Below are 115343 nucleotides of genomic sequence, written 5' to 3'. Positions count from 1 at the left end.
TGCCCCTCCTTCTTGTCCCTTGGTCTGGCACACCTGCACCGCATTCATCCCGTGCCCTGATCACTGCCTGCGTCTGCCTTTCGGGCAGACGCAGTCTGGTCGCAGCCGGCGCGGGCCGAGGGGAGGGGAGAGGGGCCGGGGGGCTCAGGGAGTCCCGGGCGTCATCACCGCTGTCGCCCTCGAACCCTGGACGGCGGGGAAGTAGAGCGAGAAGCAACACCCGTCGTCGGTGTTGGCGACGGAAATCGTTCCCCCGTGGGCCTTCGCGACCCCCGCCACGATGGCCAGACCGAGGCCCGCGCCTCCGCCGTCGCCGGGGGTCCGGGCCTCGGTTCCTCGGAACCCCGTCTCGAAGATGCGCGCGGCCAGACCTTCGGGGATGCCACCGCACTGGTCCCGCACCGTGACCAGCACGCCCTCGTTCCCCTGTGCCGTGACCGTCGTCTCCACCTCGCCGCCGGACGGGGTGTGCCGGATCCCGTTGACGAGGAGGTTCGCGACCGCACGATGGATCTCGGTCGCGGCCACCGTCGCCCGCACGCCCGGCGTGGCGGACCCGGTGAGCCGGACCTCGCGGGCCCGGGCCAGCGGAACCAGGCCGGCAACCGCGTCCGAGACGAGGTCTCCCACGTCGATGTCGCTCATCGTCAGGCCCGGGTCGTCGGCCTGGAGCCGGGACAGTGCGAGCAGGCCGTTGACCAGGTCGTCCATGCGCATCACCGAGTCGCGCACCATCCGCATGGCGGTGGGCACATCCGCAGCCACCCCGTCCTCGACGGCCTCGCTGATGGCGCGGATTCCGGCCAGTGGGGTCCGCAGGTCGTGGGAGACCCAGGCGACGAGCTCGCGCCGGTCGGACTCCGAGCGTGCCTCGTGCTCCCTCTGCATCCGCTCTGCGGTGGCGGCCCGGTCGGCGGCGATGACCCGCCGGGCGACCAAGCCGCCCAGCGCGGCGGCCACCGGGACGGCCGCGAGCAGCACCAGGAGGACGGTGGTGGAGTCCTCGGGGCGCAGGAACATGGCACGTGAGCTCGCATAGACCCCGGCGGCGACGGCGATCACGACGACGACCGGCGCGGCGACCGCGGCGGTGCCCAGGGATCGACGGGTGAGGGCCACGACCAGCGCGACGCCCACCAGTCCGACGGCCAGCGCGACGGCGGCGGACAGCCCAACCGCCGAGAGCTGCGCGGTGCTCACGGTGCGTCCGGTGGTGTGGGGTCCCATCGGTAGCCGACACCGAAGACCGTGACGAGGCGTCTCGGAGAAGACGGCTCGTCCTCGACCTTCTCCCGCAACCGGCGGACGTGGACGGTGACGGTCGACTCGTCGCCGAACTCCCACTCCCAGACGTCGCGGATGAGCTCCTCGCGCCGGTGCACGACGCCCGGGTGTCGCAGGAACCAGTCGAGGAGAGCGAACTCCCGCATCGTCAGCGCCAGCGGAGCGCCGGCCCGCGTGACCACGTGCGCGAGCCGGTCGAGGACGAGGTCGCCGTCGACGATCTGTGCTGGCAGCGGGGCGACCCCGTCATCGGGCCGGTCGGCGGCGGGCTGGCCGGAGGCCCTGCGGACGATCGCCTGGATCCGCAGCACGAGCTCGCGCGGGCTGAAGGGCTTCGTCACGTAGTCGTCCGCACCGATCTCGAGACCCTCGATCCTGTCGGCCTCCGTGCCCAGGGCCGTGAGCATCACGACGGGGACCGTTGGCTGGTCACGGCGAAGCCGTCGGCACACCTCGAGCCCGTCCATCCCGGGGAGCATGAGGTCCAGCACGACGACGTCCGGCGAGGTTCGGGCGGCCAGGTCCAGCGCAGTCACCCCGTCGGCGGCGCGGTGCACTTCGAAGCCGGCACGGACGAGGTAGGCGCCGACGACATCGCCCACGGTCGGGTCGTCGTCGACGACGAGGGCGCTGGCCATGGTCCGAGGATAGGTGCACTCCCGCCGTCTGACGTCCCCCGGGCTGCGCTGGTCAGGACCTCGTAAGGAGGGTGTAACCGCCCCGTCATGGCCTGCCCGTGGAGTTGCCCGCTTGACTCGACCCAGAGCCGCCACCGTGGCGACGGGAAGTGAGGAAGTTCCATGAATCGCAAGGCATTCCGCATCGTCGGTGTCATCGCGACAGGTGGCGTCGCGGCGCTGGGGCTGGGCTCGACGGCATACGCGTCCGGGGTCTCCGGCCCGGCGATCTATGTCGACCACGTCCTGTACCGGACAGTCGCCACGCCGACCGACTTGTCCGGGACAGGCGCGCCCGCGCAGAGCTGGGACACCATCTACAACTTCTTCGGCGCGCAGCCCAGCGTGGCCACTGCCGCGCCCGGCGACCCGGGCTTCAACGGCGGCCGCTGGCAGGTGCACAAGGTGTCCACCCCGGACGGGTATGGTGCGGCGCTGGCCGCCGGCGACCTCGACGGCAACGGCGTCCTGGACTCGGCCTCGGAGATCCAGGCGGCCTTGGCGTCCGGCGCCCTCGTCGACGACGGCATCGTGAAGTACTTCGTCTGCACCCTGAACAAGGTGCCCGCCCGCCCCTGAGCAAAGCACCGCTGGCGCGGCTCGCCTGGCCGTCCGGCTCGTGCATCCGGGACGCGTGTCGACGACCAGGTTCGCCTCGTCAGGGCCGCCGGGCGACGGCCATGGCGAGCGCGGTCATCGCAGACACCGCAGAGGGGTTCGACAGTCCGTTGTCGAGGCACAGGGAGCGCCAGGTCCAGAAGGACACCGCGTGCCCCACTGCGGCGACAAGCTGTCTRGACCGTCGTGTCGTACCAAACGGTTCGAGGAGCACGTCGCGGAAGGCGTGGTCGCGCTGGGACAGCTGGGCCTGGATCGTTGCGGGCAGGTAGTCCCAGTCGCCGTAGATCCGCCGGAGCATGGGCTCGCCGGAGCGGTAGAAGCGATAGAGGTCGGCCAACCCGACGCGCAGCCGCTCGTCGGGGTCGGAGACGCCGGCCCACGTTGCCGGGTGGGGAAGGCGTTGCTGAGCGGTCCAGTGGGCCGAGCAGGCCGCGAAGAGGGCCTCGTCGTCGGGGAAGTGCCGATACACCGTCAACCGCGTCACCCCGGCGCGCTCGGCGATCCCGGAGATCGTCGTGTGCGCCGGCCCCACGCTTTCGTGGAGCAGGGAAGTCGCCTCAACGATCCGAAGGCGTGTCTCCTCCATGCTGTCCGCGCGCTGCCGCATCTGGTAAGCCCGGTTTTTGGATGAACGCTGTTGTTCAGTCAAAGCATTGACACCGCTTCTGGCTGGGAGGACATTGGATGAACACGAGTGTATTCCCATATCCGTCGTTCCACAGTGAGGAAGAGGTGTTCCGTGCCAGATGTCGAGGCCCCGCCGCTGACCGTAATCCAGCCCGGCGAGGGGCGCGAAGGTTCCCTCGGCTCGATCGGGGTGGTGTTCAAGCTGTTCGGGGAACACACCAACGGCTTGGTCTCCGTCGTCGAGCACCCTTTCCCGGTGGGCGCACTCGTGCCGCCACACCTGCACACGCTGGAGGACGAGTACTCCATCGTCACCGAGGGTGCGATCGGTTTCCGGTCCGGCGATCGCGAGGTCGTCCTCGAGGCGGGTGGCTACATCACCAAACCGCGTGGCGAGCTGCACACGATGTAGAATGCCGGAAGCGCGCCGGCGAGGATGATCGAGATCATCAGCCCGGCAGGCTTCGAACACTTCTTCTGGGGACTGTCGGACCAGCTCACGGACGGCCCGCCCGACCCCGACGAGCTTGCTCGGCTCGCCGCGAAGCACGGCCTGGTCTTCCAGGATGCGCCCTGGGTCCCCGACCTGGTCGAACGGTACGGTCTGACGCCTCTGCCGTCTCGCTAGGGTGTCGGCTCCTCTGACTACGTCCCAGGACTCCGGGCTGTCCCCCCCTGCGTCAAGCCACCCGTGCCGTGAAGGTGGAGTGCCCGTCCCCCGTCGTCTCGTGACGGTGGGCGGCAGCCAGCAGGTCGGCATCGTGCTCGGGAAGGAAGCCCGAGTCCCGACAGCAGTCGTGGCACACCGCGACGGCTCGTCGGCCCAGGTGGACGACCTCGATCAGGTGCGGGTGGCAGGTCTCGTCGCCGTCGTGGTGGTGGTCGCGGCGGTGGACCGCGTCGACGGTGCAGGCGGCAACCGGGTCATTGGACTGCGTGTCTGTCGAGTCGAACATCGGGCCCGCCTTTGCGAAGGTCGTCGGTCTTCCATTGAACGCCTGCCGAGGGCCCTGGCTGATCGGGCGATGGGTCGGACTCCACTGCCGAACGGTGGATGGTGGATCGGGCGATCGCCTCAGCGCCCTACGCCCACGCCCAAAGCACCTTGACGTGGCGGTCGGCGTTGATGCCTCGGACGCGGGCCGCGGCGCGCCAGATGCTCCGATGGGCCTCGCGACGCTCCCCGCCGGTGCCGGCATCGAGGATCACCACCGTCCAGGGGATGAGGCCGGCGGGTCCACGTTCTCGCGCAACGCGTCCGGGTCCATCACCCGTCTGCGCGGACGCCAGGGGACCAGCGGCTGATCACTGCCCGCGGATTCCCACTCGTCGGAGCGGATTGGTAGCCGGGGGCGCCTCGGCGGGCTCGACGCCGACGTGGCAGGCTCTCGCGGCATGAGTGCTGTCACCGTGGATACGTTGCGTCTCTTCCTGCACGTGCTGGCCGCCACGGTCTGGGTCGGTCAGATCACCCTCGCCGCGCTGGTCCCAGCACTTCGCGCGGCGGGCACGGACGTGCCGAAGGCTGCCGCCAACGCCTTCAACCGCATCGCGTGGCCGGCGTTCGGGATCTTGGTGCTGACCGGCATCTGGAACGTGGCCGCCGAAGGCGACAAGGGGCCGGCATACCAGCACACCCTGATGCTGAAGTACACCCTGGTGGTCGCCTCAGGCGTGACCGCCTACCTGCACGCTCGAGTGTCCTCGCGCAGGGCGATGGCGGTCTTCGGTGCACTCACCGGTCTCACCGCGCTGGCCACGTTGTTCGTCGGGATCATGCTGGCCGGCTGAGCCGGTCGACGCTGAGCCGGGTAGGGCCGGCCGCTCGACTCGACGGAGGGTCAGGACACTGACCCGCTGAACGTGTCGAGGATGCACCCCTGGGACCCAGCCGTCGGCGTGCAGCGACGACCGTCGCCCGACAGGACGCCCCCGCCGCTGCTGACGCCCGCCAGGGTGGAGTCGAGCACCCACCAGGTCCCATGCGTCGTGAACGCGCCACCGGCAGCGTGGCCGTCGGGGATCGTGATGAACGCCTGGTAACCCAGCGTCACGGTCGCAGCGCCGCAGTGGAGCACCTTCATCCCAGTGAACAGCGGCTGGTTGCGCGTGCGACCGACCGGGTCGACGGACGCATCAGTGACCGACGTGCACGCCGCCAGTGGCCCACTGGCGGCAACGACAGCGCTGTCCGTGGGCGTGAACTGGGTCTCGACCACGAGGGTCGTGCGGACACCGGCCGCTTGGGCGGGCGCTGCGAGGGCGACCGCCGCGGTGGCGGTCGCCGCGGCGACGACGGTGAGAACGGTGTGGCGGAGTGAGTGCATGGTGGTTCCTCCTGCGTGCGTGGGTGCGGACCCTGCCGGGCCAGCGTCCCGCCGAGGAGCTCGACTGCGCATCCGGGCTACCACGTACGTCCCCTGTATCGAACGACGTCATGATCGAACGACGTCATGATCGAACGACGTCATGCGGCTCGAGCTGGTGGTGACGAGTCTCAGAACAGCAAGGGCACGCTGCGGGCCCCGGTGTAGAGGGCGACGGCGGTCAACAGGACGGCGAACGCCGTCGTGAGGTGCCGTGCCCCGACGCGTGCGGTGATCCGCCCGCCCAGCAGGCTTCCGGCGATGGCGGCCGCGGTGAACCCGGCGATGAGCTTCCAGTCGAGGTGCATGCCGCTGGTGGAGACGCGAGCGGCCAGCGCCGTGGCGCTGTTGACGGCGATGACGAGCAGGGAGGTGCCGACCGCGACGGGCATCGGGAACGACAGGGCCAGGACGAGGGCGTTGACGAGCACGAACCCGCCGCCGACTCCGAAGAACCCGGTGAGCAGGCCGACGGCGGTCGCGGTGGCCACGACCTTGGCCACGCGCGGGCAGGCGCAGGACAGCGGGCGGAAGGTCAGGAGGGGCTCCGCTGTCAGGTCCTCGACTCCGGAGGCGGCACCGGGGCGCAGGGAGCGGCGCAGCATCAGGGTCGCGACGACCAGCATGAGCGCACCGAACGCGGTCAGCAGCACCTGTGGCGGCACGCGTGCTGCGAGCGCGGACCCGCCGAGCGACCCAGCGGTGCCGAGCGCTCCGAACACGAGCCCTTGGCCGAAGCGCACTCGCCCCGCTCGGGCGTGGGGGACCAGCGCGATGAGGGACGTCAGGCCGACGATGAGCAGGGAGCTGGTGGTCGCTGTGTGCGGGTCCTGGTCGAGCACGTACACGAGGGCCGGGACCGTCAGGATGGATCCGCCACCGCCGAGCGCCCCGAGCGCGAGGCCGATGAGCAGCCCGAGGGGCAGGACCAGGGGTGACATGGGGCGCTCTCTCTGCTGCTGATGAGGCCCGCCGGGGGTGGACGCAGGGGCATCCGGCCCCCCGGCGGGTTGACCGGCTCAGCGTGGGGGGCCGCTGACACCGATCGGGGCGAGCGTCGCGCCAGGGGACAGCGCGACGCCCGGGCTCGGGGTGCGGCGCACGAGCGCCGCACCGTCTCAGGCGCGGCCGAACAGGCGCGACATGAACGACCCGCCGCCGGCCGCCGACTTCTCGGCGTCGCTGTGGCCGGGGCAGCGGTCGGCGCGGGGGACGCCGGCCATGACCTGGTCGACGTGCTGGCCGCAGCCGGCCCAGGTGGTCTTGCTGCAGACCTTGCAGTTGACGGGTCGGCACATGGTGGTTCTCCTTCGAGGTTGGCTCGTACTCGGTGGTGCAGGTGAGGTCGGGGGGTGGGTCGCTCGGTCGTCAGGCGGCTGCCGTGACGGGCAGCCCGGCCGCGGCGGCGTTCTGGTCGAAGTCGTCGTCGACGGCGACCACGGAGATGCCACGCGCCGCGAGGACGGAGGCCGCGATGGAGGCGCGGTAGCCACCAGCGCAGTGCACCCAGACCTCACCGGCCGGGACGTCGTCGAGGCGGCCGAGCAGCTCGTGCAGGGGGATGTTCACCGCCTCGTGGAGGTGGCCGGCGGCGAACTCGGTGACCCGCCGCACATCCAGGACGGCGACCGGGCGGTGGTGCCGGACCTGCGCGAGGTCGGCGAAGACGGCGCGCTCGAAGGAGCCGAGCGGCTCGTCGGTCCACTGGTCCGGCGTGCCGGTCGCTGCACCGGCGAGCTGGTCGATGCCGATCCGGACGAGCTCGCGCTGCGCCTCGGCCACCTGTTCCCGGCTGTCGCCGAGCACCGTCAGCGGGGTGTCCCACGGGATGAGCCAGCCGAGGTAGGTGGCGAACTGGCCGTCGAGGCCGAAGTTGAGGGTCCCGGTGACGTGACCGGCGGCGAACGCCGTGCGGGTGCGCAGGTCGACGACCCACTCGCCCTCCCGGATGCGGGCGGCGAGGGTCTCCCTGTCGGCGTGCTCCGGCGCGGTCAGGTCCGGGGCGCTGGGACCCGCGCTGTTCGCCGGGGCCATGTGCGCGTAGTACGCGGGGTAGGCGTCGAGCCCCGCGAGCGTGTCGGCCACCCACTGCTCCTCGTCCTCGGTCAGGGCGGGGTTGTGCTGCTTCTCCGCCCCGATGGTCGAGGCGGTCGTGCCGCCGGTGGACCCGGCCGAGCAGAACGACCCGAAGCCGTGGGTGGGCAGGACAGGCGTGTGCTCTGGGAGCTCGTCGGCCAAGCGGTGGGCGGAGGCGAACTGGTGGTGCACCAGGTCGTGCGTGTGGTCGGGGCCGAGCAGGTCCGGGCGCCCGGTCGCGCCGAACAGCAGGGACCCGCCGGTGAACACCCCCACCGACTCGAACGGCGCACCGGGCTCCGGCGCCGACTCCAGGGCGTAGGACAGGTGGGTGAAGGTGTGGCCGGGAGTGGCGATGGCCCGCATCCGCAGGGTCGGGGACACGTCTATGACGTCGCCGTCGTCGATCGGGGTGCGGTCGTAGGAGACCTGGTCCGCTGCGTTGACCAGGTAGGCGGCGCCGGTCGCCTCGGCGAGGGCCAGCCCCCCGGTGACGTAGTCGTTGTGGACGTGGGTCTCGAACACGTGGGTGATGCGCACCCCGGCCTCGGACGCGAGGTCCAGGACGCGGTCGATGTCGCGCTGCGGGTCGACCACCACGGCGACCTGGCCGTCGTGAGCGAGGTACGAGCGGTCCCCGAGGGTGGGGGTGTCGATGGCGACGATGACGGGCGGGGTCGCGAGCGTCCCGGGCCGGCCGGCATACTCGCCGCGCTCTCGGTCGTGGACGACTGGAGCACCGTCGGCGCGGTCGGCGGCGAGCTGCGCGAGGGTGGCCTCGGACATCTGGGTTGCGTCTCCTTCGAGTGGAAAGAGATACCCGCTGGGGTATCTGCTGTCTCCAACGGTAGTACCCCGGGGGGGCATTCCAGTCAAATGCGCGGTGCGGTTGTGACATACCCCACCGGGTACCCGCATCGTGGCGGGGAATGCTGCTGGCCGGTGATCCGCTGGATACCCCAGCAGGTATATCCTCAGCCCAGAGGCCCAGCAGACCCAGCAGCAACCGCCTGCCACACCCAAGGAGCACCGATGGTCACCCTGAACACCGACGACATGACCCCCGTCATCAACCGCCTGCGCCGCGCCCAGGGCCAGCTCGGGGGTGTCATCCGGCTCATCGAGGAAGGCCGCGACTGCCGTGACGTCGTCACCCAGCTCGCCGCTGTCAACCGCGCCCTCGACCGCGCCGGGTTCGCCATCGTGTCCTCCGGCATGCGCGAGTGCCTCACCTCGCCGGACGGCATCAGCGCCGAGGACCAGGCCACCATGGAGAAGCTCTTCCTCACGCTGGCCTGAGAACCGTGACGACTTCTGAGGAGCGGCCCGACGGTGCGGTGGACCGCGCCGCGATCGTGGCTGACCTGACCGCGTGCCGGGACGACCTGCGCCACCTGTTGTCCACCGCACCGGCGGACCGGCTGCGGGCGCGGAGCAACGGCACCAGGTGGAGCAACGAGCAGCTGCTGTTCCACATGGTCTTCGGGTTCCTGATCGTGCGCCGCCTGCTGCCGTTGGTGCGCCTGGTCTCGGTGCTGCCGCCGCGGGTGGGACGGGGGTTCGCCCGGTTGCTCGATGCGGGACGGGTGCCGTTCCACTGGGTCAACTACGCGGGCTCCTGCGGTGGGGCGCTCGTGTTCAACCACGACCGGCTGGCGTGGCTGAGCGACCGCACCGTCGACGGACTCGTCGTCCGCCTCCATGACGAGGCGGAAGAGCGGCTCGGACGGGGCATGCCGTTCCCGACCAGCTGGGACCCGTACTTCCGCCCGTTCATGTCGCTCGCTGACGTGTACGCCTATCCGGTGCTCCACTACGCCCACCACCGCGCCCAGCTGACCCTGTCGACCTGACGGTGCGACCCCGAGGGCGCTGACCAGCCTCGCGCGAGGCAACCTTCCGGCCGGGTCGACCCCTGTTGAAGGGGCGGAGGCAGGTGCCTTCGGTGCGCCGGCCGCCGTCGGCCCACCACGATGGCGAAGGAGCGAGGCCATGTTCTGGACGCACACGACGTATGGCGCGGCGACCGACACGGGTGACCGTCGGACCAGCGGGTGGGCCGAGGCGGAAGCCGTGCCCACGAGGATCCCCCCACGAGCGGGTCGTCGGGCGCTGGTCGCCGCACTGGCGCTCCTGGCCCTCCTCGCGGCTGCTCCCCCGGCCAACGCAGGGGCGCCTGCCGAGCACTTCGGCAAGGCGACCTTCTACGACGCGAGCTTCAGCGAGTTCCTCACTGCGAGCTGCGGATTCCCGGTGACCGTGACCGACACGGAGAGCGACACCGCGCTGGACAACGGGACGGTCTCCATGCTCTCGATCCACATCACCGCGGACGTCGTGGGCAACGGACACCAGCTCCTGCTGCGCACCAACAGCCCGGTCATCGTCAACGACCGCAACAACCTCCTGGTCGGGTTGGTGGTCCAGGTCAGGTCAGCCACCAACCAGCTCCTGGTGCAGTACGGCGGCCAGCTACGGACCCTTGACGACGGCACCGGTGTGCTGCACCCGGCCTTCCCGGAGTTCAACCTCTGCGACTTCCTCAGGTAGCCGGTCGTGATGTCACTCTGGGGGTGGCGCTGACGGAGGGGAAGGAGGCCAGCGTGGTGGGGACGTCGGACGAGCGTCGGACGACACCACGCCCGACGTTCGAGGAGTTCGTCGTGGCGCGTGGCACCGTGCTGCTGCGCACCGCCTGGCTCCTGACCGGCGACCACCACCTGGCGGAGGACCTGCTGCAGACGGCACTGGGCAAGACCTGGCCGCACTGGTCCCGGATCGGCGCGACGGGGATGGGCGCCTACGAGCAGTACGTGCGCAAGGTGATGCTCACGACATACATCGCGTGGTGGCGCCGGCGCTGGAACGGCGAGCGGCCCACGGCCCGTCTCCCGGAGCCGCGCGGCGACGCCACCTGGTATGCCGCGTCGTCGGCCGACGTGCGCCACGACCTGCTCGCGGCGCTCGGCACCCTGCCTCGCGGCCAGCGAGCCGTCGTCGTGCTGCGCTTCTTCGACGACCTCACCGAGGCCCAGACCGCCGAGCTGCTGGGATGCAGCGTCGGCACGGTGAAGAGCCAGTGCGCCAAGGGTCTGGCGGCCCTGCGCCGCAGCCCGATGATCGTGACCGAGGAGGTGCCCCGTGGCTGAGCTCGAGAACTCGGTGCGGCAGCTGCTGCGCGACGCCGTGCCGCCCGACCTCGAGGCCGATCCCGGCGGCCTGATCGACGGCGCCGCCACCTACGCGCGCCGGAGCCGGAACGCCCGCACTGCGGGTGGGACCGTGGCGCTCGCCGTCGTGGCGGCACTCGTCGCCGTCGTGTGGATGGGTATCCAGCAACCGCGGCCGGTGCCTGCGAGGCCGGCACCGAACCCCGTGACGCAGGAGCTGTGCCGGAGCCCGCGGCAGACTGCGCCGCCGGTGCTCCCGCGGACCGACCCGAGTGGTGAGTCGGCCGCGATCTGTCCGCTCGGTGACGCCGAGGGCCCGGGCTGGCAGCTGCCGGGCGCCCCCCTGACCTTGGAGCGCTGGGTCGACTACCTGAGCGGCGGGATCGCATCGACGCCCTCGGCGGCGTGCGCACCGGGACCGGCTGGACCTCCGTTCCTCCTGGTGGTCAAGCGGGTCGGTGCGGAGCCGGTGTCCTTCCGCAGCTCCGACCTCGCGTGCAGTGGACGCGAGGTCGTCGCCCGCTACCTGGCAGCGCTCGCGTACGAGCAGGCTGACCGTGACGCTGCGGGAGTCTCCGGCAACGCGCCCCAGTGTTCACCCCCCAAGCTCGACGAGCCCCTTCCGCTGAGGACTCCACTGACCACGCTGCGGGCCGATCACTCTCCCGGGATCCTGTGCAGCTACCCGGTGTTCGACCCGTCCGGCTCCGACCGCCTGGCGCCCCGCGACTACCAGGCGGTGCGGCTCAGCACCGAGGCGATGGCCGTCGTCCAGGCCGACCTCGCCGCCAGCACCTTCAGCACCCGGGCGCCGAAGACGTGCCCGCCGTCGCGCCGTGAGCTCACCCTGCGGCTGCAGACCCCGGGGGCCCAGATCCCGGCTGAGGAACAGGTCGAGTTCGTCGGCTCCTGCCTCGACGTGCTCCGGCTGTCGGGCAACGCGCTCTGGTGGCAGCCCGACGCCACCACCCGCGCCGTCCTCCTGCCCCTCCTGCCTGCTGACTGACCAGCATCGACCGGGTGACGGCGATGGTCGCCGCCCCAGTCGGCTACGGGTTATCCCTGATGGCACCGGCCTCGCCCCGCCCTAGCCTCCGAAGATGCGAGTCTCCGGTCCGGTTGCCGCCGCGGGTGTGATCACCAGCGCGGCCCTGCTGCTGGGGGGATGCGCCTCAGGGGATGCCCCGGTGACGAGCTCCTCGACCGCGAGCCCCTCGACCGCGAGCCCCTCGACCGCGAGCCCCTCGACCGCGAGCCCCTCGACCTCGGGCTCCTCGACCTCGGCTACCACCGCACCGCGCGCCGACCTGACGATCCTGGCGATGGGTGACTCCACCGTGTGGGACCACGACTGCACGGACTGCAGCCACTCCTACCCACACCAGCTCCGCGCCGCGCTCGTGAAGTCGACGGGCAAGCGCGTCGACCTCATCGATGCGACCCAGCACAACGCCCTGACGGCCCCACAGCTGCTCGGTGAGATCACGAACGACTCGTGGGGCGGGGAGACGCAGGATCCGAAGGCGCCTGACCCCAGAGTGGCCATCGCTGCAGCGGACATCATCACCATCACGCTCGGGGCCAACGACGTGCCCTGGCAGCAGGACGACGACCCGATCTGCCACGGCGCCTGGGCCACGCGGTCGTGCATCGACCAGAAGGTCACACCCTCGCTGCTGGCGCTCGGCCAGGTCATCGACACCATCCACACGATCCGGGGCGCGAAACCCACGGCGATCCGGGTGACGAACTTCTACAACGAGCTCATCCCGAGCAAGGACTATGCCCCCGACCGACCCCCGGAGTCGATCGTCAAGGGCCTCACCGGCGCCAAGGTGTTCTCCGACGCCCTGAATGACGGGATCTGCCGCACGGCCACGGCACACCGGGCGGTCTGCATCGACATCTACCACGGGATCAACGGTGCCGATGGAACGAAGCCGCTGCCCTCGAACTGGTTCAGGTGGGCGGGGCACGACCGTGGCTACGACCAGACGTTCACCATGCTGGCCATCCTCAAGGCCGGGTTCGCCCCTCTGCGGCTCTGACCGATCGCCCCTCTGCGGGCCCTGCCGATCGCCTCTCTGCGGGCCTGGCGATCGCCCCTCGGGCCTGCCGCTCGCCTCAGGGGTCGTCCTCGAGGTCCTGTTCGAGGTTGCCACCGAGGTGGCCGCCGGGGTGCCGGCGGTGAGTACCGACGCGGATGTGGTGGCCGCCTGCCACGGGTCAAGGTGGGGCATGGCCATTGCTGGTTCGTCGAACGTGGCCGACCGAGGGGCCGGGGATGGGGCACGTGCAGGTGGGGTGGATACCGGTCCGCGTCCGCTGATCCGGTGGCGCGGCTGGCGGCCGGCCCTGTGGACCGCCACCGTGGTGGCGGTGCTGGTCTCGTGGTTCGTCACCTTCGTCGTGGCGGCGTACCAGACGCTCAGGCACGCAGGGGTGTGCCAGGAACCCGCTCTCCCCGCCGATCTCGCCGAAGCGCAGCGGGCGCTGGTGGTCCTGGCCCTGGCGACCGCCGCCCCGTGGCTCGTCGCCCTGTGGCGAACCACGTTCCGGCTGCGGGTGGGGCTGTTCGCGGTGCTCGCCGTGGCGCCGGCGACGATCGGGGCCGGGCAGGTGCTGAGGGCGACCCCGGCCGACTACGTGCTGGCCTGGTGCCTCTACTGAGGGTCACCAGACCACCTGGTCGTGACTGGCCGACCCCGGCACCGGCTGGTCGCCGGTGCCGGGGTCGGCACTGTCACAGTGAGCCCCCGGGACGTGGAGCCGCTGTGAGGTGGAGCCCCTGGGACGGGGGGCTCCTGACATGGAAGGGGTCCGCGGCCCACCCCCTGGGCCGCGAACCCCTCAGCCATGAGGTTCTTCGGGTCAGCGCTTCTGCGCGACCTTGCGGTAGCCGGCCGAGAGGCCGAGACCGCTGAGCAGGAAGCCGAGTCCGAGCCACATCAACGTCGGGTCGGAGCCCGTGAAGGCGAGCTCGGTGGTGGCGTTGACGGCGGCGGGCTTGGCCAGACCAGCGGCGGCCGGAACCGCCGAGGCGGGGTTCGCCGGTGCGGGGTCGCCCGTCTCTCCACTGCCCGTCGACGGGTCGTCGACGACGCAGGCGGCGCCTGCCGGGACTGCGGGGCTCACCAGCACCTGGGAGGACGAGTCCGGCACGGCCGGGGTGTCCACGACGGTCCGGTAGAGACCGGTCTCGGTCCAGCCCTCGCCGGGCGAGACGGCGGCCCAGACCAGCTGGGTCTCGCCCTCGACCGTCTGGGTCTCGCCCGTGGCCGACCAGTCGGCACCGGGGGAGTCGACGGCCCAGACCTCGTCCCAGTGGCCGACCTCCGGGGTGGCCGGCGTGACCAGGACCTGCTCGTCCCAAGCCGGCGTGACCAGGACCTGGATCGTGTCGCCGGGCGTCGCGTCGTGGTGGACCGTGGTGTAGACCGCGTCGTGGTGGACCGTGGTGTAGACCGCGTCGTGGTGGACCGTGGTGTAGACCGCGTCGTGGTGGACGGTCGTGTACACGGCGTCGTGGTGGACGGTCGTGGAGACCGCGTCGTGGTGGACCGTGGTGTAGACCGCGTCGTGGTGCACGGTCGTGTACACGGCGTCGTGGTGGACGGTCGTGTACACGGCGTCGTGGTGGACCGTGGTGTAGACCGCGTCGTGGTGGACCGTCGTGTACACGGCCGGCGAGGTGAGCGCGCCCTGGCGGGTCTCGCCCGTGGCGATCCAGCCACCCGAGCTCTGCTGGGGCTGGGCGTTCCAGTTGGGGTCGATGTCCCAGCGCTCGCCCTTCCCGTTCTTCTGGACGAAGTGGTACTCGGTGGCGTAGACGGCCGGCGAGGTCATGACCTGCTCGTCCCAGGCGGCGGTCTGGAGGACCTGCTGGTCGTAGGCGGCGGTCTGGAGGACCTGCTCGTCCCAGGCAGCGGTCTGCAGGACCTGCTCGTCCCAGGCAGCGGTCTGCAGGACCTGCTCGTCGTAGCCGGGCGTCACGACCTGCTCGTCGTAGGCGGCGGTCTGGAGGACCTGCTCGTCCCAAGCGGCGGTCTGCAGGACCTGCTCGTCGTAGGCTGCGGTCTGCAGGACCTGCTCGTCGTAGGCCGCGGTCTGCAGGACCTGCTCGTCCCAGGCCGGCGTGCCGGGGAGCGTGACGGGCACGTACACGGCGTCGTGGTGGACGATGTCGTAGACCGCGTCCTGGGCGGCTGCGTCCACCTGGTACCGGTGCCACTTCTGCTCGATGACCTCGGAGACGGAGCTCCACTGGTACTCGTCGTGGGTCACGGCAGCCGTGCCCGGCGTGACGACGGTCGAGTAGACCGCCTGCTTGGCGGGCGTCCCGCACGGCACCTGGCTGTCCGCTGCGGACGCCACCCCCGGTGCGATTGCCAGACCCAGTGCTGTGACCGCGACCGCGATCGAAACTCGCTTGGTGTTCATGTGTAGAGCCCCTGCCCTCTTGTCCCGAATGGTGTGACGCCGGGGGTGAGGTCCAGTGGTTCGTGCCACACCCGGCGTTGTGCGCTGAGTGTGTGGTGGAGGTCATGGAATGGTCAAGAGATAGTAAAGAGAGGGTATGCGGGACGTAAAGTGCCGTGTTCAGCGGCCAACGAAGGCAAAGCCCCCCACTCGGGTCGGAAAGGGCCTTCGACTTGTGTCCCGACTATGGCGCTATGTCCGGATACCAAGCCCCGAGACGTTGGTCAAGGAATGGTCAAGAACAGACCATTCCTGACCAAACGGCTGACCCCTCGACTCGGAGGTCCGGCCGATGCGTCAGACCCAGCTGGGGAACCACATCCGCAGCGACCACTGGCTCTGGGGGATCACCTGGGCGGTGTAGATCGGCCAGAAGAACGCGAAGATCGCCAGGGTCAGCAGGCAGTAGCCGCCGACGACGTACAGGCCGATCTCCCGTCGGCGCCACGAGTCGGTGCGACCACCGAGAGCCAGGCCGAGGACGAAGACGACGGCGAAGATGATCCACGGTTCGAAGGCCACGGTGTAGAAGGAGTAGATGGTGCGCTCCTCGAGCCCGAACCAGGGCAGGTAGCCGCCGGCGAGCCCCGCGAGGATGCCGCCGGCGCGCCAGTCGCGCTTGAAGATCCAGTAGAACGCGAGCACGAAGATGGCGGCCGCCCCCAGCCACCAGATCGAGACGGTGCCGATCGAGGTGATCGCCTTGGAGCACTGGGCGACGGCGCAGCCGTCCTCACCACGCTTCGGCCCCTCGTAGAAAAACGAGGTGGGCCTGCCCTGGATCACCCACGACCACGGGTTGGTGCGGTAGGGGTGGTTGTCGTGGAGGTTGACGTGGAAGGTGTAGATCTCCTGGTGGTAGTGCCACAGGGACCGCACGGCGTCGGGCACCCACGGGGTGTCGCGCGAGGGGTGGATCGCACCCCAGGTGCGGTCGTAGCCCAAGGGCGAGCGGAACCACCCGACCCACGACGCGAGGTAGGTCGCGACGGCTGTCGTGCACATCACCAGGGCGCCCCAGAGCCCGTCGGTGACCACGGCCGAGGAGAACCAGTGCCGCACACCGACGGCGCGGCGCGCTCCCATGTCCCACCAGACCGTCATCAGCCCGAACGCCACGAGGAAGAACAGGCCCGACCACTTGGTGCCGGCGCACAGGCCGAGGCTGATGCCGGCCACCCACCGCCACGGGCGGGCCCCCAGCCACGGTCCGAGCCCCGACGCGAGGGCGTGGTTGGACAGGCCCGCGGCGCGCTCGGCGAGGAGCTCGCGGGAGCGGTCGCGGTCGATGAGCAGGGCGCAGAAGGCCAACAGCGCCCAGAACATGACGATGAGGTCGAGCAGCCCGGTGCGCGACTGGACGAAGTGATGCCCCTCGAAGGCGACCAGGAAGGCGGCGATCGTGCCCAGCAGTGACGACCCGAACATCCGCCGGGCGGCCCGGCCGATCATGAGGATCGACAGCGTGCCCAGGACGCACACCGAGAAGCGCCAGCCGAACGACGACGTCTGCCCGAACAGGTGCTCACCGGCCGCGATGATCCACTTGCCGACCGGCGGGTGGACGACCAGGTCGCCCTCGGTGCCGAAGACGTCCGGGGTCCCCTGGGTGAACAGCTCGTCAGGCTTCTTGATCGTGTCCGGCACCCGCAGCTCCACGCCGTACTCCAGCATCGAGACGCCCTGTTTGACGTAGTAGGTCTCGTCGAACACCAGCTGGTGCGGGCGGCCCAGCGCCCAGAAGCGCATGCCCCCGCCGACGACCGCGAAGAACAGGGGCCCGAGCCATCCCCAGAGGGTGTCGGTGGGCCTGAATCCGAGCAGCCGTGATCGCAGCAGCTCGATCCGGGTCATGCGCGCCATCGTATGCACAGCAACTCCGGCACCCCTGACAGGATGGCGACGTGACCTCCGACGCCGGTGTCCTCGTCCTCGCCGCCACCCCGATCGGCGATCCCCGCGACGCCGCTCCCCGCCTGGCCGAGGAGATCGCCACCGCCGACGTCGTGGCGGCCGAGGACACCCGACGGCTGCGCCGCCTGTGCTCCGACCTCGGCATCACGCCGAGTGGGTCCGTCCTCAGCTACCACGAGCACAACGAGGAAGCACGGACGCCCGAGCTCGTCGAGCGCCTTCGCGGCGGAGCTCGCGTCGTGGTCGTGACCGACGCAGGTATGCCGTCCGTGTCGGACCCCGGGTACCGCTTGGTCGACGCCGCGGTCGCGGCCGGCATCAGGGTGACCTGTGTGCCGGGGCCGAGCGCCGTCCTCATGGCCCTGGCCGTCTCGGGGCTGCCGGTGGACCGCTTCTGCTTCGAGGGCTTTCTCCCGCGCAAGCCCGGCGAGAAGGCGCGTGGGCTGGCCGCGCTGGCTGCGGAGCGCCGCACGATGGTCTTCTTCGAGGCCCCGCACCGCATCGACGCGACCCTGCTCGCGATGGCCGAGGCCTTCGGCCCCGACCGGAGGGCCGCGGTCTGTCGTGAGCTGACGAAGACCTACGAGGAGGTTCGTCGGGGCGGGCTGGCCGAGCTGGCCGCCTGGGCGGCCGAGGGGGTGCGCGGCGAGATCACCGTCGTCGTGGCCGGGGCGACCCCGGAGGTGGCGACCGTCGACGAGGCGCTGCCCGGCATACAGGAGCGGGTTGCCTCGGGGGAGCGGCTCAAGGACGTCTGCGCAGACGTCGCGCTGGCGACCGGGTTGTCGAAGAAGGCGCTCTACGACGCCGCTCTCCTCGCCAGGCGGCCGGTCAGCTGAGCCAGGCCAGGTGGTCCTTGAGGAGGGCGTAGCCGACGAAGGCCACCACGTCGAGCAGGGTGTGCGCCACCACGAGGGGCCCGACCCGCCTCGTGCGCGTGTAGACCCACCCGAAGAACAGCCCCATCACGAGGTTGCCGACGAACCCGCCGAACCCTTGGTAGAGGTGGTACATCCCGCGGATGAGCGCCGACGTGACGACCACGGCGGGCAGCGACCACCCGGCACGCAGCCACCGGGTGTAGAGGTAGCCGATCATCACGACCTCCTCGAGCACCGCGTTCTGCGCGGCCGCGAGGACGAGGACCGGGATCGTCCACCAGACATCGGTGAGGTTGGCGGCCGCGATGGTGGTGTTGAGGCCGATCGCCCTGGCCGCCGCGTACAGACCCAGTCCCGGCAGGCCGACCGCCGCCGCGAGGGCCGCACCTCGCACCAGGTCACGGCCCGGCTCGCGCAGGTCGAAGCCCATCGCGTGACGGGCGTCCGAGCGGTCGCGGCTCAGGAGGTAGAGGGCCAGCGCGACCGGGACGAGCGCCAGCGCGATCCCGACCAGCTGGTAGGCCAGGTCGAGCCAGGGCCGGTCCGGCGTGACGGAGGAGTTCATCGCCGTCGTCTGCTGGTTGAGCGGCACGTTGCGGGTGAGCTTGTTGACCAGGGACAGCACCGCGTAGATGCCCGACGACCCGAGGCTGACCCCGAGGACCAACGCGGTCTCGACGACCAGTGCGCGACGCGTGGGGGGCGGGGCAGCGGCGACGGTCATGCGCCCATCCTCGCGGTCCCGGCTGGACGAGTCATGCGAGGGCCGGGCGTCAGGCGAGTGCTGCTCGGCCGTCTCGCCGCTTGCGCCATCGCCGCACCTTGAGCCAGAGCCACACGAGGAGCCAGGCGAGCAGCACGAGGAACAGCACGACGAGCACCGGGATGAACACCGCGACGAGGCTCAGTCCCACGGAGGCGCCGTCCTCGACGGTCGACGCGATCGGTGCGCCGAAGCCGAGGGTCCCCGCGTTGATCGCTGGTCTCGCCACGGTCTTCCCGCCGTGCACCAGCCCCGAGACGATGATGCCCAGCACGACGCCCACCCATGGGTTCTGGGTCATCCAGGTCGAGTTGTCGAGGCCCTCGGCCGCCGACGTCGCGGCGAAGACCAGGCCGCCCATGCTGGGCCGGATGAAGGTCTGCACCGCGTCGTTGACGGTGTCGACGGCGGGGATCTTGTCGAGCACCACCTCGGTGAGCAGCAGCACGGCACCGATCCCGATCGCCCACCACGACTCGATCCACGAGTACGACTGGGGCAGTGTGAGGAAGTCGGTGAACCGCGCGATCAGGGCCACGACGAGGAACGGGATGTAGGCGTTGAGGCCCGCTGCTGCGGACAACCCCATGCCGGTCAGCGCGGCGAACATCGGCCACCTCCTGTGCGGGTGCGGTGCACCTGTGAGGACATGTCTACTCGACGCGGGTGCCCGATGCGTGGTTCCCGGGCGGGAGGTTCCGGCCACGCGCACGGGTATGCCGCGTGCGGCGTCCGCACGCGGCATACCTCGTGGTGGTGGCTGGCGGGTGGCCGGGTCAGCTGCCGTCCGCCTTCTTGCGGGCGACGATCTGGCCGAGGACGGCGTAGCCGAGGACCAGGTGGGCGGCGCCGACCCAGCGGGCCACGCCCTCGCCGAGGATGCCCATGGTCGGGACGGTGACGACGGCCCAGCTCTCGGCGACCATGGGGTAGAAGCGGGAGAGGCCCTTCCAGCGGCCGGCGATGGCGATGCGGATGCCGATGAGCGACATGCCGAGCATCGAGATCGGCCAGAACATGTCGAGCGCCAGCGACGCCGGGTTGTCCAGGTTCGTGAGGCCGAAGAAGTCGGAGGTGGTCGAGGCCATTGCCAGGACGAGGGCCCCGGTCTCGATGCGCAGCACCGTCCGGGCGACCTTGCCGGCACCGATCGCCTTGGAGCGCCACAGGACGCGTACCAGCGAGAGGACACCGATCTGGAACAGGAAGGCGCCGGCGTTGTGGGCGTACTGGTAGGCAGTGCTCTCGTTGTTGAAGCCGAACACCGCGATCATGCTCGACCAGGCGAGGGCGCCGACGGTGAGCATGGTGCCGTGCCGGAAGTACGGGCGGGGGTTCGGCGCAACGAGCGGCTGGCTCGCGTCGGTGGTGACGTCGGATCGAGCGGGTGCCGAGGTCCTGGTGAGCGACATGGTGGGTCTCCTTGGTCTGGTCGGGTGGTGAGTGGTCGGCGCCGGGTCGGTGCCGTTGCCGAGGACTCTGCGGCGCCCCACGACCCGGGCGGCAGGGACCGCTGTCCCGTTCCCGGTCCCCGAAGTTGTCCCGTCCGGTCGGGACACCAATCCCCTGACGACGGGACACCGGCGTTGGCACACTGACGAGGTGACCGCCGTGCCAGCCCTGCGCGCCCAGGCCTCGGGCCCGGCTGCGCCCGGCTCGGACGCGCCCGGCTCCGGTGCGAGTCGACGACACCTCGTCCTGCCCGGCCTGATCGTGGTGGCCCTCTTCGCGCTCGTGGTGGGATGCGTGCTGCTCGACGCGAGGTCGACCGATGCGCAGCGGGTGCTCTACGTCAGCGAGCGCGGCGTCGTCAGTGGCGCCATCGGGGCTTTCGTCGGCCTGTGCGGTGCCGCGATCCTCGCCTTCCGGCCGAGGCACGTGGTGGGTCTGGTGCTCGCCGCCACCGGCGGCTTCTGGGCCCTCGACGGTTTCTGCGAGTCGTATGCCGTGGTGGGGCTCCACCAGCGGCCGACCCTCCCGCTCACCGGACTCGCGTACTGGGTCGTCTCCGAGGCCGGGTCGCTGCTGCTGGTGGCCCTGCCCCTGGTGCTCGTGCTGTACCCGACGGGTCGACTGCCCCGGGGCCGCTGGCGAGGCGCCGCTGCGGCTGCGGTGGTCATGTCGCTTGCCCTGCCACTCAGCCTCATCCTGGCTCCGGACCACGTGGTCTACGACGGCCGGCTCCCCGACCAGGTGGTGCGGCTCCTCCCTCAGCTCAGCCTCCCGCTGTCTGACGGCGCGGCCATCGCCACGATCCACGTCGGGCAGGTGCTGACGATGCTGGCGATGCCACTGGCCGCCGCCACCGTCTTCGCCCGACACGCTCGCTCGGCCGGCGTCGAGCGGACCCAGCTGCGCTGGCTGCTCTGGGCCGCCATCGTCTGCCTGCTCGCCGGCGGGGTGATGCTGCTCGACGTCAACGGACCGGTCGGGTTCGCCGCCCTCGTGGTCGCCCTGGTGGCGACCAGCCTCTCGGTCGTCATCGGGGTGGGGCGGCCCCAGACCGGCGACATCGACGCCCTCGTCGGTGGCACGCTCGTCTACGGCGCGATCGCCGCACTGTTCGTCCTGCTCGACCTGGGGGTCGTCGCGGCCGCCGCAGCCCTCTTGGGCGACCGTTTCGAGGAACGCCAGGTCACCGTCCTCGTCCTCGTCCTGGCCGTCGCGGCCTACGGCCCACTGCGTTCCTGGCTCACGGCGCAGGTGCGCCGCCGGGTGCTCGGTCGACGGGGAGAGCGGTACGAGGTGGTCTCCGCCCTCGCCGAGCGGCTCGAGGAGTCGGGTGGGCTCGAGGAGCAGCTCCCGGCGCTCGCGGCGAGCGTGGCCGAGGCCTTCCGCGTGCCGTTCGTGCGGGTCGAGGTGCTCGGGCCCGGTGGACAAGGGCTCGCGGCGACGCACGGGACAGCGCCCGTCGCGAGCCGCTCGTTCCCGATCACGTACCGCCGAGAGCGGATCGGCTCGATCGAGCTGCCCGACGGAGGCATCCGGGGGATGCTGTCGCGGCGCGACCAGGTCCTCCTCGTCGACGTCGTCCGGCAGGCGGCCATCGCCGTGCGGAGCAGCCTGCTGGCCCGCGAGCTCCAGGCGTCGCGGGAGCAGCTGGTCCTTGCCCGGGAGGAGGACCGACGCCGGATCCGACGCGACCTGCACGACGGCCTCGGCCCTGTCCTCGGTGGGGTGGCCATGCGGCTGGACGCCGCCGGCAACGCCGTCGAGTCCGACCCGGCGACCGCCCACCGTCTCGTCGTGCAGTCGCGCGCCGAGATCACCGAGGCGCTCGCCGACGTGCGCCGGCTCGTCCACGGCCTGCGACCCCCCGCGCTCGACGACCTCGGCCTGCTGGCCGCGGTCGAGCAACAGGCCGACCGCACCCGGGCCGCCGGGCTCGAGGTGTCCGTCCGCGCCGACGACGTGGCCGGCCTGCCCGCGGCCGTCGAGGTCGCGGCATACCGGATCGTGTCGGAGGCGCTCACGAACGTCGCCCGCCACGCGCACGCCAAGGCGTGCACGGTGACGCTGACCGCTGGACCCGCCGACCTGGCGGTGGAGGTGCGGGACGACGGTCGCGGCATCGCGCCGGACGTCGTGGCGGGGGTCGGGCTGCGATCGCTGCGGGAGCGGGCCGAGGAGCTCGGTGGGCGGTACGAGGTGGTGTGCCCACCCGGTGGCGGGACGACGGTGCGGGCGTGGCTGCCGGTGGGAGGCAACGGATGACGGGCGACGGCGTGCGGGCGTGGCTGCCGGTGGGAGGCAACGGATGACGGGCGACGGCGTTCGCGGGGATGGTTCGGGACGGGACGGGTCCGGCGGGGAGCGGGCCGTGGTGCGGGTGCTGATCGCCGACGACCACCCGATCTTCCGTGACGGGCTGGCGACGTTGCTCGAGCCGCACCCTGACATCGAGGTCGTCGCCCGGGCGGCCGACGGCGCAGAGGCGGTGGCACTGGCGGCCGAGCACCGTCCGGACGTGATCGTGATGGACATCCAGATGCCGCAGGTCAACGGGATCGAGGCGACGCGGCGGGTCCTGGCCGAGCAGCCCTCGGTCGGGGTGCTGGTCTTCACCATGGGGGAGGACGACGGCACGCTGCTGTCGGCCATGCGTGCCGGCGCCCGGGGCTACCTCGTCAAGGGTGCTGCGCAGGACGAGGTGGTGCGTGCGATCACCGCCGTCGCTGCCGGTGGGGTCGTCTTCGGCGCCTCCCTGGCCCCCCGGATCGGTGAGCTGCTCGCGCCCTCCCCGGCGAGGCAGGCGACGGAGTTCCCGATGCTCACCGAGCGCGAGCGCGAGGTGCTGGACCTCATCGCAGCCGGGCGCTCCAACGGACAGATCGCCGCCGAGCTCTATCTCGCACCGAAAACGGTGCGCAACAACGTGTCGGCGATCCTGTCGAAGCTGCAGGCGACCGACCGTGCCGAGGTCATCATCCGCGCGCGGGACGCCGGCCTGGGTCAGCGCGACTGACCCGAACCCTGGCCCTCTGCACCGCCCTCGGACTGGCTGCACGGACTCGCTGCACGGGGTCGCTGCACGCTGGTCAGCCTTGTCAGCCGAGGAGCGGGTCGACCAGGTCGGCGCAGAAGTCGAGCTCGGTGAAGCGGCCGTTCATCGCCGTGACCACCGGGTCGCCGATCTGCTCACCGCCGGGCTGCGCGTCGCCCAGGAGGTCGTAGGTCGTGACCATCCGCAGCGTCCCGGAGTCGCGGGCGACCAGCTGGCCGGAGTCGTCGCGCACGGTGAACGAGGCGCCCGACAGCTTGGACTCGAAGGACCAGATGGTGCCCTCGAGGTGGGTGCCGCTGGTCTCGCGGAAGGTGCTGTGGTTGGTGATCGTGAAGAAGCGACCGTTGGCCGGGTTGGTGAACGTGTCGACGGCAGACACCTGGTTCCAGCCCAGGTAGGCCTCGTCGGTGCCCTTGATCGTGCGGATCGTGAAGCCCCCGTGGCCTTCCGCCGTGTGGTCGACGGTGATGCCGCAGTCCTCGAAGCTCTCGGCGAAGGTGAAGCTGAAGTGGTCGTGGCTGTAGATGGCCGCGTCAGCCGGTGCAGCGACGACGACGGCGAGGGCAGCGGCAGCCACGGCGGCCCGGGCGATGGTCCTGCGGATCATGGTTCCTCCTCCGGTTGGGGTGGTCCTGCCCTCTCCACGGTCCTCGCCCGCCAACGACCAGACATCCGGAGAAACCCGTAGTCCCGGTGCCCCTCCTCAACAACGGGCCATTCGCTCGCTTTCCCGGCCGTCCTGACCCGCAACCGCGCGAAAGTCGGCCATTCGCCCGCTTTCCCGGCCGTCCTGACCCGCAACCGCGCGAAAGTCGGCCATTCGCCCGCTTTCCCGCGCCTCCCGGAGCCCGGAGCCACGGGAACTCGGCCATTCGCCCGCTTCCTCACGCCTCCCGGAGCCCGGAGCCACGGGAACTCGGCCATTCGCCCGCTTCCTCACGCGCCCGGGCGGCCAGGGAAGTGGCGGTGCCACTCGGCCGAGAGCAGCGCGGGCACCCGGATGCCGCGAGACCGCATGGCGGCCTCGATTCGGGACAGGACTCCCCTCGGATCCCCGTACACCTGCGACCCCAGGACGACGACGAACTTCCAGTCCTGCGCTTCCAGGTCCTCGCGCCGAAGCAGGTCGCCCTCCCACTGACCCTCGCGCTCGATGTGGTGACGGCCGTCGAACTCGATGCCCAGCCTCTGGTCTGGGAAGGACAGGTCGATGCGGTACTGCACCCGACCGTCGACGTCCACGACCTGGAAGTTGACCACCGGCTCCGGCAGGCCGGCCAAGACGATGAGCATCCGCAGCCGGCTCTCCATCGGGGAGTCGACCTTGTCCCGGACGAATGACGCGGCGCGGACCACGAGCGCGCGGTGGTATCCGGTCCAGTCCCTGGCGGCGTCTCGCAGATGTTCCGGGGTCGTGACCCCGGCCCGCACGAGCGAGTCGCCGAGCACGACGAGGTCGACCAGATCTGACCATCGGCCCATGTCGAGGAAGGTGCGCTCGGGGCTCGTGGCGGGCAACCCTCGACGCCTCACCGAGGGCGGCATGGTCTTGACGCGATGCGGCCGGATGCCGGCGATCTTGGGGCGGTTGAGGTCCGGCATGGTCAGGTGGATGTCACTGGAGTCCGGGGGGACGCCGCCCCAGAGTCGCGCTGCGGTGTGGTGCGTCACGACCGACGACGTGGGTGCGACGGTCAGGGCCGCCAGGGAACGCAGGACGAGAGTGGGCTCCACGACGGCCAGGACGTGCACTCCCCGGAAGAGCTGCTGGTACCTCGACCCGGCCAACTCGAGATCGGTGACACCGGCGGCCCGTGCCTCGGCACGGGTGAAGGGCAGCCTCGGGTCGAACGCCCGGCCTGGAAGTGAGCGACGCGGCATACCTCAAGGGTGGGGGGCCACCACGCACTCGCCGTCGGTTTTCCACAGCGCCATGAAGAAGCGGGCGATTGGCCGGGAGTTGCGGGGCTGGGAGGGGGCCGCCCACGGGAAGTCGGGCGATTGGCCGGGAGTTGCGGGGCTGGGAGGGGGCCATCCGCGGGAAGTCGGGCGATTGGCCGAAAATGTGCCGTGCGCCCCGCCACTGGAGCGGCCGAAACCCGTTTGGCGCCCACCCCTAGGATTCAACCGTGACAAGAGTCCTCTCCGCCGTTGCCTGGCCCTATGCCAACGGGCCCCGGCACCTCGGCCACGTGGCCGGGTTCGCCATCCCCTCCGACGTCTTCAGCAGGTACATGCGGATGGCCGGCCACGACGTCCTCATGGTCAGCGGCTCCGACGAGCACGGCACCCCGATCCTCGTCCTCGCGGACAAGGAGGGCGTGACGCCGCAGCAGCTCGTCGACACCAACCACGCGATCATCGCGTCCGAGCTCGCCGACCTCGGCTGCTCCTACGACCTCTACACGCGGACGACCACGACCAACCACTACTCCGTCGCACAGGAGCTGTTCACCCAGGTCTGGAAGAACGGCTACATGGTCGAGCAGACCACGAGCGGCGCCATCTCGCCGTCGACCGGGCGGACGCTGCCCGACCGCTACATCGAAGGCACCTGCCCGATCTGCTCGTATCCCGAGGCGCGCGGCGACCAGTGCGACAACTGTGGCAACCAGCTCGAGCCCACCGACCTGATCAACCCGCGGTCGAAGATCAACGGCGAGGTGCCGGAGTTCATCGAGACCCAGCACTTCTTCCTCGACCTGCCCGCGCTCGCGGACGCCCTGAGGGAGTGGCTCGCCGGTCGGGAGCAGAGCGGCACGTGGCGCCCGAACGTCATCAAGTTCAGCCTCAACATCCTGGACGACATCCGTCCCCGCGCGATGACCCGTGACATCGACTGGGGCATCCCCGTCCCGCTCGATGGCTGGCGCGACCAGCCCGCCAAGCGGCTCTACGTCTGGTTCGACGCCGTCATCGGCTACCTCTCCGCCTCGGTCGAGTGGGCCCGCCGGCTCGGCGAGCCCGACCGCTGGCGGGAATGGTGGAACGACCCGGAGGCGCTGTCCTACTACTTCATGGGCAAGGACAACATCACCTTCCACTCCCAGATCTGGCCGGCCGAGCTCCTCGGGTATGCCGGTCGCGGCAGTCGTGGGGGCGAGCCCGGTCAGTTCGGGGTGCTGAACCTGCCGACCGAGGTCGTGTCGAGCGAGTACCTCACCATGGAGGGCAAGCAGTTCTCGACGTCGCGCGGCTACGTCATCTACATCCGCGACGTCCTGGAGCGCTACGGCCCGGACGCGATCCGCTACTACATCTGCGCGGCGGGACCCGAGAACCAGGACGCCAACTTCACCTGGGCCGAGTTCGTGCAGCGCAACAACTCCGAGCTCGTCGCCGGCTGGGGCAACCTGGTCAACCGGACGGCCGCGATGGTCGCCAAGAACTTCGGCGAGATCCCGCAGCCGGGCCCGCTGGAGCCCGTCGACGAGGCGGTGCGGGCCAAGGTGCTGGCCGCCTTCGAGACCGTGGGTGGGCTGCTGGCCAAGCAGCGGATCAAGTCCGCGGTGGCCGAGGCGATGCGGACCGTCGGCGAGGTCAACAAGTACGTCACCGACACCGAGCCCTTCAAGCTCAAGGGTGACGACCAGCGCGAGCGCCTGGCGACCGTGCTGCACACCCTGACCCAGTGCGTGGCCGACCTCAACCGCATCCTGGCGCCCTTCCTGCCGCACTCCTCCAACGCCGTGCACGCGGCCTTCGGTGGCGAGGGAACCTTCATGCCGATGCCGGTGCTCGAGGAGGTCTCCGGGCTCGACGACGCGGACGCCGACCGGACCTACCCGATCATCACCGGTCAGTACTCGCAGACCCCCCGCTGGGAGTCGGTGCCCGTGGTGGTCGGGGCGACTGTGGTGAAGCCCACTCCGATCTTCACCAAGCTGGACGAGGCCGTGGTCGACGAGGAGCTCGAACGGCTCCGCGACGACGCCTCCGGTGATGGCGACGGCTGACCCGGGTCAGGGCGGCGGTCACCACCGGGTGCCGGACGCCCCCGACCCCCTGCCGATCCCGGTCGTGGACAACCACACCCACCTCGACATCGCCCGTGACGGTGAGGACGCGCCCGACGTGGCCGCAGTCATCGCCGCGGCCAGGGCGGTCGGGGTGGACCGGCTGGTGCAGATCGGGTGCGACCTGCCCGGGGCGCGGTTCACGGTCGAGATGGTCGACCGGCACCCGGCGATGCTGGGTGGCGTGGCCCTGCACCCCAACGAGGTGCCACGGCTCGCCGAGGCCGGCACGCTGGACGCGGCATACGCGGAGATCGAGGAGCTGGCCGCGCACCCACGCGTGCGCGTGGTCGGTGAGACCGGCCTCGACTACTACCGCACCGGCCCGGATGGCGTTGGGGTGCAACAGGACTCGTTCCGCTGGCACATCGACCTCGCCAAGCGGACGGGCAAGGCCCTGCAGATCCACGACCGCGACTCCCATGACGACGTGCTGCGCATCCTCGAGGAGGAGGGGGCGCCTGAGCGGACCGTCATGCACTGCTTCTCCGGTGACGTCTCGATGGCGCGCACCTGCGCCGACCGCGGTTACTACCTCTCCTTCGCCGGCACGGTCACCTTCAAGAACGCGAGGGGCCTGCGAGACGCGCTGTCGGTGACTCCGCTCGACCGCGTGATGGTCGAGACCGACGCGCCCTACCTCACGCCCTCCCCGTGGCGCGGCGCGACCAACGCCCCCTATCTCGTGCCCCTCACGATCCGGGCGATGGCGGGGGTCATGGGGGTCGCCGTGCCGACCCTCTGCCAGGCCGTGAGCGACAACGCGGAGGCCGTCTACGGACCGTGGTGAGAGCCCGGCAGAGCCCCGGGAGGCGGGCCTGAATCACACCGGTGTGGCTTGGCCAAACCCCGAATCTTCCGTTACCAAAATTTGACCTTTGCCGAAAAGGTGGTCATCGTGGATGACTGTTGGCCGGGGTCGGACCCACCGGGCGACGCGATCAGGGGTTGTTCAAACCGCCACGACGGCGGGCCAGAGCGACCCCTGTGCCTTTGCCCTTGGGCACAGGCGCCCAAGCCCCCCGGCACCACGGGGCAGGGGACGCGACGCCGCACCGATGCCCGGGGAGTACGAACTCTGGAGCATCGTGATCACCCGTCCCGTTCGACGCATCGCCCAAGCCGCGGTCGTCACCAGCCTCGTGGCTGGCGCCGTTGGCGTCTCGCACCTTGACAAGTCCGTCACCCTCTCGGTCGACGGCAAGACCTCGACGGTCCACGCCTTCGCGGGCACCGTCGACGACATCCTCAAGAAGCAGGACATCTCGATTCGTGAGCACGACGTGGTCGTCCCGGCCCCTGGCACCCAGGTCGCCGATGGCCAGAAGATCGTCGTCCGCTACGGCCGCAAGCTGACCGTCACCATCGACGGACGCACCCGCGAGTACTGGACGACCGCCACCACCGTCTCGGCCGCCCTGCAGGAGCTCGGCATCCGCGCCGACGCCGCCAAGCTGTCGGCCTCCCGTTCCATGTCGCTGGGCCGCCAGGGCCTGGTCCTGTCGGTGACCACGCCCAAGCAGGTCGCCGTCCGCGTGGACGGCACCAACCGCACCGTGAGCACCACCGGTGCGACGGTCGCCGACGTGCTGTCGGAGCTCAAGATCGGTCGCGACGCCGACGACCGCGTCTTCCCGCGCCTGACCACCCCGGTGACCGCCGGCCTGAGCATCGCGGTGCTCCGCGTGACGTCACGTGACGTCAAGGAGACCCTGCCCATCGCACCGCCGGTCACCCGCCAGAAGGACTCCACCCTCTACGTGGGCCAGACCAAGACGATCAGGTCCGGCACCGCCGGCGCCAAGGTGGTCACCTACAAGGTGGTCCGGGTCGACGGCAAGCTCGAGAGCAAGCAGGTCATCAGCACCGTCGTGACCCAGGCGCCCACCCGTGCCATCGTGGCCGTCGGCAGCAAGGCCCGCCCCGCCACGACGATCAGCGCCGGCAACACCTCCGGTGCGGGCATCAACCTGTCCAACGCGGCCATGTGGGACCGCATCGCCCAGTGTGAGTCGGGCGGCAACTGGTCGATCAACACCGGCAACGGCTACTACGGCGGTCTGCAGTTCAACATCAGCTCGTGGCTGGCCAACGGTGGCGACGACTTCGCGTCACGCCCCGACCTGGCCTCGCGCGAGGAGCAGATCACCGTCGCCAACCGCTACTACGCCAAGGCGGGCCTCGGCCCCTGGGGTTGCGCGCACGCTGCCTGACCCACCAGCTTCCCCCGCGAAGGTCCGCCTCACCCGAGAACGTCTGTCAGGTGAGGCGGACCTTTGTCCCAGGACCCGATCAAGGTGGGCCGTGGGTGTCGCCTAGAGTCGGCGCCATGGTCGAGCAGAGCGGGTTCCTCGGTGCTGCGCAGATCCGGGAGATCGCGGCGGACCTCGGCCTGCGTCCGACCAAGCAGTGGGGCCAGAACTTCGTCGTCGACGCCAACACCGTCAAGCGGATCGTGCGCCTGGCCGGGGTGTCCGCTGACGACTCGGTGGTCGAGGTCGGCCCCGGCCTCGGCTCGCTCACCCTCGCGCTGCTGCCCGAGGTGGGTCACGTGACGGCGGTGGAGGTGGACCCCACCCTCGCTCGGGCGCTGCCGGGCACCGTGAGCCGGCTCGCACCGGCATACGCGGACCGCTTGACGCTCGTCCACGCCGACGCGATGCAGGTGCGCGAGCTGCCCGACCCCCAACCCACGGCGCTGGTCGCCAACCTGCCGTACAACGTCTCGGTGCCGGTCGTGCTCACCTTCCTCGAGGCGTTCCCGACGCTCGAGCGCGTGCTCGTGATGGTGCAGCTCGAGGTCGCCGAGCGGCTCGCCGCCAAGCCCGGGTCGAAGGCCTACGGGGTGCCCAGCGTCAAGGCCGCCTGGTATGCCGCGGTGCGGCTCGCGGGGACCGTGCCGCGCAGCGTCTTCTGGCCGGTACCGAACGTCGAGTCGGGGCTGGTGCTCCTCGAGCGGCGGTCCGCCCCGATCACCACGGCGAGCCGCCGCGACACCTTCACCTGCGTCGACGCGGCCTTCGCCCAACGCCGCAAGACCCTGCGCGCCGCCCTCGCGGGCTGGGCCGGGTCCGCGCCGAGGGCTGAGGAGTGCCTGCGCATGGCCGGGATCGACCACCGGACGCGGGGCGAGCAGCTGGGGATCGACGAGTTCGCCGCCATTGCCGCCGCCCGGTCGACCCTCGCGGACTGACCGCGACCTTCGTCTCCGTCAGGAACCGGCCAACTGCCCGGTTCCGTGCCCTGAACGGCGCCGATCGCCCCAGCTTTCGGGCGATTGGCCGAAAGCTGGGGCGACCAGGCTGCGATCCGGGCTGGACGTCAGGGGGTCGGGTGACAGACCGCGCGGGCCGGCTCGCTGGTGGCCATCGGCCGCTGGGTCATCAGGTCGCGCGCCCGAGCCCGCCCGAGGTTCCACTCCAGCCAGTCGTCTCCCGTGGGCCGGGAGATCTCGCCCGTCCCGGTGACGCACCCGAACGGGTCCGCGGGCAGCTTCCAGATCGCGGGGTACGCGTCGGCCGACAGGGTGGCCAGGTAGACGTAGTCGGTCGCGGTGGCGGAGTCGGGCCGGGCGAGGTTCTGCTCCGCGATGTAGAGGTCGGGGTTGACGACGGCGAGCCCCAGGAGCCCCACCGCTCCGAGGCGCACGGCCATCGGCACCAGCCACCCGCGACCCTTCACGACGCCTGACGCCATGACCAGGAGCACCACCGCGCCCAGCCAGCCCTCGAACACCGAGACGAGCAGTCGCAGCCGGGTGAACCCGTAGGCCTCCTCGTAGAGGTGCATCCGGTAGAGCGCGGACACCACGACGACGATGGTCATGAGGCAGAGCGCGCCGAGCGCGAGATCGCGGGCCCGGCCCGGGGCGGCCTTGCGGGCCGCCCACGCGACCACCGTCAGGGTGAGGATCGTCGCGACGGTCAGCTGGCCGAACCCCTGGTGCACGTAGTCGGCGTAGGTGAGTCCGGTCGTGCGCTGGAGGTAGTCGTGGCCGCCGAACATGGCGGTGGCCTGGGCGATGAGGAAGAGCAGGAAGACGGCGTTCACCACGGTGACGGGTGCAAGCCACTCGAACTGCCGGCGGCTGGGGCGCAGGGGCAGCTGCAGCCGGTCGACCGCAGGCGGGGCCATGCTGACGTATGCCGCGGCGAGCGTCCCAGCCGCGATGAACAGGGCCAGGACCACGCGGGCGGGCAGGTCGTTCCAGGTGATGTCGGGGGTGAGGCTGTCGACCCATGAGGCGAACAGCGCGTCCGCAGAGGCGAAGAGCGCACCGAAGACGAGCAGCAGCACGACCGAGACGAGCGCCGTCCGGGCGGCGGGGAGCCACGCCGCGACGCTGGTTCGCGGCTTCAGGGTGCGCCCCAACCACGGCAGCCCGCGCAACGCCGCGAGCGGCACGGCCGCAGCCGTCGCCAGCAGGCCGACGATGGTGCGCGCGCGGGTGGAGTTCACAGCCACCAGGGCGAGGGCCGCGAGCAGGCACAGGACGGTGATCCACTCGGCGGCGCGGAGCACCAGGGTGGCAAGCAGCAGGGCGACCACCACCGCGTCGACCCCGTCACGCCACGACCACCGCGAAGACCCTCCGCGTGCGGTCCGGGCCGCGAAGACCGTCGCGGCGACCGCGGCGAACACCAGCGCGGTGCCGAGTCCGAGGCTGCGGTTGGGGAGGACCAGTGCGGCCGCCACGCCGGTCGCGACAGCCGCGGCGACGATCGCGGGACGGCGACGCGGCGCATCCGGCCAGTACGACGTGAGCGAGTCACGCGGCGGCGCGGGCGGGGACTCCGGGATCGGGGCGGGTGGGGTGAGGGTGCTCATCACGGGCTCTTTCGTGGTGGTCGGACGGTCTGCGTCCGTCGGTAGCAGGACGTTGATGCGGCAGCCGTGGTCGCTGTCCGCGACGGCGATGCTGCCGCCGTGCAGCTGGGCGACCCAGCGCGAGATGGCCAGTCCGAGGCCGGTGCCGCTGTCGTGGGCGGTGCTCGTGGTGAAGCGCTCGAACACCGCTCGCCGGTCGGAGGCGGCGATGCCGGGTCCCTCGTCGGCCACGGCCACGAGCACGTCACCGCCAGCGGCCTCCGCACTGACCTGGACCAGTCCGCCCGCGGGGCTGTGCCGCGAGGCGTTGTCGATGAGGTTCGCGAGGAGCTGGTGCAGCCGGTCAGGGTCGGCCGGGACGGTGAGGGTCTCGGGCTGGACCCGCACGGCATAGCGCAGCCCGTCGACCCGGGCCTGCGCGACGGCCTCGGTCAGGAAGTCGGACAGCCGGATCTCCTTGACCCGCAACGGCGTCACGCCTTCCTCGACCCGCGAGAGGTCCAGCAGGTCGTTGACCAACCGGCCGAGGCGCTCGGTCTGGGCCAGCGCGAGGCGCAGCTCCTCCGGTCCCGGCTGTGACACGCCGTCGACGAGGTTCTCGAGGACGGCCTGGAGCGCGGAGATCGGAGTGCGCAGCTCGTGCGACACGTTGGCCACGAGGTCGCGTCGCTGCCGGTCGACCAGCTCGAGCGTGGCGGCCATCCGGTTGAAGGCCCGGGCGAGCTCGCCGACCTCGTCGCGGGACGTGGCGTGCACGCGGCGTGAGTAGTCGCCGGTCGACATGAGCTGGGCGGCCTGCGTCATCTCGCGCAGGGGAGAGGTCATGCCGCGGGCGAGCAGCTGCGTGACGCCGAGTGCGGCCAGCACGGCCACCGGCACCGTGGCCCACGGCGAGAGTCCGGCCCGGGTGCCGACGACGGCCAGCACCGACGCGACCATCACGGTCACCGCGACGAGCAGGCCGAGCTTGACCTTGATCGACCGGATGGCGTCGAGCGGCCGCACGTCGTACCTCACGGCCCCACCTCCAGGGCGTAGCCGACCCCGTGGACGGTGCGCAGGAGGTCGGCGCCGAGCTTGCGGCGCAACGACTTCACGTGGCTGTCGACGGTGCGCGTACCAGAGGCATCGGCCCAGCCCCACACCTCGGCGAGCAGGGCCTCGCGGGTCAGCACGGTGCCCGGGCGTGCGGCGAGGCACACGAGCAGGTCGAACTCGGTGGGGGTCAGGTGCACCTCGTCCTCGCGCGACCAGACCCGGCGCTGCGCGCCGTCGATGCGCAGCCCGTTGACGTCGACCGTCGGCGGGACCGTGCCGGCGCCCCCTCCAGCGCCGGCCACGGCCGCTCGCTCGACGCGTCGCAGCAGGGCCCGGATTCGAGCCACCAGCTCACGCATGGAGAAGGGCTTGGTCATGTAGTCGTCGGCGCCGATCCCGAGCCCCACCAGCAGGTCGGTCTCGTCGTCACGGGCGGTGAGCATCAGCACGGGCACCGGTCGCTCGGCCTGGAGCCGGCGGCATACCTCGTGGCCGTCGAGGCCGGGGAGCATCACGTCGAGCACCACCAGCTCGGGGTCCCAGGCGGCGGCTCGCTCGAGCGCCACGAGGCCGTCGTGCACCTGCTCGACGTCGAAACCCTCGGCGACCAGCCGGGCAGCGATCGCCTCGGCGATGGTGGGTTCGTCCTCGACGACGAGGACGCGGGGCTTGGTGCTCACGTTCTCGAGAGTAGGAGAGCGACAGTGCAGGGGAGGCGGAGATGGTGTGAAGGTTCTGTGCAGATGTCCGGATCCGCTGGGGGCGGCGGACTGCCGGGCCGCGGCGGCTGAGCCGATCCGCGCGCCGGCCCGCACCCCGTTAGGGTGGCGGCCATGACCTCTGCCGCGATGCCACCGTCATCGGTGACGGTGCGCGTCCCTGCGAAGGTCAACCTCGAGCTGCTCGTCGGGGCGCCGCGCGACGACGGCTACCACCCGCTCTCGACGATCTTCCACGCGGTCAACCTCTTCGACGAGGTGACGGTGATGAGTGCGCCGGAGTGGGGGATCGCCGTGTCGGGCCCGCAGTCGCTCGGGGTGCCGGTCGACGGCACGAACCTCGCAGCGCGGGCTGCGCAACGCCTGGCCGAGGTCGGCGGCATCGACGAGCCGGTGCACATCACCATCCGCAAGGACATCCCGGTCGCGGGCGGCATGGCCGGCGGGTCGGCCGATGCTGCCGCCACCCTCGTCGCGTGCGACCACCTCTGGGGCACCGGGCTGAGCCGCCCCGAGCTCGAGGAGATCGCTGCGAGCATCGGCAGCGACGTGCCCTTCCTGCTCGGAGGTGGCACCGCGATGGGCTCGGGTCGCGGTGAGGTGCTGGCCCCGGTGCTGGCGCGCGGCAGCTACCACTGGGTCTTCGCGCTCAGTGAGGGCGGCCTGTCCACCCCGGCGGTGTATGCCGAGTGCGACCGGCTGCGCGGCGACCGCCCGGTGCCCGAACCCTCGCCCAGCCCGGAGATGATGACCGCCCTGCGCTCCGGCGACGCCCGCGCGCTGGGTGCGGCGCTGACGAACGACCTCCAGGCAGCGGCCATCTCGCTGATGCCCGCGCTGGGAGACGTGCTCGACGCTGGGCTCGAGTTCGGCGCCCTCGGAGGCGTGGTCTCCGGATCGGGGCCGACCGTCGCGTTCATCGCCGAGTCCAACGAGGCGGCGCTCGACCTCGCCGTGTCCCTCACCGCCTCGGGGGCGGTGCAGGACGTGCGGCGGGCGACGGGTCCGGCCCACGGCGCCCATGTCATCAGCGCCCCCAGGCCGGGCTGACCGGTGGCCAACCTCATCAGTGTCGAGCGCGCCTCGCTGGCCCTCGGCACCGCCCAGGTGCTCGACGAGGTCTCGCTCGGCGTGCTCGGCGGCGACCGCATCGGGGTCGTGGGCCGCAACGGTGGCGGCAAGACCACCTTGCTGCGCGTCCTCGCCGGTGAGCGTGGCGTCGACACCGGACGGGTGACCCGGGCGGGTGTCTCGAGCGTGGGCGTGCTCGCGCAGGAGGACGTCCTCGACCCGGCCCACACCGTGCGCGAGGCCGTGCTCGGTGACCTGGCCGAGCACCTCTGGGCCGGCGACCCGCGGATCCGTGACGTCCTGACGGGGTTGCTCGGTGGGATCGGGGCCGAGGCCGTCGGAGGCTTCGAGGCCCTCGTGGGACCGCTCTCCGGCGGGGAGCGCCGACGCCTCGCGCTGGCCCGGCTGCTCGTGCAGGACCCGACGGTGCTGTTCCTCGACGAGCCGACCAACCACCTCGACGTCGAAGGTGTCGCCTGGCTGGCCGAACACCTCGTGCGCCACCGCGCCCGCCCCGACAACGCGGTCGTCGCCATCACCCACGACCGCTGGTTCCTCGACGCCATCGCGACCTCCACGTGGGAGGTCGTCGACGGCAAGGTCAACGCCTTCGAGGGCGGCTACGCGGCCTACGTGCTGGCCAAGGCCGAGCGCGAGCGGATGGCCGCAGTCACGGCCGAGCGTCGCGACAACCTGCTCCGCAAGGAGCTGGCCTGGCTGCGCCGCGGTCCACCGGCGCGCACGTCGAAACCGAAGTTCCGCATCGACGCGGCCAACACCCTCATCGCCGACGAGCCGCCTCCGCGCGACGACGTCGAGCTGATGCGCTTCGCCACGACCCGTCTCGGCAAGGACGTCGTCGACCTCCTGGACGCGTCCGTGACGCTCGGCGACCGGCTGCTGCTCGACCGCATCACCTGGCACCTCGCCCCGGGGGAGCGCGTCGGCATCGTCGGGGTCAACGGCGCGGGCAAGTCGACGTTGTTGCGTGCGATCGCCGGGACGGTCCCGTTGTCGTCCGGCAAGCGCAAGCAGGGCGTGACGGTGCGGCTGGCCTACCTCACGCAGGAGGTGCGTGAGCTGGAGCGGTATGCCGACTGGCGCGTCATCGAGGCGATCGAGGACGTCCGCAAGTACATCCGCCTGGGCAAGAAGGAGATCAGCGCCTCGCAGCTCGCGCAGCGCCTCGGCTTCACCGGTGGCCGCCAGCAGACCCGGGTGTCGGACCTGTCCGGTGGCGAGCGGCGTCGGCTCCAGCTGACGCGCCTGCTGATGGACGAGCCCAACGTGCTGCTCCTCGACGAACCCACCAACGACCTCGACATCGAGACGCTGACCTCTCTCGAGGACGTCCTCGACGGCTGGGCGGGCACGCTGCTCGTGGTGTCGCACGACCGCTACCTGCTCGAGCGGGCCTGTGACAAGCAGGTCGCCCTGATGGGCGACGGCAAGATCCGCCAGCTGCCCGGTGGGGTCGAGCAGTACCTCGAGCTCCGCCATGCCCAGCCGCTGGCCACGCTGCCAGTCGCCCCCACGTCGACATCCGCGTCCTCGTCGGCGCAGGTTTCCCACCCCATGGGAACGAAATCTGCAGGCGGTTCCGCGACCACGCCGGCGCCGGCGGCCGCTCCGACGCACAGCCCTGCCGAGCTGCGCGAGGCCCGCAAGGACATGGCGCGCGTCGAGAAGCAGCTCGCGCGGCTGGCCCAGCGGGAGGACCGGATCCACGCCGAGATGGCCGAGTCGGCCACCGACCACGCGAAGGTGCTCGCCCTCAACGGGCAGCTGCGCGAGATCGTCGACGAGCGCGAGGGGCTCGAGCTCGAGTGGCTCGCGGCCGCCGAGATCGTCGGCTGACGGCTCAGGCCTCGAAGGGGGACAGCAGCCGGCGGAGCATGGCGGCGAGCTCGTCGCGGTCGCCGGTGGACAGCTCCGCGAGCAGGTCGCGCTCGCGGTCGAGCAGGTCGGCCATCGCGTCGTCGACGGTGCGCTGACCCGAGGGGGTGAGCCGCACGATGACCCCGCGCCGGTCGGTCGGGTCGGGGCTGCGGCTGACCAGCCCGCGTCGCTCGAGTCGGTCGACCCGGTTGGTCATGGTGCCGCTGGTGACCAGGGTCTGGCGGATGAGCTGGCCTGGCGAGAGCTGGTACGGGGAACCGGCCCGGCGCAGTGCGGAGAGGACGTCGAACTCCCAGCCCTCGAGCTGGTGTCGGGCGAACGCCTGCACCCGGTCGAGGTCGAGCCGGCGCGCCAACCGCGACACCCGGGACAGGACCTGCAGGGGAGCGACGTCCAGGTCGGGTCGCTCGCGCCGCCACGCCTCGACGATGCGGTCGACGTCGTCGGGCGGGGGAGTCGACATGGTGACAACTCTACCTTCCGTCAAGTATCTTGACATCAAGATATTGATCCAGAGGTCGTCGAGAGGTCGCTTCCATGAGCACCACGTGGGATCCCCAGCAGTACGCCAGGTTCTCCGACCACCGGTCCCGGCCGTTCGGTGACCTCATGGCCAGGGTGGGGGCGGTCAACCCCGAGGTCGTCGTCGACCTCGGCTGTGGCAATGGACCCCTGACGCTCTCGCTGGCCGAGCGCTGGCCCGACGCGCGCATCGTCGGGGTCGACCACTCCCCCCAGATGCTCGACGCGGCGCGGTCACTCGACACCGCCGGGGCGGTCGAGTGGGTGGAATCCGATGTGGCGCAATGGGATCCGGGAACGCTGGGCGCCCAGCCCGATGTCATCGTCACGAATGCGACGCTGCAGTGGGTGCCGAGCCACCTGGACCTCCTGACCGCGTGGGCCGGTGCCCTGGCGCCCGGAGGATGGCTCGCGATGCAGGTGCCGGGCAACCTCGACGCCCCCTCACACGCGCTGATGCGCGAGGTCGCCCGCGACCATCCCGATGCCGAGCTGCTGCGACCGGCGCTCGACCGCCTGGCCGTCGAGCAGCCGTCGGCGTACGTCGAGCTGCTCGGGAGTGTCGGACTCGAGGTCGATGGCTGGGAGACGACCTACCAGCACATCCTCGATCCGGAGGCGCAGCAGGCCAACCCGGTGCTGGAGTGGGTGCGCGGGACGGGCCTCCGTCCGGTGCTCGAGGCCCTCACCGACGAGACCCGGCGCGAGGCGTTCCTGGCGGACTACGACGCGAGGCTGCGCGCGGCATACCCCCGGACCTCGATGGGCGTGATCTTCCCGTTCCGTCGCATCTTCGTGGTGGGCCACCGTCCGGACCGTGCCGAGCGGTGAGGAGCGAAGGACGCGTCAGAGCTTGCGGGCGATGGTCAGTCCGTCAAAGGCAGTCAGCACGACCACCTCGACCCGCTCGTCGGCGGCGACGAGGTCGTTGAACGCCCGGAGCGCGTCGAGGTTGTCGCCCGACTTCTCGTCATCGACGATCTCTCCGCTCCACAGCACGTTGTCGGCCAGGAGCAGGCCGCCGGGGCGCACCCGGGGCACCAGCTCGGACCAGTAGTCGGCGTACCCGCCCTTGTCGGCGTCGATGAAGACGAGGTCGACCGCGAGGTCGTTCGGCAGGGACCGGAGCGTGTCGAGTGCGGGCGCGATGCGCAGGTCGATGCGGTCGGCCACGCCGGCGGCCCGCCACGCCTCCCGTCCGATCGCGGTCCACTCCTCGCTGATGTCGCAGCACACCAGCGTGCCGCCCTCGGCCAGCCCGCGCGCGATGCAGAGGCTCGAGTAGCCGGTGAACGTGCCCACCTCGACAGCCACGCGGGCGCCGACCAGGTGCGTGAGCATGGTCAGGAGCTGCCCCTGGTCGTCGCCGATCTGCATCCCGGCGGGGCCGCCGAGGGCGCGGGTGCGCTCCTGCAGCTCGCGCACCACCGGGTCGGGCTGCCAGGAGCTGTGCGCGGCGGAGTAGTCGCGGACCGCGTCGGTGACCAGGAATGAGCGCATCCCGTCAGGTTAGTCCGCGGTGACGAGGGTGGGCTTCTTCTCGAGACCGGCCAAGCCGTTCCAGGCGAGGTTGACCAGGTGTGCAGCGACGTCGGCCTTCTTCATCTTGCGCGAGTCGAGCCACCACTGGCCGGTGAGGGCGACCATGCCGACGAGCATCTGGGCATAGAGGGGAGCGGTCTTCGGGTCGAGCCGTCGGCGCTTGAACTCCGCCGCGAGGATGTGCTCGACCTGGCTGGCGACGTCGGAGATGAGGCTCGCGAAGGACCCGGTGGACTGCCCGGCGGGGCTGTCGCGCACGAGGATCCGGAACCCGTCGGTGTTGCGCTCGATGTAGTCGAGCAGGGCGCCCGCAGCGCGTTCGAGGGTCTCGCGGCTGTTGAGCTCGGCGCTCAGGGCGCCGGTGATGCCGCCGAGGAGGGCCGCGATCTCGCGGTCGACGACGACGGCATACAAGCCCTCCTTGCCGCCGAAGTGCTCGTAGACCACCGGCTTCGAGACGCTCGCCTTGGCCGCGATCTCCTCGACCGTCGTGCCCTCGAAACCCTTGTCCGCGAACAGTTTCCGGCCGACCTCGATGAGCTGCTCGCGGCGTTGCTTGCCCGTCATGCGGGAGCGGGAGCTCGGGGGCGGGGACTTCTCGCGGGCGTCGGTCACGCGGTCCATCATGCCTCGTGCGTAGCGTGGTGGTCGTGAAGGGCAGAGCCAGGGATGCCGGGGGAGCCAGGCGCGTCGCGATGGCGGCTACCGCCGTGGTCGCCCTGCTGGTGCTCGGCCTGGCCCTCGACGAGGGGTTGCTGGGGCGAGCCGAGTCGGCGACCCGCGACTGGCTCGAGTCCGGCCACGACGAGGTGGCGCCGAGTCCCACGTCCGTGGTCACCACGGCTGCGACACAGAACCCCAGGCCGATCGGGACCCCGGCACGGCCGGCCCTGGGCGTGCCCGCCGCGCCGCGGATCGTGACCGACCACCTGACCTTCGGGGCCAGGCGAAGGGCGGAGACGGCGGCATACGCGGCACGCCACTACGGCACCCACACGGCTGCCCTGCGCCCCTCGCTCATCGTGCTGCACTACAGCGAGAGCGACACCTACGCGTCGGTCCGCTCGCTCTTCGAGGCCGACCAACCCAACCGGGGCGAGGAGCCGGGCACCTGTGCCCACTACGTCGTCGACCAGGACGGCACGATCCACGAGCTCGTGCCCCCGACCGTGATGTGCCGCCACACGGTCGGGCTCAACCACGTCGCGATCGGGATCGAGTTCGTGCAGTCCTCACACGGTCACGACCCGCGGTGGGCCACCCAGCAGGTGCTGCGGCGCCCGGCCCAGGCAGCGGCGGGGGTCGCCCTCGTGGAGGACCTGCAGCGGCGGTTCGCGATCCGTGACGAAGACGTCATCGGTCACGCGATGGCCAATGACAGCAAGCAGTTCCGCGACCTCGAGGGGTGGCGCAACGACCACCTCGACTGGCAGGCGCCGGAGGTCGTGGCGTTCCGGCGCATGCTGACGACGTCGCCCTGACCGGCAGCGTCAGGCCGCGACCCGTCGGGCATCGATCCGCTTGGCGACCGGCCACCGCACATCCGTGGCCCAGCCGAGCTTCTCGAAGGCCCAGATGACCCGTGCCGTCGAGTCGATCTGCCCCTTCTCGACGCCGTGGCGGGCGCAGGTCGGGTCGGCATGGTGCAGGTTGTGCCACGACTCACCCATCGACAGGAAGGCCAGCCACCAGACGTTGCCCGACTTGTCGCGGCTCTTGAACGGCCGCTCCCCGATGGTGTGGCAGATCGAGTTGATCGACCAGGTCACGTGGTGCAGCAGTGAGACGCGCACGAGCGATGCCCAGAAGAACGCGGTCACGGCGCCCTGCCAGCTCATCGACCAGAGCCCACCGATCAGCGCCGGGAGCAGCATCGATCCCGCGACGATCAGGGGGAAGGCGTGGTCGACCTTCTGGAGGTCCTGGTCGGCGATCAGGTCGGGGGCGTACTTGCTCCGAGGGGTCTGCTCGACGTCGAAGAGCCACCCGGTGTGCGCCCACCAGAGGCCCTTGGCCAGCGCTGGGATCGTCTCGCCGTAGCGCCACGGGCTGTGCGGGTCGCCCTCGCGGTCGGAGAAGGCGTGGTGGCGGCGGTGGTCGGCGACCCACCGCACGACGGGTCCCTGGATGGCCATCGACCCCGCGACGGCGAGCGCGATCTTCAGGCCACGGTTGGCCTTGAACGAGCCGTGCGTGAAGTGGCGGTGGTAGCCGACCGTGATGCCGTGCCCCGCGATCGCGTACATCACGACGAAGATGACGATGTCGTGCCACCCCAGCCCCCAGCCCCAGGCCACCGGGATGGCCGCCAGCAGGGCGAGGAACGGGATGCCGATGAACAGCGCCAGGGCGACCTGTTCACCCCCGCGCTTCAGCTCGGGCTCGATGGTCGCGGGGGGCGGTGTCGCCGAGGGCTGGGGCGCGGGAGTGGGTTGGGCCGAGGGGGTTGCGGTGGTCATCGCCGGGGAACCTTCCTTCGTGGTCGCCTGGGGCATCGTCAACTTACGAAACCGTAACCTACGGATTCGTAGGTTGTCATCGTGTGCGGCCGCCGCTCACGGGGTCGCCGCCCAGCGCCGTGGCCCGCGATGCCGGGGTATGCCGCGTGCTTGGCTACCCTTGGCAGGTCCCCGCGGTCCCTTCCGTGGGGCGTTCCCCGGTTGGTCTGCTGGCAGGGCCCGCCTGACTTTGAATCAGGACAAGCGACGTAGGTTCGATTCCTACCCGGGGAGCTCGCGGCTCCTCCCGGTTCGAGGTAAACCCGCCGGTCATCCCCGGCGGGTTTTCATCGACCGGGACCCTGAGACCCCAGGGCGACAACCGGGGTCGGGTCAGGGGCGCACCCGATGGGCAGCGGCGTCGTCGCCGAGCACTCTTGAGGTGTCAGGGAAAGCCCCTGACGCCAACCGAAGGAAGTGCTCCACCCATGAACGACATCCACTCGAGCTTCGCCCAGCAGGGCCTGGTCCGACCGCGTGACGAGCGCGTCCTCGGCGGCGTCGCCTCCGGCCTCGGTCGCCGGTTCGGCATCGCGCCGTGGCCCGCGCGGATCCTGTTCGTGCTGCTGCTCATGGTGATCCCCGGCAGCCAGATCCTCATCTACCCGATCCTCTGGATCCTCATGCCGTCCGAGAGCGTCGCCGGCGCCCGGTCCGCCGCCCCGACCCCCCAGCCCCAGACGCCCACCGTCGCGTCCTGACCGGGACCGCAGACCGCGCCCACGCCGGCACGCAGGGAAGGGCCCGACCTCCCGTCCTCGACGTGGACGAGGTGGTGGTCGGGCCCTTCGCTGTGGGGGTGCTGACCTGCCGTGACAGCAGGCGGTCGGCTCAGCTCGTCGGCTGTGAGGACGAGCTGGAGCTCGAGGAGCTGGAGGAGCTCGACGTGGTCGACGTGCTGGGTCCGCAGTAGTAGTTGGACAGCACGAACTGGCCGGTCCAGGTGCTCGGGACGACAGCCGTGGCGTCCTTGACCAGGGTGCCGGTGAACCAGGCGTCGTAGTGGGCGACCGAGAGGGTCTGCTTGGACTTGGCCACGGTCTGCGAGCTGCCGTCGGCGAGCGAGACGTTGATCGAGGCCGGGCCCGAGGAGATCTGGTTGATGATGAAGTGGGCGCCGATGACGCCGTCCGGGCAATCGGCTGCGTGATCGGCGATGCTGGCCTGCTTGACGTGCACGGTCATGGTGTCGGCGGCCTGCGCCGGACCCATGCTGATGGCGATCGCCGCTGCGGCGACCAAGGCGGCTCCTGCTGCCGGCAAGGTCCACCGGTTGATGGTGACGGTCCTCATGACTCCCCTTCCAAACGTTCCCTGAGACGGAACTCCAGTGTCGCCACGGCAACGGAGAACCGGATCGCGTCGAAGGGCGACTGCCACCTCCACCCTCGGTATGAGTGCGGGTGCGTGTCGTGGTGTTTTGCCCCGACTCGGGGTAGATGACCGCGGGACGAACGCGGTGCGACTGGCGGGTAGCATGACGCCCGTCCCGTCGCACCCGACCAGATCGCTGGAGCCTCGCGCGTGAACACCCCCACCGGCTCGCACCGCCTTGCCGCAGTCATCGTCCTCGCCGCTGGTGAGGGCACCCGGATGAAGTCCTCGACCCCCAAGGTCCTGCACCGGATCGGCGGCCGGACGCTGGTCGGCCACGCGATCGCGGCGGCCCGGGCCGTCAGCCCCGAGCACCTCGCGGTAGTGGTCCGCCACGAGCGAGACCTCGTGGCTGCGCACGTCGCCGAGGTCGACCCGCAGGCCGTGATCGCCGACCAGGACGAGGTCAAGGGCACCGGCCGGGCCACGGAGTGCGCCCTCGAGGCGCTCCCGCAGGACCTGCAGGGCACCGTGCTCGTGACCTACGGCGACACGCCGCTGCTGGCCGGCGACACCCTCCAGGCGCTGGTGGAGGCGCACGTGGCAACCGAGAGCGCGGTCACCGTCATCACCGCCCACCTCGACGACCCGACCGGGTACGGCCGGATCCTGCGGGGCGCCGACGGTGGCGTCGAAGGGATCGTCGAGCAGAAGGACGCGACCGACGAGCAGCGCGCGATCACCGAGATCAACTCCGGGATCTACGCGTTCGACGCCGCAGTCCTCGTCGAGGCCCTCGGGCAGGTCGGCACCGACAACGTCCAGGGCGAGAAGTACCTGACCGACGTCCTCGCCATCGCCCGCAAGGCCGGTGGCCGGGTCAGTGCCCACCTCATCGCCGACCTCTGGCAGACCGAGGGCGTCAACGACCGGGTGCAGCTCGCACGACTTGGCAAGGAGCTGAACCGCCGCACCACCGAACGCTGGATGCGCGAGGGCGTGACGATCGTCGACCCCGACACCACGTGGATCGACACCGACGTGACCATCGGCCGCGACGCGACCATCCTCCCCGGTACCCAGCTGCTGGGCGCCACGACGATCGGGGAGCGCGCCACCATCGGCCCCGACACCACGCTCACCGACACCGAGGTCGGGGCGGCCGCAGAGGTCAAGCGCACGGAGGCCCTGCTGGCCGTCATCGGCGAGGGCGCCACCGTCGGGCCGTTCTCCTACCTGCGCCCCGGCACCGAGCTCGGCGCCAAGGGCAAGATCGGCGGTTTCGTCGAGACGAAGAACGCCAAGATCGGCGCAGGCGCCAAGGTCCCGCACCTCACGTATGCCGGTGACGCCACGATCGGGGAAGGCGCCAACATCGGGGCTGGCACCATCTTCGCCAACTACGACGGGGTGGCGAAGCACCACACGACCGTGGGCCGGCACAGCTTCGTCGGGTCCGACACCGTCCTCATCGCGCCGGTGAACATCGCCGACGGCGCCTACGTCGGCGCCGGCTCCGCACTGACCGGCGACGTCGAGCCCGGCCAGATCGCGGTGGCCCGCGGACGACAGCGCAACATCGACGGCTGGGTCGCCCGGGCCCGCGCCGGCACCAAGACCGCCGAGGCGGCGCAGGCGGCAGGGGCAGCGCCGGCGGCACCGGCGGCACCCTCCTCGGCCGCCCAGGCGGGCGACGCAACCAAGGCGACGACACGGCATACCGATGACTCCAGCGAAGGGCAGGCCCAGGCGTGACCGGCATCCTCAGGACCACCGAGAAGAACCTCATGGTCTTCTCGGGGCGGGCCAACCCCGAGCTCGCCGAGGAGGTCGCCAGCATGCTCGGCACCAACCTCGTCCCGACCAGTGCCTACGACTTCGCCAACGGCGAGATCTACGTGCGCTACGAGGAGTCGGTGCGCGGGTCCGACGCGTTCGTCATCCAGAGCCACACGACGCCGATCAACGAGGCGATCATGGAGCAGCTCATCATGATCGACGCGCTCAAGCGCGCCAGCGCCAAGCGGATCACGGTCGTGCTCCCGTTCTACGGTTACGCCCGCCAGGACAAGAAGCACCGCGGCCGTGAGCCGATCTCGGCCCGGCTGATGGCCGACCTGTTCAAGACCGCCGGGGCCAACCGGCTGATGGCGGTCGACCTGCACACCGCGCAGATCCAGGGCTTCTTCGACGGACCGGTCGACCACCTGATGGCGCTGCCGATCCTGGCCGACCGGGTCGTGGAGAAGTACGGCCACGAGAAGCTCGCCGTCGTCTCGCCGGACGCCGGCCGGATCAAGGTCGCCGAGCAGTGGTCGCAGCGGCTCGGGGGAGCGCCGCTGGCGTTCATCCACAAGACGCGAGACATCAACCGCCCCAACGAGAGCGTGGCCAACCGCGTCGTCGGTGAGGTCAAGGGCCGGGTCTGCGTGCTGGTCGACGACATGATCGACACCGGTGGCACCATCACCAAGGCCGCCGACGCCCTGATGGCCGACGGGGCGGCGGGCGTGGTCATCGCGGCCACCCACGCGATCCTCTCCGGCCCGGCGATCGACCGGCTCAAGAACTGCAGCGCCTCCGAGGTGATCGTCACCAACACGCTGCCGATCGACGAGGCCCACGAGTTCGACAAGCTGACCGTGCTGTCGATCGCGCCCCTGATCAGCCGCGCCATCCAGGAGGTCTTCGAGGACGGCTCGGTGACGAGCCTGTTCGATGGCCACGCCTGAGACCGGGGACGGCCACGCCTGAGGTTCAGATGAGGCCGTTGCGCTTCTTCTCGTAGTACTGGTCGTCCAGGATCTTCTGCGCCCGACCGCCGAAGTCGATCTTGTCGGCAGCCTCGGCCTGCACGATGCCCGCGAAGGGCTGGCTGGCCGCCATCTTGACCTCGTTGTCGCTGATGTTCTTGAGCATGGCGTCGTTGTTCATCTTGATCAGCATCTGGGTGCCGAGGTCATTGCTGCCCGCGCCGCCACCGGAGTTCCGGAGCCGGTCGAGGAGAACCCTCTGCCTCTGCATGGAGTTGTCCGCTGCCTGCGCGAGGATCATCGCCGCGCCACCCAGACCGCTTCCGCCGCCGTGGTAGTAGCCGGTGCCGCCGATGGTCGTGGTCATCGGCCCCAGCCAGGAGCCGGTGTCGATGACGAACCCGCCGACGGTCGTGCCGCCGATGACGGCCGTGGAGACGGGGGAGGCGTCCCCGACGACGAGCCCGCCGACGGTCGTGCCGCCGATGACGGCGGTGGAGACGGGGGAGGCGTCCCCGACGACGARCCCGCCGACGGTCGTGCCSCCGATGATCGCCGTGGAGACCGAGCCGACGCTCCCCACCGCGGACGCCATCTGTTGCTCCTGGATCGTGGCGATCGCCCGCTGCAGGATGTCGATCGCCAGCCGGAGGTAGACCTCGGTGACCTTCTCGACCTGGGCCGCCACCGTCTCCGCCTCGCCCATGAGGGGGCCGGCGTGACGACCGAGGCCCGTGACGCAACAGGCGGAGCGGGTGCGGCTCGTGCTGTCGATCAGCTCCTGCGAGACGTCCCGGAGCAGCACGCCCGCGCTCGCGAGCTCCTGCGGGTCCAACCAGATCCAGTCGTTCATGGTCTCCTCCTTCGATGGTGTCCTCAGGAAACCCGGTGGCGCTTAAGGGGCGCTGAAGTCGAGGGCGGCCGCCAGGCCGTCGGCCACCCCGTCGGGGTCGGCCGGCGCCAGGACGGCCGACCCGAGGTCCTCCCCAGCGGAGACCGACCACAGCCGTCCGGAGGCGTCCTCGACCCAGTTGGCCTCGAAGGTGGCGGTGTCGTCGCCGCGGCGACGGAGGCCACGCACGGAGATCATCGACTGGGCGCCTCGGAGCTGTTCGGGTCCGGTCTCCCTGCCCACGCAACCCTTGACGTCGTCGAGGCGCACCGTGAAGGGCGCCATCCCCTCGGTGCCGACACCACCGCGCGGTGCCAGCGACGCGGCATACCTCGCCACCGCCTGGCTGGAGCTGTCGGTGGAGAGCTCCAGCAGGCCCGGCGTGCCCGGGCCCAGCGTCGCCACGACGCCCTCGCGCCCGCCCACCAGCGCGGTGGAGTGGACCCCACCGGCGCCCACCCGCGACACGAGCAGCGTCCGGTCACCGTTCAGCAGGAGCCTGAGGGCGGCGTGGAGCTCGGCGACGGGCACGAGCTGGTCGCCTTCGGATGCGAGCAGCCCGCGGGCGTGCAGCGAGCCGCGCGCCGCTTGGTGCGCCGCGTGACGTACTGCCTCCGACGCGTCGGAGGGGTATGCCGTGGGGCTGACGGGCGGAGCCGCCAGGCCAGTGGTCTCGGCCAGGGCCAGGACGTCCTCTGCGGTGAGCAGGAACCGGGCGCGGTTGGCGCTCACCAGGTCGGCGACGAGCTCGCTGCCGTCGCCACCGACGGGGTCCACCACCATGGCCACCGCGATGCCCCCCTGGCTCGGGAAGTACGCGCCCGTGGCGAACGACGACCCGTCGCCGGTCGAGGTGAACCGGCGGGTGAGGTAGGACCCCCCGACGCCGTCCGGGTGCTCGGTGAGGTCGCCGGGCTGCCAGTCGCCGGCCTCCTGCACGGCCGCTGCGTGGCGCGCGGCCAGCTCCCGGAGTGCGTCGGGGAGCACAGGGGCAGAGGGCGTCGTGGGGATGGTCCAGAGCGTGACCGCCGAGTCCCCACCAGCCGTCAGGTACAGCACGTCGACCCCCGACCAGGTGGTCCGCGGGGTCGACCTGCTCTCGGTGGTGGTCACGGCAGGCCCGCCGCACGGCGGGCCGCGATCTCCGCCTCGGCCTGCACGGCGCAGGTCTCGAGCCACTGGGCCAGCTCCATGAGGCGTGCCCCGATCTGCTCGGAGGCCGCGCCCGCGGCGGTGATGCCGGTGCGGAAGACGTCAGCGGAGGGACCGGCGTAGCCCATGCCGGCGGCTCGGTGGGAGGTCGAGCGGGCGGCGGAGACCACGACGTCGGCCTCGCGCCGCAGCTGCGCGGCAGTGCCACGCAGCGCGACGGGGTCCTCGGCGATCCCGGTGAGGGACATGTCCGTGGGCGGTTCAGCTACCGGCCTGGGCGAGCGCCTCGCGGCGGCGGCTCACCTCAGACGAGCAGTCGGACAGTGCCTCGCCGAGCCGGCGGAGAGCCGTCTCGAACTCGGTGTTCCAGGCGGAGCGGAACCGGTCGGCGGCGGGGCCCTCCCACCGCGTGTTCTGCAGCTGCGAGCGGATGGAGGAGCTGAGCTCCTCCACCGACTGGCTGTTGCGGGTGAAGACCTGCTGAAGGGTCATGAGCTGCTCGAGGTCGCCGGCGATGGCCATGGTGTGCTCCTTGTGTCAGTCCCGACGGTGTGCCGGGGGTGGATGGAACGAGGAAACCGGGAGGCGCTGAAGAGGCGCTGAAGGCTCGGAGTGAGGGCACGCGGTGGCCGCGTCACAACGGGAGGCTCTGCTTGCAGACGAAGCTCGGGTTGCACTGCACCTGGAAGGTGTAGACCCCGGTGCTGAAGTACCCGCCGCCCTCGATCGTGTAGCGGACCTTGGCCGTGTAAGGACCGTTGCGGTTGTAGTAGTAGTTCAGGCGCTTGCCCTCACCGGAGGCCGTGCCCGTGCCGGCGATGACCCTGGCCGAGGTGATCTTCCAGCTCTTCACGGAGCCGGTCGCCTCGACGTAGTCCCACGTGGAGCAGGCGCGGTAGGCGGTGCCCCTCTTGGGTTTCAGGACGCACCCGGCGGAGCCCGGGAACGTCACGTAGGTCATGGTGTTGCCGCTCAGGTTGACTGCCCGCAGCTTGGTCGCGTCGATCACCACGGTGGACCTCACCACCTTGGGCGGGGCGGTGACGGTGACGGTCTCCACCGAGGTGCTCGTGACCGTCGACGGAGTGGTCGTGGGTGTCGCGGCCACGAGGGCGGCCCTGGGTGGCGGGTCCAGCTGGCGAGCGCCGACCCCGCCGGCGACCACGGCCGCGACGAGGGCGGCCGCGCCGAGGCCGGCCGCCCGGCCACGGCTCATGGTGACGACCTTCGGCGCCGACGACGCGGGCGGTAGGGGCGCGGTCGGTGGGGCCGTGGTCGGTGGGGCCGTGGTCGGTGGGGCCGTGGTCGGTGGGGCCGTGGTCGGTGGGGGCGTGGTCGGTGGGGGCGAGCCGGGAGTCCTGTCGTGGGCTGCCCCGAGGGCCGGCCCCGTGCGGGCACCAGTGGTCGCACCGGGGAGCACCCCGATACCCACCCCGGCGGTCGCGTCACCGTTCAGCGGGATTTCGGTGGGTGCAGCGGCCTCGGCGGTGGCGGGCCGCGCCATCCCCGGCCGACTCGTCGGGAGGGCTGGGTTCGTCGCGGGGACGGCAACGGGCGCGGGGGCGGGGGGTGGAGTGGACGGTGGAGGGGCGGCGGTCGGGGGAGCCTCGGTCACCGGTGGTGCGGCGGCCGCTGGCCGCTCCCAGGCCACGGGCGTTCGCGGCCGGGTCGTGGACGCCGCGCCGTCGGTCAGCACCGACCGCCAGAGGTCGATCGCCCCCCGGGCCAGCTCGACCGTCAGGCCGCGGTGGGTCAGGGCCCGCACGAGGGCTTCGTCGTCACCATCCAGGCCGGTGTCGGTGACCGCATCGGTGACGGTGGCGGGGACGCGTTCCTCGGCGGCCATCACCAGGGCATCGATGTCGGCACGCCACTCCCGGGACCGCGCACCGAGGGCGTCGGAGAGCAGGGCGCGCACGCGCTCGGGGTGCTCGCTCACCCGTCGTCCGTGGTCGGCGAGGACACCACGCAGCGCGCGGGCGAGCCCTTCGTCTGCCTCGCGCATGTCAGCGGTCCGCTGCCACGTCGTGAGGCTCTCGCTCAGTCATGGGTCCCATCTGCGGCTCCTCGGACTCTTCCAGCCGGTGCGTCGGCCGGAAGGTCTGTGCGAAGTCGAGCACAGGTGGCACCGCGGGGAATCCGACAAAAGGGGGAGTAGACCCTCATCCCGCCGACGGCTCCGCGGCCGGTCGATTGGGGATTCCCTTCAGGGACGGCCTCGGCGTCGACAGACCCCGTCGCTGCGACCCTGCGTCGTGACGACCCTGCGAGAGGTGGCGATGAGCGGTCGGCTGCTGCTCCGATTCGTGTCCGGTCCGGATGCGGGACTCGTCCGGCCCGTCCTCGAACGTGTCGTGGTGGGGCGAGGTCAGGAAGCCGAGCTCCGTCTGACCGACCCGTCCGTGTCGCGGCGGCATGCGCTGGTCGAACCCCGCGACGGGGGTCTGCTCGTCGTCGACACCGGCTCGCGCACCGGCACCCTCGTCGACGCCCGCACGGTCAGCGCGCCCGTGCTGGTGCGTCCGGGTGGCCGGGTCGCCTTCGGGGAGTCGACTGCCGTCGTCCTCGAGGTGCGGGCGGCGCCGCCCAGCACCGACGGTGCCCTGCTGGTGGCCACGCACCAGGGAGTGGAGGTGGCGCGGCTGCCCGTCCGGGGTGAGGTGCTCCTGGGGCGCGAGCGCACGAGCGACCTCTTCCTCGATGACGCCAGCGTCTCGCGGCGGCACGCGACCGTGACCCCCACCGCTGACGGGCTCCTGCTGGCCGACCTCGACTCGTTCAACGGCACCAAGGTGAACGGCCAACGAGTGCACGGGACGAGGGCGCTGCTCCCCGGCGACACCCTCACGCTGGGGCGTTCGCGAACGGTCATCTCGGTCGCCTCGGCCCGACGAGGACGAGCGCCCGCGTCCGAGGTCCAGGTCCGGTCGGAGACCGCGGCGGCCGTCCAGGCCGTCGTCCTCGCCGCCCCCGACCAGGCGTCGGTGCGCGACGTGGCCGCTTCCCTCGCGGCATACCTCGCCCTCACCGCGGGCCCGCGGACCGCGTGGTGCCTGTACCGGGAGGAGGACGGGGCGCTGCTGCGCAACGACGACACCTGGGGGTCCGTGCCGATCCGGCGCGGCGACCTCCTGACCGTCGCGGCGTTCGACGAGGACCGAGCCCCGCACGCCGACGCGGGTGACCGGCTCTTCGCCGAGCCGCCCGACACGACCGTCAACACCCCGCCGAGGTCGACGACACCGCCACCCGTCGTGGAGGTGGCCGCCCCCGACCTGCCCGAGGGCACCGAGCTGTCCGGTCGTGGCGTGGGCTGGCAGGTCGCCGCGGGGCTGGTGGCGGTCCTGGCCGCAGGAGTGGTGGCGATCCGTTACCCGGCGGCCATGCTCTTCGCAGGGGTGGCGGCGCTGGCCGGCCTGGCGACGATCGGTTTCGGGATCCTCGGCGACCAGTCCAGGCGCAAGCACGGCGTCAAGACCTTCCACACCGAGCTCGGGCGCCTGGACGAACGCCTTGAGGAGATCGGGCGCACCCAGGCCCAGACCCTCCGGGCCCTCAGCCCCGACCGTCCCGAGCTGGCGGCCTGGGTGGCGACGCAGGGGCCCCGCCTCTGGGAGCGCCGGCCGGGTGACGCGGACTTCCTCAGGCTGCGCCTGGGCACCGGCGCACGCGCTCGCGCGGCGAAGGTCACCGGGTCCGGGGCCCGGCGCCCCACCAGTGGACGGTATGCCGATGAGCTGGCCGCGTGCCGCGACCACCACTCCTCGACGCCGGACGTCCCGATCGTCTCACCGCCCGCGGGAGTCGTCGGACTCGCCGGACCCCGGCCCGTGGTGACCGGCATGGCCAGCTCGGCAGTGCTCGAGGCCGCTGTCCTCCACGCGCCCTCGGTGCTGAGGATCGTCGTCGTCGGCGCTGGCCCCGACTGGCGGTGGGTGCGATGGCTGCCGCACGTGTCGCGTGCGGCGACGAGGCTCCTCGCGACGGGGGCCGTCGACGCCGGCGACCTCGCGGTCGCGCTCCGGCTGGATCCTTCCGGTCACGGGAGCGGAGACGCGCGCCTGCTGCTGGTGGTCGGGCAGGGGAGCTCTGGGCACCCTGCCGTCATCGATGCCATCCGTGCGGTCACCGCAGCGGGCGGCCTGGTGCTGGTGCTGGACGACGATGCGCGAGCCCTGCCCCCGGAGTGCGAGGTGGTGTGCACGGCGTCGTCGTCCCTCGCGGTGGTGTCCGAAGGGCTGTGGGAGGACGGCCCGATGGGGCCGTTCACGGCGGTGATGGTCGACCCGGAAGCCGCCGCCCGCGTCGCGGTGGGCCTCGGGCGGTTGCGTGACCCGAGGTCGCAGGGACTGGGGGCGGCCGGCTCCCGTGGCGTCCTCGAGCTCTCGGGCCTCTCCGACTCGGTGACCGTGGGTGACCGGTGGCTCGACGCCGGGCCCGGCGTCGAGAGCGTCTTCGGTGCCGACGACCAGGGGCGGCCGGTCTCGGTCGACCTCCGACGTGACGGCCCGCACGGGATCATCGCGGGCACCACCGGATCGGGGAAGAGCGAGCTGCTGCTGTCGTTCCTCGGTTCGCTGGTCGCGCAGCACCCTCCCGAGCGCCTGGTGCTCTTCCTCATCGACTTCAAGGGGGGAGCCACCTTCGCCTCCCTCGAGCAGCTTCCCCACGTGGTGGGCTATGTGACGGACCTCGATGGTTCCGAGCGCCTGTCAGAGCGAGCCTTCACCTCGCTGGACGCCGAGATCGCCCGCCGCAAAAGGGTGCTCGCGGAGCACGGCGTGCCGGATCTCGCGGCCTACGAGAGGCTCGTGGGGGCTCCTGCGATGCCCACGCTGCTGGTGGTCATCGACGAGTTCGCGCTGCTGGTCACCGAGCAGCCGCGCGTGAAGCCGAGGCTGGATGCCATTGCGGCACAAGGGAGAAGCCTCGGCATCCACCTCCTGCTGGCCACCCAGTCGCCGGGAGGGGTGATCACCCCGGCGATCCGCGCGAACACGAACATCTGGCTCTGCCTGCGCGTGGTCAACGACGCGGAGTCCATGGAGGTGCTGGGTTCGCGCGACGCCGCCCAGATCCCCAACGACGCTCCCGGACGCGCCTACCTCCGGCGCGGGGCCGAGCGCAGCCTGGTCGCGTTCCAGACCGCGCGGGTCACGATCGGGAGCGCCACCTCCGGGCCGGTGGAGGTGCGGGTGTCCCCGTTCGGCGAACCGGCGCCCTCCACCTGGCGGTGGGACGGCGGCGGCGGGCTGCCCGCCCGGACCGAGCTCGACCGACTGGTGTCGGAGGCGAAGGTCGCGCACGCTGCGCTCGCCGCTGCGGCGCCGCCCTCCCTCTGGATCGCCCCCCTCACCGGCGACCTGGCCGCCGACGACCCAGCCCTCGCCCAGGCCGGACCAGCCGGCAAGGACGGGCTCACGGTGCGGCTGGGCCTGCTCGACGAACCGGAGTCGGCGCGACAGCGTCCCTACGACGTCGACCTCGCCCTGACGAACGTCCTGGTGAGCGGCGTCTTCCGTTCGGGCCGCACCACGGCGGTTCGACGGATCATTGCCGAGCTGGTGGCTGCCCGACCGCCGCGGTTGCTCCACCTCTACGTCATCGACGGGCGCGGAAGCCTGCGAGAGGTCGTGGACCTGCCCCACACCGGCGGATACGCAGGGGTCCACGACCTGGAGCTGCTGGCTGGTCTGGTCGACCGGGTGGGTCGGGTCGTCGAGCAGCGCCGGGAACACGGCTTCGACGCCTCGGTCGATGCGCGGGTGGTGCTCGTCGTCGACGACTACCCGACCTTCCGGGAGGCCAGCCAGCCGATCCTCCAGGACCGGCTCAACGACCAGCTGCTCAGCCTCGTCGCCCAAGGACGGAGCCTCGGCGTCCACGTCGTGATGACCTGCGGACAGGTCAACGACCTGCGCCTGACCCTGGCCTCCCACTTCCAGACGAAGCTCCTGCTGCGACAGCCGGAGGCGGTGGACTACGCGGTGGTCGACGTGCGCCTCAGTCCCGCCGAGCTGCCCGAGGACCTCCCCGGTCGTGCCCTGGTCCGCGGTGGCCACGAGGTCCAGGTGGTCAACCAGGTGAGCCTCCGGCGGCCGGACGACGCCGACGTGGACGGACGACCGCGCCTCCTCGTGCGGCTGCCCTCCGACCACTGTGAGGAGGCCACGACCCGCCGTGACACGTGGCCGACAGGCCAGGTGCCGATCGGCGTGGGCGGCGATGACGCCTCGCCGGTGTGGCTCGGTCCTCGCCACGGACCCCATCTGGTCGTGTTGGGGGAGTCGCTCACCGGCCGCACGACGGCGCTGCGGACCGTCGCCGCTCGCCTCCTGGTCGAGGACCCGAGCCGGGTCCTCGCGGTCGTCTCCCGTCGCCGCGGATCGGCCGGTGCGTGGGCGTCCCTGCCGCGTCGGATCGCCCTCGCCCAAAGCCCTGAGGAGCTGGACGACCTCCTGACGGCGGTCGAGTCGAGCACCGCACCGGTCGTCCTCGTGATCGACGACGCCGAGGCGATCGGCGCGTCCGTGTCGGCCGGCGAGCGGCTCGACCGGCTGCTGCGGGATGCTCGCGGCACCGAGCTGCGCTCCGTGGTCGCCGCACGGACCGCGGACTGGGCCCGGCTCTTCGACGGGTGGGCTCGTTACCTCGCCAGCCTGCGCGTCGCGCTGCTGCTGGTGCCCACGCCGGAGGCGGCGATGGCAGCGGAGGTCAGGCTGCCCGCCACCGTCGTGCCCATGGTGCAGGGCCGTGGATTCCTGGTGGCCGGGGGGCGCGCCGAGCTCGTGCAGGTGACGAGACTCGTCGAGCCGTCCCGCCGGGATCAGGAGCTCGCGCCCGAGCCGGCCTCGTAGCGCACGATCAGCGGGCCGATCTCGATGCGGTCGCCGTGGGAGAGGGGCCTGCCCTCGGGCCCGGGCACGACGCGTTCGCCGTTGACGGCGGTTCCGTTGGTGGACCCGAGGTCCTCGATGGTGTGACCCCGGGTGGTGGCGGTGATCCTCGCGTGGGTGCGGCTGACGTCGCGGTGGTCCAGGACGATCTCGCAGTCAGGGTGGCGCCCCACGACCGCTCCTCGCCGGCCCAGCACCAGACGACGACCGTCGGGCAGGACCACCGCGAAGCCCCCGGAGGCACTCGTGGCGACGTGCGTCACCGCCGACCCCGAGGGCGCCCGCCTGGCGACCCGGGCGAGCGTGGGGTCCTGGGCGAGGATCCGCCGCTCGACCTCCACCAGACCCGGACCGGGGTCGACCCCCAGCTCAGTGGACAGCAGGCGTCTGGCCCGCCGCAGCGTGGTCAGGGCGTCCGACTGCCGGCCCCCTTGGTACTGCAGCGTGGCGCGCAGTCCCCACAGCTCCTCGTGGAGGGGGTTGGCTGCCAGCTCCCGCTCGACAGCCGGCAGCGCCTCGTCGTGCATCCCCAAGGCCGTCAGGCACCGCAGCCAGCCCAGGACGGCAGCGAGCCGCGCCTCCTCGAGCTGACGCCTCTCGACGGCGACGAAGGGCGCGAAGTCGAGGTCGGACAGCGCGGTCCCGCGCCACTGGTCGAGGGCGCTGCGGTATGCCGCGGCGGCGCCGTGGAGGTCGCCGCGGGCCTCGCGTCGTGCGCCCGCTCGCCGGTCCTCGTCGAAGAGCTCGACGTCCACGGTCCCCGGCGGGAGCATCAGGCGGTACCCGGGCGCCTGCGTCACCAGGGATGCCGTGAGTCCGGCGGGCGCGAGCACCTTGCGGAGGCTCGCGACATACACCTGCACGACGTTGACGACCGTCGAAGGTGGGTCGTCGCCCCAGAGCTCGTCGATGATCGCGGTGACGGGTTTGACCCGCCCTGCCGCGAGCGCCAACAGTGCCAGCAGCGCACGGTGACGCGGGGCGCCGAGGACCAGGGACGTGTCGCCGACCCGTAGGTCCACCGGGCCCAGGAGCAGGAGCCGAGACCGGTCGGTCATGACAGCGTGTAGGTCAGGGTGGCGATCCGCTTGTGGTTGGCGCCCAGCCCGATCTCGATGCTGTAGGTGCCGGGGCTGAGCGGCTCACCGATGTCGACGGTGGCGGTGAAGCACCCTTCGGTCGGGAGCTTGAGCGGCCACTGCTCGCCGGTCGAGACCCGCCCCAGTCGCTCGGTATTGCCCGACGTGCGGGTGACCACCACCAGCCAGTCCTGGTGGGGAAGGTCGGACAGGTCGCGGTAGCTGACGAGGACACCCAGGAGTCGACTGGTGCTGCGAGCCTCGGAGGACACACATCCTTGCGCGATCCCCGGCGAGCTCCCGGGTGGGCCGAGCGTCAGGCTGGTGACGGCGCCCTCGGTGTCTGCGGCCACCCAGGGGCTCGTGTACGGGCGCCCGCTCACGGCTGCCTCGATCAGGGGTCGGGCGAGGTCGACCGGCACCAGGCCGGCGAGCAGGCTGTCCTCGCGCGTGTGCTTGTTGAGGGTGGGCACCGCGATGATCCGTCCTTGGGCGTCGGCGGCGAGTCCCCCCGAGTTGCCGGGGTTGAGCCGGGCGTCGCTGTTGAACAGGGACACGGCGCCCTTGAGCCGCTTGTCGTGGACCGTGCCCGAGATCACCCCGCGGGTGTAGGTGGCGGCGTCGGACTGCGCCAGTCCGGGGAACCCGACCACCCAGACCGGGTCGGCCGAGCGGACGTCTGCCGAGCGCGCCAGCTCCAGGTCGACCAGGTCCCGGAGCGCGCCGTCCGAGAGCGCCTTGCCCTGGTCGTCGGTGCTGATCCGCAGGACCGCGAGGTCGAGGTAGCCGTCCGCGGCAGCCACCTCGGCGCGGTACCTCGCCACGGCTGGACGGTCGCGACCGCCGGAGACGGCGATGCTGAGCGACTTCGGTGACGGGGTGAGCGACTGACCGAGCTCACCCTGGACGACACCCTGCCCGGGAGCGTCCGGAGCCGCCACGTGGGCGTTGGTGAGGATCAGTCCGCGCTCGGCGTCGATCACCGTGCCCGACCCGCTCCCACTGTCGGTGACGACCCGCACGGTCGCCCGGGCCAGCCGGTCGAGGTCGGGCTCGGTCGGCCCGGAGACCGCGCGTGCGAGGGCCCAGCCTCCGAGGCCGACCACGACGAGCGCAGCGGCTGCGACTGCTGCCACGGTCCTGCGCTGGCTGCGCACCAGCGTCCCGAGCCCGCCGAGCGGGTCGCTGCGGCGCTGCTTCCCAGGTGACGCCTGGCTGGACACGACGAGGCGCTCACCGACATCAGGGTCGCCGAGCATGACCTCGACCGTGCCGCTGACCGCGATGCGGGTCACGCGTTGGCCCTGGGCGAAGACCCCGCCGGTGCTGCCGGTGTCCACCACCTCCCACTCGGCTCCGGTGTGGCGCACCTCGAGGTGGTGGCGTGAGACCCGCGGGTTGTGGGACACGATCGTCGCGTCGTCGGCCCGGCCCACGACCGCCGTCTGCCCGGCGGCCAGGCGGCAGGACTGGCCGGCACACTCGAGCAGCAGCTCGTCGCCGGCCGTCAGGGTGGCCGCGTCGAGTGCCGGGTCGGACACCAGGGGTCCGCCGGGTCGTTGCGCCAACGTCTGTGTCTCGACCCGGACGGTGACGGCCTTCTCCCCCTGGCCCAGCACGATCACGTCGGCCGTGGACAAGGTGAGCTCGCGCACGCGCTGTCCTGCGACCCAGCTGCCGAGCGAGCTGGACTCGTCTCGGAACGTCCACGAGCCGCTGGCGGACTCGAAGACCCCGTGGTGGCGCGAGACCACCGGCGAGTCGAGGCGGATCGTGCAGTCGTGGTCACGTCCGATCGACACGGTGGTGCCGGGCTCGTGGACCGTCCGTCCCTCCGGGGTGGTGACGACGAGGCTGCTCATGACCCGTTGCCCTTTCGCTTGCCCGCCACGCCGTGAGGCGTGGAGGAGGCGCCCTGTGCCGGGGTCTGTACCGGCGCGCTGGTGGTGGTCCGGCTCGGGGTCCGGCTGGGGGTCCGGCTGGCGGTCGACGTGGTGGTGGTCACGCGGGCGTCGATCGACTGGGCGGGGGCGCTCGACCCTGTGGGGTGGGCCGAGGCGGTCGCGCTCGACGTGGCGCTGCCACTCGCACCGGTCGTCGACATCGAGGTGGTGGTGGCCACGACGGGCGTCTCGCGAGGGGTCGGGGTATCGCCCCTGGCCGCCAACCCCACGACGGTCGCAGCGGCCACGGCGAGGACGGCCAGCGCGCCCATGCCGAGCCATCCGGGAGTGCGCCTGCTGGTGCCGGCGGACGTCCGTGAGAGGAGGACCAGGGTGACGTCGTCGCCGCCGACGGCGGCCGAGTCAGCGGCCCAGCTCTCCAGCGACCCCGCGACCTCGTCGAAGCCGTGGGAGTCCAGCTCGCCGACCAGGTCGGACATCACCTCGTCCTCCCAGCCCTCGCTGGCGAACGAGTTGCCGTACCCGTCCGTGGACAGGAGGATCGCTGATCCGCTGTCGAAATGCGCTGTGCCCCAACGAAAGTCGGCCAGGGCTGTGGGGAGGCAAAGGCTGGTCGTCTCGTTCGCGACCAGCCGGTCGTCGCCGGGTACCAAGTGGTCGACGCGCTGTGGAGCCGCCCCCAGCGCGCTTCCGTCCCCGATCTGGGCGACCGCGACCACGTCGTCCGCAGCCAACGCCACGATGAGGGTGGCGCCGTAGAGGATCGCCGGGTCGGGCAGTTCTCCACCGGCCCGCTCCGCCTCGTCGGCGGTCAGCGGGTGCTGCCGGTAGTGCTCGTCCACTGCCGCGCGCCACGCAGGCACCAGTCGGGCGGGCAGGGCGCGGGCCGCCGCCGAGGCGTCGGGACGTCGGGTGGACAGGAGCTCGACCCCGATCTCGGTGGCCAACCGCACGGCCATGGTCGACCCCACCTGGCTGCGCACGTATCGACGACCGCCGTGACCGTCCGCCACCGCCGCCACGACGGACGCGCCGACGCGCTGCACGGCATACGCGTCCTGGTTGGGGGCGCCCGTGCGCTCGTGGGAGGAGCCGCGACGACTCGCGCCCTCGGCCACCCACGCGGTCGCCCCTCGGTTCACCAGACCACCTCGGACGCGTCGGCTGCCGCCGCGTGGGGAGCCCTGCTGAACACCGGCTCGGGGGTGGCCGGGGCGAGCGCCGAGGCGACGCGTGACACGTGGGTCGACGCCCACCGGATGGCCGCGACGAGGTCCTCGGGGTTGTTCGCCCGGATCGGCTCCGCATCGGGGTCGCCCATGAACCGCACCAACATCCCGTGGTCGGCGTCCCGCCCGATCCCCACCGCGATCCGGACGCTGCGCGCCCCCCAGGGCTCGGCCTCGAGCCGCTCCAGGGACTCGAGGTACTCGTCCGTCGGCATGCCGTCGGAGATCAGCACGATCGCCGGTGGCAGGGCACGGCTCTCCATCGGGGGCACGGTCAGGACGGACCTGAGCAGGTCGAGACCGGCGCTGAGGTCGGTGTAGCCGCCGCTGCCCAGGTCGTCCCAGACCAGCTCGTCCACCGGTGTCGGGGTCTCGACGTGCCAGCGGGCCCCGGTGCCGAACGCGATGCACCGCACCAGCAGGTCTGCGTGGGGGTTGCCGTCGGCGACCTCGCTCAGGTGCGGCAGCGCCTCGCGGATCGCCGCGTTGAGCGCCCGCATCTTCCCGTCGCTGGCCATCGACCCGGAACAGTCAGCCAAGATGAAGAAGTGCAGGGGCCGCTGGGCGAGTCGGCTGCCGGGGCGTTCAGGCATCGCAGGACCTCCGAGCAATCGGACCACCGGGGCGGGGAGTGGGTGCCATCATGTGCGTGGACGAGGAGGGGAGGGCTGATCGGTGGTCAGGCCCGGTGACGTGGTGACGTTGCGCCGCTCCGCCACGCAGTGGACCGTGGGTCGGCTCCTGGGTGAGGGTGGGCAGGGGACCGTTCACGAGCTCGTGCCCCAGGACGGCTCGGCGCGACGGCTCGCCCTCAAGTGGTATGCCGCGCGGTCGGTGAGCGAGAAGCAGCGCCAAGCCATCACGGCCGTGGCGGCGAGGCACAGCCCGGGTCCCATGTTCCTGTGGCCCATGGAGGTGATCAGCGCCCCCGACGGCAGCTTCGGCTACGTGATGCCCATCCGGCCACCCGAGTTCGTGGGCCTGGGCGAGATGCTGAGGGGCCGCGTCGACGTGACCCCCTCCCTCGCCGTGCGGCTCAGCCTCGGCATGGCGCACGGCTTCCTGCTGCTGCACTCCCAGGGCCTCTGCTACCGCGACATCAGCTTCGGGAACGTCTCCTTCGACCCGCGCTCCGGCGCGATCCTGATCTGCGACAACGACAACGTGGGCGTGGACGGTGAGAGCGAGAGCGGTGTCCTCGGGACGCGCCGGTTCATGGCCCCCGAGATCGTGCGGGGCGAGGCCAAGCCGGGGAGCGAGACGGACCTCTACTCCTTGGCGGTGCTGATCTTCTACGTGCTGATGGTGCACCACCCCCTCCTGGGCCGGCGTGAGCTCGAGTACCCCTGCCTGGACCGGGAGGCCGAGGGCGACCTCTTCGGTGACCGTCCGCTCTTCGTCTTCGACCCCGCCGACGACACCAACGCCCCCGATCCCGTGGAGCACCAGACCGTGCTCGCGAACTGGGCCATCCACCCTGACCCGGTGAAGCGGCTCTTCGTGCAGGCCTTCGGTGAGGGCATTCGCAACCCTCAGCGACGCGTCCGGGAGAGCGTCTGGCGCGCCACCCTCGCGCGCCTGCTCGATGCCGTCCGCACCTGCGAGGCCTGCGGACGCGAGAACTTCTCGGGGCCCGGCGTCCCCACGACCTGCTGGGGCTGTTCGGCCGCCCTGCCGGCGCCCATGCGACTGGTGTTCCCGCACACCGAGCTCGCCCTCGGAGCGGGGACGCGGATCTACCGCCACCACGTCGCGAGGGACTACGACTACGAGCGCACCATCGGTGAGGTCACCCGCCACCCGACGCGGGACGTGTGGGGTCTTCGCAACACCGGCACCATCACCTGGGAGGCGCGGATCCCGGGACGTGAGCCGACGCAGATCGAGCCCGGGCAGGCGGTGGCGCTCGTCCCCGACACCGTGCTGCGCCTCGGTGAGGTCGAGGCCCGCCTGGCCACGTGACCGGTTCATCGCGGGCCGGCTGGTGATGACGGCGCCCGCTGCGCCGTGGGCGTGCGTGACGCCAGGGCCTCGACCAGCCCCCGGTGGCCCTTGAGCCACAGGTCTCCCTGGGGCGTGAGCAGTCGTGGAGGGTTTCCCGGCGCGAGCTGGACTGTTGCCCACGCGACGTTCAGCTCAGGCGGCCCAGATCTGGAAAGTGCTGAGTACCAACGGAATCCGTTGTCGTCAACCACCATGATGCCGTTGCGCACGACCTTGAGCGGCATCACGAGCACCGACCCGATGAGCGCCAACAGGACGATCATGCGGGGGAGGCCCGCCGGGAGGACGAGGGATGCGGCCGCGAGGACGGCGAAGACCGCCACGGCGGCATACCTCAGGTGGGGGTTCTGGCCGCGGAACGCGTAGTAGGCCCCGAGGGGGAACCCCTCTCGCTTCACGGCCTGAGCCACGGCGAAGCGCGAGGACGCGGGCCAGGGGGTGGCTGCAGCGGCCGCGGCCCCGGACGCGTGGACGGGTGCGTCGGGGCGTCGGGGGGCGGCAGCCGGTGAGGGTGCGAAGGGTGTGGGCTCGGGCGGCATCGCCACCACGGAGGACCGGTCGGGCAGCTCGGTGGCCATCGGGTCGAGGCGACGATCGGGTGGCAGGACCGTCGAGGCGTCCTCCGCTCCTGAGGTGACCGGGAAGCCCACGCCGTCCGGACGTGGGAGCGACGGCCGCGCGTGGTCGGCCACCGGGCCGGGGGCGAGGTCTGGCGACGGATCAGGGACACGGTCGGGTGCCCGTTCGGGTGCCCGGTCGGGGTCGCTGCTGGAGATGCTCCCGGTCGACGGCGTCGACACGACCCACCCGCCCTCCGAGAGGGAAGGGGGCCCCGACGCCTCGGCCGCCTCGATCCCGAGGGCGCCGACCCACAGCCCGATCGCGGTCTGCGCTGCGTCGTCGGTCCAGCCCCGCGCCTGGGCCAGGATCTGCGCGTGGCGGTGCAGGTCGGCCGTCGAGAGCGGAGCCGCTGCCAAGAGCTCGGCGGGCACGTTCTCGTCGAGCGCGGTGACGACGAGGTGCACGTCAGCGCGGTAGGTGTGTGCGTCGTCGCCGAGCAATCGGGTCAGCTTGAGCCGCAGCTGCGACGGCTGCCCGGCGAACGCGGAGGGGTTTCCCCCGAGAGCGGTGCTCAGGGCCTCGCCCACCGGGCTGGACCAACGATCGGTGGTTGGCATCTCCTTACCCCCAGCAGCCCATCTGGTCGTTGCAGTAGACCGTGATCGCGATGGTCGCCCAGTTGCTGGTCACACCGCCTCCGTAGAGCCGGTACCTGACGGTGTCCGTGAAGTACCCGTTGTGGTGCGGGGTGTAGAGGATCTGGTGACCGCTGATCCTGACCGAGCCGTGCCCGTTCACCGAGGACGCGTTGATGATCGACCAGGTCGTCACCGTCCCTCCCTTGACGACGTTCAGCTTCGCCTCGCAGATGTTGCCGGCCGCGTTCGGCGGCACGAAGTCGACGCAGGCGTTGATGCCGTCCTCGTAGTACTTGGGTGTCCAGGCCGCACTCGTGTTGCCGGCCTTGAGGGTCTTGGGCGCCGGAGGCGGGGGCGGGGGTGCCGTGGACTTCCTCGTCGTCGACGACACCTTCGCCGGGGTCGAGCTCGTCGAGCGCTTCGGCGTCGTGGAGCTGGAGGACCGGGACGGCGTCGAGCCGGACGTGCGGGCGGGCGCCGCGGTGGGTGCGGCGGTGATCACCGGGGGCACGGTGGTGACCGGTGCCGCGGAGGCGGTCGTCGGCTTGGTGGTCGTGCTCGACGGGGTGCCCGTCGTGGTGGTGGACTTGCGCAGCGCGGAGTCGGTGAGGGTGGTGCGGTCCGCGCTGTCGCCGGTCGTGGAGAACCACACCGCCCCGGCCACGATCGCCAGGACCGCAGCGGCCGAGCCGGCCATGACCTTTCGACCCACCGGGACGACCCGGCGGTGCCGCGGAGGGTCGTCTCCGGCCGTGGCGAACCCGAGTATGCCGTCGGCGTCCGTTGCGGCGTCGGGCTCGCCCTCGGACGCTGCCACGGCGCCGAGAGCCCCGGCGCCGAGAGCCGCAGCGCCCGCGGCCCCCACCCCCGCGGCCCCCACGCCGCCCTCGGGGAGCTCGGTCGCCGGGTCGGAGACCGAACCGACGCTCGGCCCCGACATTGCCGAGGTGAGGCCCCCGGTGGCGCTCAGGGTGCTGACCGACCCGAGGGCTGCTGCCCACGCGCCGATGGCGTAGTCGGCTGCGCCGTCAGACAACCCGCGCTCCACGAGCCGCGCCCGGAGCCGGCCGTCGTCGAGGGCCACATCCGACTCGGTGAGCATCGACTCCTCGCGCCCCATCAGCGTCGAGGGGATGCCCTCCTCGCTCGCGAGCGCGAGCGCGTCGATCTCCGAGCGGTGCTCGCGGGCCGTGGCACCCAGGGCGTCGGAGAGGACGGCCCGCACCCGGTCGGGGCTCTCGCCGACCCGGCGACCGAGGTCGCGGACGGCGCGGTGCAGGGCTTCGGCAGTGACCTCGGGCAGGTTCTCGGACATGAGGGGTTCCTTCAGGAATCGGTGGAGGCGAGGGAGACGCGGAGGGGGTCGATGGCCCCGGAGAACTCGAGGGAGGTCGTGGCGCCGCGCACCGCGGAACCACTGCCGACGAGGGAGACCCGGTTGGCGAGTGGGACCAGCAGGGCGAGGACGGAGATGACGTCGTCGACGTTGCGCCAGGCGGCGTCGCGGGCCGGGCCCGGTGGGGTGCCGAGGGCGCTGTCGATGGCGGAGGTGACGGTCTGCGCGTCGGCAGCGGGCAGTCCCGCACTGACGCGCGGGTCGATGCGTTGCGCAGTCCAGGAGCGGTCGAGGCTGTCGACGTAGTCGCCCCGCCACGCGTCGTAGGTGGTCGTTGCTGCCGCATCCGCCATGGCCGTGAGGTAGGCGGCCGAGTCGCCCTTGAAGGCGACCAGGTTCACCGCGAACCCCGCCTGCTTCCACCCGGCGGCGAGCGCCGTCATGGCGCGCTCCAACTCGGGACTGGAGCGGTAGGCCACCTTCAGGCGGGGCGTGTCGCCGGCGAGCAGCGAGCGCGCCTGCTGCACGTCGAACGCGACGGTGGGGCCGTTGTGGTAGACGCCCGCGGTGGACCGCTGCTCCATCCGTGCTGCAGGTCCGCCCATCGCGGCGACGTAGGACGCTCGGTCGGTCGACAGGGCGAACGCGCGGCGGTTCGCCGCGGACGACATCGTGGTCGTCCTGAGGTTGGGGACGAGGAGCTCGGTCACGCCGGCCGGGGCGACCTGGGTGCGGTCGGGCGCACTGACGAAGGCGCTGTCGGCCGCGGCGGGCAGCGGGCTCAGGGTCATCGTCCGGCGGTAGGCGACGGCATCGGTGGCCAAGCCCTGGGCCACGTCATCGTCAGCCGCGGTGGTGACCTCGATGCGGTCGGGGAAGGCGGGTCGAAGGGTGTCCGTGGCCGCGGACCAACGGCCGTTGCGCACCAGTGCGACCGTGGTCGCCGTGGCGGTGGCGGCGTCGACGGCATACGGGCCGTTGGAGAGGGACCGCGTGCCGGGACCGACGGCGGGTGCGACGCGGAAGGGGGCGAGCTCCGGCACCGCCAGGTAACGCTGGAACTCGTAGTCAGGTGCGGACAGCCGAACGGTCAACGTCGAGCCCGAGCAGCTCACCGCGCGGTCGAAGGCGGCTTGGCCCACCGCCCCCTTGCCTTGGTAGACCGGCAACCCGTCAGCACCCTGTGGCACGTCGATGAGGACCGCCGCCTCGTAGGAGTAGCCGAAGAACTTGGCGGCGCCGAACGCCCTCGCCACCCCCGCCTTTGCATCGGCGCAGGTGACTGGGCTCCCGTCCTCCCACCGCACGCCCGGGCGCAGGTCGAAGGACCACGTCTTCCCCTTGTCGAGCGTCGTCCCGGTGTCGGTGGCGAGGTCGGCGACCAGCGTCGCAGGCTGGTCGTTCGCCGCGGCCTGGAAGGCGACGAGCCCGCGGTAGAGGGCCCGGTTCATCAGCAGGCGCAGGCCGGGGTCGGTCGTCTCCATGGGGTCCCACGTGAGTCCGCCGCTGGACGTCAGGCGCAGCGTGCCGCCTCTGGTCGCGGCGGCCGGAGCAGCGTCGGGCGTGGTGGTCCCCTCGGGCCACAGGGCCTTGGCGCCCAGGGCGCTCGCGACGAGAGCCGTGACGAGGAGGGCGACGACGGCCGGACCCCTCCTGCCAGCCGGGAGCTTCAGGGCCGTGCGGCGGGAGGCGGAGGCCGGCAGCGGGTCTGTGGTGGAGAGGTCTGTGGAGGAGAGGTCGGGGGGCGGAGTGGGAGCGGGGGATCGCGGGGGAGTGGGGGAGGGTCCCGGCGCGGCGCGAGGCACGGGAGGGGCTGGGGCGGCTGCCTCCGGGGGGCGGCCGCCCGCGGGCGCAAGGGGGAGGACGGTGGCGTCGGCGGCCAGGACCCCACCGGTGTGCGCCTCGGGTGGGGGGTCCGATCGCACGGACGACGAGAGGGAGGTCCGAAGGGAGTCCGAGACCTGGGCCTCCAGCGCCGAGGCCCAGGTGAGCGTCGCGTCGGCGGCGCGCTCGCTGGCGAGGCCGCGGGCCTCGAGCCGGCCCACTCCCTCGGTGACGGCCGAGTCGGCCGACTCTGCCGTGTCGGCCTGGTCGAGGAGGAGGGCGGGCACGCCTTCCTCGCAGGCGACCACGAGGGCGTCGACCTCGGCGCGGAAGTCGCGTCCGTCGACCCCGAGGATGTCGGAGAGGAGGCCGCGCACCCGTTCCGGCTGGCTGCCGACGAGCCGGCCGTGGTCGCGCAGCACCTGGGCCAGCGCGTCGTGGGGGATCGGCCTATCCATGGGCCACAGCACAGTCCTGACCCCTGAAGAGCCACTGAAGGGTGGCGACCGGGGGGCGGGGGCAGCAGGGAACGGATGCACGCCCCGCCCGTCCATCGACCATGTGCCCGGCCCTCCACCACGCAGTCACACCTGGCGAAAGTGTGGTCGTCGCACCTCGCCGAACCATCCCGCAAAGGGATGAGCACGCGCGGAGTGGGACGACCGTTTGCCTGCGGACGCCTAGTGCTGTCGCTGGCGGGCTCGGTATGCCGCGACGTTGGCGCGGTTGCCGCAGCCGCCGTCGCAGAACCGCTTCGAGCGGTTCTTGGACAGGTCGACCACCACGTCCTCGCAGTCGTCCGCCGCGCACACCCGGAGCCGGGCGAGCTCGTCGGCGCGGATCACGTCGACCATCGCCATGGCGGCTTCCACGGCCATGCGGGTGGCGAGCGGGGCCTCGGGCGGGGTGGCGTGCAGGTGCCAGGACCACTGGCCGTGCCGGACGAGCTGGGGGAGCGCGCCGGCGTCGGCCAACAGCTCGTTGACGAGGGCGACGGCTTCCTCGGCGTCGGAGGTCCAGAGCCGCCGCAGCCGCGGGCGGAGCGCGCGCACGGCCTCCAGCTCGGCCGGCTCCCCGGTGTGCGACCCGGTCCACTCCCAGTCGCGCACGAACTCGTCGAGGTCGGCGACGGTGGCGAGGTCCTCGGTGTCGGTGGGCAGGGTCGCGGCGGTGTTGACCAGGGCGGCGGCAGCGCGCAGCGCCACCTCCGTGTCATGGGCAAACAGCATCTTGACTCCTGACCCGATCGCTCGCTAACGTCATGAGTATAAGTCGTTTGACCAATGACAGGCTGCGGCTCGGCGAAAGCTGGGTCGGGCGGAAGGACCGATGGGATGACTGCGCGCTGGAAGGGCCACCGAGGCCTGGGCCTCTGGTTGGCGCTGGCCTCCGCCGCCACCTTCGGAAGCAGTGGCCCCTTCGCGAAGTCCTTGCTGGTCGAGGGCTGGAGCTCCGGTGCGATCGTGCTGCTCCGCGTGTCCGGGGCGACCCTGGTGCTGGCGGTCCCGACCGTGCTGGCGCTGCGGGGACGGTGGTCACTCGTGCGCGCGAACCTCCTGACGATCCTCGCCTACGGCGCGGTCGCCGTGGCGGGGTGCCAGGTGGCCTACTTCTACGCGGTGCAGCGGCTCGACGTCGGGGTCGCCCTCCTCCTCGAGTACCTCGGCGTCGTCCTCGTCGTCCTCTGGGTCTGGGTGCGCACCCGCCGCGCCCCGAGTGCGTTGACCGGTCTCGGCGTGGTCCTCGCGATCCTGGGGCTGGTGCTCGTGCTCGACCTCTCCGGCCAGACCCGTCCCGACCTCGTCGGCGTCGCCTGGGGCCTGGTCGCCGCCACCGGGCTCGCGGCTTTCTTCGTCCTGGCGGCGGAGGAGAGCAACCTGCCGCCCGTGGCGCTGGCGGGGCTCGGCCTGGGTGCCGGGTCCGTCGTCCTCGCCCTCCTGGGCGCGGTCGGCGTCGTCCCCCTGCGGTTCGCCTCCAGCGACGTCGCCCTGATGGGTGGGCAGGCCCCCTGGTGGGTCGCCATCGGCGAGCTGGCCCTCGTCGCCGCCGCCGCGGCATACCTCCTCGGGGTGACGGCCGCACGGATGCTGGGCTCGACGGTGGCCTCGTTCGTCGGCCTCACCGAGGTGCTCTTCGCGGTCCTCTTCGCCTGGGTGCTGCTCGACGAGCTCCCCGGGCTCATGCAGCTGGCCGGGGGCGTCTGCATCGTCGCCGGGGTGGTCGCCGTCCGGCTCGGCGAGCTGCGCCGGGCCCGCACCGAGCAGCGCAGCGACGAGCTCGAGGGCGCGGATTTCCCACTCCCCGCAGGCGTCGCCTAGACTCTCGGGGTTGCCTCGGCGAGGGACACTGCACGGCTGCCATCACCTGGGGGCCGGTCACGTCCGTAATTCGACGCGGTGTGGTCTCCGTGCTGCGCCCCGCGTCGAGGCCCACCGCATCCTCGAGTCCCCCACCGCACAGGAGATATCCGTGTCTGACAACAAGCTCGTCGCTGAGACGCGCACGCAGTTCGGCAAGGGCGCTGCCCGCAAGATCCGCCGTGACCACAAGATCCCCGCCGTCATGTACGGCCACGGCGCAGAGCCCGTGCACATCACCCTCCCGGGTCACGACACGATGATGGCGCTCAAGGTCGCGAACGCGCTCCTGACCATCGTCATCGACGGCAAGGAGCAGCTCGCCCTGGCCAAGGACGTGCAGCGCGACCCGATCAAGCCCGTCATCGAGCACGTCGACCTCGTCGTCGTCCGCAAGGGCGAGAAGGTCACCGTCGACGTCCCGGTCCACGTCGAGGGCGAGGCTGCGCCGGAGACCGTCGTCACCGTCGACGCCCAGACCATCCAGCTCGAGGTCGAGGCCACCCACATCCCGGAGAACATCGTCGTCTCCGTCGAGGGCCTCGAGGCCGGCACGCAGATCAAGGCGTCCGAGCTCGAGCTGCCGTCCGGCGCGACCCTCGTCGTCGACGAGGAGACCCTGGTCGTCAACATCACCCAGCAGATCTCGCAGGAGGCGCTGGACGCCGAGATGGCGGAGGCCGAGGCCGAGGCCGGCATCGAGCACGAGGAGCCCGGCGACGCCGAGGGCACCGAGGGCGAGAGCGGCGAGGCTGCTGCCGAGGGCGACACCGCCGAGGGCGAGAAGGCCGGGTCCGAGGACGCCTGAGTCCCGCTCACCCGTGTATGCCGGAAGGCCAGGTCCCCTGAGCAGTGTCATGGGGGACCTGGCCTTCCGGCATACTTGCGCCCCGTGAGTGACGACGGCACCTGGCTCCTGGTGGGCCTGGGCAACCCCGGCCCCAAGTACGCCGGGAACCGGCACAACGTCGGCGCCATGGTCGTCGACGAGCTCGCCTCGCGAGCCGGCGCCAAGCTCACCTCCCACAAGGCCCGGGCGGCTGCCGCCACGGTGCGGATCGGTCTGCTGCCCGGTGGCGCACCCGGCCCCGCTGCTGTCGTCGCGGTGCCCTCGTCCTACATGAACGAGTCGGGCGGTCCGGTCAAGGCGCTGATGAAATTCTTCTCGGTCGAGGTCGACCGACTCCTCGTCATCCACGACGAGCTCGACATCCCGGCCGGTGACGTCCGGTTGAAGAAGGGCGGGGGAGAGGGCGGCCACAACGGCCTGCGCTCGATCAGCTCCGCCCTGGGCACCAAGGACTACCTCCGGGTCAGGGTCGGCATCGGGCGGCCCCCGGGGCGGATGGACGCCGCCGACTTCGTGCTGCGGGACTTCGGGACGACCGAGCGCAAGGAGCTCCCGTTCCTCATCGGGGACGCCGCCGACGCCGCCGAGATGGTCGTGACGGAGGGGCTCGTCGCGGCCCAGCAGAAGTTCCACTCGCCGGTCTGAGGGTCTCCTGCACCCAACCGGACCCATCTCGCCCTGAACGACACCACCTTCTCCCCCAAACGGTGGAGAGGGGTACGGCATACCCCGTAGTCAAGGTGAGGTTGTCTGGCCTAGCCCCGTGATCGTATGTGCGGATTCCCCTGCGGTGACAGCATTTCCAGAGCCTGAGGACGTCTTCTCAATGAGGGCACTTCGGTAAGTCCACTTGGGAGTTACCTTCAGGCGCTGAGCGGTCTAGGGGAGTAGCCATGACGGATCTTGCGGGGGCAAAGTCCGTTTCGTCAGCACGGGCGGAATGGGTGCGGAAGCGCACGGGGGCGGCTGCGCCGCGTCCCGCGCCACGAGGTAGTTCGGCGCGCGGTCACACGTCGCGCGGTCGCACGTCGCCGGGCGCCAGGCCCACGCGCCCCTGGCACGTGGGCTACCGCCGTCGCGCCCTGCTGGCCGACGCCGCCACGGCCCTGCTCACCTCCGCGGCCGCGATCGTCCTCCCCGTCGGCGCCGCCCCCGCGTCCGTCCGATGGGGCGTCGCGCTGCTCCTGCCCGGTGTGTGGATCCTCATGCTCCAGTTCTTCCACGGCTACGAGCAGCGCTACCTCGGCATCACCACCGACGAGTACCGCTCCGTCGCGCGGGCCGCGCTCAGCCTCGGGGGCGTCGCGGTCCTCAGCTCGTGGGTGCTGCACTTCGAGCTGGCGCGCGGCCTCGTCCTGGTCGTCGTGCCGATGCTGATGGTCCTCGGGCTCGTCGCCCGCAACCTCCTGCGGCGTTCCCTCCTGCGGCGCCGCACCAACGGTCTCGACAGCCAGCGCACCGTGGTCATCGGCAACGTCCGCACGGTCGGTCCGATGATCCGCCAGCTGCAGCAGGCGCCCGGGGAGGGCATGCACGTCGTCGGTGCCTGCGTCTCGGGCATCACCAACGGCGGTGACTTCTCCTCCGAGGTCGAGGGCATCCCGGTCTTCGGTTACCCGGAGGAGGCGCTGCACGCCATCGACCTGCTCAACGCCGAGGTCGTGGCAGTGTCGGCCGACCCCGACCTCAGCGGCCGGGCACTGCGCCGACTCGCCTGGTCGCTCGAGGAGCGCGCGGTCGACCTCGTGGTCGCGACCGGCCTGCTCGACGTCGCCGGTCCTCGTCTGTCCATCCGCCCGGCCGCGGGCATGCCGCTGCTGCACGTGGAGCGGCCCGCGATGTCCGGCGCCCGCCGGGTGGTCAAGCGGGTCGGCGACTGGTGCCTGGGCCTCGCCCTCACGATCGTGGCGTTGCCGGTCCTCGTGGCCATCGGCGTCGCGATCCGCCTCGACTCCCCGGGCCCCGTGCTCTTCCGTCAGACCCGGGTCGGGGCTCGGGGCGAGACCTTCAGCATGCTCAAGTTCCGCAGCATGGGGATCGACGCCGAGCAGCGCCTGGAGCAGCTCGCCGACGCCGCCGACGCCGGCAACACGGTGCTGTTCAAGATGCGCCACGACCCCCGCGTCACCCGGGTGGGGACGCTCCTGCGGCGCTACTCGCTCGACGAGCTCCCGCAGCTGGTCAACGTCCTGCGCGGCGAGATGTCCCTCGTCGGCCCGCGGCCCCCGCTGCCGTCCGAGGTCGCCGGCTACGAGTCCGACGCGGTCCGCCGCCTCCGGGTCCGCCCCGGCCTGACCGGCCTGTGGCAGGTCAGCGGGCGCAGCGACCTGTCGTGGGACGAGTCGCTGAGGCTCGACCTCTGGTACGTCGACAACTGGTCGCTCCTGCTGGACCTCCAGATCATCGTCCGCACCGCTCGCGCGGTCCTCCGTGGAAAGGGTGCCTACTGATGTCGTCGCGCCTCCGTCTCGCAGCCGCCCTGGCAGGTCTCGCCCTCGCCGCCGCCAGCCTCTCCGGCTGTGGCGGCAGCGGTCAGGCCCTGGCCTCCACGCCCGGCACGTCGTCGAGCTCGTCCGCGCCCACCGAGACCCCCGACACCGAGACCACCCCGACCACGATGGCCCCGCCGCTGCCCCAGCCGGTCGCGTCGGTCGCCAAGGTCAAGCGGGTCGGCCAGCCGACCACGCCATCGGTGAGCGCCCCTGCTGCCCGGTTCACCGCGCCCGTCACCTACCCCGACGGCGTCAGCCTGGTGATCACCAAGGCGGAGAAGGGTGTCGAGACCGGTCACGGGCCGGGAGTCATGGCGGGGCGCGAGTACGTCCGCTTCACGGTGAAGCTCACCAACGGTTCCGCGAAGGCGGTCAACCTCGACCAGGTCGTGGTGACCACGACCTACGGTGCCACGAGCCAGCTGGCCGCGCCGGTCTACACGGCGAGCGCGGGCACCTACGACTTCTCGGGTGTGGTCAAGCCCGGCGCCTCGGCCATCGCCCTCTACGCGTTCGCCGTGCCCACCAAGCAGCTGGGCAGCGTCCGGATGGTCGTCGACTTCGACGGCCTGCACACCTCTGCCACCTACACGGGTGCGGTCGTGGCCAAGTGACCCGAGCCGCCCTTCCCCGACGCGCGCGACTCCGGTCGCTCGCCTCGTCGCATGCCTCCGGGGCCCTCGTGGCCCAGGTGTGGCAGGCGACGGCGAGCTTCGGGCTGCAGGTGGCCGCGGCCCACCTGCTCGGTGCACGCGGCCTCGGCCAGCTCGCGCTGTGCCTCGGGGTCATCATCCTGACCACGGCGGTGACCAGCGGGTTCGTCGGCGACGCCCTCACCGTCCTCGACCGTCAGGACCGGGGCATCCGCGCCGGTCTCCAGTGGTGGGCGGGCGTGCTTGCCCTGGTCGGGCCGGGCGTGGCCGGTGTCACCCTCTGGGCCCTCGGGGTCCTCGAGCCGGCCCAGGCGGGCTGGTTCATCGTGGCCGCCGCGCTGTTCCAGCTCGAGGAGGTGGCTCGCCGCCTGCTGATGGCAACGCTGCGGTTCTGGCGCCTCGTCGCCGTCGACTCGGTCGCCCTCGTGGTCGTGATGCTGGCGCTCGTCGTGCTCTCGGTCGTCGGCAGCGTCACCCTCGGCACCTTCTTCCTGGCGATCGCCGCGGGCCAGCTCGCCGGGCTGGTCGTCGCCGTCGCGTCGGCCCCCGCGCGCGAGCGCGCCCTGGTGTCCCTGCGGGGTGCCCGGATCCGCGAAGTCGCCTCCTTCGGTGGATGGCGCGGTGCGCAGGTGTCGGTCAACCCGGGCGTCTTCACCGCCATGCGCGTCCTCGTCGTGGCCGCGGCGGGCACCGCCGCGCTCGGCGAGGTCGAGGCGGCCCGCATCTACGTCGCCCCCGCCCTCCTCGCCATCCAGGGCATCGGCTCCTACCTCCTGGCCTCCTACGCCCGCGACCGCTCGCTCCCCCTGCGCGCCCTGGTCACGCGGGCCTCCCGGAGCTCGATGGCCCTGGCCGGAGGTGCGCTCGCCCTCGGCGTGCTCCTGTTCGCCGCAGCCCCGCTGGTGGGTCCGTGGGTGACCGGCGGCTCCTTCACCCTCCCGGCCGTCACGGTCCTCGGCTGGGCCGTGTATGCCGCCGCGACCGCCACGCTGCAGCCCTACGTCAGCCTTGCTGCCGCCCGGGGCCGTCAGCGTGCGGCCCTCGCCGTCCGGCTCACCGACGGCTTCGTCTCGCTCGCCACGCTCGGTGGCCTCCTGGCCGTCCGGTTGCCCCACGAGGCAACGCCTTTCGTCCTGGCCGTCGGTCCGGTCGTGGGCGGCCTCATCACCCGTTCGGTCGTCCTGGCTCCCATGCTGCGCGAGCAGTCATCCCTGCTCGCGGAGCAGGTGGCCCAGGCCGACACCCCCACCACCCCCATCACCACAGCCGGTGACCTCCTGGTCAGCGCACCCGATGCTCCCCTTGGAAAGGCAGTCCACCATGCACGTTGAGGCTTTTGGCGGTCTGCTCCGCCGTGCCGGCGCTGTGGTCGCAACCACGGCGCTCCTGGTGGCAGGGACCACGCTGACCGGGGGAGCGGCCCAGGCGGCCGACCCGGCGCCGACCCCGACCCTCCCCCCGACGGTCACCGCCGACGCGCTGCCCACGTGGCAGATCAACGGCGTCGTGTGGAACCAGGTCATCGTCGGCAACACGGTCTACGTCGCCGGCAACTTCACCGCGGCCCGCCCGCCTGGTGTGGCGGCGGGAGGACCCGGGGAGGTCCCGGCCCTCAACATCTTCGCGTACGACGTCACCACCGGTAACCCCGTCGCGTCGTTCAACCACTCGCTCAACGCCCAGGCCCTGGCCATCGCCGCCTCACCGGACGGCTCGACGGTCTACGTCGGTGGCGACTTCACCACCGTCGACGGCATCAGCCACGCTCACGTGGCTGCCTTCTCGACCGCGGACAACTCGTTGCTCCCCTGGGCGGCCAACGTCGGGGGCCAGGTGCGCGCGTTCGCCACCACCGCCTCCACCGTCTACGTCGGTGGCTCGTTCGTCTCAGCGGGCGCGCAGACCCGCTCGGGCCTCGCCGCGTTCTCGCCGACGAGCAACAACGTCCTCCCGTGGGCACCCCTGGCGCAGGGCTCCAACGCCATCGTCTCGGCGATGATCATGTCCCCCGACAACAGCCGGGTCATCCTCGGTGGCTCCTTCGAGCAGCTGAGCGGGGTGTCGGCCTACGGCATGGGGGCCGTGGACGCGGGCACCGGAGCCGTCCTGCCGTGGGCCGCGAACGCGACGATCCGCACCGCTGGTCTCAACGGCGGCATCACCAGCCTGTCCACGGACGGCACCCAGGTCTTCGGGTCCGGCTACGCGTTCGGCTCCGGCGCCGCCTTCGAGGGCACCTTCTCGGCCAATCCCAACACCGGCGCGATCAACTGGATCAACGACTGCCTCGGTGACAACTACAGCACCTGGGCCATGAACCAGGTCCTCTACAGCGTGGCCCACCAGCACGACTGCAGCGTCGTCGGCTCCTTCCCCGACACCAGCCCGCGGTCGCGCTGGCAGAAGGCCCTGGCCGCGCCGACCTTCCCGACCGGCATGATCACGACCAAGGACGCCTACGGCTGGGACTTCCGCGGCTTCCCCTACGCCGGGATCCTGCACTGGTTCCCCGACTTCGAGTTCGGCAACTTCACGGCCGAGAAGCAGGCGGCCTGGTCCGTCACCGGCAACGGCACGTATGCGGCGTTCGGCGGGGAGTTCCCGATCGTCAACGGTGTCGCCCAGCAGGGTCTGGTGCGGTTCGCCGTGCCGGCCTCGGCTCCCCGGCTGTCCAAGCCGATCTACACCGCCGCCTTCAACCCGGTCGCGACGTCGACCGAGGCCGGCCGGGTCAAGCTCTTCTGGAAGAGCGTCTGGGACCGTGACGACTCCGTCCTCCAGTACGACGTCTACCGCGACGGTGGGTCAACCATCGGCAACTTCTCGTCGGCGTCGAACTTCTGGACCCTGCCGGGCCTGAGCTTCACCGACACCGGAGTCGCACCCGGCACCACGCACACCTACAAGGTGCGGGCGAAGGACAAGGACGGCAACGTCCAGTGGAGCCTCGCGACGGCTCCGGTGACGGTGTCCTCCGACCCGACTCCCGCCTACCTCGACGCCGTGCGGGCCAACAGCCCGCTGCACCACTGGCGGCTGAACGACGCGGGTCCCGCGATCCTCGACTCCGTGGGTGCGGGCGACGGCACCTCGACCAGCGTGACGTTCGGCCAGGCCGGCGCCACCGCCGGTGACGCCGCGGTGCGCTCGGCCGGCGGCACCACCCCCAAGCTCTACACCACGTACGCCGAGAGCCACCCGGCCGAGGCCACGGTGCAGGCCTGGATCCAGACCACCAGCACCTCCGGTGGGCGGATCATCGGGTTCGGCACCAGCCAGACCAACAACAGCACGTCCAACGACCTGGTGCTCTACGTCAACAGCAGCAACCGGATCGCGTTCGCGACCACCAACGCGACGACCCGTTCGGTCACCAGCACGCGCACCGTCAACGACGGCCAGTGGCACCTCGTGACCGCCACGGCGGGTGCCGACGGCATCTCGCTCTACGTCGACGGCCGACGCGTCGGCCGTGACCAGGCGCCGGTCAGCATGGCGACGTTCCAAGGCTTCTGGCGGCTCCTCGCCGACCAGACCTCCAGCCTGCCGAACCGCCCCGCCAACGCTGGGCTGGCGGGCACCATCGACGAGGTCTCGGTCTTCCCGGCCGTGCTCACCCAGTCGCAGATCCAGGCGCAGTACCTCGCCTCGGGCCGGGCGGCGGCGTGGACCTCGCCCACCCCGACCGACAGCTACGCGGCCGCGGTGACGGGTTCGTCTCCCGACTTCTACTGGCGCCTCAACGAGACGTCCGGCTCGACCGCCGCCGACTCCTCGGCGTCCGGTCAGGACGGCACCATCGTCACCGGCGTCTCCCTGACCGCGAGCGGCTCGCCCGCCAGCACGCCGCTACGTGACGCGACCTTCAACGGGTCGAGCGGTCTCGTCGTGGCCAAGGAGGCGTGGAACAACCCGAAGACCTACTCCACGGAGGCGTGGTTCAAGACCACGACCACCCGTGGCGGCAAGATCATCGGGTTCGGCAACGCCACCACGGGGTTGAGCACGTCCTACGACCGTGAGGTCGTCATGCTCAACAACGGTCGCCTCCAGTTCGCCACCAACGGCGCCGTGCGCACGCTCGCGGCGACGACCACCGCATACAACAACGGGCAGTGGCACCACGTGGTGGCCACCCAGGGCGCCGATGGCATGAAGCTCTACGTCGACGGAGTGCTGGCGGCTTCCGGCGCGGCGACCGACGCGCAGAACTTCGTCGGCTACTGGCGTCTCGGCGGCGACCGCACCTTCGGCGGCACCCAGAGCAACTACTTCGCCGGCGAGATCGACGAGGTGGCGGTCTACCCGACCGCTCTCACCGGTGCCCAGGTCCGCGCCCACTACGAGGCCACCGGCCAGGTGGCGGTCAACCAGCCCCCGACCGCGGCCTTCACCTCGACGAAGAGCTTCCTCGCCCTTGCGGTCGACGGCAGCGGCTCCACCGACGCCGACGGCACCATCTCCACCTACGCGTGGAACTGGGGCGACGGCACCCCGGCCGGCTCCGGCGTGACCGCCAACCACACCTACGCGGCGGGTGGCACGTACACCGTGACGCTCACCGTCACGGACGACGACGGCGCGACGGCCACCAAGACGGCCTCGGTGACGGTCGCTCCCAACCAGGCTCCGGTGGCCTCGTTCACGGACTCGGAGAACTTCCTCACCCTGTCCGTCAACGGATCCGGGTCGTCCGACGCCGAGGGCCCGATCTCGTCCTACGCGTGGAGCTGGGGTGACGGCACCGCCAACGGTTCCGGCGCCACGGCCACCCACACGTATGCCGCGGCCGGCACCTACACCGTCGGTCTCACGGTCACCGACGCCCAGGGCCTGACGGGCACCTCGAGCCGGTCGGTCGTCGTGTCGGAGGCGCCCAACGTGCCGCCGACGGCGTCGTTCAGCCACAACGAGAGCTTCCTCGCGATGTCGGTCAACGGCTCCGCGTCCACCGACCCGGACGGCACGATCGTGTCCTACGACTGGAGCTGGGGTGACGGCACCGCCAACGGTTCCGGCGCCACGGCCAGCCACACCTACGCCGCAGCCGGCACCTACTCGGTCACCTTGACCGTCAAGGACGACGACGGTGCCACGGCCACCCAGACGGCCTCGGTGACGGTGACGGCCAACCAGGCTCCCACCGCCTCGTTCACGGACTCGGAGAACTTCCTCGCCCTGTCCGTCAACGGCTCCGCATCGTCCGACCCGGACGGCACCCTCGCCTCGTACGCGTGGCAGTGGGGTGACGGCACCCCGGACGGGTCCGGCGCCACCGCGAGCCACTCGTATGCCGCGGCCGGCACCTACACCGTGCGGCTCACCGTGACCGACGACCAGGGCGCCACCGGCACCCTGTCCCGCAGCGTCACCGTGGTCTCGCTCGTCGCGCTGGCGCAGGACACCTTCTCCCGCACCCTCGCCTCGGGCTGGGGCAGCGCCGACACCGGTGGCCCCTGGACCCTGGGCGGCGTGGCCACCCGGTGGTCGGTCTCCGGAGGCCTCGGCCGGGTCAGCCTCAACGCCGGTGACGGCTACACCGCCTCGCTGCAGGGCATCTCGAGCAGTGACAGCCAGCTCGAGCTCGCGGTCACGACCGACAAGGTCCCGACCGGTGGCGGTCAGTACATCAGCATCATCGGTCGACGGGTGACCACCACCGCCGACTACCGGGCGAAGATCCGCTTCGCCGCCGACGGCTCGACGGCGGTCTGGCTGACCCGCAACGAGTCCGCGACGGAGACGGTCCTCACGAGCCTCACGGTCCCCGGCCTGGTGTACAACGCCGGCGACCGGATGCAGGTGAAGCTCCAGACCTACGGCACCAACCCCACGACCATGCGCGTGAAGATCTGGAAGGCCGGCACCACTGAGCCGACCGCCTGGACCCTCACCGCCACGGACAGCGCGGCGGCAATCCAGGCACCCGGCTACATCGCCTTGTACGCCTACCTGAGCGGCAGCACCACCAACGGTCCTGTCGGCTACGGCCTGGACGACCTCTGGGTCGGCCCTCGCAACTGAAATCTGCACCACTTCACGCAAGAGCCCGCGACGGCGCGGGAGAACGGCAGGGTGTCATGGGACGTGGACCAGTAGCTCGGTGGTGTCGCACCGTCGGGGTGGGGGCGGTGGTGACGGCGCTGGCTGTCCTGGGTGTCGTCGTGCCCACGCAGGCCGCGCAGGCGGCAGACCCTCCGCCTCCGCCACCGTCGACGGTCTCGGCAGACGCCCTGCCGACCTGGCAGATCAACGGCGTCGTCTGGAGCCAGGCCATCATCGGGGACACCGTCTACGTCACGGGCTCCTTCACCAGGGCTCGGCCCCCGGGGGTGGCCGCGGGCGGCGCGGGTGAGGTCGTCGCCAACAACATCTTCGCCTACCAGCTCTCCACCGGAGCAAGGGTCCCCACCTTCGCCCCGACCCTGAACGCCCAAGGCCTGGTGATCCGAGCCGCCGCCGACGGCAGCCGCCTCTGGGTCGGCGGTGACTTCACCAGCGTCAACGGCACGGCCCGCGGTCACCTCGCGGCCCTCAACCCGGCCGACGGCTCCCTCGTGGCCGGCGGCGRCTTCGTTCCACCCAACGTCGGCGGGCAGGTGCGCGGGCTCGGCATCACCCCGACGACCATCTTCGTCGGGGGCAACTTCACGTCAGCGAACGGCGTCGCCCGGACCCGCTTGGCGGCCTTCTCGGTCAGCACAGGCGCCATGTCCAGCTGGGCCCCCGCCGCCGCCGGCGGCTACGTCTGGGCCATGACGATGTCGCCCGACCTGACCCGCGTCATCCCCGCCGGCTCCTTCACCACGCTCGCTGGTCAGCCGGCCTACGGCATGGGGTCGCTGATGGCGTCCACCGGCGCGGTGAACCCCTGGCCTGCACAGGAGAGGATCCGAGACGCGGGCGCCGACGGAGCCATCACGTCCCTCAAAGCCGACGGGACGCAGATCTACGGCACCGCATACAGCTTCACGCAGAACGGAACCGCCGACTGGGAGGGTACGTTCGCGATCGACCCCATCACGGGCCAGATCAACTGGGCCAATGACTGCCTCGGCGACACCTACGACATCGCGCCGGCAGGCGAGGTGCTCTACAACGCGTCGCACCAGCACGACTGCACCGTCGTCAATGGGTGGACCGACACCAACCCCCGCGTGCGTTGGCAGAAGGCCGCGGCACAGTACTCGCACGCGACCGACTTCTCGACGAGGGACGACGTGTACGGCTGGGCCAGCCGCAACGGGCTGGTCGGTGTCGCCTACGCCAAGCTGCTGCACTGGTACCCGAACTTCGCGTTCGGCTCCTACACCAGCGCTGGGCAGGCGGCCTGGGCCGTCGACGCCTCGAGCGACGGCCAGTGGGTCGTCTATGGCGGCGAGTTCCCGCGCGTCAACAACGTTGCCCAGCAGGGCCTCGTGCGCTTCCGCGCGCGGTCCGGGGCGCCGAACAAGTCTGGCCCCACCTACTCCACCGTGCCGGCCACCCCGACCCCGGCCACCAACGCGGTGTCGTTCTCGGCGGGCACGGCCCGGGTCAGTTGGGGTTCGGCGTGGGACATGGACGACCACACACTGACCTATGACGTCCTGCGTGACAACAACACGTGGGTCTACTCGACCACCGGCGACTCCAACTTCTGGACCCTCCCTGCCATGGGCTTCACCGACAAGAACCTCGCGGCGGGGTCGACGCACCGGTACCAGGTGCGGATCACCGACCCCAGCGGGAACATCTTGTGGGGCCCCGTCTCCAACACCGTCACCGTGGGCAGCGGGTCGCCGAGTGCCTACGCGCAGACGGTCATCGACGACGGCGCCAGCCACCTGTGGCGGCTTGGTGAGCCCTCGGGGAACTCGTACGACTGGGTCGGCTTCGACGACCTGACCATGAGCGGCGGCTACACCCGTGGCGCCTCCGGGGCCATCCTCGGTGACACCGACAAGGCGACCACCTTCGGCGGAAGCGACGGCTTCGGTGCCACTCCCTCACCGATCCCGGGCCCCGACGTGTTCAGCGTCGAGTCGTGGTTCCGGACCACCACCACCAGCGGCGGCAAGATCGTCGGCTTCGGCAACGCCAACACCGGCACGTCGTCCAACTACGACCGGCACATCTACATGGAGCCCGACGGCCGGATCGCCTTCGGCATCTACCACGACGGCTTCTTCACGGTCACCTCGCCCAACTCGCTCAACGACGGGCAGTGGCACCAGGCGGTCGGCACCCTCGACCCGTCCGGCGTGACCCTCTACGTCGACGGCAAGCGGATCGGTCGCAACGCCGGCACCTCGGTCGGACAGGCCTACTCGGGCTACTGGCGCGTGGGCGGTGACAGCCCGTGGAGCGGCAACCCGTACTTCGCCGGCGACATCGACGACGTGGCCATCTACCCGACGGCCATCCCGCTGACCACGGTGCAGTCGCACTACACGGCAAGCGGTCGCACGCTCAACGTCCCGACCCGTCCGAGCGACGCGTACGGACAAGCGGTGTGGGACGCGAACCCGGACCTGTACTGGCGCTTGGGTGACACCAACGCCACCGCCAAGGACTCCGGTCCGAACGAGTCCAACGGCATCTACCAGGGTGGCTACACCCAGGGCGTGCCCGGCGCGTTCGACGGAGCCACCAACAAGGCCGTGGCCTTCAACGGCACCGACGGCTTCGTGGCCTCGGCGCAGCAGTACAGCAACCCGCACAACTACACGTTGGAGGCGTGGTTCAAGACCACGAGCACCAACGGCGGGAAGATCCTCGGGTTCGGCTGCTCGCAGACCGGCACCTCGGGCTGCTACGACCGGCACATCTACATCAGCAACGACGGCACGCTGACCTTCGGGGTCTGGACCGGCTTCACCAACACCATCACCACCCCCAACGCCGTCAACGACGGCCAGTGGCACCACGTGATGGCGACCCAGAGCAACACCGACGGCATGAAGCTCTACCTCGACGGTGGCCTCGTCGGCACCAACGGGCAGACGGACGCCCAGGCGTACGACGGGTTCTGGCGGGTCGGCGGCGACAACCACTGGGGCTGCTGCAGCCCGTTCCTCGACGGCACCATCGACGAGGTCGCGGTCTACTCCTCCGTGCTCCCGGCCAGCGCGGCCTCGCAGCACTTCGCACTCGGTGGCGGCAACGTCCCCAACCAGSCGCCCACGGCAGCGTTCWCCCACACCGAGAACKWCCTSGCGGTGTCGGTCAACGGTGGCACCTCCAGCGACCCGGACGGCACCATCGCGTCCTAYAGCTGGAACTGGGGTGACGGGTCACCGGCCACCACGGGTGCCTCGGCCACGGCCAGCCACACCTATGCCACGGCSGGTACCTACCCGATCACGCTCACSGTGACCGACAACGACGGSGCGACGAACAGCCTCACGACGTCGGTGACCGTGGTCGACAACCAGGCTCCTACGGCGGCGTTCACGTCCACCGTGACGGACCTGTCGGTGGCCTTCGACGGCACGGGGTCCTCCGACCCGGAGGCCGGCCCCCTGACCTACGCGTGGAGCTGGGGTGACGCCACGGCCAACGGCAGTGGCGCCACGACCACCCACACGTATGCCACGGCCGGCACCTACTCGGTGACCCTCACCGTCACGGACAACGGCGGCAAGACCGACAGCAAGACGGCGTCCGTCACCGTCACGGCGCCGCCGAACCAGCCGCCCACCGCGTCGTTCACGCACTCCGAGAACGCCCTGACCACCTCGGTCAACGGCTCGGCGTCGACCGACCCGGACGGCACCATCTCGTCGTACTCGTGGAGCTGGGGTGACCTGACCGCCAACGGCTCGGGCGCCACGACCACCCACACGTATGCCGCGGCGGGCACCTACACCGTCATCCTCACCGTCACGGACAACCGTGGCGGGACGGACACCGAGACCGCTTCGGTCACGGTGACGGCTCCGACGGTCTTCGCTCGGGACGACTTCGGTCGGACCGTGACCGGTGGCTGGGGCACGGCCGACGTCGGCGGAGCCTGGACGATCGGTGGCCCGGCCACGCGGTGGTCGGTCTCCGGTGGTCTCGGCAGGGTGAGCCTCAACGCCGGTGACGGCTACGCGGCATACCTGCCGAGCGTCAGCAGCTCGAGCACCGAGGTCACGACCCTGCTGACCACGGACAAGGTGCCCACTGGTGGTGGCCAGTACGTCAGCATCATCGGTCGGCGCGTCAGCGCCACGGTCGACTACCGCGCGAAGGTGCGGATGGCCGCGGGCGGTGCCGTGACGGTCTGGCTGACACGCAACCAGAGTGGTGCCGAGACGGTGCTCACCAGCGCGAACCTGGCTGGGGTCACCTACGGAGCCGGTGACTCGTTGCGGGTGCGCCTGCAGTCGAGCGGCGCCGGACCGACGACCCTGCGGGTCAAGGTGTGGAAGGTCGGCACCACGGAGCCGGCGGCGTGGAGCCTCACGACGACCGACAACACGACCGGGTTCCAGGCTGCGGGTTCGGCGGGTCTGTACGCCTACCTCAGCGGCAGCTCGACCAACGGCCCGGTGGTGTTCGGGGTCGACGAGTGGTGGGTCGGGCCCCTGCAGCCGTAGGGCAACAGTTGGGGTGATGGGCGGGAGACACGACTCTCCCGCCCATCACTCCTGTGTGCGGGGGTCGGGCAGGTCGTCGTCGAGGCACCCGGTGATGGCCTCGACGATGTTCGCCTGGTAGCGGTCGATGCCGAAGCTCGTCACGGCCGACTCGCGCGCAGCGTGCCCGATCCGCTCGGACAGCGCCGGGTCGCCGGCGAGTCGCACGACCGCCGCGGCCATGGCTTCGGCGTCCTCGACGGGGACGAGGATCCCGGTCACGCCGTCCTCGATCGACTCGAGGTGGCCCGCCGCACCGGCCGCCACCACGGGGCGTTGGGACAGCTGGGCCTCGACGACGGCGTTGCCGAACGGCTCGCGCACCGACGGTGCCAGCACGATGTCGGCCCGGTCGAACGCCACGAACGACGGGGAGACGTAGCCGGTGAACGTCACCCGCTGCCCGAGCCCGTGGCGCTCCACGTCGTCCCGCAGGCGCTGTTCGTACCACTCGTAGCCGGGGAACACCGAGCCCGCGACCTCGAGGGTGGCGTCCACCCCACGGGCGACCAGCAGGCGCAGCGTCTCGATCGCGGTGTGCGGAGCCTTGCGTGGCGAGAGGCGACCGACGACGGCCAGCCTGACCCGCTCCGGGTCGCCGGGCGGCGGTGTCGGAGGGGTGGCCCGGTCGGGGACGCCGTTCGGGACCAGCACGGACGTGCGACGAAGCCGCGGGAAGAGACCCCAGACCGACTGGGCGGCAGCGTGTGAGATGAGGATGACCCGGTCGGCGAACAGCAAGGGGCTGTTGAGCGCCCGGAGGACGGCGCGCCGGTCCTTGTCCTCCGCCTCGTGCACGTGGCAGAGCACGGGGACGCGGTGCAGCCGCGCCACGGCGATCCACCAGGGGATGGTCGTCGTGTTCACGTAGATCGCCGCGGGGCGGGTCCTGCGGACCAACAGCGACATCGCCGGCAGGGACCGGGCCAGCTCGACGCCCAGGCCGAGCAGGCCGCGTGGCGACAGGTAGCTCCGGCGGACCACGGGGAAGGTGCCGATCCTGACCTCGGCGCCCCGGGAGGCCAGCAACGCGACGAGCGGACCGGAGTTGGGGCACGCCACCACGACCCGGGCGCCGGCGTTGCGCACGGCGGTCACCGACTCGAGCATCTGGAGGTCTGACCCGTAGACGTCGGCGCCGGGATTGATGATGAGCACGGTGCGTCCGGCCAACGACATCCCGTGTCCCCCTTCAGGTCGGCCTCGTGGTGGTGCGATCGAGGCAGGTCGAGCCACGTCCCACCCTCGACGGACAGCCTACGACGGATGGCCGATGCCGCGTGGCGCCCTGGACGCGATGGTGGTTCACGTCTGGGGGTCATGAGGACGCCTGGTGTGAAAGGCTGTCTAAGGTGGGGACCGAGATCGTGAATCGCGCGCGGCTGATGACGTTGGGGCGCAACGCCTATCGTTCCTGGCGACTGTGGATCGAGCCCGAGCGGCTGGTGATGCGCAAGGTCGTGCGCGAGTGGTTGCGCGCGGCACCGCGGGCGAGCACCGTGCTGGAGATCGGTGCGGGCACGGCCTTCATGAGGCCAGTCATCCGGGCCGAGATCCCTGACGTGCTCTACGTGAGCTCCGACATCGCCCCCACCGAGAACACCAACCTCGTCGTCGACGCCTGCGCCCTGCCGTTGGCCACGGCGAGCGTCGACGTCGTGCTGGCCCTCGAGGTCCTCGAGCACATCGAGCGACCCGAGCAGCTCGTGGCCGAGGCCTCCCGCGTGCTCCGCCCCGGGGGCCACCTGATCCTGACCGTCCCCTTCATGTTCGGGGTGCACGACTTCATGGACTACCACCGCTTCACCCCGTTGGGGATGGAGCAGCTGCTCGGCCGGCACGCCCTCGAGCTGGAGCAGGTGCGGGTCCGCGGAGGAGTGTTCGTCGCCTCGTCAGGCCTGGTCCGCACCAAGATCCTCAACACCATCGTCGGACGTCCGCGGGACTGGCGGGCCCAGGGCCGCGAGAAGAAGATCCGCTGGGTCATCTCCACGGTCGTCCTCACACCGTGGCTCCCAATCACCCTGCTCGCGTATGGGCTGGACCGGGTCCTGGACCGCGAGTCGGTGAGCCCGCCGGGCTACTTCTTCCTCTGTGGGCGGTCGGCCGACTGACCGTCGGTCAGCTGGCGGGGACGAGCTGGCGGACGGGCGTGGCCTCGGCCGGCTGCGGTAGGGGGAGGGTCGAGAGGGAGGGGCGGGTCACCTTCTCGCCGGCCAGGCTGAGCAGCGTGAAGACGAGGAACGTCGTGCTGGCGTCGAAGAGCCCACTCTCCAGGAGGCTCCGCGGGAGGATGAAGGTCAGCAACCCCAACCAGAGCACCCTCCACCGTCGCGGGCTGACCAGGGCCCCCCAGACGGCTCCCACGACCCAGACGAGGACGACTGCGAGCCCGGACACCCCGGTCTGGACCAGCGCGGACACCCAGCTGCTGTCGAGGAGCTGCTCCTGCCAGAACTGACCGCTCACCGGGATGTGCTTCATCGTGAGGCCGCCGCCCAGCCAGCGCTGGAACGTCGACACGTCCATCGAGATCGCGGCGTTCCACGCAATCGTCCTCGAGCTCAGGGTGGCCACGTTCTGGTCGCCACCGCGCAGGAGCAGGTTGCTGACCAGGCTCGTGCCCAGGACGACGTACGCCACGGCCGGGACGGCGAGGACCATGCCCAGGAAGGCGGTCACGGAGAACGTCCTGGCCTGGAGCAGCATGACGACCACCGCGAGGACGAGCGTCGCCGTCGTCGTCCGTGACCCCGTCAGCCACATCACGCCGAAGATCCCGGCCGCGACCACGGGAGCCCACCGACCAGCCGTGCCGTGCATCATGCCGTGGACGAGGTAGACGAGGCCGACGCCGCAGATGAAGGCGATCTCGTTGGGCGCCAACGGGGGCAGGCCGCCCTCCCAGCGGCCCGAGCCGATGCTGCCCACGCCGGTCAGGCAGGCCACCAGGGCGACCAGCCCGAGACTGCGGACCAGCGCGTGGACGAGGCGCTCGAGCCCGACGGCCCGCAGCAGGAACGCCACCGTCCCCAGGGACATGGCGACCCGCACGGCCACGACGACCGAGGCAAGGGCGGTGCCGGCCGCCCAGCCCCCGATCACCGAGATGCTCAGGTAGAGGGTGGCCAGGAGGATGGTGCGTCCGCCCAGGGCGGCCACGGGTCGACGACGGTGCCCGAGGTAGGCCCCCAGCAGCAGGGCTGCCATCCCCACGACGCCCTTGCCGGCGACCACCGGGTCGAGTCCACCGGAGAAGTAGGTCTTCTGGCGCCAGGGGATGGTGCAGGCGACGAGGAGCAGGCAGCAGAGGTACAGCTGCCACCGCGCGATGTCACCACTCGCGTCTTTTGCTTGTTTTGTCGTGTTMATGGCGTCTTTTGTCCACCGGATGACGCAGGCCAACTCGCCCCATTGCGGGTATCTGGTCCCGGTTGCGGCGACCGATACTGGGTGGACTCGACAAACCCCGGGGATGTGACTGCCATGGAGACGACGGTGCTGGTCCTGTGCGCGAGCGACCGGTGCCTCGCGCCGGCGTCCGCCGCGGTGCTCCGGTCGGCGCTCCAGGCCCATGGCGAGTGGCAGGTCCAGGTGGTCTCGGCCGGCATCCGTGCCGAGGTCGGAGCCGGGTGGTGCCCGCAGATCAGCGAGCAGCTCACCAAGGACCACGACCTCATCATGCGACCGCACCGGGCGCAGCAGGTCACGGCCGAGCTCGTGCGAGCGGCCGACCTGGTGCTGGTGTCCGAGCGCAAGTTCCGCGGGTCCGCCAGGCTCCTCGACGCCGCGAGTGCGGACCACACGTTCACCATCGTGGAGGCCGCCGGGCTCGCCAGGGAGGCGCTCGCGCGGATGGCGACGGAGGCGACGACGGTGCCACCGAGCACGGCCGCCGAGGGCGCCGCGCAGCCCGGACCCGGGCGGCTGGGCACCCGTGAGCGGCTCATGTGGCTGCTCGAGGAGATGAACGCCATGCGGGGTCTGGTGAGCCTGCCCCCCGAGCCGCCGCACGGCTGGCGCAAGCGGTTCGCCAGGCACCAAGAGGTGGTCGGGCTCGACATCCTCGACCCCGACAGCGATCGCGGCTCGCACCGCAAGGCCGCTCCGGCGCTGCGCGAGGCCCTGGACTCGTTCGCGTCCAGCCTGGCCGATGCCTCCCCGAGGACCGTGCCAGCCTGACCGAGCGTGGCCGTGCGTGCCACGTCAGTGAACTCTGCCCCGCCCCGAGGGCTTCATCGCCTTGCTGAAGCTGGTCCCGATGACCTTGGGGTCCAACGAGATCAGCTCGTCCGGATGGCCGTTGTGGTGCCCGCCCCGGACGAGGTCGCCCCGCCGGTCGGTGTCTCGGTCGGGGGCTGCGTCGGTTTCCCGGTCTGCATCGCGGCCCTCGGCGGCCCGCGCCCGCGGGGCCTTCGGGGTGGGGATGGTGTCCCTGCCTCGATCGGCGCCCCGGTCGGCACCGTGGTCGTCGGCGCGCTGGTCGTCGGCACCGTGGTCGTCGGCACCCTGGTCGGTGGGGCCGCTGGCCGGCCCGCGGCCGGCCGGAGTCGCTCCCGCGGCGGCCGCGGCAGCCGCCGTGGGCAAGCCGGCCGCCCAGTCGCTCTCGGAGACGGCGGCCAGGGCCGCGTAGTCCTCGTCGTGGCCGCGCAGGTCACGCTGGCCGCGGGCGGGCACCATCGTCAGGGCGGTGCCGATGAGTCGGGCCTTGACCGCCTCGAGGTCGGCGATGGCGCTGGTGAGCTGCTCACGACGGGTCTTGCCGTACCGCGCCACGAGCACGGCGCCGTCGGCGCCCCGGGCGAGCACGGCGGCGTCGCTCACCGGCAGGATCGGCGGCGCGTCGATGATGACGAAGTCGAAGTCGGCGCGCAGGGTTGCGAGCACGGCCGCCATGTTCTTCGACCCCAGCAGTCGCGTGGGGTCCGGTGGAGTGGTCCCGGCCGGGAGGATGGTGAGCAACCCGCGGTGCCACGGCATCAGGGCGTCGGCGAGGTCGATCTGGCCCGCCACGACGTTCGACAGGCCGATCGAGCCGTCGACGCCCATCAGCGTCGCGGCGTTGGGACGGCGCATGTCGGCCTCGACGAGGCAGACCCGCAGGGAGGACTGGGCCAGGGCGATGGCCAGGTTGCAGGCGGTGGTGGTCTTGCCCTCGGAGGCGAGTGCCGAGGTGATGACGATGACGCGGGGCGGCTCGTCGACGTCGACGAACTGCAGGGTGGTGCGCAGCGAGCGGAACTCCTCCACTCCCCGACCGTGGCCCTGCATGGTGATGAGGGGGTGCGTCTTGACCTGCTGGTTGAGCCCGATCAGGGCCAGGGCCGGGCGGCCGGTGAGGTCTTCCAGCTCGTCGCCCTTGACCGTGGTGTCCTGCTGCTCCCGGATGACGGCGACGATCACGCCGAGGGCGAGCCCGGCGAGCAGCCCCAGGGCCATGTTGAGCGGGATCCGCGGCGAGATGGGGTACTGCGGCGCCTGGGAGGGCACGGTGGTCGTCACCTTCACGGGGGACTGACCGCCCTCGCGGGGAGTCTCCAGCCGCTCGATGACCACGCCGAGCTGGTCGCTGACGGCGTTGGCGATGGCCTGGGCGCGGGCCGACGTGCCGTCGGTGGCGGTGACCGTGATGAGCACGGTGTCGACGGGGTTGTCGGCCGTCACGACGCGCCGCAGGTCACGCACCGTCATCGGCAGGTCGAGCCGGTCGATGACCGGCTGCAGCACGTCGGGGCTCTTGACCACCTCGGTGTAGGACTTCACCCGCTGCATGGCGAACTGCGAGCTCTGGTAGATCGAGGCGTCGGCCGTGCCGGCCGAGCTGATCGACACGAAGGCGGTCGCGTTCGCGGCATACGTGGGTGGGGTGAGGTAGGTGAGGGTGCCGGCAGCGCCGAGCACCAGCACCGTGCACGCGACGAGGATCCGCCACCGCTTCAGCAGGATCTGGAGGTAGGAGCGCAAGGTCATCGTCGGCCCCTCCTTCCTGGCCTGCCCCGGCTGTCGCCAGGGGTGCGATGGTGGGTCATGGTGGTTCCATTCTGCGTGTCGGAGGGCGCCCAGCCACTCGTCCGAAAGGTGGAGCTCACCTCGGGACCGGGGCCCAGGCCTGGTCGACCAGGGCCCTCGTGGAGGCGATGTTGCGGCGGCTGGAGGCACCGAACACGATCGACTCGATGTTCGGCTGGGCGCAGACCCAGTCGATGGCCTCCTCCGGGGGGATCGCCCCCGAGGCGAAGACCGACATGGCGATCGCCCGGAAGCGACGGTCGCGCAGCGCGCTCTCGTAGGCCTCGAGGCCGCCGGGCATCCGGAACCCGATCTTGTTGATGTTGGAGCAGACGATCGGGTTGTCGATCCCGAGGCGCTCGAGGGTGTCGAGCAGCAGGGGGAGGTTCATGGTGATGAATCCGGGCTCCGCGTCGTACTGCGTGCGCACGTGGTCGGCGAAGATGACGAACGCCTCGTCGAAGCCCAGGCCCAGCAGCAGGTCGACGACGACGTTCTGGAGGAAGACCACGGGAGTGCGCAGCCCGCGGAACATCGACATCTCGGCGTCGATGAGGAGCCGCGTGATGCCGTCGATGTCCTTGCTGGCCAACGACTTGGTGCCGGTCAGAGCGGCGCTGAAGACGCTCTGGTCGGGAAGGAACCGCCGGAGGGCGCCGAGCGGCCCATCCTCGGTCATCGCGTTCGCGTACTTGTGCGCGTAGGGCATGCAGGGGAAGAACTCCATGCGCGCGTAGCGGTCCTGGTCTGCGCGCACGAGGTCGCAGATCTCCGCGACGCGGTCGTGCGTGGTGCACATGAAGGTCGTGACGCCCTCGTCGTAGGCGGCGTCGAGGACCTCCATGATCGCCCCGAGGTCCTGGAAGCGCATCTGCTGGCTGCGCGCCTTCTCCTCGGACATGTGGTTGACGCCGAAGAACTGGTTGTCACCGAACAGGAGACGGTCCATCAGGCGGCCCTCCCTCGCCAGAAGGCCAGTCGTCGGCGGCGGTGCGCGGTCACCGTCGGGGCTGAGGCCGCCCGCTCGCGGGGGCTCGTGGTGCCCTGGGCGTCGGCCGAGATCATCGACAGGATGCGGTCGGTGGCGGCGGCGGAGCTGAACACGTTGGGGCCCTCGGTCGTCCGGGTCGCCACCCGCTCGACGAAGGTGGCGGCCTGGGCGCTGTACTCCTCGCCGCGCAGGTAGAACCACGGCTGCTCGGTGAGGTCGGTCGTGTAGTGGACGTTCCAGCCCGCGCGGTAGCCCTCCGGGACCGAGGCGGTGTCGCGCAGGTAGACCTGCACCTCCTGCCGGTCGGCGACCGCGCGACCGGTGGTGCCCCAGACGCTGATCTTGGTCGACATCTTGCGCTGAGACTCGTCCGACCAGTTCACCGAGACCTGCGCCGTGACGTCGCCCGGGTACATCAGGGTCGACACCACCTCGTCGTCGGTCTCCGCGGAGAAGATCCGGTTGAGGCGGCTGCCCTCCACGCTCGTCGGCATGCCCAGGTACCACTGCACGAGGTCGATGGGGTGGGCGGCGTAGTCGTAGAGGCAGCCGCCCCCGGACGCCCGGCGGCTGCGCCAGGTGCCGCCCTTGGGAGCCAGGACGACCGGGCCGTAGGCCTCGGCGACCACGTGGGTCACCTCGCCGAGGGCGCCGGCGTCGATGAGCCGCTTGAGCTCGGCGAAGGCCGCGACGAACCGGTTGTGGTAGCCCACCTGCGTGACCAGGCCGCGCTCGCGGGCCAGCGCGGTGAGCGCCTCCCCGTCGGCGTCGTCGAGGGTGAACGGCTTCTCGCAGAAGACGTGGACGCCGGCCTCGAGGGCCGTGCGCACCATGGGCGCGTGCAGGTGGGAGGGGGTGGCGATGACCACCGCATCGAGCTCCTCCGCGGCGAGCATCGCGCTGAGGTCCTTGTAGGTCCGCAGCCCGGTGTACTTGCTCAGCACGTCGAGGACGTAGCCGGTGGAGTCGCACACGGCGACCAGGTCGACTTCAGGGTGCGCGCGGAAGATGGACAGGTGGGAGAGGCCCATCTTGCCGAGCCCGACGACCCCCATGGTGATCACGACGACTGACTCCGTATCTCTGGCCCCCATGCTCCTCGTTGCCGGTGGGTGAAAACCATCGGCAGCGCCCCCTCAGGCGCGGTGCATGAGTCCTGCTTGGAAGCGCGCGAGGACCGCTTCGTACTGGCCCGCGACGTGCTCCCACGTGAACTCTGACTCATGTCGCACCCGCGCCGCGTCGTGCATTTGGTGGAGGACGTCGGGCGAGGCGAGCAGCTCGTCGAGCTGGGCCTCGAGGTCCTGGGCGGTCGTGAAGTAGCGCTGGGCGGGTCCGGCGACCCATCGGTTGTAGACGTTGTCGTGTGCGATCACCGGGTTGCCGGCCGCCATGGCCTCGACCAGCGAGGGGTTCGTGCCACCCACCGTGTGGCCGTGCACGTAGGCGAGGGAGTGGAACCGCAGCGCCTGCACCACCTCGGGGTCGTAGATCGCCCCGGGGAAGACGACCTCGTCGCTGGCGGCCTCGAGCACCTGGCGGTGGTAGTCGTCGGTGGCGCCGTCGAGGTTGCCCAGGACGACCAGGGCGTGGCCGCGCGGCCTGGCGGAGAACGCCTCGACGATCTCGAGCAGCGAGTTCTCCGGGATCGGGCGGCAGATCACGGTGAGGTAGCCGCCCGGCTGGAGCCCCAGCGCCTCGACCGGTGCGGCGGGCGCGTCGGTGACCGCGTGCGCGCCGTAGGTGATCATGCTGATCCGGCTCCGACGGGCCCACCGTGCGAGGTAACGCTCGATCTCGGGGTGGTCGGCGATCAGGTGGTGGCCGAACAGGCTGGCGAAACGCTCGTTGGCCAGCAGGATCGCCTGGCGGGGAATGCCCCAGCGTCGGCGGGTCCACTCCATGCCGTCCATGTTGATGACGTTGGGGATCCGCTTGACCCGCTGCAGCACGTTGAAGACCCCGGTGTTGTAGCCGAACGTGAGGCAGACGTCGTCGTGCTGGATGGCGTGCCGGATCGAGGTCCAGTCGAACGCCGAGGTGCCCAGCCATCCCTCGCGGTGCTGGGGGATGGTGACCCGCTCGATGCCGCGCCACGTGTCGTACGTGATGGGTCCCCGGCCCTCCGCCTGGCAGTAGACGACCACGCGCCAGCCGTGCTCCACGAGGTAGAGCCCGATCTGCTCGGCCGCCGTCTCGAAGCCCCCGTATGCCGCGGGCACCCCGTGGGTGCCCAGGATCCGTACCGTCCTCGTCATGTTTCCTGCCCCCGTCGTCAGTGCCGCGTCGCGGGCCACCGGGCCGTGCCGCGCAGCGGCCGGCCTCGCAGCAGCCCTGCCGGGGCAACCCTAGAGCGCGGGCCGACGACCCGGCACACCAGTCGTGCCACGGCTCAGGCGAGGCGGGACAGGTCGCGGAACCACTTCCCCAGGGCCGCGACCAGCAGGGCGACCCCGGCCAGGGTGATGGCCGAGTAGACCCACACGAACGCGTCGTGGAAGCCCAGCAGGACGAAGCAGAGGCAGAGCACGCCGTAGTCGGTGGGCAGGATGATCAGGGAGGCCAGCACGGGAGGGCTGCCGGCGTCCACCGGCTTCGCCGGCGGGGCCGGCGGTCCGGCCAGGTGCGGCTCGGGCGCGGCCTCGGCCACCGCAGCGGCCCGCAGCTGGTCGGTCAGGATCATCGAGAAGAAGTAGGTGGACAGCTGGATGCCCGCCACGATCGGCACCAGCAACAGGACGTCCGGGAGGTCGAACGAGCGGTACCAGGCGATGAGGACGGCCGCGTGGAGGGCCGCGATCTTGATGCAGTCGATGACGTGGTCGAGCCACTCCCCGGCGCGGCTGCCGCCACCCTGCATGCGCGCGACCTGGCCGTCGGCGGAGTCGAGGGCGTACGCGAGGGCGAGCAGGAAGGCCACCAGGAAGCCCACCCCCACGGTGGCCGGGGCCAGGGCCAGGACGGCGATGCCGGCCAGGCTGGTGAGCCCGGACAGGATGGTCACCTGGTTGGGCGACATCCCGAGACGGAAGGCGATGATGGCCAGCTGGCGGCCCACGGGCCGGTTGACCCAGCGCGAGTAGCCGGGTGCCCCGCGGTTGGACTTCCCGGCGCCGGCAGACAGCGCCCGGGCCTGGGCCAGGCGGCGGACTGGCGGGCTGAGGGTCTCGTCGGACATCAGGAGGCGAACTGCTCCAGCGCGGCACGCAGCAGCGTGCTGGACGTGTGCATCGTGTAGGGGAAGTACGCGACCTCAACGCCCACGGTGCCCAGGTCGCGCTCGAGGCGCTCACCCTTGGGGGTGCCGCGCCAGTCGTCGCCCTTGAAGATCACGTCGAACGGATGCTCGCGCCACACGTCCAGCTTGCTGGGCTGGTGCTCGACGATGACCTCGTCGACGAGGGTGATGTGCTGCAGGATGGACACGCGCTCAGCGAGGGGGATCACAGGAAGCTTGGCCTTGGCGCGGTAGGCGTTCTCGTCGGTGACGACGCCGGCGATGAGCCAGTCGCACTGCTCACGGGCGCTGCGCAGGATGTTGAGGTGACCGATGTGGAAGAGGTCGAAGACCCCGGGAACGTAGCCCCGAACCATTCCTTCGCCTCCTCTGGGCCCCGGCGCCCCTTCGCCCGGCCTCACACGCTCGTCCATTTCCTTTTCCCCCCACACCAGTTCTCGGCTGTTCTTCTCGCGTCTGTTTCTTGCGTCGTCGTATGCAGTTCACCCAAGTTTGTTGGACACACGCGTCCGGCGACTCATGCAAACGGCTGACGACGACCCGGACAAGGGGCGGGGTTAGGGTGGAGACCCACCCCACCAGCGGTTTGCTGTGGGGCGTTTGTGCTGTCTACGCCGGTCTGTACCAGGAGCCCACTGATGACCCTCGCCCCGCTGCTCGACCTGCTGGGCACCGACCCCGCTGTCGCCCGGGCCCTCGCGGTGGCGCGCGCCGGCGAGCCGGCGGCCGACCTCGCCGTGACGCCCGGCGCCCGGCCGGCGCTGGTCGCCGCGCTGGCCCGCGAGAGTGGTCGACCCCTCCTCGCGGTGACCGCCACCACCCGGGAGGCCGAGGACCTCGTCGCGGCCCTCGGCTGCTTCCTCGACCCCGACCGAGTGGCCGACTTCCCGGCCTGGGAGACGCTGCCCCACGAGCGCCTCAGCCCGCGCAGCGACACGGTCGGCAAGCGGCTGGCCGTGCTGCGCCGGCTCAAGCACCCGGATCCCACCGACCCCACCTACGGCCCGCTCGACGTCGTGGTCGCGCCGGTGCGCGCCGTCCTCCAGCCGGTGTCGCAGGGCCTGGGCGACCTGGCCCCGGTTGCCCTGAAGGCCGGGGACGAAGCGCCACTGGAGCAGGTCGTCGAGGACCTCGCGGCCGCGGCATACACCCGCACTGACCTGGTCGAGCGCCGCGGTGAGTTCGCCGTGCGCGGTGGCATCCTCGACGTCTTCCCGCCCACCGAGGACCACCCGGTGCGCGTGGAGTTCTGGGGCGACACGATCGAGGAGATCCGCTGGTTCAAGGTCGCCGACCAGCGCAGCCTCGAGGTCGCGGAGCACGGGCTGTGGGCCCCGCCGTGCCGCGAGGTGCTGCTCACCGAGTCGGTGCGCGCCCGCGCGGCCGCCCTCGTCGACCAGCTCCCCGGCGCGGTCGACCTGCTCTCCAAGCTGGCCGAGGGGATCGCCGTCGAGGGGATGGAGTCACTTGCTCCGGCCCTCGTCGACGGCATGGAGAGCGTCCTCGACACCTTGCGCGACGGCACCGCGGTGGTGCTGTGCGACCCCGAGCGCGTCCGCACCCGGGCCCACGACCTCGTCGCCACGAGCCAGGAGTTCCTCGAGGCCGGCTGGGCCAACGCCGCGGTGGGCAACAGCGTGCCGATCGACCTCCAGGGCATCCTCGGCACCGCGTCGTTCTGGAGCCTCGCCGACCTGCGCGCCCACGCCGCGCAGTCGGGTATGCCGTGGTGGGACCTCGGTCCGTTCGTCGCCGACGAGGAGCTGGCCGACGGTGACTCGGTCGTCGTCAACACCGGCCTGGAGGAGGCTCCGCGCTACCGCGGCAGCACCCCGGAGGCCGTCGCCGACCTGCAGGGCTGGGTGGCCGACGGGTGGCGGGTCGTCGTCGTGACCGAGGGGCCGGGACTCGCGCGCCGCGTCGCCGAGGTGCTGGCAGGGGAGTCGGTGGCGGCCAGGCTGGACGCCGACCTGACCGACCTCACCGACGGCGTCGTGCACCTGACCACGGGCACCATCGGCAGCGGGTTCCTCGCTCCCGCAAGCAAGTTCGCGCTGATCACCGAGACCGACCTGACCGGCACGCCGGGTCAGGGTGGGTCCACCAAGGACATGCGCAGGATGCCCTCCCGGCGTCGCAACCAGGTCGACCCGCTCCAGCTCAGGCCTGGCGACTTCGTGGTCCACGAGCAGCACGGCGTGGGCAAGTTCGTCGAGATGGTGCAGCGCACGGTCGGCGGAGCCACGCGGGAGTACCTCGTCCTCGAGTACGCGCCGGGCCGGCGTGGACAACCGGGCGACCGGTTGTTCGTGCCCACCGACCAGCTCGACCAGGTCACCCGCTACGTCGGYGGCGAGATGCCGGCGCTCAACAAGATGGGTGGCAGCGACTGGGCCAAGACCAAGGGACGGGCGCGCAAGTACGTCAAGCAGATCGCGGCTGAGCTGATCCAGCTCTACTYGGCACGGATGGCGACGTCCGGTCACGCGTTCGCCCCGGACACCCCGTGGCAGCGCGAGCTCGAGGACGCCTTCTCCTACGTCGAGACCCCCGACCAGCTCAGCTCGATCGACGAGGTCAAGGCCGACATGGAGCGCACGGTCCCGATGGACCGGCTCATCTGCGGCGACGTCGGCTACGGCAAGACCGAGATCGCCGTCCGAGCCGCCTTCAAGGCGATCCAGGACGGCAAGCAGGTCGCGGTGCTGGTGCCGACGACGCTACTCGTGCAGCAGCATCTGCAGACGTTCACCGAGCGCTACCAGCAGTTCCCGGTGACGGTCCGTGCCCTGTCGCGCTTCCAGAGTGACAAGGAGGCACGCGAGACCATCGAGGGCCTGGCCAACGGCAGCGTCGACCTCGTCATCGGCACGCACCGGCTCCTGGGCGGCTCGATCCGCTACAAGGACCTGGGGCTGGTCGTCATCGACGAGGAGCAGCGGTTCGGCGTCGAGCACAAGGAACAGCTCAAGACGCTGCGCACCAACGTCGACGTGCTGGCCATGTCGGCCACCCCGATCCCGCGCACCCTCGAGATGGCGGTCACCGGGATCCGCGAGATGTCCACGCTCGCCACGCCCCCCGAGGAGCGCCACCCGGTCCTGACCTACGTCGGGGCCTACGACGAGAAGCAGCTCGTGGCGGCGATCCGCCGTGAGCTGCTCCGCGAGGGCCAGGTCTTCCTGGTGCACAACAAGGTGTCGAGCATCGAACGGGCGGCCAGCCGGATCCGTGAGCTCGTGCCCGAGGCCCGGGTGGCGACCGCGCACGGCAAGATGGGCGAGCACAAGCTGGAGCAGGTCGTCGTCGACTTCTGGGACAAGAAGTTCGACGTCCTCGTCTGCACCACCATCGTCGAGACCGGTCTCGACATCTCCAACGCCAACACGCTGATCGTCGAGCGGGCCGACGTGCTCGGGCTGTCGCAGCTCCACCAGCTGCGGGGTCGCGTCGGTCGTGGCCGGGAGCGGGCTTACTGCTACTTCCTCTACCCGCCCGAGAAGCCGATGACCGAGACCGCGCACGACCGGCTCCAGACGATGGCGAGCCACACCGACCTCGGGTCGGGCATCCAGATCGCCATGAAGGACCTGGAGATCCGTGGCGCGGGCAACCTCCTCGGCGGTGAGCAGTCCGGCCACATCGCGGGGGTCGGGTTCGACCTCTACGTGCGCCTGGTGGGGGAGGCCGTGGCCGACTTCCGCGGTGACGAGGCCCCTCCGGGGGAGATCAAGATCGAGCTGCCGGTCGACGCCCACCTCCCCCACGAGTACGTCCCCGGGGAGCGGCTCCGGCTCGAGGCCTACAAGAAGCTCGCCAGCGTGGTCGACGAGCAGGCCCTGGCCGAGATCGAGGCCGAGCTGGTCGACCGCTACGGCGCGCTCCCCGAGCCGGTCCGCAACCTGATGGAGGTCGCGCGGCTCCGGACGGTGGCCCGGCAGGCATCGGTGGCCGACATCTCCGTCCAGGGCAACTACGTGCGCTTCGGACCGGTGGACCTGCCCGAGTCGGCGCAGCTCCGGCTGCAGCGGCTCTACCCGAAGTCGCTCGTCAAGGACGCGCTGCATACCATTCTGGTGCCGAAGCCGATGACGGCTCGGGTGGGTGGCCAACCGCTGCGCGACACGGCAGTCTTGCAGTGGGCCAGCGACCTCATCCGTTCCGTCCTGCTGGGCAGCGTCGCCGACGCCGCCCGGGTGGGCACCCGCCAAGGTGCGGACTCGGCTCGATGAGCGTCCAACCGAGCATGGAACCGAGCAGGGTGACACTGAGCATGGTGAGAGGGCAGTACATGACCAAGGGCCATCCCGTGAAGGCATTCAGCGTCGTGCGAGGGGCCGTCGTGGCGGTCGCCGTGGCCGGCGTGCTGGCCGTGTCCGGCTGCGCTACCGCCGGCACCGCCGCCGTCGTCAACGGCCACCGGATCACCGAGCAGGAGGTCCAGGAGGCCACCAGCCAGATCACCAAGGCCTACCCCGACTCGTCGCTCAACGCGGCGAACGCGCTGTCCAGCCTCGTCATGGCTGGCTTCATCAACCAGATCGCGGACGAGAACGGCAAGGGACTGTCCGACAGCGCCGCCGCGGCGGCGATCACCGAGATCGTCGACCCGAGCCACGCCACGCTCGAGCTCGTGAAGTCCAGCATCGCGTCGCAACAGCTCACCACCATCGAGCAGGGGAAGGTCGTGGAGCTCGCCCGGAAGGCGAAGGTCACGATGAACCCGCGCTACGGCACCTTCGACGCCGCGAAGGTCCGGTTCGACACGAGCCAGCCCAACTGGATCAAGGCCGAGCCCGCCGCCCAGCCCACGCCGCAGGGCTGAGCCACCCGTGACGGGACGGCTGACCCTGCTGGTCGGCAGCCCCAGGATCGCGCCCGGGCTGTTCACCCGCACGGCCTGGCAGACCCTCGACACCGCCGACGCGGTGTGGGCTCGCGACGCCTCCGAACCGCTGTCCGAAGCCGTTGCCGAGGCAGGTGTCCCGGTCGAGCACGTCGGTGACCAGACCGCTCCGACGCTCGCTCGGGCGCTCATGGACCGCGCCGCGCAGGGCGACGTCGTCTGGGTCGCCTCGGCCGACGGTGACCCCGGGCTCACCGACGCCATCGCGTCGGAGGTGTCGCGCCTGGGCTCGCCGCCGGAGGTCGAGGTGCTGGTCGCCTCGTGGGACGTCCCCGGGTCGCGGCTGCTCGACCTCGTGGCGGTGATGGACCGGCTGCGCTCGCCCGGCGGGTGCCCCTGGGACGCCGAGCAGACCCCCGAGTCGCTGGTGAAGTACCTCATCGAGGAGAGCCACGAGGCGGCCGAGGCCATCGAGTCCGGCGACCGCGACCACATCCGCGAGGAGCTCGGTGACGTGCTCCTGCAGGTGGTGTTCCAGGCCCGCGTGGCCCAGGAGCACGCCACCGAGCCGTTCGACGTGGACGACGTGGCCGGTGCCATCATCGAGAAGCTCGTCCGTCGGCACCCCCACGTGTTCGCCGACGCCGACGCCTCCACCCCCGCCGAGGTGGAGCGCGCCTGGGAGCAGATCAAGGCCGCGGAGCGCGCGGCCAAGGCGCCCCACGGGGGAGGCGAGGACGGCCACGCGGGCCTGCTGCACGGCATACCGAGGTCGTTGCCGAGCCTGCTCGCGGCGGAGAAGGTGCTCGCGCGCTGGGAGCGGACCGGGCACGGTGCGCTCCCCGAGGCGGACGGCTTCGGCGCCGAGCTGCTCGCGCTGCTCGCCCGGGGGCGAGCCGAGGGCCTGGACGCCGACGCCGAGCTGCGTCGGGCCCTGCGCGACCTCGATCAGGAGGCGCAGACCGGCACGAAGGGCCGGCCCGGCAGGTAGGTGTGCCACTCGGCCTCGGTGAGGTCGCGACCGGCGATGCGGCAGGCGGCTGCCACCCACGAGGCAGGGTCGAGGTTCCAGCTCACCACCGTGCCGGTCTCGCCGGCGAAGAGCAGCTGGGAGTCGTCCGTCGTGAAGGCGGGGTCGCCGTCCCAGTCGACGGTGGCGCTGCCGAGGTAGGCCCCTGTCCGTCCGTCCCAGTGGTTGAGCCGGCCGTTGCTGACGCTCGCGACGAGCGAGCCGTCGTCGCTGAACTTCGTGCCACCACCCACGAACCGGGCCTGGGCCGCGCTCGGCGGGGAGATCCAGCGCATCGTCTCGGCGTCAAGCAGCCCGGTCCCTGTCTCGGTACCCACGAGCAGGCGCCGGCCGTCCGGGGAGGGGAACCTGGCGACCACGTGCGAGCCCAGGGCCGGCCACTTCCGCACCGTTCCGGCGACGTAGTCCACGATGGCGTCGTTGAGGTACACCGTGTGGAGGTCACCGCTGGGCGTGAAGTCGTAGACGTCCTGGTGACCGGCCCTCCCCGACCTCGGGGGGTACACCTGGATCGGCTCGCGCGCGGGCACGAGGGTGTGGGCGTCGAGCACGTGGAGCCGACCTGCTGTGGTGCCCACGAGGAGGTACTTCCCGTCGAGGCTGAAGAAGGCGATGGCGGCGCCCTCGGTGGAGGGTGGCGGAGCCAGCCGTCGCTGGGCGACCTCACGACCGGTGCGGCTGTCCCACGTCCGCACCACGGGGTCGCCGGTGGTCATGTTGATGAGGGTGCTGTCCGGATGCCAGGCGATGTCGAGGTAGCTCCCCTGGGGCATCGAGGTGCTGACCAGCGGACCCAGCGTGCCCGTGACCAGGTCGCGGACCCGGAACCGGGGCCCGAGCTGCACGTACGCGACCTTGCGCCCGTCGGGGGAGATCCGGTCGAAGCCGTTCTTCCACGCCAGGGGCTGCCCCGGCCGGGCAGCGATGAAGCGGCGGGTGCCCGCGAGGTCCCAGGCCTCGAGCACCCCGGCGAAGGTCTTCGTGAACACCGTCGTCCCGTCACGGCTGAATTGCGGGGCGTCGACCGGGCCGGCCTGGGTCAGGAGCTGGACGGGCTCAGCACCACTGACGTCCCAAACCAGCAGGCGGTCGCCGGTCGCCGCCACGCGGGTGCCGTCCGGGGAGAAGGCCAGGGCCGAGGTGGTGCCATGACCCGACAGGTAGGCCTTCGGCCGGAGCGTGGCGGAGTCGACGAGGACAGCCTCGACCCCGGCCCCGACGGCGAGGGTCCGGCCGTCCGGGCTCTCGACGAGCACTGGGTCGAGCTGGTGGACGCCGAGGTCTGCGGGGGACAGCACTCGACGCCGCGTGCCACTCGGGAGGTTGGTGACGACGAGACGTCCTGGGTCGTTGCTCATCGAGTAGAGCGTCCGGCCGTCGCTGCTGACCATCGGGGCCTTGCCGTCCAGCAGCGCGAAGCGCGCGACCGGGTGGCGGGGCGACCGAAGGTCCCAGACCACGGTGAGGTCAGGTCTCGTGCCGCCGATGTCGCGCAGCGACGCGGCGAACCAGCGGCCCCGGGGGCTGTAGCCCATGTTCCACCGGCTGCTGGGGTCGAACCCGAAGTTGTCGTAGACCTGGTAGCCCTCAGGGAAGCCGCCGAGCTGCACGGCGGACCTGGCTCCGCTGGGGTCAAGGAGGACCACCGGCCGCTCGGTGCCTGCTTTGACGAGGTCCGCGCTGATCGAGACCGCGAAGCCGCTCCCGTCCGGGTCGGCGAACACCGAGCCGGCCGACAGGTGCTCGCGGATCGCCATCGGCGTGAGCAACCGCCCGTCGTAGAGCTCGAGGCCCACGGCGTCGGCGGCCGTGGTGGCCACCCGACCGGACACTGGGTCGACGGCCAGGCTCAGGAGGTGACCGGCACTGTGTGCTGTCCTGGTCAGCGCGGGGCCACGGTCGAGGGTCGCGAGCAGGCTGGCGCGGGTGTCCGACGAGTTGTCCAACTTCACGCCCGCAGCGGCGAGGAGCAGCGATCGGTCGAGGTCCTCGGACCGGAGCGCCTCCGCTCCCAGACGGCGGGCATCGGCGGCCCGGGCCTGCTTCGCGGTCGCGGCTGCCTCCCGATCGGCGGTGTTGCGAGCGGTCAGGGCCAGCGCTCCGGCGACGATCGCGACGGCCAGCAGGGCCGCGACGGCAGCGAGTCCGGCGCGGAGCCGCTGGTTGAGTCGCCGCTCGAGCCGCACCTGGGCTTCGGTGGCCCTCTGCTCCTTGTCGGCCAGCGCGGCGGAGGCGTGCAGGAAGTCACGCTCGGTGGCCGTGAGCGTGGCGCCCGACCGCTCGTGCCACTCCGCCGCTCGCGCCTGCCGGACACCGCGGTAGAGCTCGCTGTCCGGGCGGCCCAGGTCGTCCCAACTGCTGCTCGCGACCGACAGGTGCCGCATGATGCGCAGCCCGTCGACGTCGTCGTCCAGCCACGACCGCAGCCGCGGCCAGGCCACCGCCAACGCCTCGTGGGCGATCTCGACGGTGTCTCCGTCGGTGCTGAGCAGGCGGGCGCCCACGAGCCGCTCGATGAGCACCCTGTGGTCCGTGTCGGTGGCGACCGAACGGCGGGGGACCCGCTGCCGGGCGGGCTCGCCGAGGTCGTCGGGTGCGACGAGCCGAACCATGAGGTCACGGAGCACCTCCTGCTGGCCCGGGGTGAGGTCGCGGAAGAGGCTCTCGGCGGACTGGGCGATCGCCTCGCGGATCCCTCCGGTCGCGCTGTAGCCGGCGACCGTGAGGGTGGTGCCCTCGCGTCGCTTCCAGGTCTGGCGCAGCACGTGGGACAGCAACGGAAGGGCTGCGGGCTCACCTTGCACCTCCCGGACCAGCAGGTCGACCAGGCCGGGCTCGAGCCGTAGCCCGGCGTGCGCCGCAGGTCCTTCGATCGCCAGCCGGAGGTCGGGTTCGCTCATGGCGCCGAGCAGGTAGAGCCCGGGCTGGATGAGTCGGGCGAACTCAGGGTGGGCGGACAGCTCGCCGATCCGGTCCGCACGGATCGAGAGCACGAGCGCACCGCGCCCGGGGACAGGGACGGGGGCTGCGAGGAAGGCCGCGAGGCGGTCGAAGAAGTCCGCCCGCTCAGCGGGGTCCACGTCGGGTGCGAGCGCCTCCTCGCACTGGTCGACCACCATCACGTCGTTGGGCCGGTGGCTGGTGGCGGACAGGGCCTCCGTGGGGTGGGGGCCGGGGGTGACCACCGCGACCCGGCGACCATCCCGTTCGAGTGCTGCGGCGACCCCGGCACGGATCAGCGAGGACTTGCCGCAGCCCGACGGGCCGAGCACCGCCAGCACGCCGGTCTCGTCCAGGCGCCGCAGGCACGCCACCACGTCCGCCTGCCGACCGAAGAAGGCCGGGGCGTCGGACACGTCGTAGGCGACCAGGCCGAGGTACGGGCAGGCGGCTGCGGCGGCCGGCCCGCTGTGCGCCGTGAGCGAGGGGTCCTGACGCAGGATGGCCTGCTCCAGCTCGGCCAGCTCCGGGCCGGGGTCGAGCCCCAGCTCGTTCACCAGGGTCACCTTGGCGCGGTGCAGCGTCTGGAGGGCGTCACCCTGTCGGCCCGCTTGGTACTGCGCCTGGGCCAGCAGGCCCCACCGTCGCTCGCGGGTGGGCTGTTCGGCCACCATGCGCAGCACGTCGCCCATGGCCTCCTGGTGGCGGCCGGACCTCAGTGCGGCTTCGGCGTGCACCTCCTCGGCTTCACGCCACAGCTCGCCCAGGCGCTCGGCCTCGACCCGCCCTGGGCCCCAGTCGGCCAGCTCGACGAGCGGTTCGCCCCGCCACAGCTCCCGGGCCTGCCCAGTCACGTAGTGCGCCCGCTCGGGCTCGCCGTTCGCCAGCAGCTCGCGAGCCCGCGCCAGGAGGTCCTCGAAGTGGACGTGGTCCACCTCGTCGTGGTGCATGACGAGGCGGTAGCCGTTGGTGGAGGTCTGGATCGCCTCGGGTCCCAGTGCCTTGCGGAGCCGGACGATGCACCCCTGGACGACCTTCTGCCAGGTCTCGGGAAGGTCCTCGCCCCACAGGGTCTCGGCCAGCGCTTCGGTGCTGAGGTCCGAACCGGGCCGGGTCGCGAGGGCTTGGAGGACGACACGGTCCCGGGGGCCGAGGGTCGTCCGTCCGTCGTCGACCTGCAGTGATCCGAGCAGCGCAATGCGCATGCTTCGACAGTGGTCCTCGTCCGAGGACGCGTCAACACCCCTGACACCCAGTTGACACCGGCGTCGAGGGGGGATGAAACCGATTGTCCGACAAGACTTTTCAGTCATGTGGTGCGTTGCGGTCAAAGGGGCGAAAGTGCGGGGAGCTCTCGACGTCGAGGGGGGTGGGTTGTGATCAGGAGGCGCAGACCGGCACGAAGGGCCGGCCCGGCAGGTAGGTGTGCCATTCCTGCTCTGTCAGGGGCCGACCCGCCAGCCGGCAGGCCGTCGCCAACCACGACCGGGGATCGAGGGTCCAGGTGAGGAGCGCTCCACCCGCTCCCGCGAAGAGGATGCGGCGGTCGTCCTTGGTGAAGGCGGGTTCGCCGTCGTCGTTGACCGTCGTCGAGCCCAAGTAGGTGCCGGTGACGCCGTCCCAGTCGCTCAGCTTGCCCTCGTTGACGCTCGCCACCAGGCTCCCGTCGTCGCTGAACCGGGTGGAGTAGCCCATCAGCCCGGCCTGCGTCGGGACGGGAGTCGATACCCACTTCATGGTCGTGGCGTCCAGGAGGCCGACCCCCGCGTCACCGAGGTCCACGAGCAGCCGGTTTCCGTCGGGCGATGTCTGGAGGTTCTTCACTGGCGCACCGAGGTCCGGCATGGTGCGGATGGCGCCCGACAGGTAGTCCACGACCTGATCCCCTGCGTATGCCGTGTGGCGGGCAGTGCTGAACACGAGTGAGCCCAGCGGAGCGGCCTCGGACTGGCCCGCCTCGGCCCTGGTGACCTGGACGGGCGCCCGAAGCGGGCTCAGCGTGCGTGCGTCGAGGACGTGCAACCGTCCTGTGGTGCTCCCGACGAGCAGGTACTTGCCGTCGTCGGTGAAGAAGGCGATCGCGGCCCCCTCGCTCGAGTCCGGTGGCCCCAGTCGGTGCTGGGCCAGCATCCGACCGGTCGCCGCCGCCCACGTGCGCACGACGGGGTCGCCGGTGGTGACGTTCACGGTCGAGTCGTCGGGATGCCACGCCACGTCGATGAAGCTCCGCTGCTGCATCGGCAGGGCGAGCACCGGGCCGAGGCGGCCCGTGGCGAGGTCCCGGATCCGCAGCCTTGGTCCGCCCTCCACGTACGCCACCTTGTCGAGGCCCGGGGAGACGCGCACGACGGGTTGGCCTAAACCGGAGGCCTCCCCGACCCGCGAGGCGAGGAACCGCCGTGACCCGTCGAGGTCCCAGGCCTGGACCAGCCCGGCCAGCGTCGCGGTGTAGAGCGTCTGGCCGTCGCGGCTGAAGGCAGGCAGGGAGGCCCCGCTGCGCTCGACGAGGATCTCGCGGGCCTCGGATCCGTGCAGTGCCCAGACCGTCAGCCGGTCCCCCGAGGCGGCGACCCGGGTGCCGTCGGCCGAGAAGGCCAGCCCGTTCGTCCAGCCCTGGCCGGCGAGGTAGGTCCGCGGCGCGAGCGTGGAGGTGTCCACGAGGACGGCCTCCACCCCGCCGCTGATCGCGAGGCGTGCACCATCGGGGCTCTGGACGAGAACCTCGTCGAGCTGACGCACCCCGAGGTCCTTGGGCTCCAGGACACGTCGCAGCCGGCCGCTCGGAAGGGCAGTCACCACGAGCCTGCCGCCTCCTGGGCTGGTGGAGTAGAGCGTGCGGCCGTCGGAGCTGACGGTCGGGGAGTGCCCGTCAGCGAGTGCGAAGATCGCCATCGGCTTCGCGGGTGACTCGAGGTCCCACACCCCGGTGAGGTCTGGCTTCTCGCCGTGCAGGTGGATGAACGAGATCGCGAGCCAGCGGCCGTTGGGGCTGAACCCCATGCCCTGGAACACGTGGAAGCCTGGCGGGAGGCCGCCGAGCTGCGTCGCTGACCGGACGCCCGACTTGTCGAGCAGCACGACGGAGGGCTCGCTGCCGCCCTCGACGAGGTCGGTCAGCATCGACACGGCGTAGTGCTCGCCATCAGGGCTGGCCGCCACCTCGACCCCGTGGATCGGCGCCGGCACGGGGACCTTCGCGAGGGTCTGTCCGTCGCGCAGCTGGAGTCCGATGTCGTCGGCAGYCATCGTCGCGACCTGACCTGTGGCCCCGTTGACGCGCAGGCTGAGGATTCGCCCGGTGCTGCGGGCGCTGGCGGCCAGCGAAGGCCCCCGGTCGAGGGTCGCGAGCAGTGCCGTTCGGGTGTCCACCGTGTCGTCGAGGGTGACTGCGGCGGCAGCGAGCAGGAGGGAACGGTCGAGGTCTTCGGTGCGCAGTGCCTCGGCACCCAGTCGACGGGCGTCCGCCACCAGCGCCTGCTGGTCGGCCCGGTTGGCGGCCGTCCTCGCGAGGGCCCCCGCGACGATCGCGACGGCCAGCAGCACCGCGACAGCCGCGAGGCCGGAGCGCAGACGTTGGTTGGAGCGACGTTCCCTCCGGACCTGCTCCTCGGTGGCGCGCTGTTCGGTCTCGGCCAGCTCGGACGAGGCGTCCAGGAAGGCCCGCTCCGCAGGGGTGAGCTCGGGGTCGTGGCCGCGCCGCCACTCCGCTGCCCGGGCCTGGCGGACGCCGCGGTAGAGCTCGCTGTCGGGGCGCCCCAGGTCGTCCCAGCTCGTGCTGGCGACCGAGAGGTGCCGCATGATGCGCAGCCCGTCGACGTCGTCGTCGAGCCACGACCTCAGTCGCGGCCACGCAAGGGCGAGTGCCTCGTGGGCTATCTCCAGGGTCTCACCGTCGGTGCTGAGCAGGCGGGCGCCCACCAGCCGCTCGATGAGCAGAGTGTGGTCCTCGTCCGTGGCGATGGAGCGGCGGGGGACCCGCTGGCGGACGGGCTCGCCGAGGTCGTCCGGTGCGACGAGCCGCACCATCAGGTTGCGCAGGACGCCCTGCTGACCAGGCGTGAGGTCGCGGAACACGCCTTCGGCGGACTGCGAGATCGCCTCGCGGATCCCCCCCGTCGCCGCGTAGGCAGCGACGGTCAGGGTGGTGCCCTCCCGCCGCTTCCAGGTCTGACGCAGCACGTGGGACAGCAGGGGGAGGGCGGCTGGCTCTCCCTGCACCTCCCGGACGAGCAGGTCCACCAGGCCGGGCTCGAGCCGCAGCCCGGCCTGCGCCGCCGGCCCTTCGATCGCCAGCCGGAGGTCCGGTGTTGTCATCGGGCCGAGCAGGTACAGGCCGCGTTCGATGAGTCGGGCGAACTCCGGATGCGTCGAGAGCTCACCCAGCCTGTCAGCCCGGAGGGAGACGACAAGGAGCCCCCGCCCGCGGGTGGCGAACGCGACTAGCTGGTCGAAGAACTCGCTCCGCTCGGGCGAGTCTGCGTCGAGCGCGAGAGCTTCTTCGCACTGGTCGACGACGAGGACGTCCGTCGCCCGTGGGTTCGCAGCGGACAGCGCCTCGGTCGGGTGCGCCCCCGGGGTGAGGACCCGGGTCCGACGCCCGTCGCGCTCCAGGGCTGCCCCGACCCCCGCCCGGGCGAGAGATGACTTCCCGCAGCCGGACGGCCCGACCACGGCGAGGACCTGTCCCTCGTCCAGTCGGCGCAGGCAGGCGGCGATGTCGGCTTCGCGGCCGAAGAAGGCCGGGGCGTCGGCGATGCCGTAGGCGACCAGACCGAGGTAGGGGCACTCGGCACTGGTCGGGGGGAGCACCGTCTGGGCGGCCAGAGACGGGTCCTGCCGCAGGATGGCCTGCTCCAGCTGGGCGAGCTCCGGGTTTGGGTCGAGCCCCAGCTCGTTGAGGAGGGTGAGCTTGGCACGGTGCAGCGTCTGGAGGGCGTCTCCCTGGCGCCCGGCCTGGTACTGCGCCAGGGCCAGCAGACCCCACCGTCGCTCGCGCGTGGGCTGTTCGGCCACCATGCGCAGCGCGTCGCTAAGGACGTCCTGGTAGCGGCCGGAGCGCAGCCCCGCTTCGGCGTGCAGGTCCTCGGCGTCCCGACACAGCTCGCCGAGCCGTTCCGCCTCGACCCTGCCGGGACCCCAGTCCGCGAGGTCGACGAGCGGTTCGCCGCGCCACAGCTCCCGTGCCTGCCCGGTCACGTAGAGCGCCCGCTCGGGTTCGCCGTTCGCCAGCAGCTCGCGAGCCCGGGTCAGGAGGTGCTCGAAGTGCAGGTGGTCCATCTCGTCCTGGTGCAGGTCCAGGCGGTAGCCGTGGGGTGAGGTGCGGATGGCTTCGGCACCGAGGGCCTTGCGGAGGCGCACGATGCAGCCCTGGACGACCTTCTGCCAGGTCTCGGGCAGCTCGTCTCCCCAGAGGGTCTCGGCGAGTGCCTCGGCACTGAGCTCGGTGCCGGGGCGCGTCGCCAGGGCCTGCAGGATGATGCGGTCGCGCGGACCGAGAGCCGTCCGACCGTCGTTGACCTGCAGCGTTCCCAGCAGCGCGATGCGCATGTGCTGACAGTGATCCTCGCCCGAGGTGGCGTCAACCGCTCTGACACCGGATTGACACCGGTGCCGCACGGGGGTCGACACCGAGGGTGCCCGGAATGGGTCAGGACGCGCAGACGGGGGCGAAGGTGCGGGTCGGGAGGTAGTTGCGCCACTCCTGTTCGGTCAGTGGCCGGCCCGCCAGTCGACAGGCGGCGTCGACCCAGGACCGGGGGTCCAGCCGCCAGGTGAGGACGTTGCCGTCGCTCCCTGCGACGAGCAGCCGGTGGGCGTCCCGGGAGAAGACCGGGTCGCCCGCGGTGGACGCCGTCGCGGTGCCGAGCAGGTCGCCCCTCCGGCCGTCCCAGTAGCTCACCCGACCGTCCTCGGTGACGCTGGCCACGAGCGACCCGTCGTCGCTCCACACCGTCGTGGAGTTGCCCACGAGCCCGGCCTGCGCCGCGCTCGGCGGGGCGATCCAGCGCAGGGTGGTGGCGTCGAGGAGCCCGGTCCCGGTAGGGCCGGTCCCCACGATGAGCCGCTTCCCGTCGGGCGATGGGTACAGGTCCACCACGGTGAAGCCGAGGTCAGGCATGCGCCGGACGGTCCCGGCGACGTAGTCGACGATCGCGTCGGCCAGGTATGCCGTGCGGCCGTCGCCGCTCGTGGCGAAGCTCCAGATGTCGTCGGCCTGAGGCTCCGTCTCCTTCGTCACGTGCACCTGGATCGGTTCCCTGACGGGGGCGAGGGTCCGTGCGTCCAGGACGTGCACCCGCCCTTCGGTGGTTCCGACGAGCAGGTACTTCCCGTCGCGGCTGAAGGAGGAGGCAGCGGCGGCTTCCCCGGAGGGTTCGGGGGCGAGCCGGTGCGCGGCGAGCGCACGGGCTGTGGTCGCGTCCCAGGTCCGCACCCATGGGTCTCCCGAGGTCATGCTGACGATGCCGCCGTCGGGGTGCCAGGCAATGTCGCTGTAGCTCCCCTGTGCCATGGGCGGGGCGACCACCGGTCCGAGCCTGCCGCTGCCGACGTCGCGGATGCGGAACTTGGGTCCGTTGGCCAGGTAGGCCACCTTCGACCGGTCCGGGGAGAACTTGACCCAGGTGTCCGGCCAGTCCAGGTGCTCGCCGCGCTGGGTGGAGAGAAAGCGTCGGTCGCCCACGAGGTCCCACGACTGGACCAGACCCCCGACCGTCTTGGTGTAGAGCGTCTTCCCGTCCCGGCTGAACGCGGGGTCGTCGGCGTCACCCTCCTGGGCGAGGACCTCCACCGGTTCTCCCCCACTGAGGTCCCACACCGTCAGGCGGTCGCCAGCCGCGGCCAGGTGGGTGCCGTCGGGCGAGAAGGCCAGGGCCTGCGCGTCACCCTGGCCGGAGAGGTGCGCTCGTGCCTTCAGCGTCGCGGTGTCCACCAGGACGACCTCGACCCCGGCGCCCACCGCGAGGGTCCGGCCGTCCGGGCTCTGGGCGAGCACGTCGTCGAGCTGCCGCACGGCGAGGTCGGCTGGGTCCAGGGCCCGACGCGTGGTGCCGCCGGGGAGGTTGGTGACGAGCAGCTGGCCCCTCCCGCCGGGTACGAGGCCCTCGTCGTAGGCGCCCGTGTACAGCGTGCGGCCGTTCGGGCTGACGGTCGCAGCACTGCCCACCCAGCCGAGCTCGAGTCTCGCGACCGGGCGGCTGGGGGACTCCAGATCCCAGACCAGGGTGATCGTGCGCCCGTCCTCGGGCATGTGCACCAAGGACGCAGCGAACCAGCGGCCCGTGGGTGAGAACCCGAGGTACCAGCGCCGAGGGAACCCGAGGTCGAGGACCTGGTACCGCGGCGGGATGCCGCCGAGCTGGACCGGCGACCTCGCGCCGGACCGGTCCAGCAGGAGGATAGGCGACTGGCCGCCCTCCACCAGGTCGCCTGAGATCGAGACGACATAACCCTGTCCGTCCGGTCGGGCGACGACCGTGCCCCCGACGAGCTTCTCGGGCACCGGTAGGCGGCGCAGGGTCGGTCCGTCATAGAGCTCGAGACCGATGCCGTCCGCCGCCATGACGGCCACCTGGTCGGTCGACGCGTTTGCCGCCAGGTGGAAGATCCGGCCGGAGCTCCGTGCGCTGCCGATGAGGGCCGGGGTGCGGTCGAGCGTGGCGAGGAGGTTCGTCCGCGTGTCCAGCGAGTCGTCCAGCGAGACCCCCGCCGCAGCGAGTAGCAGGGAGCGGTCGGTCGCGGTGGAACGCAGCGCCTCGGACCCGAGGCGACGGGCATCGGCGGCCTGGGCCTGCTTCGCGGTCGCGGCTGCCTCCCGATCGGCAGTGTCAGCAGCGGTCTTGGCCAGCGCCCCCGCGACGATCGACACGGCCAGCAGGACGGCGACGCGGACAGCCCGGCCCGGAGCCGTTGGTTGGAGCGCCGTTCCCTCCGGACCTGCTCCTCGGTGGCCCGCTGTTCGGCCTCACCCAGCTCCGCCGAGGCGTCGAGGAAGGCCCGCTCGGCAGGGGTGAGCTCAGCCTCGTGGCCGTGCCGCCACTCGGCTGCCCGGGCCTGGCGGACCCCGCGGTACAGCTCACTGTCGGGTCGTCCCAGCTCGTCCCAGCTCTCCGCAGCCACGGTGAGGTGCCGCATGATCCGCAGCCCGTCGACGTCGTCGTCCAGCCACGACCGCAGTCGTGGCCACGCGACGGCAAGGGACTCGTGGGCGATCTCCACGGTGTCACCGTCGCTGCTCAGCAGGCGTGCTGCCACCAGCGCCTCGACGACGGCCGCGTGCTCGTCGTCCGACGTCACGGTGCGTCGAGCCACCCTCGTGCGGACCGGGTCGCCGGCGTCGTCGGACGAGACGAGCCGCACCATGAGGTCACGGAGCATCCCCTGCTGGCTCGCGTTCAGCTCGCGGTAGAGCCGCTCGGCGGACTGGGCGACGGCTTCGCGCACCCCGCCGGTCGCGGCATACCCGTTGACGGTCAGGGTGTCGCCCTCGCGGCGGCGCCACGTCTGCCGCAGCACGTGGGACAGGAGGGGCAACGCCCCGGGCGAGCCCTCGACCTCGCGCACGAGGAGGTCGACCAGTCCCGGCTCCAGGCGCAGCCCGGCCTGCGCCGCAGGGCCCTCGATCGCGCTGCGCAGCTCGGCGGAACCCATGCCCCCCAAGAGGTACAGCCCCCTCTCGACGAGGTGGGCGAAATCGGGGTGCGCGGCCAGCTCGCCGAGGCGGTCGGCCCGGAGCGAGAGCACCAGCCGGCCCCGGGCCGCGAACGCGACCAGCCCCGCGAAGAACGCCTCCCGCTCCGGCGAAGACTCGGGCAGGCCCAGGGCCTCCTCACACTGGTCGACCACGAACACCGCCCCCGGGCCAGTGGGTGCTTGCGCCAGCACCTCCTCCGGATGTGCCCCTGGCGTCACGATCTTCACCGGGTGACCGTCGCGCACCAGCGCCGCGGCAACTCCCGCCCGGACCAGCGAGGACTTGCCGCACCCGGAGGGTCCCACCACGGCCAGGACACCGACCTCGTCGAGCCGCTGCAGGCACGCGCCGACGTCCGTCTCGCGGCCGAAGTATGCCGCCGCGTCACCGACGTCGTACGCGACCAGCCCGAGGTAGGGACAGTCCGTGACCGTGGCCGGCGCCACCCCCTGCGCCACGAGGTCAGGGTCCTGGCGCAGGATCGCCTCCTCGAGCTCGGCGAGCTGGGGCCCTGGGTCGAGGCCGAACTCGTTCACGAGCGTGGCGCGGGCGCGCTGCAGCGTGCTGAGCGCCTCGGTCTGGCGTCCGTCCTGGTACTGCGCGAGCGCGAGGAGGCCCCACCGACGTTCGCGGGTGGGCTGCTGGGCGACCATGCGGTGCAGCTCGCCCATCACCTCGCGCTGGCGCCCGGCACGGATGGCCGACTCGGCATACAGGTCCTCGCCGTCGCGGCGCCGCTCGGCGAGGCGCTCGGTCTCGATCCGGCCCACGTCCCAGTCGACCAGCCGTTCCAGCGGGTCGCCGCGCCACAGGCCCAGGGCCTGGCCGCTGGCGTACCTGGCCCGCTCGGGCTCACCCGTGGCCAGCAGTGCGCCGGCCCGCAGCAACAGGTCCTCGAAGCAGAGGTGGTCGAAGTCGTCGCGGTGCAGGACGAGCCGGTAGCCCGTGCCGGAGGTCACGATCGCCGTGGACCCCAGCGCCTTGCGGAGTCGGGAGACGCACCCCTGCACCACCTTCGGCCAGGAGGGCGGGAGCGCCTCTCCCCACAGCGCCTCGGCGAGCGCCTCGGCCCGCACGGTCTCACCGGGGCGGGCGGCCAGCGCCTCGAGGACCACCTGGTCCCGTGGGGCCAAGAGGATCCTCCCCTCGTCGACCTCGAGGGGGCCGAGCACGGCGATGCGCACACCTCGAATGTGGCCCCCTGCCGGTACCCCGTCAACGGTCCTGATACCCGGCTGATACCCGGCCGGCGCTGCCCCGGTACCGGGTGGTGCGACAACAGGTCATGGACAACCCGTCCGGCACGAAGCACCAGCTCAAGCAAAGGATCAGGACCATGTCGCACACCACCAGCATTCGCCGGTCGGCCTCCGTCCTCGGAGCCACCGGACTCATCGCCCTCTCACTGGCCGGACCGGCCAGCGCCCGTGAGATCCCGGGGAACGGCGACTGGGCAGACCAGCACTGCTCGACCAACTGCTACGTGGGGGGCACGACTGGCGGCACCCAGCGGACGCTGTCCAACCCGATCGACGACAACGGGGTCGAGGTGCTGCAGCTCGGCGCGGGCCTGCTTGCCGGTCTCGCCCTCGCGGGCGCCGGGGCGGCGGCCTTCTCGCGGCGGACCCACGCGCACGCTGCTCACCCGGCGTGACCGGCAGGTCCACCGGCTCGCGGGAGCCCGACGTCGAGTAGTCGCCGGGCTCCCGTGGCATCCGCCCTTGCTTGAAATACCAAGTGCTCTTAGAGTTCCAAGCATGAGCCTCACTCACCGGGAGCGGGACATCGTCGACCTGCTCCGCGCCCAACCCCTCCTCGATGCCTCCGCGATCGCGGAGCGGCTCGGGTCGACCAAGGCGGCCGTGTCGGTGCACCTGTCCAACCTCACCCGGAAGGGCGCCATCCTCGGTCGCGGCTACATCGTCCGCCCGGACGCGCACTCCGTCGTCGTGGTGGGCGGCGCGAACATGGACATCAAGGCCCACTCGAACCACCCGATCGAGCTACGCACCTCCAACCCCGGTGTGGCCCTGAGCACCCCCGGCGGCGTCGGTCGCAACATCGCCGAGAACCTCGCCCGGCTCGGCAGCCCCACCCACCTCGTGGCCCCGGTGGGTGGCGACTCCTTCGGCGACGAGATCGTCGCGGCGACCCGCGCGGCCGGCGTGGTCGTCGACCACCTGATCGCGTCGGACGACCCGACCGGCACCTACCTGGCGGTGCTGGACTCCAGCGGCGAGCTGGTGGTGGCGGTGTCGAACATGCGGGCCACCGACCGGCTCACGGTGCGCCAGCTGATGGCCTCCCGCGACCTGCTGAGCCACTCGACCCTGTTGGTCCTCGACGGCAACATCCCCGAGGCTCCGGCGGCGTGGCTGCTCGACTTCGCCGCGGCGGTGGAGGTGCCCGTGGTGCTCGACCCGGTCAGCGTCGCCAAGGCGCGCCCGCTCGCCCACCTGCTCTCACCGCAGCGACCCCTGCTCGCGCTCACGCCCAACCTCGACGAGCTGTCGGCCATCGTCGGCGAACCGGTGGCCCAGACCCGGGCGGCGATCGCGCGGGCAGCCCGCCGGTTGCACGACGTGGGGGTCAAGAACGTCTGGGTGCGCCGTGGCACCAAGGGGAGCCTGCTCAGCAGCCTCGGCGACACCGGACGGGCCACCGTGGTCACCCTGTCCGCCCCACCCGTCACAGCGGTCGACGTCACCGGCGCGGGCGACGCGATGACCGCGGCGTTCGTCCACGCGCTGATGCGTGGCGACAGTGCCGTCGACGCGGCCCGGTTCGGCCAGATGGCGGCTGCCCTCACCGTTGCCAGCCCCGAGACGGTCCGCCCGGACCTGACTCCCCGACTCATCGACGCAGAGCTCCGCAAGGCGCTGCGGGGGACGACCCGGCGTGGCGCCACCCAGGACGGCCAGGCCCAGAGCAAGACGCGCGGCAGCCAGAGCCGCCAGGCCCAGAGCAGCCAGAGCCAGACCAGCAAGACCAAGGAGAACGCATGACCACCCCGCACCCTTCGCTCCAGCTCACGACCGAGGTGGCCGAGGCGCTCGCTGCAGGCCGGCCCGTCGTGGCCCTCGAGAGCACGATCATCAGCCACGGCATGCCCTACCCCCGCAACGTCGAGATGGCGCTCGAGGTGGAGCAGATCATCCGTGACGGGGGTGCGACCCCGGCCACGATCGCCGTGCTCGACGGGGTGCCGCGGATCGGTCTCACCCGCGACGAGCTCGAGACCCTGGCGACCCACCCCGACGTCGCCAAGGTGAGCATCCGCGACCTGCCCTACGTCATTGCCCGGCACGCGCACGGTGCCACCACGGTCGCCAGCACGATGCGGCTCGCGGCCCTGGCCGGGATCAGGGTGTTCGTGACCGGCGGCCTCGGTGGGGTGCACCGCGGCGCCGAGACGAGCTTCGACATCTCGGCCGACCTCACCGAGCTGGGCCAGACCGACGTGGCGGTGATCAGTGCCGGGGTGAAGTCGATCCTCGACATCGGTCTGACGCTCGAGTCCCTGGAGACGCTGGGGGTGCCGGTCGTGGTCGTCGGCTCTGACGAGTTCCCGTCCTTCTACTCGCGCGAGAGCGGCCACCCGGCGCCGATGCGGGTCGACTCGGCCGACGACCTGGCCGCGATGATGCGCGCGAAGTGGTCGCTCGGCCTGTCGGGTGGCATCGCGGTCACCAACCCGGTGCCCGCGGAGGACGAGATCCCGGCACCGGAGATCGGCGTCCTCATCGACCAAGCCCTCGCCGAGTGCGACGAGCGTGGCATCCACGGCAAGGACATCACCCCCTTCCTGCTGGGCCGGATCGTCGAGCTGTCCGGGGGTGCGAGCCTCGAGACCAACATCGCCCTCGTGCGCCACAACGCGCGGCTGGGAGCCGCGCTCGCGGCGGCATACCAGCGCTTGGCCTGAAGCACCTCGATCGCCGGGGCGAGTGGGGGTATGCCGTGGGGCCGGCTCCACGGGGTGCGTCCACGGTGCGGGTCGGTCGTCGCCGGGCGGGGAGTTGGCGGGTAGCCTCGGGTCGTATCTGTCCGGCACCGTCTGTTCAGCAATCCGATGGAGATGTCTGTGGCCACCATTGACGCAGTAGGCGCTCGCGAGATCCTCGACTCGCGCGGCAACCCGACGGTGGAGGTCGAGGTGGCGCTCGACGACGGCACCATCGCCCGCGCCGCCGTCCCCTCGGGCGCCTCGACGGGTGCCTTCGAGGCCGTGGAGCGCCGTGACGGCGACAAGCACCGCTACCTCGGCAAGGGTGTCGAGCAGGCGGTCGACGCCGTCCTCGACGAGATCAACCCCAAGCTCGTCGGCTACGAAGCGAGCGAGCAGCGCCTCATCGACGGCGTGATGCTCGGGCTCGACGGCACCGACAACAAGGGCAAGCTCGGCGCCAACGCCATCCTCGGCGTCTCGCTCGCCGTGGCGAAGGCCGCCGCGGAGTCGGCCGGCCTGCCCCTGTTCCGCTACCTGGGCGGCCCCAACGCCCACGTGCTGCCCGTCCCGATGATGAACATCCTCAACGGCGGCAGCCACGCCGACTCCAACGTCGACGTCCAGGAGTTCATGATCGCGCCGATCGGCGCCGAGACGTTCCGCGAGGCCCTGCGCTGGGGCGCGGAGGTCTACCACGCGCTCAAGGGTGTGCTGAAGGAGCGCGGCCTGGCCACCGGACTCGGCGACGAGGGCGGCTTCGCGCCCAACCTCGAGTCCAACCGCGCCGCGCTCGACCTCATCCTCGAGGCGATCGAGAAGGCCGGCTACCAGGCCGGCACGCAGATCGCGCTGGCCCTCGACGTCGCCGCGAGCGAGTTCCACAACGAAGACGGCACCTACCAGTTCGAGGGTGCCGCCAAGAGCTCCGCCGAGATGGTCGACTACTACGCCGACCTCGTCGACTCCTACCCGCTGGTCTCCATCGAGGACCCGCTCGACGAGGAGGACTGGGACGGCTGGAAGGCCATGACCGACCGCCTGGGCACGCGCGTGCAGATCGTCGGCGACGACCTGTTCGTCACCAACCCGGTGCGTCTGCAGCGTGGCATCGAGTCGGGCACGGCCAACGCGCTGCTGGTGAAGGTCAACCAGATCGGCTCGCTGACCGAGACCCTCGATGCCGTCGACCTCGCGCACCGCAGTGGCTACCGCTGCATGATGAGCCACCGTTCCGGCGAGACCGAGGACGTCACCATCGCCGACCTCGCCGTCGCGACGAACTGCGGCCAGATCAAGACCGGTGCCCCGGCCCGCTCCGAGCGGGTGGCCAAGTACAACCAGTTGCTGCGCATCGAGGAGGAGCTCGACGACGCCGCCGTGTATGCCGGCGCCGGCGCCTTCCCCCGGTTCGTGGCCCAGGGCTGACACCGGGCAGGCAGGGACTGACGATGGGCGACACGGGACACGGCGACGACCGGCAGGACAAGCCGGCCGGTCGTCCCAGCACGCCCCGCAAGGCCGCCTCCCGCGCCGGGGCCACCCGCACCCCGGCTGCTCGCGGCGCCGCGCCCCGCTCGGCCGCACCCCGCTCGGCCGCACCCCGCTCGGCCGCACCC

92 protein-coding genes and 1 tRNA gene are annotated in these 115343 nt (G+C 71.5%); 45 read left to right on the top strand and 48 right to left on the bottom strand.

The window, feature by feature from the left end; translation table 11 throughout:
- Nucleotides 1-144: 144 nt before the first annotated feature.
- Together AC1DX8_RS10320 and AC1DX8_RS10315 are read right to left on the bottom strand one after the other, a co-directional pair.
- Nucleotides 145-1200 (bottom strand): sensor histidine kinase, encoded by a 1056-nt coding sequence (locus AC1DX8_RS10320; RefSeq protein ID WP_477629833.1) that lies wholly within the window; start codon nt 1198-1200, stop codon nt 145-147.
- Nucleotides 1197-1922 carry a response regulator transcription factor gene (locus tag AC1DX8_RS10315; protein ID WP_477629832.1) on the bottom strand — a complete coding sequence of 242 codons (726 nt, stop codon included), beginning with the start codon at nt 1920-1922 and terminating at the stop codon, nt 1197-1199. Before AC1DX8_RS10315 ends, AC1DX8_RS10320 begins: the two co-directional genes overlap by 4 nt.
- Nucleotides 1923-2084: 162 nt before the next feature.
- Here AC1DX8_RS10315 and AC1DX8_RS10310 point away from each other — a divergent pair, with 162 nt between their 5' ends.
- Entirely contained in the window at nt 2085-2540 is a 456-nt protein-coding gene (locus AC1DX8_RS10310; RefSeq protein WP_477629831.1) for a hypothetical protein, read from the top strand.
- A 79-nt stretch (nt 2541-2619) separates the two neighbouring features.
- Here the strand turns inward: AC1DX8_RS10310 and AC1DX8_RS10305 are convergent, their stop codons facing one another.
- Nucleotides 2620-3168 carry a TetR/AcrR family transcriptional regulator gene (locus tag AC1DX8_RS10305; RefSeq protein ID WP_477629830.1) on the bottom strand — a complete coding sequence of 183 codons (549 nt, stop codon included), beginning with the start codon at nt 3166-3168 and terminating at the stop codon, nt 2620-2622.
- 153 nt (nt 3169-3321) lie between these two features.
- On the opposite strand from AC1DX8_RS10305, the gene AC1DX8_RS10300 reads away from it, so the two are divergent.
- On the top strand, nt 3322-3621 hold the full coding sequence (locus tag AC1DX8_RS10300) for a cupin domain-containing protein (protein ID WP_477629829.1): 300 nt from the start codon (nt 3322-3324) through the stop codon (nt 3619-3621).
- Nucleotides 3622-3645: 24 nt separating this feature from the next.
- A complete protein-coding gene (locus AC1DX8_RS10295; RefSeq protein WP_477629828.1) occupies nt 3646-3837 on the top strand; it encodes a hypothetical protein in 192 nt (63 codons plus the stop codon).
- A gap of 52 nt (nt 3838-3889) precedes the next feature.
- Here the strand turns inward: AC1DX8_RS10295 and AC1DX8_RS10290 are convergent, their stop codons facing one another.
- Nucleotides 3890-4165, bottom strand: a complete 276-nt coding sequence (locus tag AC1DX8_RS10290; protein ID WP_477629827.1) for a hypothetical protein — start codon at nt 4163-4165, stop codon at nt 3890-3892.
- A 127-nt stretch (nt 4166-4292) separates the two neighbouring features.
- Nucleotides 4293-4421 (bottom strand): hypothetical protein, encoded by a 129-nt coding sequence (locus tag AC1DX8_RS10285; RefSeq protein ID WP_477629826.1) that lies wholly within the window; start codon nt 4419-4421, stop codon nt 4293-4295.
- A gap of 183 nt (nt 4422-4604) precedes the next feature.
- On the opposite strand from AC1DX8_RS10285, the gene AC1DX8_RS10280 reads away from it, so the two are divergent.
- Entirely contained in the window at nt 4605-5000 is a 396-nt protein-coding gene (locus tag AC1DX8_RS10280) for a hypothetical protein (RefSeq protein WP_477629825.1), read from the top strand.
- A 50-nt stretch (nt 5001-5050) separates the two neighbouring features.
- Here AC1DX8_RS10280 and AC1DX8_RS10275 read toward each other — a convergent pair whose 3' ends face one another.
- The 4 genes from AC1DX8_RS10275 to AC1DX8_RS10260 all read right to left on the bottom strand — a co-directional run bounded on the left by AC1DX8_RS10275 (nt 5051) and on the right by AC1DX8_RS10260 (nt 8437).
- Nucleotides 5051-5536, bottom strand: a complete 486-nt coding sequence (locus tag AC1DX8_RS10275) for a hypothetical protein (protein WP_477629824.1) — start codon at nt 5534-5536, stop codon at nt 5051-5053.
- A gap of 170 nt (nt 5537-5706) precedes the next feature.
- Nucleotides 5707-6516 (bottom strand): sulfite exporter TauE/SafE family protein, encoded by an 810-nt coding sequence (locus AC1DX8_RS10270; protein ID WP_477629823.1) that lies wholly within the window; start codon nt 6514-6516, stop codon nt 5707-5709.
- A 177-nt stretch (nt 6517-6693) separates the two neighbouring features.
- The gene (locus AC1DX8_RS10265) at nt 6694-6873 is read right to left on the bottom strand and encodes a hypothetical protein (RefSeq protein ID WP_477629822.1); all 180 of its coding nucleotides are present in this window, start codon (nt 6871-6873) and stop codon (nt 6694-6696) included.
- Nucleotides 6874-6943: 70 nt separating this feature from the next.
- Nucleotides 6944-8437 (bottom strand): MBL fold metallo-hydrolase, encoded by a 1494-nt coding sequence (locus tag AC1DX8_RS10260; protein WP_477629821.1) that lies wholly within the window; start codon nt 8435-8437, stop codon nt 6944-6946.
- A gap of 246 nt (nt 8438-8683) precedes the next feature.
- Here AC1DX8_RS10260 and AC1DX8_RS10255 point away from each other — a divergent pair, with 246 nt between their 5' ends.
- From AC1DX8_RS10255 to AC1DX8_RS10225, 7 genes are all read left to right on the top strand, one after another.
- Nucleotides 8684-8950, top strand: coding sequence for a metal-sensitive transcriptional regulator (locus tag AC1DX8_RS10255; protein WP_406829905.1), 267 nt, complete (start codon nt 8684-8686; stop codon nt 8948-8950).
- A 5-nt stretch (nt 8951-8955) separates the two neighbouring features.
- Nucleotides 8956-9504, top strand: a complete 549-nt coding sequence (locus tag AC1DX8_RS10250) for a DinB family protein (RefSeq protein ID WP_477629820.1) — start codon at nt 8956-8958, stop codon at nt 9502-9504.
- 139 nt (nt 9505-9643) lie between these two features.
- Entirely contained in the window at nt 9644-10201 is a 558-nt protein-coding gene (locus tag AC1DX8_RS10245; protein WP_477629819.1) for a hypothetical protein, read from the top strand.
- Between the two features lie 53 nt (nt 10202-10254).
- Nucleotides 10255-10800, top strand: a complete 546-nt coding sequence (locus AC1DX8_RS10240; protein ID WP_477629818.1) for a SigE family RNA polymerase sigma factor — start codon at nt 10255-10257, stop codon at nt 10798-10800.
- On the top strand, nt 10793-11827 hold the full coding sequence (locus tag AC1DX8_RS10235; protein WP_477629817.1) for a hypothetical protein: 1035 nt from the start codon (nt 10793-10795) through the stop codon (nt 11825-11827). Before AC1DX8_RS10240 ends, AC1DX8_RS10235 begins: the two co-directional genes overlap by 8 nt.
- Before the next feature lie 94 nt (nt 11828-11921).
- The gene (locus AC1DX8_RS10230) at nt 11922-12869 is read left to right on the top strand and encodes a GDSL-type esterase/lipase family protein (protein ID WP_477629816.1); all 948 of its coding nucleotides are present in this window, start codon (nt 11922-11924) and stop codon (nt 12867-12869) included.
- A gap of 256 nt (nt 12870-13125) precedes the next feature.
- On the top strand, nt 13126-13491 hold the full coding sequence (locus tag AC1DX8_RS10225; protein ID WP_477629815.1) for a hypothetical protein: 366 nt from the start codon (nt 13126-13128) through the stop codon (nt 13489-13491).
- 201 nt (nt 13492-13692) lie between these two features.
- Here AC1DX8_RS10225 and AC1DX8_RS10220 read toward each other — a convergent pair whose 3' ends face one another.
- Both AC1DX8_RS10220 and AC1DX8_RS10215 read right to left on the bottom strand, forming a co-directional pair.
- Entirely contained in the window at nt 13693-15261 is a 1569-nt protein-coding gene (locus AC1DX8_RS10220; RefSeq protein WP_477629814.1) for a hypothetical protein, read from the bottom strand.
- 336 nt (nt 15262-15597) lie between these two features.
- The gene (locus tag AC1DX8_RS10215; protein ID WP_477629813.1) at nt 15598-17154 is read right to left on the bottom strand and encodes a dolichyl-phosphate-mannose--protein mannosyltransferase; all 1557 of its coding nucleotides are present in this window, start codon (nt 17152-17154) and stop codon (nt 15598-15600) included.
- Between the two features lie 50 nt (nt 17155-17204).
- Here AC1DX8_RS10215 and rsmI point away from each other — a divergent pair, with 50 nt between their 5' ends.
- Nucleotides 17205-18053 carry a 16S rRNA (cytidine(1402)-2'-O)-methyltransferase gene (gene rsmI, locus AC1DX8_RS10210; protein ID WP_477629812.1) on the top strand — a complete coding sequence of 283 codons (849 nt, stop codon included), beginning with the start codon at nt 17205-17207 and terminating at the stop codon, nt 18051-18053.
- On the opposite strand, the gene AC1DX8_RS10205 is transcribed toward rsmI, so the two are convergent.
- From AC1DX8_RS10205 to AC1DX8_RS10195, 3 genes are all read right to left on the bottom strand, one after another.
- Nucleotides 18046-18819, bottom strand: coding sequence for a CPBP family intramembrane glutamic endopeptidase (locus AC1DX8_RS10205; protein WP_477629811.1), 774 nt, complete (start codon nt 18817-18819; stop codon nt 18046-18048). The two genes, rsmI and AC1DX8_RS10205, sit on opposite strands and share 8 nt — an antisense overlap.
- 49 nt (nt 18820-18868) lie before the next feature.
- On the bottom strand, nt 18869-19468 hold the full coding sequence (locus tag AC1DX8_RS10200; protein WP_477629810.1) for a DUF4126 domain-containing protein: 600 nt from the start codon (nt 19466-19468) through the stop codon (nt 18869-18871).
- 166 nt (nt 19469-19634) lie between these two features.
- On the bottom strand, nt 19635-20270 hold the full coding sequence (locus AC1DX8_RS10195; RefSeq protein ID WP_477629809.1) for a hypothetical protein: 636 nt from the start codon (nt 20268-20270) through the stop codon (nt 19635-19637).
- Nucleotides 20271-20460: 190 nt separating this feature from the next.
- On the opposite strand from AC1DX8_RS10195, the gene AC1DX8_RS10190 reads away from it, so the two are divergent.
- Both AC1DX8_RS10190 and AC1DX8_RS10185 read left to right on the top strand, forming a co-directional pair.
- Nucleotides 20461-22572: a sensor histidine kinase gene (locus tag AC1DX8_RS10190; RefSeq protein ID WP_477629808.1), complete on the top strand. Its 2112-nt coding sequence runs from the start codon at nt 20461-20463 to the stop codon at nt 22570-22572.
- Nucleotides 22573-22615: 43 nt separating this feature from the next.
- Entirely contained in the window at nt 22616-23323 is a 708-nt protein-coding gene (locus AC1DX8_RS10185; protein WP_477629807.1) for a response regulator, read from the top strand.
- 82 nt (nt 23324-23405) lie between these two features.
- Here the strand turns inward: AC1DX8_RS10185 and AC1DX8_RS10180 are convergent, their stop codons facing one another.
- Together AC1DX8_RS10180 and AC1DX8_RS10175 are read right to left on the bottom strand one after the other, a co-directional pair.
- Nucleotides 23406-23969 (bottom strand): hypothetical protein, encoded by a 564-nt coding sequence (locus AC1DX8_RS10180; RefSeq protein WP_477629806.1) that lies wholly within the window; start codon nt 23967-23969, stop codon nt 23406-23408.
- 329 nt (nt 23970-24298) lie between these two features.
- The gene (locus AC1DX8_RS10175) at nt 24299-25243 is read right to left on the bottom strand and encodes a hypothetical protein (RefSeq protein ID WP_477629805.1); all 945 of its coding nucleotides are present in this window, start codon (nt 25241-25243) and stop codon (nt 24299-24301) included.
- A 248-nt stretch (nt 25244-25491) separates the two neighbouring features.
- On the opposite strand from AC1DX8_RS10175, the gene metG reads away from it, so the two are divergent.
- The 4 genes from metG (at nt 25492) to rsmA (ending at nt 30571) form a co-directional block, all read left to right on the top strand.
- Nucleotides 25492-27318, top strand: coding sequence for a methionine--tRNA ligase (metG, locus tag AC1DX8_RS10170; protein ID WP_477629804.1), 1827 nt, complete (start codon nt 25492-25494; stop codon nt 27316-27318).
- Nucleotides 27305-28168: a TatD family hydrolase gene (locus tag AC1DX8_RS10165; protein WP_477629803.1), complete on the top strand. Its 864-nt coding sequence runs from the start codon at nt 27305-27307 to the stop codon at nt 28166-28168. Before metG ends, AC1DX8_RS10165 begins: the two co-directional genes overlap by 14 nt.
- 298 nt (nt 28169-28466) lie before the next feature.
- The gene (locus AC1DX8_RS10160) at nt 28467-29591 is read left to right on the top strand and encodes a ubiquitin-like domain-containing protein (protein WP_477629802.1); all 1125 of its coding nucleotides are present in this window, start codon (nt 28467-28469) and stop codon (nt 29589-29591) included.
- A 116-nt stretch (nt 29592-29707) separates the two neighbouring features.
- Nucleotides 29708-30571 carry a 16S rRNA (adenine(1518)-N(6)/adenine(1519)-N(6))-dimethyltransferase RsmA gene (gene rsmA / locus AC1DX8_RS10155; protein ID WP_477629801.1) on the top strand — a complete coding sequence of 288 codons (864 nt, stop codon included), beginning with the start codon at nt 29708-29710 and terminating at the stop codon, nt 30569-30571.
- 128 nt (nt 30572-30699) lie between these two features.
- Here the strand turns inward: rsmA and AC1DX8_RS10150 are convergent, their stop codons facing one another.
- Together AC1DX8_RS10150 and AC1DX8_RS10145 are read right to left on the bottom strand one after the other, a co-directional pair.
- Nucleotides 30700-33222 (bottom strand): DUF4153 domain-containing protein, encoded by a 2523-nt coding sequence (locus tag AC1DX8_RS10150; RefSeq protein ID WP_477629800.1) that lies wholly within the window; start codon nt 33220-33222, stop codon nt 30700-30702.
- Complete coding sequence (locus AC1DX8_RS10145) at nt 33219-33923, bottom strand: response regulator transcription factor (protein WP_477629799.1); 705 nt, start codon at nt 33921-33923, stop codon at nt 33219-33221. The genes AC1DX8_RS10150 and AC1DX8_RS10145 overlap by 4 nt, the downstream gene beginning before the upstream one ends.
- Before the next feature lie 153 nt (nt 33924-34076).
- On the opposite strand from AC1DX8_RS10145, the gene AC1DX8_RS10140 reads away from it, so the two are divergent.
- Both AC1DX8_RS10140 and AC1DX8_RS10135 read left to right on the top strand, forming a co-directional pair.
- Nucleotides 34077-35012: a 4-(cytidine 5'-diphospho)-2-C-methyl-D-erythritol kinase gene (locus AC1DX8_RS10140; protein ID WP_477629798.1), complete on the top strand. Its 936-nt coding sequence runs from the start codon at nt 34077-34079 to the stop codon at nt 35010-35012.
- Nucleotides 35013-35015: 3 nt separating this feature from the next.
- Nucleotides 35016-36890: an ABC-F family ATP-binding cassette domain-containing protein gene (locus AC1DX8_RS10135; RefSeq protein ID WP_477629797.1), complete on the top strand. Its 1875-nt coding sequence runs from the start codon at nt 35016-35018 to the stop codon at nt 36888-36890.
- A gap of 4 nt (nt 36891-36894) precedes the next feature.
- Here the strand turns inward: AC1DX8_RS10135 and AC1DX8_RS10130 are convergent, their stop codons facing one another.
- Entirely contained in the window at nt 36895-37395 is a 501-nt protein-coding gene (locus AC1DX8_RS10130; RefSeq protein ID WP_477629796.1) for a MarR family winged helix-turn-helix transcriptional regulator, read from the bottom strand.
- Between the two features lie 74 nt (nt 37396-37469).
- On the opposite strand from AC1DX8_RS10130, the gene AC1DX8_RS10125 reads away from it, so the two are divergent.
- The gene (locus AC1DX8_RS10125) at nt 37470-38285 is read left to right on the top strand and encodes a methyltransferase domain-containing protein (RefSeq protein WP_477629795.1); all 816 of its coding nucleotides are present in this window, start codon (nt 37470-37472) and stop codon (nt 38283-38285) included.
- A 15-nt stretch (nt 38286-38300) separates the two neighbouring features.
- Here the strand turns inward: AC1DX8_RS10125 and AC1DX8_RS10120 are convergent, their stop codons facing one another.
- Entirely contained in the window at nt 38301-38954 is a 654-nt protein-coding gene (locus AC1DX8_RS10120; RefSeq protein WP_477629794.1) for an O-methyltransferase, read from the bottom strand.
- 9 nt (nt 38955-38963) lie between these two features.
- A complete protein-coding gene (locus tag AC1DX8_RS10115) occupies nt 38964-39563 on the bottom strand; it encodes a TetR/AcrR family transcriptional regulator (RefSeq protein ID WP_477629852.1) in 600 nt (199 codons plus the stop codon).
- An 83-nt stretch (nt 39564-39646) separates the two neighbouring features.
- On the opposite strand from AC1DX8_RS10115, the gene AC1DX8_RS10110 reads away from it, so the two are divergent.
- Nucleotides 39647-40477, top strand: coding sequence for a peptidoglycan recognition protein family protein (locus tag AC1DX8_RS10110; protein ID WP_477629793.1), 831 nt, complete (start codon nt 39647-39649; stop codon nt 40475-40477).
- 9 nt (nt 40478-40486) lie between these two features.
- On the opposite strand, the gene AC1DX8_RS10105 is transcribed toward AC1DX8_RS10110, so the two are convergent.
- Nucleotides 40487-41455 carry an acyl-CoA desaturase gene (locus tag AC1DX8_RS10105; RefSeq protein ID WP_477629792.1) on the bottom strand — a complete coding sequence of 323 codons (969 nt, stop codon included), beginning with the start codon at nt 41453-41455 and terminating at the stop codon, nt 40487-40489.
- 194 nt (nt 41456-41649) lie between these two features.
- Between AC1DX8_RS10105 and AC1DX8_RS10100 the strand changes: the two genes are divergently transcribed.
- Both AC1DX8_RS10100 and AC1DX8_RS10095 read left to right on the top strand, forming a co-directional pair.
- A tRNA-Gln gene (locus AC1DX8_RS10100) sits at nt 41650-41728 on the top strand.
- A 194-nt stretch (nt 41729-41922) separates the two neighbouring features.
- On the top strand, nt 41923-42195 hold the full coding sequence (locus tag AC1DX8_RS10095; protein WP_477629791.1) for a PspC domain-containing protein: 273 nt from the start codon (nt 41923-41925) through the stop codon (nt 42193-42195).
- A 130-nt stretch (nt 42196-42325) separates the two neighbouring features.
- On the opposite strand, the gene AC1DX8_RS10090 is transcribed toward AC1DX8_RS10095, so the two are convergent.
- Nucleotides 42326-42787: a hypothetical protein gene (locus tag AC1DX8_RS10090; protein ID WP_477629790.1), complete on the bottom strand. Its 462-nt coding sequence runs from the start codon at nt 42785-42787 to the stop codon at nt 42326-42328.
- Between the two features lie 300 nt (nt 42788-43087).
- Here AC1DX8_RS10090 and glmU point away from each other — a divergent pair, with 300 nt between their 5' ends.
- Together glmU and AC1DX8_RS10080 are read left to right on the top strand one after the other, a co-directional pair.
- On the top strand, nt 43088-44563 hold the full coding sequence (gene glmU, locus AC1DX8_RS10085) for a bifunctional UDP-N-acetylglucosamine diphosphorylase/glucosamine-1-phosphate N-acetyltransferase GlmU (RefSeq protein WP_477629851.1): 1476 nt from the start codon (nt 43088-43090) through the stop codon (nt 44561-44563).
- Nucleotides 44560-45540 (top strand): ribose-phosphate diphosphokinase, encoded by a 981-nt coding sequence (locus tag AC1DX8_RS10080; protein ID WP_477629789.1) that lies wholly within the window; start codon nt 44560-44562, stop codon nt 45538-45540. The genes glmU and AC1DX8_RS10080 overlap by 4 nt, the downstream gene beginning before the upstream one ends.
- A 25-nt stretch (nt 45541-45565) precedes the next feature.
- Here AC1DX8_RS10080 and AC1DX8_RS10075 read toward each other — a convergent pair whose 3' ends face one another.
- From AC1DX8_RS10075 to AC1DX8_RS10055, 5 genes are all read right to left on the bottom strand, one after another.
- Nucleotides 45566-46414, bottom strand: a complete 849-nt coding sequence (locus AC1DX8_RS10075) for a hypothetical protein (RefSeq protein WP_477629788.1) — start codon at nt 46412-46414, stop codon at nt 45566-45568.
- Nucleotides 46415-46456: 42 nt separating this feature from the next.
- The gene (locus tag AC1DX8_RS10070; RefSeq protein ID WP_477629787.1) at nt 46457-47566 is read right to left on the bottom strand and encodes a hypothetical protein; all 1110 of its coding nucleotides are present in this window, start codon (nt 47564-47566) and stop codon (nt 46457-46459) included.
- Nucleotides 47563-47853 (bottom strand): hypothetical protein, encoded by a 291-nt coding sequence (locus AC1DX8_RS10065; RefSeq protein ID WP_477629786.1) that lies wholly within the window; start codon nt 47851-47853, stop codon nt 47563-47565. Before AC1DX8_RS10065 ends, AC1DX8_RS10070 begins: the two co-directional genes overlap by 4 nt.
- Nucleotides 47854-47866: 13 nt before the next feature.
- Complete coding sequence (locus tag AC1DX8_RS10060) at nt 47867-48127, bottom strand: WXG100 family type VII secretion target (RefSeq protein ID WP_091785385.1); 261 nt, start codon at nt 48125-48127, stop codon at nt 47867-47869.
- Nucleotides 48128-48239: 112 nt separating this feature from the next.
- Nucleotides 48240-49610, bottom strand: coding sequence for a hypothetical protein (locus AC1DX8_RS10055; RefSeq protein WP_477629785.1), 1371 nt, complete (start codon nt 49608-49610; stop codon nt 48240-48242).
- A 250-nt stretch (nt 49611-49860) separates the two neighbouring features.
- Here AC1DX8_RS10055 and AC1DX8_RS10050 point away from each other — a divergent pair, with 250 nt between their 5' ends.
- A complete protein-coding gene (locus tag AC1DX8_RS10050) occupies nt 49861-54462 on the top strand; it encodes an FtsK/SpoIIIE domain-containing protein (protein ID WP_477629784.1) in 4602 nt (1533 codons plus the stop codon).
- Here AC1DX8_RS10050 and AC1DX8_RS10045 read toward each other — a convergent pair.
- Genes AC1DX8_RS10045 through AC1DX8_RS10030 form a run of 4 tightly spaced genes read right to left on the bottom strand, consistent with a single transcriptional unit; the run spans nt 54432 to nt 59306 of the window.
- On the bottom strand, nt 54432-55559 hold the full coding sequence (locus AC1DX8_RS10045) for a BTAD domain-containing putative transcriptional regulator (protein ID WP_477629783.1): 1128 nt from the start codon (nt 55557-55559) through the stop codon (nt 54432-54434). The genes AC1DX8_RS10050 and AC1DX8_RS10045 overlap by 31 nt on opposite strands.
- A complete protein-coding gene (locus AC1DX8_RS10040) occupies nt 55556-57442 on the bottom strand; it encodes an FHA domain-containing protein (RefSeq protein WP_477629782.1) in 1887 nt (628 codons plus the stop codon). Before AC1DX8_RS10040 ends, AC1DX8_RS10045 begins: the two co-directional genes overlap by 4 nt.
- The gene (locus tag AC1DX8_RS10035; protein WP_477629781.1) at nt 57439-58626 is read right to left on the bottom strand and encodes a PP2C family serine/threonine-protein phosphatase; all 1188 of its coding nucleotides are present in this window, start codon (nt 58624-58626) and stop codon (nt 57439-57441) included. Before AC1DX8_RS10035 ends, AC1DX8_RS10040 begins: the two co-directional genes overlap by 4 nt.
- Nucleotides 58623-59306: a vWA domain-containing protein gene (locus AC1DX8_RS10030; protein ID WP_477629780.1), complete on the bottom strand. Its 684-nt coding sequence runs from the start codon at nt 59304-59306 to the stop codon at nt 58623-58625. Before AC1DX8_RS10030 ends, AC1DX8_RS10035 begins: the two co-directional genes overlap by 4 nt.
- 82 nt (nt 59307-59388) lie before the next feature.
- Between AC1DX8_RS10030 and AC1DX8_RS10025 the strand changes: the two genes are divergently transcribed.
- Complete coding sequence (locus tag AC1DX8_RS10025; RefSeq protein WP_477629779.1) at nt 59389-60675, top strand: protein kinase domain-containing protein; 1287 nt, start codon at nt 59389-59391, stop codon at nt 60673-60675.
- A gap of 5 nt (nt 60676-60680) precedes the next feature.
- Here AC1DX8_RS10025 and AC1DX8_RS10020 read toward each other — a convergent pair whose 3' ends face one another.
- From AC1DX8_RS10020 to AC1DX8_RS10005, 4 genes are all read right to left on the bottom strand, one after another.
- Nucleotides 60681-61895: a hypothetical protein gene (locus tag AC1DX8_RS10020; RefSeq protein WP_477629778.1), complete on the bottom strand. Its 1215-nt coding sequence runs from the start codon at nt 61893-61895 to the stop codon at nt 60681-60683.
- Between the two features lie 4 nt (nt 61896-61899).
- Nucleotides 61900-63231, bottom strand: a complete 1332-nt coding sequence (locus AC1DX8_RS10015) for a hypothetical protein (protein WP_477629777.1) — start codon at nt 63229-63231, stop codon at nt 61900-61902.
- Nucleotides 63232-63242: 11 nt separating this feature from the next.
- Nucleotides 63243-65534, bottom strand: coding sequence for an ABC transporter substrate-binding protein (locus AC1DX8_RS10010; protein ID WP_477629776.1), 2292 nt, complete (start codon nt 65532-65534; stop codon nt 63243-63245).
- 222 nt (nt 65535-65756) lie between these two features.
- Complete coding sequence (locus AC1DX8_RS10005) at nt 65757-66305, bottom strand: CGNR zinc finger domain-containing protein (protein WP_477629775.1); 549 nt, start codon at nt 66303-66305, stop codon at nt 65757-65759.
- 105 nt (nt 66306-66410) lie between these two features.
- Here AC1DX8_RS10005 and AC1DX8_RS10000 point away from each other — a divergent pair, with 105 nt between their 5' ends.
- The 8 genes from AC1DX8_RS10000 to AC1DX8_RS09965 all read left to right on the top strand — a co-directional run bounded on the left by AC1DX8_RS10000 (nt 66411) and on the right by AC1DX8_RS09965 (nt 81993).
- Nucleotides 66411-67394, top strand: a complete 984-nt coding sequence (locus AC1DX8_RS10000) for an EamA family transporter (RefSeq protein WP_477629774.1) — start codon at nt 66411-66413, stop codon at nt 67392-67394.
- 151 nt (nt 67395-67545) lie between these two features.
- A complete protein-coding gene (locus AC1DX8_RS09995; RefSeq protein ID WP_477629773.1) occupies nt 67546-68241 on the top strand; it encodes a 50S ribosomal protein L25/general stress protein Ctc in 696 nt (231 codons plus the stop codon).
- Nucleotides 68242-68325: 84 nt separating this feature from the next.
- A complete protein-coding gene (gene pth, locus AC1DX8_RS09990) occupies nt 68326-68928 on the top strand; it encodes an aminoacyl-tRNA hydrolase (RefSeq protein WP_477629772.1) in 603 nt (200 codons plus the stop codon).
- Nucleotides 68929-69344: 416 nt separating this feature from the next.
- Nucleotides 69345-70733, top strand: coding sequence for a sugar transferase (locus tag AC1DX8_RS09985; RefSeq protein ID WP_477629771.1), 1389 nt, complete (start codon nt 69345-69347; stop codon nt 70731-70733).
- Entirely contained in the window at nt 70733-71389 is a 657-nt protein-coding gene (locus AC1DX8_RS09980) for a hypothetical protein (protein ID WP_477629770.1), read from the top strand. Before AC1DX8_RS09985 ends, AC1DX8_RS09980 begins: the two co-directional genes overlap by 1 nt.
- A complete protein-coding gene (locus AC1DX8_RS09975) occupies nt 71386-72759 on the top strand; it encodes a hypothetical protein (RefSeq protein ID WP_477629769.1) in 1374 nt (457 codons plus the stop codon). The genes AC1DX8_RS09980 and AC1DX8_RS09975 overlap by 4 nt, the downstream gene beginning before the upstream one ends.
- Nucleotides 72749-77452 carry a PKD domain-containing protein gene (locus AC1DX8_RS09970; protein WP_477629768.1) on the top strand — a complete coding sequence of 1568 codons (4704 nt, stop codon included), beginning with the start codon at nt 72749-72751 and terminating at the stop codon, nt 77450-77452. The genes AC1DX8_RS09975 and AC1DX8_RS09970 overlap by 11 nt, the downstream gene beginning before the upstream one ends.
- A gap of 110 nt (nt 77453-77562) precedes the next feature.
- On the top strand, nt 77563-81993 hold the full coding sequence (locus tag AC1DX8_RS09965; protein WP_477629767.1) for a PKD domain-containing protein: 4431 nt from the start codon (nt 77563-77565) through the stop codon (nt 81991-81993).
- Nucleotides 81994-82038: 45 nt separating this feature from the next.
- Here AC1DX8_RS09965 and AC1DX8_RS09960 read toward each other — a convergent pair whose 3' ends face one another.
- Nucleotides 82039-83211, bottom strand: coding sequence for a glycosyltransferase family 4 protein (locus AC1DX8_RS09960; RefSeq protein WP_477629766.1), 1173 nt, complete (start codon nt 83209-83211; stop codon nt 82039-82041).
- A gap of 173 nt (nt 83212-83384) precedes the next feature.
- Between AC1DX8_RS09960 and AC1DX8_RS09955 the strand changes: the two genes are divergently transcribed.
- Nucleotides 83385-84146 carry a class I SAM-dependent methyltransferase gene (locus tag AC1DX8_RS09955; protein WP_477629765.1) on the top strand — a complete coding sequence of 254 codons (762 nt, stop codon included), beginning with the start codon at nt 83385-83387 and terminating at the stop codon, nt 84144-84146.
- 7 nt (nt 84147-84153) lie between these two features.
- Here AC1DX8_RS09955 and AC1DX8_RS09950 read toward each other — a convergent pair whose 3' ends face one another.
- A complete protein-coding gene (locus AC1DX8_RS09950; RefSeq protein WP_477629764.1) occupies nt 84154-85437 on the bottom strand; it encodes a hypothetical protein in 1284 nt (427 codons plus the stop codon).
- Between the two features lie 81 nt (nt 85438-85518).
- Here AC1DX8_RS09950 and AC1DX8_RS09945 point away from each other — a divergent pair, with 81 nt between their 5' ends.
- A complete protein-coding gene (locus tag AC1DX8_RS09945) occupies nt 85519-86214 on the top strand; it encodes an arsenate reductase/protein-tyrosine-phosphatase family protein (protein WP_477629763.1) in 696 nt (231 codons plus the stop codon).
- A gap of 24 nt (nt 86215-86238) precedes the next feature.
- Here the strand turns inward: AC1DX8_RS09945 and AC1DX8_RS09940 are convergent, their stop codons facing one another.
- The 6 genes from AC1DX8_RS09940 to AC1DX8_RS09915 form a co-directional block, all read right to left on the bottom strand.
- The gene (locus AC1DX8_RS09940) at nt 86239-88002 is read right to left on the bottom strand and encodes a tyrosine-protein kinase domain-containing protein (RefSeq protein ID WP_477629762.1); all 1764 of its coding nucleotides are present in this window, start codon (nt 88000-88002) and stop codon (nt 86239-86241) included.
- Nucleotides 88003-88117: 115 nt separating this feature from the next.
- The gene (locus tag AC1DX8_RS09935; protein ID WP_477629761.1) at nt 88118-88990 is read right to left on the bottom strand and encodes a hypothetical protein; all 873 of its coding nucleotides are present in this window, start codon (nt 88988-88990) and stop codon (nt 88118-88120) included.
- Nucleotides 88990-90126: a Gfo/Idh/MocA family protein gene (locus tag AC1DX8_RS09930; protein WP_477629760.1), complete on the bottom strand. Its 1137-nt coding sequence runs from the start codon at nt 90124-90126 to the stop codon at nt 88990-88992. Before AC1DX8_RS09930 ends, AC1DX8_RS09935 begins: the two co-directional genes overlap by 1 nt.
- Before the next feature lie 42 nt (nt 90127-90168).
- Nucleotides 90169-91290, bottom strand: a complete 1122-nt coding sequence (locus AC1DX8_RS09925) for a DUF1972 domain-containing protein (RefSeq protein WP_477629759.1) — start codon at nt 91288-91290, stop codon at nt 90169-90171.
- 134 nt (nt 91291-91424) lie between these two features.
- Entirely contained in the window at nt 91425-92210 is a 786-nt protein-coding gene (locus tag AC1DX8_RS09920) for a CDP-alcohol phosphatidyltransferase family protein (RefSeq protein WP_477629758.1), read from the bottom strand.
- Entirely contained in the window at nt 92210-92626 is a 417-nt protein-coding gene (locus AC1DX8_RS09915) for an FAD synthase family protein (RefSeq protein WP_477629757.1), read from the bottom strand. The genes AC1DX8_RS09920 and AC1DX8_RS09915 overlap by 1 nt, the downstream gene beginning before the upstream one ends.
- Before the next feature lie 282 nt (nt 92627-92908).
- Between AC1DX8_RS09915 and mfd the strand changes: the two genes are divergently transcribed.
- The 3 genes from mfd (at nt 92909) to AC1DX8_RS09900 (ending at nt 98107) form a co-directional block, all read left to right on the top strand.
- On the top strand, nt 92909-96502 hold the full coding sequence (mfd, locus tag AC1DX8_RS09910) for a transcription-repair coupling factor (RefSeq protein ID WP_477629756.1): 3594 nt from the start codon (nt 92909-92911) through the stop codon (nt 96500-96502).
- Between the two features lie 77 nt (nt 96503-96579).
- Nucleotides 96580-97095, top strand: a complete 516-nt coding sequence (locus AC1DX8_RS09905) for a SurA N-terminal domain-containing protein (RefSeq protein WP_477629755.1) — start codon at nt 96580-96582, stop codon at nt 97093-97095.
- Nucleotides 97096-97102: 7 nt separating this feature from the next.
- A complete protein-coding gene (locus tag AC1DX8_RS09900) occupies nt 97103-98107 on the top strand; it encodes a nucleoside triphosphate pyrophosphohydrolase (protein WP_477629754.1) in 1005 nt (334 codons plus the stop codon).
- Here AC1DX8_RS09900 and AC1DX8_RS09895 read toward each other — a convergent pair.
- The 4 genes from AC1DX8_RS09895 to AC1DX8_RS09880 form a co-directional block, all read right to left on the bottom strand.
- Nucleotides 98065-102291 carry an nSTAND1 domain-containing NTPase gene (locus AC1DX8_RS09895; RefSeq protein WP_477629753.1) on the bottom strand — a complete coding sequence of 1409 codons (4227 nt, stop codon included), beginning with the start codon at nt 102289-102291 and terminating at the stop codon, nt 98065-98067. The two genes, AC1DX8_RS09900 and AC1DX8_RS09895, sit on opposite strands and share 43 nt — an antisense overlap.
- Nucleotides 102292-102466: 175 nt before the next feature.
- Nucleotides 102467-106633 (bottom strand): nSTAND1 domain-containing NTPase, encoded by a 4167-nt coding sequence (locus AC1DX8_RS09890; RefSeq protein ID WP_477629752.1) that lies wholly within the window; start codon nt 106631-106633, stop codon nt 102467-102469.
- Between the two features lie 100 nt (nt 106634-106733).
- Nucleotides 106734-108098, bottom strand: a complete 1365-nt coding sequence (locus tag AC1DX8_RS09885; protein WP_477629751.1) for a WD40 repeat domain-containing protein — start codon at nt 108096-108098, stop codon at nt 106734-106736.
- A complete protein-coding gene (locus AC1DX8_RS09880) occupies nt 107999-110962 on the bottom strand; it encodes an AfsR/SARP family transcriptional regulator (protein WP_477629750.1) in 2964 nt (987 codons plus the stop codon). The genes AC1DX8_RS09885 and AC1DX8_RS09880 overlap by 100 nt, the downstream gene beginning before the upstream one ends.
- Before the next feature lie 152 nt (nt 110963-111114).
- Here AC1DX8_RS09880 and AC1DX8_RS09875 point away from each other — a divergent pair, with 152 nt between their 5' ends.
- The 4 genes from AC1DX8_RS09875 (at nt 111115) to eno (ending at nt 115152) form a co-directional block, all read left to right on the top strand.
- Entirely contained in the window at nt 111115-111432 is a 318-nt protein-coding gene (locus tag AC1DX8_RS09875; RefSeq protein WP_477629749.1) for a hypothetical protein, read from the top strand.
- A gap of 103 nt (nt 111433-111535) precedes the next feature.
- Nucleotides 111536-112783 carry a PfkB family carbohydrate kinase gene (locus AC1DX8_RS09870; protein WP_477629748.1) on the top strand — a complete coding sequence of 416 codons (1248 nt, stop codon included), beginning with the start codon at nt 111536-111538 and terminating at the stop codon, nt 112781-112783.
- On the top strand, nt 112780-113703 hold the full coding sequence (locus AC1DX8_RS09865) for a pseudouridine-5'-phosphate glycosidase (RefSeq protein ID WP_477629747.1): 924 nt from the start codon (nt 112780-112782) through the stop codon (nt 113701-113703). Before AC1DX8_RS09870 ends, AC1DX8_RS09865 begins: the two co-directional genes overlap by 4 nt.
- Before the next feature lie 159 nt (nt 113704-113862).
- Nucleotides 113863-115152: a phosphopyruvate hydratase gene (gene eno / locus AC1DX8_RS09860; protein ID WP_477629746.1), complete on the top strand. Its 1290-nt coding sequence runs from the start codon at nt 113863-113865 to the stop codon at nt 115150-115152.
- Nucleotides 115153-115343: the final 191 nt, after the last annotated feature.

It is taken from the genome of Pedococcus sp. P2_A3, from assembly GCF_056405035.1.
This window is presented reverse-complemented; position numbering and strand designations above follow the sequence as displayed.

Bases quoted from the DNA above. Each gene is read 5' to 3' on its own strand.
- AC1DX8_RS10120 (WP_477629794.1), bottom strand. From the start codon at position 38,954: ATGCGCTCATTCCTGGTCACCGACGCGGTCCGCGACTACTCCGCCGCG.
- AC1DX8_RS09870 (WP_477629748.1), top strand. From the start codon at position 111,536: ATGAGCCTCACTCACCGGGAGCGGGACATCGTCGACCTGCTCCGCGCC.
- AC1DX8_RS10220 (WP_477629814.1), bottom strand. From the start codon at position 15,261: ATGAACACCAAGCGAGTTTCGATCGCGGTCGCGGTCACAGCACTGGGT.
- AC1DX8_RS10185 (WP_477629807.1), top strand. From the start codon at position 22,616: ATGACGGGCGACGGCGTTCGCGGGGATGGTTCGGGACGGGACGGGTCC.
- AC1DX8_RS10175 (WP_477629805.1), bottom strand. From the start codon at position 25,243: ATGCCGCGTCGCTCACTTCCAGGCCGGGCGTTCGACCCGAGGCTGCCC.
- AC1DX8_RS10290 (WP_477629827.1), bottom strand. From the start codon at position 4,165: ATGTTCGACTCGACAGACACGCAGTCCAATGACCCGGTTGCCGCCTGC.
- AC1DX8_RS10200 (WP_477629810.1), bottom strand. From the start codon at position 19,468: ATGTTCGCCGCGCTGACCGGCATGGGGTTGTCCGCAGCAGCGGGCCTC.
- AC1DX8_RS10020 (WP_477629778.1), bottom strand. From the start codon at position 61,895: ATGCCAACCACCGATCGTTGGTCCAGCCCGGTGGGCGAGGCCCTGAGC.
- AC1DX8_RS10105 (WP_477629792.1), bottom strand. From the start codon at position 41,455: ATGACCACCGCAACCCCCTCGGCCCAACCCACTCCCGCGCCCCAGCCC.
- AC1DX8_RS10095 (WP_477629791.1), top strand. From the start codon at position 41,923: ATGAACGACATCCACTCGAGCTTCGCCCAGCAGGGCCTGGTCCGACCG.
- AC1DX8_RS10215 (WP_477629813.1), bottom strand. From the start codon at position 17,154: ATGACCCGGATCGAGCTGCTGCGATCACGGCTGCTCGGATTCAGGCCC.
- AC1DX8_RS10180 (WP_477629806.1), bottom strand. From the start codon at position 23,969: ATGATCCGCAGGACCATCGCCCGGGCCGCCGTGGCTGCCGCTGCCCTC.
- glmU (WP_477629851.1), top strand. From the start codon at position 43,088: ATGAAGTCCTCGACCCCCAAGGTCCTGCACCGGATCGGCGGCCGGACG.
- AC1DX8_RS10205 (WP_477629811.1), bottom strand. From the start codon at position 18,819: ATGACCGTCGCCGCTGCCCCGCCCCCCACGCGTCGCGCACTGGTCGTC.
- AC1DX8_RS09915 (WP_477629757.1), bottom strand. From the start codon at position 92,626: ATGGTTCGGGGCTACGTTCCCGGGGTCTTCGACCTCTTCCACATCGGT.
- AC1DX8_RS10125 (WP_477629795.1), top strand. From the start codon at position 37,470: ATGAGCACCACGTGGGATCCCCAGCAGTACGCCAGGTTCTCCGACCAC.
- AC1DX8_RS10260 (WP_477629821.1), bottom strand. From the start codon at position 8,437: ATGTCCGAGGCCACCCTCGCGCAGCTCGCCGCCGACCGCGCCGACGGT.
- AC1DX8_RS10315 (WP_477629832.1), bottom strand. From the start codon at position 1,922: ATGGCCAGCGCCCTCGTCGTCGACGACGACCCGACCGTGGGCGATGTC.
- AC1DX8_RS10270 (WP_477629823.1), bottom strand. From the start codon at position 6,516: ATGTCACCCCTGGTCCTGCCCCTCGGGCTGCTCATCGGCCTCGCGCTC.
- AC1DX8_RS10115 (WP_477629852.1), bottom strand. From the start codon at position 39,563: ATGACGGGCAAGCAACGCCGCGAGCAGCTCATCGAGGTCGGCCGGAAA.
- AC1DX8_RS10090 (WP_477629790.1), bottom strand. From the start codon at position 42,787: ATGAGGACCGTCACCATCAACCGGTGGACCTTGCCGGCAGCAGGAGCC.
- AC1DX8_RS09935 (WP_477629761.1), bottom strand. From the start codon at position 88,990: ATGGACCGTCTCCTGTTCGGTGACAACCAGTTCTTCGGCGTCAACCAC.
- AC1DX8_RS09895 (WP_477629753.1), bottom strand. From the start codon at position 102,291: ATGCGCATTGCGCTGCTCGGATCACTGCAGGTCGACGACGGACGGACG.
- AC1DX8_RS09925 (WP_477629759.1), bottom strand. From the start codon at position 91,290: ATGACGAGGACGGTACGGATCCTGGGCACCCACGGGGTGCCCGCGGCA.
- AC1DX8_RS10245 (WP_477629819.1), top strand. From the start codon at position 9,644: ATGTTCTGGACGCACACGACGTATGGCGCGGCGACCGACACGGGTGAC.
- AC1DX8_RS10265 (WP_477629822.1), bottom strand. From the start codon at position 6,873: ATGTGCCGACCCGTCAACTGCAAGGTCTGCAGCAAGACCACCTGGGCC.
- AC1DX8_RS10030 (WP_477629780.1), bottom strand. From the start codon at position 59,306: ATGCCTGAACGCCCCGGCAGCCGACTCGCCCAGCGGCCCCTGCACTTC.
- AC1DX8_RS10000 (WP_477629774.1), top strand. From the start codon at position 66,411: ATGACTGCGCGCTGGAAGGGCCACCGAGGCCTGGGCCTCTGGTTGGCG.
- AC1DX8_RS10280 (WP_477629825.1), top strand. From the start codon at position 4,605: ATGAGTGCTGTCACCGTGGATACGTTGCGTCTCTTCCTGCACGTGCTG.
- AC1DX8_RS10140 (WP_477629798.1), top strand. From the start codon at position 34,077: ATGACCTCTGCCGCGATGCCACCGTCATCGGTGACGGTGCGCGTCCCT.
- AC1DX8_RS10065 (WP_477629786.1), bottom strand. From the start codon at position 47,853: ATGTCCCTCACCGGGATCGCCGAGGACCCCGTCGCGCTGCGTGGCACT.
- AC1DX8_RS10060 (WP_091785385.1), bottom strand. From the start codon at position 48,127: ATGGCCATCGCCGGCGACCTCGAGCAGCTCATGACCCTTCAGCAGGTC.
- AC1DX8_RS10230 (WP_477629816.1), top strand. From the start codon at position 11,922: ATGCGAGTCTCCGGTCCGGTTGCCGCCGCGGGTGTGATCACCAGCGCG.
- AC1DX8_RS09980 (WP_477629770.1), top strand. From the start codon at position 70,733: ATGTCGTCGCGCCTCCGTCTCGCAGCCGCCCTGGCAGGTCTCGCCCTC.
- AC1DX8_RS10255 (WP_406829905.1), top strand. From the start codon at position 8,684: ATGGTCACCCTGAACACCGACGACATGACCCCCGTCATCAACCGCCTG.
- AC1DX8_RS09875 (WP_477629749.1), top strand. From the start codon at position 111,115: ATGTCGCACACCACCAGCATTCGCCGGTCGGCCTCCGTCCTCGGAGCC.
- AC1DX8_RS09945 (WP_477629763.1), top strand. From the start codon at position 85,519: ATGGAGACGACGGTGCTGGTCCTGTGCGCGAGCGACCGGTGCCTCGCG.
- AC1DX8_RS09865 (WP_477629747.1), top strand. From the start codon at position 112,780: ATGACCACCCCGCACCCTTCGCTCCAGCTCACGACCGAGGTGGCCGAG.
- AC1DX8_RS10165 (WP_477629803.1), top strand. From the start codon at position 27,305: ATGGCGACGGCTGACCCGGGTCAGGGCGGCGGTCACCACCGGGTGCCG.
- rsmA (WP_477629801.1), top strand. From the start codon at position 29,708: ATGGTCGAGCAGAGCGGGTTCCTCGGTGCTGCGCAGATCCGGGAGATC.
- AC1DX8_RS10310 (WP_477629831.1), top strand. From the start codon at position 2,085: ATGAATCGCAAGGCATTCCGCATCGTCGGTGTCATCGCGACAGGTGGC.
- AC1DX8_RS10275 (WP_477629824.1), bottom strand. From the start codon at position 5,536: ATGCACTCACTCCGCCACACCGTTCTCACCGTCGTCGCCGCGGCGACC.
- AC1DX8_RS09920 (WP_477629758.1), bottom strand. From the start codon at position 92,210: ATGTCCGACGAGACCCTCAGCCCGCCAGTCCGCCGCCTGGCCCAGGCC.
- AC1DX8_RS10040 (WP_477629782.1), bottom strand. From the start codon at position 57,442: ATGAGCAGCCTCGTCGTCACCACCCCGGAGGGACGGACGGTCCACGAG.
- AC1DX8_RS09960 (WP_477629766.1), bottom strand. From the start codon at position 83,211: ATGTCGTTGGCCGGACGCACCGTGCTCATCATCAATCCCGGCGCCGAC.
- AC1DX8_RS09940 (WP_477629762.1), bottom strand. From the start codon at position 88,002: ATGACCTTGCGCTCCTACCTCCAGATCCTGCTGAAGCGGTGGCGGATC.
- AC1DX8_RS09930 (WP_477629760.1), bottom strand. From the start codon at position 90,126: ATGGGGGCCAGAGATACGGAGTCAGTCGTCGTGATCACCATGGGGGTC.
- AC1DX8_RS10055 (WP_477629785.1), bottom strand. From the start codon at position 49,610: ATGCGCGAGGCAGACGAAGGGCTCGCCCGCGCGCTGCGTGGTGTCCTC.
- AC1DX8_RS10045 (WP_477629783.1), bottom strand. From the start codon at position 55,559: ATGACCGACCGGTCTCGGCTCCTGCTCCTGGGCCCGGTGGACCTACGG.
- AC1DX8_RS10015 (WP_477629777.1), bottom strand. From the start codon at position 63,231: ATGTCCGAGAACCTGCCCGAGGTCACTGCCGAAGCCCTGCACCGCGCC.
- AC1DX8_RS10130 (WP_477629796.1), bottom strand. From the start codon at position 37,395: ATGTCGACTCCCCCGCCCGACGACGTCGACCGCATCGTCGAGGCGTGG.
- AC1DX8_RS10295 (WP_477629828.1), top strand. From the start codon at position 3,646: ATGATCGAGATCATCAGCCCGGCAGGCTTCGAACACTTCTTCTGGGGA.
- AC1DX8_RS10005 (WP_477629775.1), bottom strand. From the start codon at position 66,305: ATGCTGTTTGCCCATGACACGGAGGTGGCGCTGCGCGCTGCCGCCGCC.
- AC1DX8_RS10010 (WP_477629776.1), bottom strand. From the start codon at position 65,534: ATGGATAGGCCGATCCCCCACGACGCGCTGGCCCAGGTGCTGCGCGAC.
- AC1DX8_RS10195 (WP_477629809.1), bottom strand. From the start codon at position 20,270: ATGTCGCTCACCAGGACCTCGGCACCCGCTCGATCCGACGTCACCACC.
- AC1DX8_RS09970 (WP_477629768.1), top strand. From the start codon at position 72,749: ATGCACGTTGAGGCTTTTGGCGGTCTGCTCCGCCGTGCCGGCGCTGTG.